This is a genomic window from Nocardia panacis (assembly GCF_003598715.1).
Lineage (GTDB): Bacteria > Actinomycetota > Actinomycetes > Mycobacteriales > Mycobacteriaceae > Nocardia > Nocardia panacis.
This window is the reverse complement of sequence record NZ_QZFU01000019.1, coordinates 169,261-282,241: the sequence shown is the minus strand read 5'-3', so window position 1 is coordinate 282,241 and position 112,981 is coordinate 169,261. Positions and strand designations below refer to the sequence as shown.

General features: G+C 65.6%; 112 protein-coding genes and 10 pseudogenes (2 of these 122 running past the window's edge). 84 read left to right on the top strand and 38 right to left on the bottom strand.

Annotated elements, in window-relative coordinates:
- Nucleotides 1-876, bottom strand: the 5' portion of a protein-coding gene (kdpA, locus tag D5S18_RS16040) for a potassium-transporting ATPase subunit KdpA (protein WP_120041727.1). It extends 804 nt beyond the left edge of the window; 876 of the gene's 1,680 nt are visible here — the first part of the coding sequence; the start codon lies at nucleotides 874-876; its stop codon lies beyond the left edge, outside the window.
- On the bottom strand, nucleotides 877-963 hold the full coding sequence (gene kdpF / locus D5S18_RS36380) for a K(+)-transporting ATPase subunit F (protein ID WP_120041726.1): 87 nt from the start codon (nucleotides 961-963) through the stop codon (nucleotides 877-879).
- A 371-nt stretch (nucleotides 964-1,334) separates the two neighbouring features.
- Between kdpF and D5S18_RS34885 the strand changes: the two genes are divergently transcribed.
- From D5S18_RS34885 to D5S18_RS16000, 7 genes are all read left to right on the top strand, one after another.
- Nucleotides 1,335-1,484, top strand: coding sequence for a hypothetical protein (locus D5S18_RS34885; protein WP_158607882.1), 150 nt, complete (start codon nucleotides 1,335-1,337; stop codon nucleotides 1,482-1,484).
- The gene (locus D5S18_RS16025; protein WP_120041724.1) at nucleotides 1,481-3,979 is read left to right on the top strand and encodes a sensor histidine kinase; all 2,499 of its coding nucleotides are present in this window, start codon (nucleotides 1,481-1,483) and stop codon (nucleotides 3,977-3,979) included. The genes D5S18_RS34885 and D5S18_RS16025 overlap by 4 nt, the downstream gene beginning before the upstream one ends.
- A gap of 53 nt (nucleotides 3,980-4,032) precedes the next feature.
- Nucleotides 4,033-4,764, top strand: a complete 732-nt coding sequence (locus D5S18_RS16020; RefSeq protein ID WP_120042184.1) for a response regulator — start codon at nucleotides 4,033-4,035, stop codon at nucleotides 4,762-4,764.
- Nucleotides 4,765-4,854: 90 nt separating this feature from the next.
- A complete protein-coding gene (locus tag D5S18_RS16015) occupies nucleotides 4,855-5,295 on the top strand; it encodes an OsmC family protein (protein ID WP_120041723.1) in 441 nt (146 codons plus the stop codon).
- Nucleotides 5,295-5,573, top strand: a complete 279-nt coding sequence (locus D5S18_RS16010; protein WP_120041722.1) for an acylphosphatase — start codon at nucleotides 5,295-5,297, stop codon at nucleotides 5,571-5,573. Before D5S18_RS16015 ends, D5S18_RS16010 begins: the two co-directional genes overlap by 1 nt.
- 32 nt (nucleotides 5,574-5,605) lie before the next feature.
- Nucleotides 5,606-6,850: a hypothetical protein gene (locus D5S18_RS35720; RefSeq protein ID WP_239003803.1), complete on the top strand. Its 1,245-nt coding sequence runs from the start codon at nucleotides 5,606-5,608 to the stop codon at nucleotides 6,848-6,850.
- Complete coding sequence (locus D5S18_RS16000) at nucleotides 6,851-8,014, top strand: glutathionylspermidine synthase family protein (RefSeq protein WP_120041721.1); 1,164 nt, start codon at nucleotides 6,851-6,853, stop codon at nucleotides 8,012-8,014.
- Here D5S18_RS16000 and D5S18_RS15995 read toward each other — a convergent pair.
- Nucleotides 7,968-8,579, bottom strand: a complete 612-nt coding sequence (locus D5S18_RS15995) for a hypothetical protein (protein ID WP_147403966.1) — start codon at nucleotides 8,577-8,579, stop codon at nucleotides 7,968-7,970. The two genes, D5S18_RS16000 and D5S18_RS15995, sit on opposite strands and share 47 nt — an antisense overlap.
- A 241-nt stretch (nucleotides 8,580-8,820) precedes the next feature.
- Here D5S18_RS15995 and smc point away from each other — a divergent pair, with 241 nt between their 5' ends.
- Nucleotides 8,821-12,426: a chromosome segregation protein SMC gene (gene smc / locus D5S18_RS15990; protein ID WP_120042182.1), complete on the top strand. Its 3,606-nt coding sequence runs from the start codon at nucleotides 8,821-8,823 to the stop codon at nucleotides 12,424-12,426.
- On the opposite strand, the gene D5S18_RS15985 is transcribed toward smc, so the two are convergent.
- Nucleotides 12,423-12,629 carry a hypothetical protein gene (locus D5S18_RS15985; RefSeq protein WP_120041708.1) on the bottom strand — a complete coding sequence of 69 codons (207 nt, stop codon included), beginning with the start codon at nucleotides 12,627-12,629 and terminating at the stop codon, nucleotides 12,423-12,425. The two genes, smc and D5S18_RS15985, sit on opposite strands and share 4 nt — an antisense overlap.
- A 5-nt stretch (nucleotides 12,630-12,634) precedes the next feature.
- A complete protein-coding gene (locus tag D5S18_RS15980) occupies nucleotides 12,635-13,555 on the bottom strand; it encodes an NmrA family NAD(P)-binding protein (protein WP_120041706.1) in 921 nt (306 codons plus the stop codon).
- Nucleotides 13,556-13,655: 100 nt separating this feature from the next.
- On the opposite strand from D5S18_RS15980, the gene D5S18_RS15975 reads away from it, so the two are divergent.
- Entirely contained in the window at nucleotides 13,656-14,396 is a 741-nt protein-coding gene (locus D5S18_RS15975; RefSeq protein ID WP_120041704.1) for a TetR/AcrR family transcriptional regulator, read from the top strand.
- A gap of 46 nt (nucleotides 14,397-14,442) precedes the next feature.
- On the opposite strand, the gene D5S18_RS15970 is transcribed toward D5S18_RS15975, so the two are convergent.
- Nucleotides 14,443-14,832 (bottom strand): DUF2237 family protein, encoded by a 390-nt coding sequence (locus D5S18_RS15970; protein ID WP_120041702.1) that lies wholly within the window; start codon nucleotides 14,830-14,832, stop codon nucleotides 14,443-14,445.
- A 329-nt stretch (nucleotides 14,833-15,161) separates the two neighbouring features.
- Between D5S18_RS15970 and ftsY the strand changes: the two genes are divergently transcribed.
- The 7 genes from ftsY to D5S18_RS15935 all read left to right on the top strand — a co-directional run bounded on the left by ftsY (nucleotide 15,162) and on the right by D5S18_RS15935 (nucleotide 25,016).
- The gene (gene ftsY, locus D5S18_RS15965; protein WP_120042181.1) at nucleotides 15,162-16,775 is read left to right on the top strand and encodes a signal recognition particle-docking protein FtsY; all 1,614 of its coding nucleotides are present in this window, start codon (nucleotides 15,162-15,164) and stop codon (nucleotides 16,773-16,775) included.
- Nucleotides 16,776-17,165: 390 nt separating this feature from the next.
- Nucleotides 17,166-18,518: an ammonium transporter gene (locus tag D5S18_RS15960; protein WP_120041700.1), complete on the top strand. Its 1,353-nt coding sequence runs from the start codon at nucleotides 17,166-17,168 to the stop codon at nucleotides 18,516-18,518.
- Between the two features lie 5 nt (nucleotides 18,519-18,523).
- Nucleotides 18,524-18,862: a P-II family nitrogen regulator gene (locus D5S18_RS15955; protein WP_120041698.1), complete on the top strand. Its 339-nt coding sequence runs from the start codon at nucleotides 18,524-18,526 to the stop codon at nucleotides 18,860-18,862.
- Between the two features lie 84 nt (nucleotides 18,863-18,946).
- Complete coding sequence (locus D5S18_RS15950; protein WP_120041696.1) at nucleotides 18,947-21,367, top strand: [protein-PII] uridylyltransferase; 2,421 nt, start codon at nucleotides 18,947-18,949, stop codon at nucleotides 21,365-21,367.
- Nucleotides 21,368-21,473: 106 nt separating this feature from the next.
- Nucleotides 21,474-21,788 (top strand): hypothetical protein, encoded by a 315-nt coding sequence (locus tag D5S18_RS15945; protein WP_239003802.1) that lies wholly within the window; start codon nucleotides 21,474-21,476, stop codon nucleotides 21,786-21,788.
- 151 nt (nucleotides 21,789-21,939) lie between these two features.
- On the top strand, nucleotides 21,940-23,517 hold the full coding sequence (ffh, locus tag D5S18_RS15940) for a signal recognition particle protein (RefSeq protein ID WP_120041694.1): 1,578 nt from the start codon (nucleotides 21,940-21,942) through the stop codon (nucleotides 23,515-23,517).
- A 14-nt stretch (nucleotides 23,518-23,531) separates the two neighbouring features.
- A complete protein-coding gene (locus D5S18_RS15935) occupies nucleotides 23,532-25,016 on the top strand; it encodes a recombinase family protein (RefSeq protein ID WP_120041692.1) in 1,485 nt (494 codons plus the stop codon).
- A 544-nt stretch (nucleotides 25,017-25,560) separates the two neighbouring features.
- Here D5S18_RS15935 and D5S18_RS36590 read toward each other — a convergent pair.
- From D5S18_RS36590 to D5S18_RS15885, 8 genes are all read right to left on the bottom strand, one after another.
- The gene (locus tag D5S18_RS36590; protein WP_439651129.1) at nucleotides 25,561-25,767 is read right to left on the bottom strand and encodes an Acb2/Tad1 domain-containing protein; all 207 of its coding nucleotides are present in this window, start codon (nucleotides 25,765-25,767) and stop codon (nucleotides 25,561-25,563) included.
- Nucleotides 25,768-25,769: 2 nt separating this feature from the next.
- Nucleotides 25,770-25,964 (bottom strand): HNH endonuclease, encoded by a 195-nt coding sequence (locus tag D5S18_RS36375; RefSeq protein WP_120041688.1) that lies wholly within the window; start codon nucleotides 25,962-25,964, stop codon nucleotides 25,770-25,772.
- 96 nt (nucleotides 25,965-26,060) lie between these two features.
- Nucleotides 26,061-26,897 (bottom strand): hypothetical protein, encoded by an 837-nt coding sequence (locus D5S18_RS15920; RefSeq protein ID WP_120041686.1) that lies wholly within the window; start codon nucleotides 26,895-26,897, stop codon nucleotides 26,061-26,063.
- 76 nt (nucleotides 26,898-26,973) lie between these two features.
- The gene (locus D5S18_RS15915; protein ID WP_120041684.1) at nucleotides 26,974-27,309 is read right to left on the bottom strand and encodes a hypothetical protein; all 336 of its coding nucleotides are present in this window, start codon (nucleotides 27,307-27,309) and stop codon (nucleotides 26,974-26,976) included.
- 13 nt (nucleotides 27,310-27,322) lie between these two features.
- Nucleotides 27,323-27,598: a hypothetical protein gene (locus D5S18_RS15910; protein WP_120041682.1), complete on the bottom strand. Its 276-nt coding sequence runs from the start codon at nucleotides 27,596-27,598 to the stop codon at nucleotides 27,323-27,325.
- 2,160 nt (nucleotides 27,599-29,758) lie between these two features.
- Entirely contained in the window at nucleotides 29,759-30,199 is a 441-nt protein-coding gene (locus tag D5S18_RS15900) for a BRO-N domain-containing protein (protein WP_120041678.1), read from the bottom strand.
- 381 nt (nucleotides 30,200-30,580) lie between these two features.
- Nucleotides 30,581-30,859 carry a hypothetical protein gene (locus D5S18_RS15895; protein ID WP_120041676.1) on the bottom strand — a complete coding sequence of 93 codons (279 nt, stop codon included), beginning with the start codon at nucleotides 30,857-30,859 and terminating at the stop codon, nucleotides 30,581-30,583.
- A 375-nt stretch (nucleotides 30,860-31,234) separates the two neighbouring features.
- Nucleotides 31,235-31,612, bottom strand: a complete 378-nt coding sequence (locus D5S18_RS15885; RefSeq protein WP_120041672.1) for a hypothetical protein — start codon at nucleotides 31,610-31,612, stop codon at nucleotides 31,235-31,237.
- 236 nt (nucleotides 31,613-31,848) lie between these two features.
- On the opposite strand from D5S18_RS15885, the gene D5S18_RS15880 reads away from it, so the two are divergent.
- The 10 genes and pseudogenes from D5S18_RS15880 to trmD all read left to right on the top strand — a co-directional run bounded on the left by D5S18_RS15880 (nucleotide 31,849) and on the right by trmD (nucleotide 37,985).
- Nucleotides 31,849-32,193 (top strand): hypothetical protein, encoded by a 345-nt coding sequence (locus D5S18_RS15880; protein ID WP_239003801.1) that lies wholly within the window; start codon nucleotides 31,849-31,851, stop codon nucleotides 32,191-32,193.
- On the top strand, nucleotides 32,174-32,710 hold the full coding sequence (locus D5S18_RS15875) for a DUF6879 family protein (protein ID WP_120041670.1): 537 nt from the start codon (nucleotides 32,174-32,176) through the stop codon (nucleotides 32,708-32,710). The genes D5S18_RS15880 and D5S18_RS15875 overlap by 20 nt, the downstream gene beginning before the upstream one ends.
- Nucleotides 32,650-32,898, top strand: a pseudogene (locus tag D5S18_RS35715) (helix-turn-helix domain-containing protein); the annotation flags it as partial. The gene D5S18_RS15875 and the pseudogene D5S18_RS35715, both read left to right, overlap by 61 nt.
- A 105-nt stretch (nucleotides 32,899-33,003) precedes the next feature.
- The gene (locus tag D5S18_RS35710) at nucleotides 33,004-33,549 is read left to right on the top strand and encodes a DUF5753 domain-containing protein (protein ID WP_239003848.1); all 546 of its coding nucleotides are present in this window, start codon (nucleotides 33,004-33,006) and stop codon (nucleotides 33,547-33,549) included.
- A gap of 227 nt (nucleotides 33,550-33,776) precedes the next feature.
- Nucleotides 33,777-34,850, top strand: coding sequence for an amidohydrolase family protein (locus D5S18_RS15865; protein ID WP_120041666.1), 1,074 nt, complete (start codon nucleotides 33,777-33,779; stop codon nucleotides 34,848-34,850).
- 74 nt (nucleotides 34,851-34,924) lie between these two features.
- Nucleotides 34,925-35,907, top strand: a pseudogene (locus tag D5S18_RS15860) (LLM class F420-dependent oxidoreductase).
- A 196-nt stretch (nucleotides 35,908-36,103) separates the two neighbouring features.
- Entirely contained in the window at nucleotides 36,104-36,529 is a 426-nt protein-coding gene (gene rpsP / locus D5S18_RS15855; RefSeq protein ID WP_120041663.1) for a 30S ribosomal protein S16, read from the top strand.
- On the top strand, nucleotides 36,529-36,771 hold the full coding sequence (locus D5S18_RS15850; protein ID WP_011210690.1) for an RNA-binding protein: 243 nt from the start codon (nucleotides 36,529-36,531) through the stop codon (nucleotides 36,769-36,771). Before rpsP ends, D5S18_RS15850 begins: the two co-directional genes overlap by 1 nt.
- Nucleotides 36,772-37,293, top strand: coding sequence for a ribosome maturation factor RimM (gene rimM / locus D5S18_RS15845; RefSeq protein ID WP_120041661.1), 522 nt, complete (start codon nucleotides 36,772-36,774; stop codon nucleotides 37,291-37,293).
- On the top strand, nucleotides 37,290-37,985 hold the full coding sequence (gene trmD, locus D5S18_RS15840) for a tRNA (guanosine(37)-N1)-methyltransferase TrmD (RefSeq protein ID WP_120041659.1): 696 nt from the start codon (nucleotides 37,290-37,292) through the stop codon (nucleotides 37,983-37,985). Before rimM ends, trmD begins: the two co-directional genes overlap by 4 nt.
- A 453-nt stretch (nucleotides 37,986-38,438) precedes the next feature.
- Here trmD and D5S18_RS15835 read toward each other — a convergent pair whose 3' ends face one another.
- The gene (locus tag D5S18_RS15835; RefSeq protein WP_120041657.1) at nucleotides 38,439-39,290 is read right to left on the bottom strand and encodes a helix-turn-helix transcriptional regulator; all 852 of its coding nucleotides are present in this window, start codon (nucleotides 39,288-39,290) and stop codon (nucleotides 38,439-38,441) included.
- A gap of 101 nt (nucleotides 39,291-39,391) precedes the next feature.
- Between D5S18_RS15835 and D5S18_RS15830 the strand changes: the two genes are divergently transcribed.
- From D5S18_RS15830 to D5S18_RS15815, 4 genes are all read left to right on the top strand, one after another.
- On the top strand, nucleotides 39,392-41,008 hold the full coding sequence (locus D5S18_RS15830) for an AMP-binding protein (protein ID WP_120041655.1): 1,617 nt from the start codon (nucleotides 39,392-39,394) through the stop codon (nucleotides 41,006-41,008).
- The gene (locus D5S18_RS15825) at nucleotides 41,008-42,636 is read left to right on the top strand and encodes an AMP-binding protein (protein ID WP_439651128.1); all 1,629 of its coding nucleotides are present in this window, start codon (nucleotides 41,008-41,010) and stop codon (nucleotides 42,634-42,636) included. The genes D5S18_RS15830 and D5S18_RS15825 overlap by 1 nt, the downstream gene beginning before the upstream one ends.
- Nucleotides 42,637-42,708: 72 nt before the next feature.
- Nucleotides 42,709-45,087, top strand: a complete 2,379-nt coding sequence (locus D5S18_RS15820; protein ID WP_239003847.1) for a Tex family protein — start codon at nucleotides 42,709-42,711, stop codon at nucleotides 45,085-45,087.
- Nucleotides 45,088-45,110: 23 nt separating this feature from the next.
- Nucleotides 45,111-45,980: a hypothetical protein gene (locus D5S18_RS15815; protein ID WP_120041649.1), complete on the top strand. Its 870-nt coding sequence runs from the start codon at nucleotides 45,111-45,113 to the stop codon at nucleotides 45,978-45,980.
- On the opposite strand, the gene D5S18_RS15810 is transcribed toward D5S18_RS15815, so the two are convergent.
- Nucleotides 45,941-46,360, bottom strand: a complete 420-nt coding sequence (locus tag D5S18_RS15810; protein WP_120041647.1) for a hypothetical protein — start codon at nucleotides 46,358-46,360, stop codon at nucleotides 45,941-45,943. The genes D5S18_RS15815 and D5S18_RS15810 overlap by 40 nt on opposite strands.
- Nucleotides 46,361-46,536: 176 nt before the next feature.
- On the opposite strand from D5S18_RS15810, the gene D5S18_RS15805 reads away from it, so the two are divergent.
- The 8 genes from D5S18_RS15805 to dprA all read left to right on the top strand — a co-directional run bounded on the left by D5S18_RS15805 (nucleotide 46,537) and on the right by dprA (nucleotide 52,786).
- Nucleotides 46,537-47,112 (top strand): winged helix-turn-helix domain-containing protein, encoded by a 576-nt coding sequence (locus D5S18_RS15805; RefSeq protein WP_120041645.1) that lies wholly within the window; start codon nucleotides 46,537-46,539, stop codon nucleotides 47,110-47,112.
- A gap of 159 nt (nucleotides 47,113-47,271) precedes the next feature.
- Nucleotides 47,272-47,613 carry a 50S ribosomal protein L19 gene (gene rplS / locus D5S18_RS15800; RefSeq protein WP_120042178.1) on the top strand — a complete coding sequence of 114 codons (342 nt, stop codon included), beginning with the start codon at nucleotides 47,272-47,274 and terminating at the stop codon, nucleotides 47,611-47,613.
- 86 nt (nucleotides 47,614-47,699) lie between these two features.
- Nucleotides 47,700-48,446, top strand: a complete 747-nt coding sequence (gene lepB / locus D5S18_RS15795; RefSeq protein WP_120041643.1) for a signal peptidase I — start codon at nucleotides 47,700-47,702, stop codon at nucleotides 48,444-48,446.
- Nucleotides 48,447-48,535: 89 nt separating this feature from the next.
- Nucleotides 48,536-49,279, top strand: coding sequence for a ribonuclease HII (locus tag D5S18_RS15790; protein ID WP_239003846.1), 744 nt, complete (start codon nucleotides 48,536-48,538; stop codon nucleotides 49,277-49,279).
- A 46-nt stretch (nucleotides 49,280-49,325) separates the two neighbouring features.
- Nucleotides 49,326-49,631 carry a DUF2469 domain-containing protein gene (locus tag D5S18_RS15785; RefSeq protein WP_011210678.1) on the top strand — a complete coding sequence of 102 codons (306 nt, stop codon included), beginning with the start codon at nucleotides 49,326-49,328 and terminating at the stop codon, nucleotides 49,629-49,631.
- A gap of 100 nt (nucleotides 49,632-49,731) precedes the next feature.
- Complete coding sequence (locus D5S18_RS15780) at nucleotides 49,732-50,097, top strand: YraN family protein (RefSeq protein ID WP_239003800.1); 366 nt, start codon at nucleotides 49,732-49,734, stop codon at nucleotides 50,095-50,097.
- Complete coding sequence (locus tag D5S18_RS15775; RefSeq protein WP_120041640.1) at nucleotides 50,097-51,602, top strand: YifB family Mg chelatase-like AAA ATPase; 1,506 nt, start codon at nucleotides 50,097-50,099, stop codon at nucleotides 51,600-51,602. The genes D5S18_RS15780 and D5S18_RS15775 overlap by 1 nt, the downstream gene beginning before the upstream one ends.
- An 89-nt stretch (nucleotides 51,603-51,691) precedes the next feature.
- On the top strand, nucleotides 51,692-52,786 hold the full coding sequence (gene dprA / locus D5S18_RS15770) for a DNA-processing protein DprA (RefSeq protein WP_439651145.1): 1,095 nt from the start codon (nucleotides 51,692-51,694) through the stop codon (nucleotides 52,784-52,786).
- A gap of 12 nt (nucleotides 52,787-52,798) precedes the next feature.
- On the opposite strand, the gene D5S18_RS15765 is transcribed toward dprA, so the two are convergent.
- A complete protein-coding gene (locus D5S18_RS15765) occupies nucleotides 52,799-53,428 on the bottom strand; it encodes a TetR/AcrR family transcriptional regulator (RefSeq protein ID WP_239003799.1) in 630 nt (209 codons plus the stop codon).
- A gap of 321 nt (nucleotides 53,429-53,749) precedes the next feature.
- Between D5S18_RS15765 and D5S18_RS15760 the strand changes: the two genes are divergently transcribed.
- Nucleotides 53,750-54,370, top strand: a complete 621-nt coding sequence (locus D5S18_RS15760; protein WP_239003798.1) for a hypothetical protein — start codon at nucleotides 53,750-53,752, stop codon at nucleotides 54,368-54,370.
- Here D5S18_RS15760 and D5S18_RS15755 read toward each other — a convergent pair.
- Entirely contained in the window at nucleotides 54,346-55,524 is a 1,179-nt protein-coding gene (locus D5S18_RS15755) for an MFS transporter (protein WP_239003797.1), read from the bottom strand. The two genes, D5S18_RS15760 and D5S18_RS15755, sit on opposite strands and share 25 nt — an antisense overlap.
- 136 nt (nucleotides 55,525-55,660) lie before the next feature.
- On the opposite strand from D5S18_RS15755, the gene D5S18_RS15750 reads away from it, so the two are divergent.
- The 7 genes from D5S18_RS15750 (at nucleotide 55,661) to D5S18_RS15720 (ending at nucleotide 61,055) form a co-directional block, all read left to right on the top strand.
- Nucleotides 55,661-56,581, top strand: coding sequence for a tyrosine-type recombinase/integrase (locus tag D5S18_RS15750; protein ID WP_439651127.1), 921 nt, complete (start codon nucleotides 55,661-55,663; stop codon nucleotides 56,579-56,581).
- 209 nt (nucleotides 56,582-56,790) lie between these two features.
- Nucleotides 56,791-57,135, top strand: a complete 345-nt coding sequence (locus D5S18_RS15745; protein ID WP_120041636.1) for a YidH family protein — start codon at nucleotides 56,791-56,793, stop codon at nucleotides 57,133-57,135.
- Between the two features lie 144 nt (nucleotides 57,136-57,279).
- Nucleotides 57,280-57,603: a DUF202 domain-containing protein gene (locus D5S18_RS15740; RefSeq protein ID WP_120041634.1), complete on the top strand. Its 324-nt coding sequence runs from the start codon at nucleotides 57,280-57,282 to the stop codon at nucleotides 57,601-57,603.
- 18 nt (nucleotides 57,604-57,621) lie between these two features.
- Nucleotides 57,622-59,517 carry an alkyl/aryl-sulfatase gene (locus D5S18_RS15735; protein WP_120041632.1) on the top strand — a complete coding sequence of 632 codons (1,896 nt, stop codon included), beginning with the start codon at nucleotides 57,622-57,624 and terminating at the stop codon, nucleotides 59,515-59,517.
- 70 nt (nucleotides 59,518-59,587) lie between these two features.
- The gene (locus D5S18_RS15730; protein WP_120041630.1) at nucleotides 59,588-60,208 is read left to right on the top strand and encodes a hypothetical protein; all 621 of its coding nucleotides are present in this window, start codon (nucleotides 59,588-59,590) and stop codon (nucleotides 60,206-60,208) included.
- A gap of 101 nt (nucleotides 60,209-60,309) precedes the next feature.
- Nucleotides 60,310-60,630, top strand: coding sequence for a type II toxin-antitoxin system Phd/YefM family antitoxin (locus D5S18_RS15725; RefSeq protein WP_120041628.1), 321 nt, complete (start codon nucleotides 60,310-60,312; stop codon nucleotides 60,628-60,630).
- 23 nt (nucleotides 60,631-60,653) lie between these two features.
- Nucleotides 60,654-61,055, top strand: a complete 402-nt coding sequence (locus tag D5S18_RS15720) for a type II toxin-antitoxin system VapC family toxin (protein ID WP_239003796.1) — start codon at nucleotides 60,654-60,656, stop codon at nucleotides 61,053-61,055.
- Between the two features lie 8 nt (nucleotides 61,056-61,063).
- On the opposite strand, the gene D5S18_RS15715 is transcribed toward D5S18_RS15720, so the two are convergent.
- From D5S18_RS15715 to D5S18_RS15705, 3 genes and pseudogenes are all read right to left on the bottom strand, one after another.
- The gene (locus tag D5S18_RS15715; RefSeq protein ID WP_120041624.1) at nucleotides 61,064-61,567 is read right to left on the bottom strand and encodes a DUF1990 domain-containing protein; all 504 of its coding nucleotides are present in this window, start codon (nucleotides 61,565-61,567) and stop codon (nucleotides 61,064-61,066) included.
- A 65-nt stretch (nucleotides 61,568-61,632) separates the two neighbouring features.
- Nucleotides 61,633-62,136: pseudogene (locus D5S18_RS15710) on the bottom strand (M23 family metallopeptidase); the annotation flags it as partial.
- 18 nt (nucleotides 62,137-62,154) lie between these two features.
- Nucleotides 62,155-62,484 (bottom strand): hypothetical protein, encoded by a 330-nt coding sequence (locus D5S18_RS15705; protein WP_120041622.1) that lies wholly within the window; start codon nucleotides 62,482-62,484, stop codon nucleotides 62,155-62,157.
- 408 nt (nucleotides 62,485-62,892) lie between these two features.
- On the opposite strand from D5S18_RS15705, the gene rpsB reads away from it, so the two are divergent.
- From rpsB to D5S18_RS15680, 5 genes are all read left to right on the top strand, one after another.
- Nucleotides 62,893-63,714 (top strand): 30S ribosomal protein S2, encoded by an 822-nt coding sequence (gene rpsB / locus D5S18_RS15700; RefSeq protein ID WP_120041620.1) that lies wholly within the window; start codon nucleotides 62,893-62,895, stop codon nucleotides 63,712-63,714.
- A 93-nt stretch (nucleotides 63,715-63,807) separates the two neighbouring features.
- A complete protein-coding gene (gene tsf, locus D5S18_RS15695; protein ID WP_120041617.1) occupies nucleotides 63,808-64,632 on the top strand; it encodes a translation elongation factor Ts in 825 nt (274 codons plus the stop codon).
- A 257-nt stretch (nucleotides 64,633-64,889) separates the two neighbouring features.
- A complete protein-coding gene (gene pyrH, locus D5S18_RS15690) occupies nucleotides 64,890-65,618 on the top strand; it encodes a UMP kinase (protein WP_120041615.1) in 729 nt (242 codons plus the stop codon).
- A gap of 43 nt (nucleotides 65,619-65,661) precedes the next feature.
- Nucleotides 65,662-66,219, top strand: coding sequence for a ribosome recycling factor (frr, locus tag D5S18_RS15685; protein ID WP_120042174.1), 558 nt, complete (start codon nucleotides 65,662-65,664; stop codon nucleotides 66,217-66,219).
- Nucleotides 66,220-66,243: 24 nt separating this feature from the next.
- The gene (locus tag D5S18_RS15680; protein WP_239003795.1) at nucleotides 66,244-67,206 is read left to right on the top strand and encodes a phosphatidate cytidylyltransferase; all 963 of its coding nucleotides are present in this window, start codon (nucleotides 66,244-66,246) and stop codon (nucleotides 67,204-67,206) included.
- Here D5S18_RS15680 and D5S18_RS15675 read toward each other — a convergent pair whose 3' ends face one another.
- A complete protein-coding gene (locus tag D5S18_RS15675) occupies nucleotides 67,207-67,494 on the bottom strand; it encodes a LapA family protein (protein WP_239003794.1) in 288 nt (95 codons plus the stop codon).
- A gap of 102 nt (nucleotides 67,495-67,596) precedes the next feature.
- Here D5S18_RS15675 and rlmN point away from each other — a divergent pair, with 102 nt between their 5' ends.
- The 8 genes and pseudogenes from rlmN to D5S18_RS36585 all read left to right on the top strand — a co-directional run.
- A complete protein-coding gene (gene rlmN / locus D5S18_RS15670) occupies nucleotides 67,597-68,706 on the top strand; it encodes a dual-specificity RNA methyltransferase RlmN (RefSeq protein WP_120041611.1) in 1,110 nt (369 codons plus the stop codon).
- The gene (locus D5S18_RS35165; protein ID WP_162500977.1) at nucleotides 68,681-68,974 is read left to right on the top strand and encodes a hypothetical protein; all 294 of its coding nucleotides are present in this window, start codon (nucleotides 68,681-68,683) and stop codon (nucleotides 68,972-68,974) included. Before rlmN ends, D5S18_RS35165 begins: the two co-directional genes overlap by 26 nt.
- Nucleotides 68,917-69,056: pseudogene (locus D5S18_RS15665) on the top strand (23S rRNA (adenine(2503)-C(2))-methyltransferase RlmN); the annotation flags it as partial. The gene D5S18_RS35165 and the pseudogene D5S18_RS15665, both read left to right, overlap by 58 nt.
- 81 nt (nucleotides 69,057-69,137) lie before the next feature.
- Complete coding sequence (locus D5S18_RS15660) at nucleotides 69,138-71,156, top strand: hypothetical protein (protein WP_120041609.1); 2,019 nt, start codon at nucleotides 69,138-69,140, stop codon at nucleotides 71,154-71,156.
- Nucleotides 71,157-71,220: 64 nt separating this feature from the next.
- A pseudogene (locus D5S18_RS15655) lies at nucleotides 71,221-71,476 on the top strand (23S rRNA (adenine(2503)-C(2))-methyltransferase RlmN); the annotation flags it as partial.
- A gap of 101 nt (nucleotides 71,477-71,577) precedes the next feature.
- Entirely contained in the window at nucleotides 71,578-71,805 is a 228-nt protein-coding gene (locus D5S18_RS15650; RefSeq protein ID WP_120041607.1) for a type II toxin-antitoxin system VapB family antitoxin, read from the top strand.
- A complete protein-coding gene (locus D5S18_RS15645; RefSeq protein ID WP_120041604.1) occupies nucleotides 71,802-72,209 on the top strand; it encodes a PIN domain-containing protein in 408 nt (135 codons plus the stop codon). Before D5S18_RS15650 ends, D5S18_RS15645 begins: the two co-directional genes overlap by 4 nt.
- 36 nt (nucleotides 72,210-72,245) lie before the next feature.
- Nucleotides 72,246-72,358, top strand: a pseudogene (locus tag D5S18_RS36585) (23S rRNA (adenine(2503)-C(2))-methyltransferase RlmN); the annotation flags it as partial.
- Nucleotides 72,359-72,362: 4 nt separating this feature from the next.
- On the opposite strand, the gene D5S18_RS15640 reads toward D5S18_RS36585, so the two are convergent.
- From D5S18_RS15640 to D5S18_RS15625, 4 genes are read right to left on the bottom strand one after another with little or no spacing between them, the layout of a single operon-like run.
- Nucleotides 72,363-75,458 (bottom strand): ATP-binding protein, encoded by a 3,096-nt coding sequence (locus D5S18_RS15640; protein WP_120041602.1) that lies wholly within the window; start codon nucleotides 75,456-75,458, stop codon nucleotides 72,363-72,365.
- Nucleotides 75,455-76,081, bottom strand: a complete 627-nt coding sequence (locus D5S18_RS15635) for a hypothetical protein (protein ID WP_120041600.1) — start codon at nucleotides 76,079-76,081, stop codon at nucleotides 75,455-75,457. Before D5S18_RS15635 ends, D5S18_RS15640 begins: the two co-directional genes overlap by 4 nt.
- A complete protein-coding gene (locus tag D5S18_RS15630; protein ID WP_120041598.1) occupies nucleotides 76,053-77,174 on the bottom strand; it encodes a hypothetical protein in 1,122 nt (373 codons plus the stop codon). The genes D5S18_RS15635 and D5S18_RS15630 overlap by 29 nt, the downstream gene beginning before the upstream one ends.
- Nucleotides 77,171-77,719: a DUF4365 domain-containing protein gene (locus D5S18_RS15625; protein WP_120041596.1), complete on the bottom strand. Its 549-nt coding sequence runs from the start codon at nucleotides 77,717-77,719 to the stop codon at nucleotides 77,171-77,173. Before D5S18_RS15625 ends, D5S18_RS15630 begins: the two co-directional genes overlap by 4 nt.
- 165 nt (nucleotides 77,720-77,884) lie before the next feature.
- Here D5S18_RS15625 and D5S18_RS15620 point away from each other — a divergent pair.
- Nucleotides 77,885-78,064 (top strand): annotated as a pseudogene (locus D5S18_RS15620) (23S rRNA (adenine(2503)-C(2))-methyltransferase RlmN); the annotation flags it as partial.
- Between the two features lie 277 nt (nucleotides 78,065-78,341).
- Here the strand turns inward: D5S18_RS15620 and D5S18_RS15615 are convergent.
- Nucleotides 78,342-79,766, bottom strand: a complete 1,425-nt coding sequence (locus D5S18_RS15615) for a plasmid pRiA4b ORF-3 family protein (protein WP_120041594.1) — start codon at nucleotides 79,764-79,766, stop codon at nucleotides 78,342-78,344.
- Nucleotides 79,767-80,155: 389 nt separating this feature from the next.
- On the opposite strand from D5S18_RS15615, the gene D5S18_RS15610 reads away from it, so the two are divergent.
- From D5S18_RS15610 to D5S18_RS35695, 6 genes and pseudogenes are all read left to right on the top strand, one after another.
- Nucleotides 80,156-80,467, top strand: coding sequence for a hypothetical protein (locus tag D5S18_RS15610; protein ID WP_147403965.1), 312 nt, complete (start codon nucleotides 80,156-80,158; stop codon nucleotides 80,465-80,467).
- Nucleotides 80,464-81,060: pseudogene (locus D5S18_RS36270) on the top strand (nucleotidyl transferase AbiEii/AbiGii toxin family protein). The gene D5S18_RS15610 and the pseudogene D5S18_RS36270 overlap by 4 nt, the downstream one beginning before the upstream one ends.
- Before the next feature lie 92 nt (nucleotides 81,061-81,152).
- Nucleotides 81,153-81,477: pseudogene (locus D5S18_RS15600) on the top strand (23S rRNA (adenine(2503)-C(2))-methyltransferase RlmN); the annotation flags it as partial.
- Between the two features lie 243 nt (nucleotides 81,478-81,720).
- A complete protein-coding gene (locus D5S18_RS15595) occupies nucleotides 81,721-82,188 on the top strand; it encodes a DUF2399 domain-containing protein (RefSeq protein WP_120041589.1) in 468 nt (155 codons plus the stop codon).
- 247 nt (nucleotides 82,189-82,435) lie between these two features.
- The gene (locus tag D5S18_RS15590; protein ID WP_120041587.1) at nucleotides 82,436-83,356 is read left to right on the top strand and encodes a hypothetical protein; all 921 of its coding nucleotides are present in this window, start codon (nucleotides 82,436-82,438) and stop codon (nucleotides 83,354-83,356) included.
- Between the two features lie 227 nt (nucleotides 83,357-83,583).
- Nucleotides 83,584-83,705 (top strand): annotated as a pseudogene (locus D5S18_RS35695) (23S rRNA (adenine(2503)-C(2))-methyltransferase RlmN); the annotation flags it as partial.
- A gap of 78 nt (nucleotides 83,706-83,783) precedes the next feature.
- On the opposite strand, the gene D5S18_RS34880 reads toward D5S18_RS35695, so the two are convergent.
- Nucleotides 83,784-83,960: a hypothetical protein gene (locus tag D5S18_RS34880; RefSeq protein WP_158607881.1), complete on the bottom strand. Its 177-nt coding sequence runs from the start codon at nucleotides 83,958-83,960 to the stop codon at nucleotides 83,784-83,786.
- Between the two features lie 116 nt (nucleotides 83,961-84,076).
- On the opposite strand from D5S18_RS34880, the gene D5S18_RS15580 reads away from it, so the two are divergent.
- Both D5S18_RS15580 and D5S18_RS15575 read left to right on the top strand, forming a co-directional pair.
- A complete protein-coding gene (locus D5S18_RS15580) occupies nucleotides 84,077-84,550 on the top strand; it encodes a MarR family winged helix-turn-helix transcriptional regulator (protein WP_120041585.1) in 474 nt (157 codons plus the stop codon).
- Nucleotides 84,551-84,635: 85 nt separating this feature from the next.
- Nucleotides 84,636-85,946, top strand: a complete 1,311-nt coding sequence (locus D5S18_RS15575; protein WP_120041583.1) for an FAD-dependent oxidoreductase — start codon at nucleotides 84,636-84,638, stop codon at nucleotides 85,944-85,946.
- Here D5S18_RS15575 and D5S18_RS15570 read toward each other — a convergent pair.
- The 3 genes from D5S18_RS15570 to D5S18_RS15560 form a co-directional block, all read right to left on the bottom strand.
- The gene (locus D5S18_RS15570; RefSeq protein WP_147403964.1) at nucleotides 85,931-86,338 is read right to left on the bottom strand and encodes a hypothetical protein; all 408 of its coding nucleotides are present in this window, start codon (nucleotides 86,336-86,338) and stop codon (nucleotides 85,931-85,933) included. The two genes, D5S18_RS15575 and D5S18_RS15570, sit on opposite strands and share 16 nt — an antisense overlap.
- An 83-nt stretch (nucleotides 86,339-86,421) precedes the next feature.
- Nucleotides 86,422-86,814 carry a type II toxin-antitoxin system VapC family toxin gene (locus D5S18_RS15565; protein WP_120041579.1) on the bottom strand — a complete coding sequence of 131 codons (393 nt, stop codon included), beginning with the start codon at nucleotides 86,812-86,814 and terminating at the stop codon, nucleotides 86,422-86,424.
- Nucleotides 86,811-87,071 (bottom strand): type II toxin-antitoxin system Phd/YefM family antitoxin, encoded by a 261-nt coding sequence (locus D5S18_RS15560; RefSeq protein WP_120041577.1) that lies wholly within the window; start codon nucleotides 87,069-87,071, stop codon nucleotides 86,811-86,813. Before D5S18_RS15560 ends, D5S18_RS15565 begins: the two co-directional genes overlap by 4 nt.
- Before the next feature lie 166 nt (nucleotides 87,072-87,237).
- Between D5S18_RS15560 and D5S18_RS15555 the strand changes: the two genes are divergently transcribed.
- The 5 genes from D5S18_RS15555 to D5S18_RS15535 all read left to right on the top strand — a co-directional run bounded on the left by D5S18_RS15555 (nucleotide 87,238) and on the right by D5S18_RS15535 (nucleotide 91,427).
- Nucleotides 87,238-88,200, top strand: coding sequence for a FecCD family ABC transporter permease (locus D5S18_RS15555; protein ID WP_239003791.1), 963 nt, complete (start codon nucleotides 87,238-87,240; stop codon nucleotides 88,198-88,200).
- On the top strand, nucleotides 88,197-89,228 hold the full coding sequence (locus D5S18_RS15550) for a FecCD family ABC transporter permease (RefSeq protein WP_239003790.1): 1,032 nt from the start codon (nucleotides 88,197-88,199) through the stop codon (nucleotides 89,226-89,228). Before D5S18_RS15555 ends, D5S18_RS15550 begins: the two co-directional genes overlap by 4 nt.
- A complete protein-coding gene (locus D5S18_RS15545) occupies nucleotides 89,225-90,025 on the top strand; it encodes an ABC transporter ATP-binding protein (protein WP_120041571.1) in 801 nt (266 codons plus the stop codon). The genes D5S18_RS15550 and D5S18_RS15545 overlap by 4 nt, the downstream gene beginning before the upstream one ends.
- A 29-nt stretch (nucleotides 90,026-90,054) precedes the next feature.
- Nucleotides 90,055-91,053 carry an ABC transporter substrate-binding protein gene (locus D5S18_RS15540; RefSeq protein ID WP_120041569.1) on the top strand — a complete coding sequence of 333 codons (999 nt, stop codon included), beginning with the start codon at nucleotides 90,055-90,057 and terminating at the stop codon, nucleotides 91,051-91,053.
- Nucleotides 91,054-91,121: 68 nt separating this feature from the next.
- Nucleotides 91,122-91,427: a MoxR family ATPase gene (locus D5S18_RS15535; protein WP_203236756.1), complete on the top strand. Its 306-nt coding sequence runs from the start codon at nucleotides 91,122-91,124 to the stop codon at nucleotides 91,425-91,427.
- Nucleotides 91,428-91,445: 18 nt separating this feature from the next.
- On the opposite strand, the gene D5S18_RS15530 is transcribed toward D5S18_RS15535, so the two are convergent.
- Entirely contained in the window at nucleotides 91,446-92,096 is a 651-nt protein-coding gene (locus D5S18_RS15530; RefSeq protein WP_120041567.1) for a lysophospholipid acyltransferase family protein, read from the bottom strand.
- 109 nt (nucleotides 92,097-92,205) lie between these two features.
- On the opposite strand from D5S18_RS15530, the gene D5S18_RS15525 reads away from it, so the two are divergent.
- The gene (locus tag D5S18_RS15525) at nucleotides 92,206-92,763 is read left to right on the top strand and encodes a TetR/AcrR family transcriptional regulator (RefSeq protein ID WP_120042172.1); all 558 of its coding nucleotides are present in this window, start codon (nucleotides 92,206-92,208) and stop codon (nucleotides 92,761-92,763) included.
- Nucleotides 92,764-92,890: 127 nt separating this feature from the next.
- Here D5S18_RS15525 and D5S18_RS15520 read toward each other — a convergent pair whose 3' ends face one another.
- Complete coding sequence (locus tag D5S18_RS15520) at nucleotides 92,891-93,535, bottom strand: PhzF family phenazine biosynthesis protein (RefSeq protein ID WP_120041565.1); 645 nt, start codon at nucleotides 93,533-93,535, stop codon at nucleotides 92,891-92,893.
- A gap of 170 nt (nucleotides 93,536-93,705) precedes the next feature.
- Here D5S18_RS15520 and D5S18_RS15515 point away from each other — a divergent pair, with 170 nt between their 5' ends.
- A complete protein-coding gene (locus tag D5S18_RS15515; protein ID WP_439651144.1) occupies nucleotides 93,706-94,107 on the top strand; it encodes a Fur family transcriptional regulator in 402 nt (133 codons plus the stop codon).
- A gap of 22 nt (nucleotides 94,108-94,129) precedes the next feature.
- Nucleotides 94,130-96,322, top strand: coding sequence for a catalase/peroxidase HPI (gene katG / locus D5S18_RS15510; RefSeq protein WP_120042171.1), 2,193 nt, complete (start codon nucleotides 94,130-94,132; stop codon nucleotides 96,320-96,322).
- Nucleotides 96,323-96,399: 77 nt separating this feature from the next.
- Here the strand turns inward: katG and D5S18_RS15505 are convergent, their stop codons facing one another.
- Together D5S18_RS15505 and D5S18_RS15500 are read right to left on the bottom strand one after the other, a co-directional pair.
- Complete coding sequence (locus D5S18_RS15505; RefSeq protein ID WP_120041561.1) at nucleotides 96,400-98,397, bottom strand: tetratricopeptide repeat protein; 1,998 nt, start codon at nucleotides 98,395-98,397, stop codon at nucleotides 96,400-96,402.
- A gap of 52 nt (nucleotides 98,398-98,449) precedes the next feature.
- Entirely contained in the window at nucleotides 98,450-99,691 is a 1,242-nt protein-coding gene (locus tag D5S18_RS15500) for a hypothetical protein (protein ID WP_158607880.1), read from the bottom strand.
- 609 nt (nucleotides 99,692-100,300) lie between these two features.
- On the opposite strand from D5S18_RS15500, the gene D5S18_RS15490 reads away from it, so the two are divergent.
- Nucleotides 100,301-101,779: an AAA family ATPase gene (locus D5S18_RS15490; protein ID WP_203236755.1), complete on the top strand. Its 1,479-nt coding sequence runs from the start codon at nucleotides 100,301-100,303 to the stop codon at nucleotides 101,777-101,779.
- A 1-nt stretch (nucleotide 101,780) separates the two neighbouring features.
- On the opposite strand, the gene D5S18_RS15485 is transcribed toward D5S18_RS15490, so the two are convergent.
- On the bottom strand, nucleotides 101,781-102,686 hold the full coding sequence (locus D5S18_RS15485; protein WP_120041553.1) for a LysR family transcriptional regulator: 906 nt from the start codon (nucleotides 102,684-102,686) through the stop codon (nucleotides 101,781-101,783).
- A 71-nt stretch (nucleotides 102,687-102,757) separates the two neighbouring features.
- Between D5S18_RS15485 and D5S18_RS15480 the strand changes: the two genes are divergently transcribed.
- The 6 genes from D5S18_RS15480 (at nucleotide 102,758) to D5S18_RS15455 (ending at nucleotide 111,403) form a co-directional block, all read left to right on the top strand.
- Nucleotides 102,758-104,539 (top strand): gamma-glutamyltransferase family protein, encoded by a 1,782-nt coding sequence (locus D5S18_RS15480; protein ID WP_120041551.1) that lies wholly within the window; start codon nucleotides 102,758-102,760, stop codon nucleotides 104,537-104,539.
- Between the two features lie 169 nt (nucleotides 104,540-104,708).
- Nucleotides 104,709-106,334: an ABC transporter substrate-binding protein gene (locus tag D5S18_RS15475; RefSeq protein WP_120041549.1), complete on the top strand. Its 1,626-nt coding sequence runs from the start codon at nucleotides 104,709-104,711 to the stop codon at nucleotides 106,332-106,334.
- An 18-nt stretch (nucleotides 106,335-106,352) separates the two neighbouring features.
- A complete protein-coding gene (locus D5S18_RS15470) occupies nucleotides 106,353-107,972 on the top strand; it encodes an ABC transporter substrate-binding protein (protein WP_239003788.1) in 1,620 nt (539 codons plus the stop codon).
- Nucleotides 107,973-107,978: 6 nt separating this feature from the next.
- A complete protein-coding gene (locus D5S18_RS15465; RefSeq protein ID WP_120041545.1) occupies nucleotides 107,979-108,935 on the top strand; it encodes an ABC transporter permease in 957 nt (318 codons plus the stop codon).
- Entirely contained in the window at nucleotides 108,932-109,801 is an 870-nt protein-coding gene (locus D5S18_RS15460; protein WP_120041542.1) for an ABC transporter permease, read from the top strand. The genes D5S18_RS15465 and D5S18_RS15460 overlap by 4 nt, the downstream gene beginning before the upstream one ends.
- A 9-nt stretch (nucleotides 109,802-109,810) precedes the next feature.
- Nucleotides 109,811-111,403: a dipeptide ABC transporter ATP-binding protein gene (locus tag D5S18_RS15455; RefSeq protein WP_120041540.1), complete on the top strand. Its 1,593-nt coding sequence runs from the start codon at nucleotides 109,811-109,813 to the stop codon at nucleotides 111,401-111,403.
- On the opposite strand, the gene D5S18_RS35340 is transcribed toward D5S18_RS15455, so the two are convergent.
- Entirely contained in the window at nucleotides 111,362-111,652 is a 291-nt protein-coding gene (locus D5S18_RS35340; protein WP_203236754.1) for a CopG family transcriptional regulator, read from the bottom strand. The two genes, D5S18_RS15455 and D5S18_RS35340, sit on opposite strands and share 42 nt — an antisense overlap.
- Before the next feature lie 175 nt (nucleotides 111,653-111,827).
- Here D5S18_RS35340 and D5S18_RS15445 point away from each other — a divergent pair, with 175 nt between their 5' ends.
- Nucleotides 111,828-112,754 carry a glycoside hydrolase family 18 protein gene (locus tag D5S18_RS15445; protein ID WP_239003787.1) on the top strand — a complete coding sequence of 309 codons (927 nt, stop codon included), beginning with the start codon at nucleotides 111,828-111,830 and terminating at the stop codon, nucleotides 112,752-112,754.
- On the opposite strand, the gene D5S18_RS15440 is transcribed toward D5S18_RS15445, so the two are convergent.
- Nucleotides 112,748-112,981, bottom strand: the 3' portion of a protein-coding gene (locus D5S18_RS15440) for a DUF5997 family protein (protein WP_203236753.1). 177 nt of this gene lie beyond the right edge of the window; only the last 234 of its 411 coding nucleotides appear in the window; its start codon lies beyond the right edge, outside the window; the stop codon is at nucleotides 112,748-112,750. The genes D5S18_RS15445 and D5S18_RS15440 overlap by 7 nt on opposite strands.

Sequence of the window (112,981 nt, the reverse complement as noted above, 5' to 3'; positions counted from 1 at the left end):
CATGACCGAGACGATCGCCCAGCCCTGCTTGCGATTGTTGATCAGCCTGCCGAAAGTCCGCGGCAGCGAGAAGCTGATTACCAGCAGGAGGAAGATCTCGATCCAGTTGGTCCACGCCGTCGGATTCTCGAATGGGTGCGCCGAGTTCACATTGAACACGCCGCCGCCGTTGGTGCCGAGCAGCTTGATGACCTCCTGGCTGGCCGCAGGACCGCCGGGCAGGACCTGCTTGCCGGTGTTGGCGACGGTCTCGGCGATCTGGTCGTAGAGGTGGAAGTTCTGGATGACACCACCGCAGACCAGCACCAGCGCGCCGATGAACGCGATGGGCAGCAGGATGCGAATCGTGCCGCGCACCAGGTCGACCCAGAAGTTGCCCAGATCGCCGGTGCGGCTGCGGGCGAAGCCGCGCACCAGCGCGACGGCGACCGCCATGCCGACGGCGGCGGAGACGAAGTTCTGTACCGAGAGTCCGGTCATCTGCACCAGGTGACCCATGGTGGATTCACCGGCGTAGTTCTGCCAGTTGGTGTTGGTGACGAAGCTGATGGCCGTATTCCAGGCCAGGTCGCCCTTCATCTCGGTCGAGGCCTGGCTCTCGGGCAGGTGCAGTGGCAGATGCTTCTGCAGGATTTGCAGGAAGTACAGGAATAGGACGCTGATCGCGGAGAAGGCGAGCACGCTGCGCGCGTACACCGGCCAGGTCTGTTCGACGCCGGGTTGAACTCCGATGGCGCGGTAGATGATTCGCTCGGCGCGGCTGTGCTTGGTGCCCGCGTACACCCGGTACATGTAGTCGCCGAGGGGTATGTGCACCAGCGCGAGTGCGAGAATCAGGGTCGCCGCGAAGACGATCCCTGCGGTAGTCGTGTTCACCTAGAACCTTTCGGGGGCGAGCAGTGCGGCAACCAGGTAGACGGCGATGAGAATGCCGAGCACCAGACCGATGATGTTCTCGGTCACAGCCGTTCCACCCCTCGCTGGATGAGGCCCAGAACTAGGAAGACGGCCACGGTGACCACCGCGAACACGACGACAGACATGGATACACACAACCTTTCAGCAGCGTCCGCACCTGCGGACGCATCAGGGTGAGTCAAACGTCCACGATGCACCCAGCGGAGATCCCTTACGACTCCTTTGCGCCCCGGACCTCCGCATTTGCGGTTCGTTTACAGCGGGTCATGGGATAACTGAAAGGATGCCGTCAAAGTGTGCGGCCAACCCGTCAACACACCGTAAAGACCGCGTTCGAACGAGATGGGCGCGGTAGAAGTGAGAGGACCGGCCAGGCGGACTCGACCGGTGTCACATCGGTTCAGGGAAGGATGCCCATGTCGGTAGTCACCGTCGCGGTGCTGGTCGGCTTCGTGGCCTGCGCATTGATCATCCGTGTGCTCGGCGCGCGGATCTCGCACCGACCGCCACGCCCGGCCCTCGCCCGGCAGGAAACCCGCGCGCGACGCGCGATGATGGACGAGTGAAGCGCGGGCGGTTACGGATCTACCTCGGTGCGGCGCCGGGTGTCGGCAAGACCTTCGCCATGCTCGGCGAGGCCCATCGGCGGCTCGAGCGCGGCCGGGATGTGGTGGCCGCGGTGGTGGAGACGCACGGTCGACCCAAGACGGCCGACCTGCTCGCCGGGATCGAGCGTGTCGCGCCGAAGATGATCGACTATCGGGGGACGTCGTTCCCCGAGTTGGATGTGGAGGCCGTGTTGCGGCGGCAACCGGCGGTGGTGCTGGTCGACGAGCTCGCCCACACCAACACCCCCGGCAGCAAACACGAAAAGCGTTGGCAGGACATCGAAGAACTGCTCGCCGCGGGGATGGACGTGATCTCGACGGTGAATGTGCAGCACCTGGAGAGCCTCAACGACGTGGTCGAGCAGATCACCGGAATCCAGCAGAAGGAAACCGTCCCGGACGCGGTGGTGCGTCAGGCCGAACAGGTCGAGCTGGTGGACATCACCCCGGAGGCGTTGCGGCGCAGGCTCTCCCACGGCAATGTGTACGCCGCCGATAAGGTCGATGCCGCGCTGCGCAACTACTTCCGTCCCGGAAACCTCACCGCCCTGCGGGAATTGGCGCTGCTGTGGCTGGCCGATCAGGTCGACGCGGCCCTGGCCAAGTATCGCGCGGACCACAAGATCAAGGATCTGTGGGAGGCACGCGAGCGGGTGGTGGTCGCGGTGACCGGCGGCCCGGAATCGGAGACCATCGTCCGTCGGGCCAGTCGCATCGCCACCAAGTCGAGCGCGGATCTTGTTGTGCTGCACGTGGTTCGGGGCGACGGCCTGGCCGGGGTGTCCTCCGAGCGGATGAACCGCCTGCGCGATCTGGCCACCAGTCTCGATGCCTCCCTGCACACCGTCACGGGTGACGATGTGCCGACGGCGCTGCTGGAGTTCGCGCGCGAGGTCAACGCCACCCAGTTGGTGCTCGGCACCTCGCGGCGCTCGCGCTGGGCGCGCATCCTGGACGAGGGCATCGGCTCGTCGGTGGTGCAGCGTTCGGGCAAGATCGACGTGCACATGGTCACCCACGAGGAGGCGCACAAGGGGCGGCGGTATTCGCTGTGGCCGCGCCAACCCGTGCGGGCCTGGTTGGCCTCGGTGGCGGTGCCGTTCCTGGTGTCCGGGATCAGCATGCTGTTCTTCGACCACACCTTGGAACTGGGTGGTATCAGCGCCATTTTCGTGGTGGGCGTGGTGGCGGTGGCGCTGCTGGGCGGCGTACTGCCCGCCGCGTTCTCGGCCGTGCTGTCCGGGGTGCTGCTCAACTGGTTCTTCGCCGATCCGCGCTACAGCCTGACCATCGCCGAGCCGAACAGTTTCATCACCGCCGTGGTGCTGCTGATCGTGGCGGTGGCGGTGGCGGCGCTGGTCGATGTGGCCGCCAAACAGACCCGCCAGGCGCGCAAGGCATCCCGCCAGGCCGAACTGCTCACCATGTTCGCGGGCGCGGTCCTGCACGGTGCGGACCTGCCGAACCTGCTCGAACAGATCCGCGAGACCTACGGGCAGCGGGCGGTCAGCCTGCTCTGCGGGGACATCGTGGTCGGCGCGGTCGGTGTCGAACCGCCGCAGCGGGTGCCCGACGCCGATATCGCCATCGAGGCGGGCGACGCGCAGAGCTGGCTGCTGCTGGCGGGAAAGCCCCTGGAGGTGGGGGAGCGGCCGGTGCTCAACGCGGTCGCCAATCAGGCCGCGGGACTGGTCAATCAGGCGCGTTTGGCCGAGGAGGCGAGTGCGGCGGCGGCCCTGCTCGAAGCCGACCGGCTGCGGCGCGCGCTGCTCTCGGCGGTCAGCCACGACCTGCGCACCCCGCTGGCGGGGGCCAAGGCCGCGGTATCCAGTCTGCGCAGCGACGATGTGGAATTCTCGCCCGAGGACACCTCCGAACTGCTCGAGACCGTCGAGGAGTCCGTCGATCAGCTCACCGCGCTGGTCGGTAACCTGCTCGATTCGTCGCGGCTCGCGGTCGGCGTCGTCCAACCGCAGTTGCGCACGGTGTATATGGACGAGGTGGTGCATCGGGCGCTGGTGAGCGTCGGGATGGGCGCGCGCGGATTGCGGCGCGCCGCCATGGATCGGGTGAAGGTGGAGGTCGGCGAGGTCTCCGTGCGCGCGGACGCGGGTCTGCTCGAACGGGTTGTCGCGAACCTCATCGACAACGCGCTGCGGCATGCCCCCCGCGACACCCCGGTGCGGGTCACGGCCGAACGCGACGGTGAGCGCGCGGTGATCGCGGTCATCGACACCGGCCCCGGTATCCCGCCCGGATCAGAGGAACAGCTCTTCGAACCGTTCCAGCGGCTCGGCGATCGCGACAACACCACCGGCGTCGGCCTCGGGCTGTCGGTGGTCCGCGGCTTCGTCGAGGCCATGGGCGGCTCCGTACACGCCGAACCGACCCCCGGCGGCGGCCTGACCATGCTGGTCGACCTGCCCGCCGACGAAAGCGAGCAGGAACAATGATGACGCTGGGAATGGACCGGACGCGGACACCCCGCCCGACACAGGAAGCGGCCGTGACGGATAACAAGCAGACCGAGAAGTCCGAGAAGTCGCCGGACTCGCTCGCCACCAAGGTGCTGGTCGTCGATGACGAACCGCAGATCGTGCGCGCGCTGCGGATCAATCTCTCGGTGCGCGGCTACGAGGTGATCACGGCCGCCACCGGCGCCGCGGCGCTGCGCGCGGCCGCCGATAAACATCCCGATGTGGTCATCCTCGATCTCGGTCTGCCCGATATGGACGGTATCGAGGTGCTGGCCGGGTTGCGCGGCTGGTCCACCGCGCCGGTGATCGTGCTGTCGGCGCGCACCGACTCCGCCGACAAGGTGGAGGCGCTCGACGCGGGCGCCGACGACTATGTGACCAAGCCGTTCGGCATGGATGAATTGCTGGCCCGGTTGCGTGCCGCCGTGCGGCGCGGCGCGATCGATGCCGACAGCGCGGACCCGGTGGTGGTGACCGCCTCCTTCACCGTGGACCTGGCCGCGAAGAAGGTCACCAAGGGCGGCGAGACCGTCCATCTGACCCCGACCGAATGGGGCATGCTCGAGATGCTGGTCCGCAACAAAGGCAAGCTGGTCGGGCGGCGGGAACTGTTGCGGGAGGTGTGGGGTCCGTCCTATGCCACCGAAACCCACTATCTGCGCGTCTATCTCGCGCAATTGCGTCGCAAACTTGAGGACGACCCGTCGCATCCCAGGCATCTGCTGACCGAGGCGGGGATGGGATACCGGTTCCAGGAGTAGGTGTTCGGCGTCACAGTACGGGATGGTCCGCGCCCGCCGGGGCGTTGCCGAAAATGCAACGACACCCATCTAGATGGCAGGATCATCACCATGGCCGAGCAGAGGACCCCAGCCCCCGTCAGCACCGAGTTGTGGGCCGAGCGCACCGGGACACGCGAATACATCGGACACAATGGGCGTGGCGGGCAGGTGCTGGTCGGGTCGCAGGGCGTGCCCGGTCGCTTCACCCCTGGCGAGCTGTTGAAGATCGCCCTGGCCACGTGCACCGGTCTGAGCGCGGATTTCTCCCTCAGCCGCAAACTCGGCGACGATTTCGACGCGACCATCCGGGTCTCCGGCGATGCGGACCGGGACAACGAGCTCTACCCGCAGCTCGACGAGGAATTCGAACTCGACCTGTCGGGTCTGAGCGAACAGGACCGCGAGCGGCTGCTGGTGACCGTGCAGCGGGCCGTCGACAAGGCGTGCACCGTGGGACGCACCCTGCAGGCCGGCGCGAAAGTGAGCCTGAACTTCACCGTGGAATCCTGATGGAGGACCCGGTCCGGCTCGGTGCCTGGGTGCACGGTCACGTCCAAGGTGTGGGCTTTCGCTGGTGGACTCGTGCCCGCGCCCTCGAACTCGGCCTGACGGGCCATGCCACCAATGCCCGCGACGGCAGGGTGCATGTGGTGGCCGAAGGTCCCCGTGCCCGCTGCGAGCGGTTGCTCGCCCTGCTGCGGTCCGGGGAAGCGCCTGGCAGGGTCTCATTGGTCGTGGAAAACTGGGAGCCGGGTCGGGGCGATATGGTGGGATTCGAGGAGCGCTGAATGAAGCAGGCGGCACGTGGGGGAAGAGGGCTATGAGTACACGGGAACCCGGCGCATCGGATCGGTCGGATTCGCCGCAGCACGACAACACCGCGTCCGGATCCGCGGGGCCGCCGTCGGCGGAAAGTCCGAGTGGTGTGGATCTCACGAAAGCCGCCGCAGGCGAACCGGTTGCCAAGACGCCGGAGGATGCCTCGAATCAGGCGGATACGGTTCAGGTAGCGGTGCCCTCCGATGCGGCATCGGACTCGACGGCGCCCGATGCCGACAACTCGGGAAATGCGGTCGTCGGCGGTTCCGATTCCGCAGTGACAGCGGTGTATCCGGCTGCGTCGCAGGATGATTCGGGTGTCATCGGGAGCAATCCGCCGGGTGCGGTCGGTGCCGGATCCGATTCGACCGCCGCGCCTCGGACCGTACTGCGGCCCTTCGCGGCACGGGGTTCCGCGTCCGACTCGCGATCCGCACAGACGCAGGTCAATCCCCTTGCGACGAGCGCTGATTCGGGTGTGATCGGCGGCGAGAGCGTATCCGGTTCACCACTGCTCGGGCCGCCGCCGCCCGTGCCCGAAACGCGGACCACCCGGATTCCGCTGCCGCCCAGACCCGGTGTGGCGGGTGCGTATCCGCCGCCCCTACCGGGTATGCCGACGATCGGGCTGCCGACCGACGATGCGGCGCAAGATGTTTCGCCGCCGGAGCCCGAGGAGAGCGCCGCGCCGCGCCGGGGCAGTATTCGGGTGCAGGAGGCGGGCGTGACGCAGCCGCGGCCGCCGACGGTGGCCGAGGCGCGGGCCAGGGACAGGGCGCGCAAGAAGGCCGAGGAGGATCGGCTGGCCGAGGAGGCCGCCGAGACGGCGCGCAAACGCAAGCGCAAACGGACCATGATCGGCGGTGTGGCCGTGGTCGGTGTCGCGGCGCTGGTCGGTGGCGGCTACCTGGCCTACCGCACGGCGACGGAACCGAAGTATCAGCAGGTCACCGCGCAGTGCTCGAAGGTATTGGACGGCAAGGAAACCGTCGTCGACGACAACAACTGCGGTCCCGGTCGTCAGGGTTTCGTGGACGACAGCACCGGCTATCACCCTGGCGGCCCCGGTTTCATCTTCTTGCCGGGCATCCCGCAGTATCACTACTACTACGGCGGCTCAGGTGTCGTCGGTTCGCCGCCGTCCGGCGGCACGTTCACCCGTCCGGACAATGCGCAGATCACCACCAAGAGTGGGACGACGGTGCAGCGCGGCGGACTCGGAAGCAAGAGCGGCGGAGGATCCTAAGTGCGACGCGTGCGCGCAACGCCCAGACCGGGATGGCAGCAGATCATCGAGGGACAGGGCCTGGTTTACGGTGCGCCCGCCAGGGATGCGCAGGGCAGGCCTCGTCCGTATTGGGACGAGTCGGTGCACTACGAGTTCGAGATGGACGAGATCCTCGCCCTCGAAGCCGATGTCGAACTGCTGCATTCGATGTGTTTGAACGCGGTGGAGCAGATCGTGCTGACCGAGCGTTTCCGGGATTTCGGTCTGCCCGAATGGAGTTGGGGTCCGATCACCGAATCGTGGAAGCGCGCGGACCCGTACGTGTACGGGCGCTTCGATCTGCGCTTCGACGCACGGCGCCCGGCCAAGCTGCTCGAGTACAACGCCGATACCCCCACCTCGCTGCTGGAGGCGGCGATCGTGCAGTGGTACTGGCTCACCGACTCCTATCCCGGTGGGGACCAGTGGAATTCGCTGCACGAGAAGTTGGTGGAGCGCTGGACGGCGCTGCGCGAGACGCTGCCGATGGCGCAGGCGCATTTCAGTTGGTCGGGTGCCGACGCCAGCGGTGAGGACAATGTGACCACCGCGTACATGCAGGAGACGGCGGCCGAGGCCGGATTCGACACGGTGGCATTGCCGATCGAGGAGGTCGGCTGGGATCCGGAACTGGATCGGTTCGTGGATCTGGCCGAGGCGCCGATCGAGGCGATCTTCAAGCTGTATCCATGGGAGTGGGTGCTCGACGACGATTTCGGCAGGCGGGTGGTCGAGAGCCTGCCGCAGACCATGTGGATCGAACCGCTGTGGAAGACGCTGCTGAGCAACAAGGCGATTCTGGCGGTGCTGTGGGAGATGTATCCGGGTCACCCGAATCTGTTGCCCGCCTACCTCGATGATCCGCACGAGCTCACCGAGTACATCCGCAAGCCGAAGCTGGGTCGCGAGGGCGCGAATATGACGATCGTCGGCGCGGGGATGGAAACCGCGACCGGCGGGGTCTACGGCGAGGAGGGCTACATCTACCAGCTGTTGGATCCGCTGCCGGAGTTCGACGGGATGCGGCCGGTCCTCGGGACGTGGATCGTCGGCGATACCGCCGCGGGTATGGGTATTCGGGAGACCGCCGGGTTGATCACCGACGACGGATCGGCCTTCGTGCCGCATCGGATTCGTACCTGATCGGTGCCCTGCTCCGGGGTCGGTTGGGTAGTCGAAGGTCGGCCGTGACGCGGCTGGGGCTGACACCGCGTTCGCGGAAGGTAGCGGGGATGCCCTGGTCGTGCAGCCACCCGCCGGGGTCGTCGCGGAGCTCCCGATCCAGGTGGGGGACGGTGCGATTCAGCAGTTCGAGCAGGTGGCCCCGGCCTTCGAGGGTGGCGCGAATATCGGCGAAGGTGTCCGGGCGAAAGGTCCACGCCCACTCGTACTCGGGTTTGCCGTCGACGAGTTCGCGGCCGCGGAAGACCAGTTCGCCGGAGGCGACGATGCGCACCCGCACGGCGAAACCCGCGCTCTCGAAACGACATTCGTCCGGCGGCGGCCGACGGTCGCGCCGGGCGATCTCGAACCAGGCGCAGATCAGCGCGACCGCCCCGCAGGTCATCGCGACGACCACCTCCACCCAAACATCGGTGAGCAGCGGGGACCGGCTCACTTCGCAGCCGTAGAGGAACACCAGACTCCCGGCGACCAGCGACGCGATACGGCCGAGCCGCAGTGCGGTGCTGATCACGGGGACTGGCATGGTCTGAACTCCCGAACAATGGTCGGCTGATGAATTCGACTGGGATGGTATGCGGCCGGGCCGCCTGCCTGCCCGGCAAGTCACCGCCGCTGGGCGGAGCGGGCTTGCCGGCAAACCACGGGCAGCCGAAATCCCGGTATTCGCCGACCGACTCGATACCCTGGACCGGGCACCTGCGGTCGGAGGGCACCGAGCGGCCGATAGCATGGCGATTCGCCCGCGCACGGAAAGGTCGTCGAATTTGCACCTGAAGAGCCTGACGCTGAAGGGGTTCAAATCCTTCGCGTCCGCGACGACACTGCGCCTCGAACCGGGGATCACCTGCGTGGTCGGTCCCAATGGCTCGGGCAAGTCCAATGTGGTCGACGCGCTCACCTGGGTGATGGGCGAACAGGGCGCGAAGGCGCTGCGCGGCGGCAAGATGCAGGACGTCATCTTCGCGGGCACCACCGGCCGGGCCGCGCTCGGCCGCGCCGAGGTCACCCTGACCATCGATAATTCCGACGGCGCGCTGCCCATCGACTACGCCGAGGTCTCCATCACCAGGCGCATGTTCCGCGACGGCGCGGGCGAGTACGAGATCAACGGCAATACCTGCAGGCTCATGGACGTGCAGGAACTGCTCTCCGATTCCGGTATCGGTCGCGAGATGCACGTCATCGTCGGGCAGGGGCAGCTCTCGGCCATCCTGGAGTCGCGCCCGGAGGACAGGCGCGCCTTCGTCGAGGAGGCCGCCGGTGTGCTCAAACATCGCAAGCGCAAGGAAAAGGCGGTCCGCAAACTCGAGGCGATGCAGTCCAATCTGGCCCGCCTCACCGACCTGACCACCGAATTGCGACGTCAGCTCAAACCCTTGGGCAGACAGGCGGAGGTGGCGCGTCGCGCCGCCACCGTGCAGGCGGATCTGCGGGATGCGCGGTTGCGTCTGTCCGCCGACGATCTGGTCACCCGCCGCCGCGAGTTGGAGTCGCAGCAGAGCAAGGAGGCCTACGCGCGCGAGCAGCAGGTCACCGTGCAGGCCGAACTCGATGCCGCCAATGCCGCACAGGCCCAGCAGGAATTTCAGCTCGGCAAGCTGACCCCGAGCGCCGAGGCCGCTGCCCAGCTGTGGTTCCAGTTGTCCGCGTTGGCCGAGCGGGTGAACGCGACCATCCGTATCGCGCGCGACCGTGCCCGCCACCTGGATACCGAAGCGCCCCTCGGCACGGGTCGCGACCCGGAACAATTGGAGGCCGAGGCGGATCGGGTGCAGGCCGAGGAGGCCGAACTGCGCGAAACGGTGGAGATCGCGGCCGAGACACTGGAGGCGGCGCGCGACGCGCTGGCCGAGCGCGAACATGCCGCGAAGGCCGCCGAACAGGCCCATCTCGCGGCCGTGCGCGCCATCGCCGATCGCCGCGAGGGTTTGGCCCGACTCGCCGGTCAGGTCGATACGCTGCGCATCAGGGCGCAATCGGTGGACGGCGAGATCGCCCGGCTCACCTCGGCCCTCGCGGAATCCCGCACCAAGGCCGAGGCCGCCGCCGCCGAATTCGAGACCGCCCAGGCCGAACTCGCCGAACTCGACGCGGGCGAGTCCGGTCTGGACGCGCAGCACGAACACGCCGTGCAGGCACTGGAATTGGTCGACCAGCGAGTGAACGAACTGCGCGCGCAGGATCGGGAGGCGAGTAAGCGGGTCGCCTCGCTCGGCGCGCGCATCGAAGCGCTCGGCATGGGACTGGCCCGCCGCGACGGCGCGGCGTGGCTCGTCGAGCATCGCGCCGGTGGTCTGCTCGGCCCGCTGTCGGGACTGCTGCGGGTGCGCGGCGGATTCGAGGCGGCGGTGGCCGCGGCGCTCGGTCCGCTCGCCGATGCCGTCGCCGCCGACACCGCCGACACCGCGCACGCCGCCGTGTACGCGCTGAAGGAGGCCGACGGCGGCCGTGCCGCACTGGTTTTCGGTGGGGCGCCGACACCGGCCGCGAATTCCGCGCCGCTGCCCGCGGGCGCGCACTGGGTCGTCGATATCGTCGAGTGCCCCGAGTCGGTTCGCCCCGCCGTCGCCGCGCTGACGTCGGGTCTGGCCGTGGTCGAAAGCCTTTCCGCCGCACGGGAACTCGTCGCCGCCCGACCCGAGCTGCGGGCCGTGACCACGGCGGGCGAGTTGACCGGGAGCGGCTGGCTGCTCGGCGGTTCCGATCGCGCGCCGAGTCAGTTGGAGATCCAGGCCGATATCGACACCGCCCGTGCCGATCTCGCTGCCGCGCAGCGCCGCGCCGAGGAGTTGGAGGCGGCACTCGCGGGCGCGCTCGCCGAGCAGACCGACCGCAAGGAGGCCGTGGATCACGCGCTGCTGTCCCTGCACGAATCCGATCAGGCCCTGCTCGCCCTCTACGACCGGCTCGGTCGGCTCGGTCAGGCGGCGCGCACCGCGCAGGCCGAGGGCGACCGACTCGTCACCCAGCGTCTGGATACCGAATCCGGCCGTGAGCAGACACTGGCGGCGCTGGCCGACCTCGAGGATCGCCTGCGTCGCGTGGAATCGGAGCAGGGTGGCGCGGGGGATGAGGGCGCGGCCACCGAGTCGGCGGGTCTGCTGCGCGAGGAGGCGGCCGCCGCCCTCGCCGAGGCCAGAACCATGGAGGTGGAGGCCAGGCTCGCGGTGCGCACCGCCGAGGAGCGCGCGGAATCGGTGCGCGGCAAAGCCGATTCGCTGCGCCGCGCCGCGCGCGCCGAACGCGAGGCGCGGGCGCGGGCCGAACATGCCAGGGCCGCCCGCCGGAAAGCGGCCGAGGTGGCCGCCGCAGTGGCGGCGTCGGGCGCGCAGGTGGCCGCCGAACTCGAGGCCGTGGTCGCCGCCGCCGCGACCCGCCGCGACGATCTGGTCCGCCGCCGCACCGAATGCGCCGCGCAGCTCGACCAGATCCGGGAGCGGGCGCGGGCGCTGACCAACCAGTTGGCCCAGCTCACCGATGCCGTGCACCGCGACGAGGTGGCCAAGGCGCAGGCGGCCCTGCGCATCGAACAGCTCGAGGTCACCATCGGCGAACAGTTCGGTATCGCGCTGGCCGACCTCATCGCCGAGTACGGCCCGCATGTCCCGCTGCCGCCCTCGGATCTGGAGTGGCGCGAATACGAGCAGGCCAAGGAGCGCGGCGAGCAGGTCAGCCCGCCCCAACCCATGCCCTACGACCGACCCGGCCAGGAGCGTCGTGCCAAACGCGCGGAAAAGGATCTGACCACCCTCGGCAAGGTCAATCCGCTCGCGCTCGAGGAGTTCGCCGCGCTCGAGGAGCGCTACAACTTCCTGGCCACCCAACTCGACGATGTCAAGAACGCCCGCAAGGACCTGATGGAGGTTGTCGCCGAGGTGGACGCGCGCATCCTGCAGGTCTTCACCGAGGCCTACGCGGATGTGGAGCGCGAATTCGTGGGGGTGTTCGCGAAACTCTTCCCCGGCGGGGAGGGCAGGTTGCTGCTCACCGACCCTTCCGACATGCTCACCACCGGTATCGAGGTGGAGGCCCGCCCGCCGGGCAAGAAGGTCAAGCGACTCTCGCTGCTGTCCGGCGGTGAGAAATCGCTCACGGCGGTGGCGCTGCTGGTGGCCATCTTCCGGGCGCGGCCCTCACCGTTCTATGTGATGGACGAGGTCGAGGCGGCGCTGGACGACACCAACCTGCGCAGGTTGATCGGGCTTTTCGAACAGTTGCGGGAGAAGAGCCAACTCATCGTCATCACCCATCAGAAACCGACGATGGAGATCGCCGACGCCCTCTACGGGGTGAGTATGCGCGGTGACGGCATCACCCAGGTGATCTCGCAGCGGATGCGGGGGGAGAACCTGGTGGGCGCGGCGAGTTAGCCGGAGTTCGGCGGCATCCGGACGGTGCCCGCGTTCAGGTCGATCACCGGATCACCCCCGGATTGGCGGTCGTCGAGTTTGGCGATGGCCACCCATTCCTTGCGTTCGTGCACATGCTTGCGGGAGGGGCCGAAGATCTCGTCGACCTCGGCCCCCACCGGATCGCGTGGCTGATTGTCGCGCCGACGCCGGAAGAGACTCACCGCACCTACGGTACGCGCGGTGTCGATGCCGCCTCGGCGTCGAATTGCGCCCGCAGCGCGGTGGCGCCGGTGGTGCTGAGCCAGGTATCCAGGTTCATGAGGTCGGGATGGATCTGGCGCACAGTGGGGATATCGGCCTGCCAATTGCCGAATTCGCGGATCACGCGCCAGATTTCGACCAGGTTCGGTCCAAGGGCCTCGGCCTCGGCCAGGGTCAACTCGTGGTAGCGGACTTCACGGCCGGTGGCCACGCTGATGGCGGCGGCAGCCGCGGTGGGGGTGATCGCGTCACCCGCCAAATCCAGTGTTCGACCGTGGAATTCGACCGGATCGGCGAAAGCGAGCGCCGCGATGGCCGCGATATCGGCGACCGCGACACTCTTCAGCGGCACGTCGGCGGGGTAGAGATGCCGGTTCACGCCGTTGGTGATGCCATCGACGACGTGGGTATAGCCGAAGAGGAAGTTCTCCATGAAACGCGCCGGCCGCAACAGGGTGTAGTGCAAACCACTCGCCGCCACGGCCTCCTCGATCCGCACTTTGCCGTCGCGATGGTAGGTGGCCCTTTTGCCGAGGCGGGCGACACCGGAGAACACGATCTGTTCGACACCCGCGCGCTCGGCGGCCTCGACGGTCGCGATGCCGCGCTGCGCCTCGAGGTCGTCGTCCGCTTTCGCGGCCGTGAAAGTCGGTGGGGGGATCAGAAATACGGCGCGGGTGTCCGCGAGTGCCTGCCGCAATGACTCCGGGGCGTCGAAATCGCCTGTCGCGAGGTCCGCGCCCGCCGCTGCCAAGGCGCGAGCGGCGGCCGAATTCGGGTCGCGCACAAGGGCGCGCACCGGGATGCCCTCGGCGAGCAGCTTGCGCGCGGTGGCGCCGCCCTGCTTCCCCGTGGCGCCGGTGACAAGAATCGGTTGATCGGACATATCGGCCTCGCTCTCGATAGAATCGGGTCGGTCGACCCGATTACCGACCGTAGTGACGGCGACAGCGGCAGGCCGGAACTGATTTGGAGGACCGTAACGAATGTCCGAACAGGTCGAACGTGTCGACGCCCGACGCAATCGCGCGCTGGTCCTCGCCGCCGCGCGCCGCGCCTTCGCCGAGCGTGGCGCTTCGGTCACACTGGCCGAGATCGCCCGCGTGGCCGGTGTCGGCGCAGGCACCGTGCACCGGCACTTTCCTACCAAATCCGCACTGCTCCAAGCGGTTCTGCAGGAGCGGGTGGACACCCTCGCCGAATCGACCGCGGCGCGACTCGACGCACCCGATCCCGGCGCGGCCTTCTTCGAGTTGCTCACGGAGATCATCGTGTCCGCGCCCCGGATGCGCGCACTGTGCGAGCTGGTCGAATCCGATGACGGCTGGCCGAAAACCATTGTCGGCACCGGCTTTCGGCATGCCCTGGCGGCGCTGCTCACCGCCGCCCGGCATCAGGGCTCGGTGCGTGCCGATATCGCGGTCGACGATGTGCTCGACCTGTTCGCCGGATGCGTTGTGATACAGCGCCGTTCCCGCGACACCGGTCGCCTCGCGCGCGCCAACGCGCTCGCCCTGGACGGCCTGCGCCCACCCGTTACGAAACTCGACGCCGTGTCCCGTAGCGAAACCCGCACCCGTAACGAAACTTTGGTCTCGCACTGCCGAATATGCGGGTCGCCCATGGTGCCGGCGGATACCGGCCGCCCACCCCGCTACTGCTCGGCGGCCTGCCGGCAGAAAGCCCACCGCCGCAGAGTGGCTCGCCGGAGTCGGGCCGCGATGTGACCGGGCTCGCATCGATGGGAGGTTCGGTCCTTCGCGCGACGCGACGCTACAGCAGGTCGCTGACGTCGTCGGGGACGTCGACGGCGTATTTGCGCAGGATATCCACGGATATCACTTCCAGGGCGTTCTCATGGGTGGCGGCCAGCACCACGGGTGCGGCGACACCGTCCTCATGGGCGTGCAGCCAGCGCACCGCCACCACACACCATCGGTCTCCGGGTTGCAGGCCGGGGAAGTTGTTCTCCGGGCGCGGCGTACTCAGATCGTTGCCGATGGATGCCTGATGTTCCAGGAATTCGGCCGTGACAACGGTGCACACGGTATGGCTGCCCAGGTCCTCCGGACCGGTGCTGCAGCAGCCGTCCCGGTAGAAGCCGGTGAGTGGATCGGTGCCGCACTCTTCCAGCGGCCCCCCAAGCACGTTTCGATCGGTCACCTCGCCGATCCTATTGTCCCGCCGCGAGAAGTTCCGCAGGACAAGAAATCTGGTGGTGTGGTGTTCACTTCGGGGGGTGTCGGACGGTCGCCGTCCGCGCAGGCCGGACCAAGTTCGCGCGGTATAGGAACCAGGCCCTGTGTCGGAGTTCCATCCGGCGCCTCCGCGGCCCAGCTCGCCGCCTGGCCGCATTGTCGTCGTCCCCGATACAACACCGGTATCGGGAACTCCTCCGCCTTGCCACGCGACGAGCTGAGCCACGGAGGCATCCGAATGGAACTCCGACACAGGGCCTGGATCACAGCCGGCGTTCTGCAAGGATGGTCGGCGTGAGTGCCCAAGTGTGGATCCTGATCGCCGCGATTGCCGCCGTGCTGCTGGTGGCCCTGGTCGCCGGATTCGTCCGGTACCGGACCAGGCGTGTCTCGCTGACACCGGCCGAGGAGCCGCGCGAACTGGTCGACCGGTCGGGCGGGTATACCGCCGCGGGCGGGTTCACCTTCAGCGGAGGCGGGGCGGCCACGGCCGAACCGGTTCCGGTCGAGCGGACCGACACCGAGGGGCAGCCGCATATCGGCGATGACGCGGCCATTCCGCGCGACGCGCCGAAGCGCGGTATCACGAACGTTCAGTTGCCCGCGGCCGATGTCGAGCAGCCGGCGGACGCCGCGCTCGAATCCGAGACCGCGCCGGCGACCGATGCGGTGGTTGTTGATTCCCGCGTCGACAGCGCTGCGGGTGTCGCTGAGAGCACGACAGGCTCCGAAGCGGTTTCGCAGAGCACCACGGCCGAGGAAGACAGCGCGCGGACCGCGACCCGCGCCTCCGAGGCAGGTGAATCCGGGCCTGCCGACGCCGGATCCGCTCCGACTTCCGTCGCATCGTCGGCGACTGAATCTCCCGCGCCCGATACCGCGGCGACCCGCGCCGAATCATCGACTGCGCCACAGCAATCGGCACCCGCCGAAACCGCGGAGATCTCCGCCGATGCCGCCGCGACGACGCCGCCCCTGGACACCATCGAGCCGACCACCGGCAGGTTGGTCCGCCTGCGCGGCCGCCTGTCCCGCTCGCAGAATGCCGTCGGTAAATCCCTGCTCGGTCTGCTGGGCGGCGGCGATCTGGACGAGGATTCGTGGGAGGAGATCGAGGACACGCTGGTGCTGGCCGATCTCGGCACCGCGAGCACGGCGGCCGTGGTGCAGCGGCTGCGCGAGGAGATGGCCGCCCGCAGTGTGCGCACGACCGATCAGGCGCGCGCGGTGCTGCGCGAGGTGCTCATCGAGGCGCTGCGCCCGGAACTGGATCGTTCGGTGCGGGCACTGCCGCATGCCGATCATCCGTCGATCCTGCTGGTGGTCGGCGTGAACGGCACCGGAAAGACCACGACCACCGGCAAATTGGCGCGGGTGCTGGTGGCCGATGGCCGCCGGGTGCTGCTCGGGGCGGCCGACACCTTCCGGGCCGCCGCCGCCGATCAATTGCAGACCTGGGGTGAGCGGGTCGGCGCGGAGACGGTGCGCGGACGTGAGGGCGCGGATCCGGCCGCCGTCGCCTTCGACGCGGTGGCCGCCGGTATCGATCAGGGTGTCGACGTGGTGCTCATCGATACGGCGGGCCGCCTGCACACCAAGACCGGTCTGATGGATGAGCTCGGCAAGGTCAAGCGGGTGGTGGAGAAGAAGGCCGCCGTGGACGAGGTGCTGCTGGTGCTCGATTCGACGGTGGGTCAGAACGGGCTGATGCAGGCCCGTGTCTTCGCCGAGGTGGTCGATATCACCGGCGTGGTGCTGACCAAGCTCGACGGAACGGCCAAGGGCGGCATCGTTTTCCAGGTGCAGCACGAGTTGGGTGTTCCGGTGAAGCTGGTGGGTCTCGGCGAGGGCGCGGACGATCTGGCTCCCTTCGAACCCGCGGCCTTCGTCGATGCGCTTCTGGGCTGAGTCGCACTGCCTTGTTGGGCTGAGTCGCACTGCCCTGCTGGGCTGAGTCGCACTGCTCTGTTGGGTTCGGTCCCATTGCCGTGTCGGGCTCGGCATTGCCGTGTCGGGCTCGGTTTCATTGCCCTTTGGGCCGGGTGAAGCAACCCCTACCGTCCGACACGCCGCCTCACCTCGGCGGGAAACATTCGGTGCGCGTCGCGAAACGTGATAGCAACACAACGACGTAATGCGTTCACGCATGCGAAACACCGCACTATCGCGGATGAAACACCTACTGAGGACCCTTCTGTGCAGGTCCATTCGCCGTTTTCCGGCGGGGCCAGAGATGAGGAGGATTTTGAGGTGGCATTTCCCCTTACCGGTGCACCGAACACCGGTGACACCGCGTGGATGCTGGCGAGTTCGGCACTCGTCCTGCTGATGACGCCGGGCCTGGCGTTCTTCTACGGCGGCATGGTACGCGCCAAGAACGTGCTCAATATGATCATGATGAGCATCGGCGCGATGGGGCTGATCGGCGTGCTCTGGTCGCTGTTCGGATTCTCGATGGCCTTCGGCGACAACAAGTTGGGCCTGATCGGCAATCCGGCGCAGTTCTTCGGCCTCAAGGGATTGATCGGCCCGAACTCCGCCGACGCGGTCAAGGACGCGGCGGGAAATGTCACCACGCAGGCGGTGAATATCCCCCTTTCGGGCACCATTCCGATGACGGTCTTCGTGGCATTCCAATTGATGTTCGCGATCATCACCGTCGCCCTCATCTCCGGCGCCGTAGCCGACCGGTTGAAGTTCGGCGCGTGGCTGCTGTTCGCCGGGATTTGGGCCACGGTCGTGTATTTCCCGGTGGCGCACTGGGTTTTCGATTTCGACGTGAAGGATCCCGAGGGCAACCTGGTCCATGCGGGCGGCTGGATCGCCAATCATCTCGAGGCCATCGACTTCGCGGGCGGCACCGCGGTGCATATCAACGCGGGCGCCGCGGGTCTGGCTTTGGTGCTGGTGCTCGGCAAGCGCAAGGGTTGGCCGAAAACGCCGTTCCGGCCGCACAATCTGCCGTTCGTGATGTTGGGCGCGGGCCTGCTGTGGTTCGGCTGGTTCGGGTTCAACGCGGGTTCGGCGGTGAGTGCCAACGGTGCGGCCGGTTCCACCTTCATCACCACCACGTTCGCGACCTGCGCCGCCATGCTCGGCTGGCTGCTGGTGGAGCGGATGCGCGACGGCAAGGCCACTTCACTGGGCGCGGCCTCGGGCATCGTGGCGGGTCTGGTCGCCATCACCCCGTCGTGTTCGTCGGTGAATGTGTTGGGCGCGTTGGCGATCGGCGCGGTCGCGGGTGTCGCCTGCGCGCTGGCCGTCGGTCTGAAGTTCCGCTTCGGCTTCGATGATTCGCTCGACGTGGTGGGTGTGCACCTGGTCGGCGGAATCGTCGGCACCCTGATGGTCGGACTGTTCCTGACTCCGGAATCACCGGCCGCGAGGTCGGGCCTGTTCGCCAACACCAAGGGCCTGTTCTACGGCGGCGGTTTCGACCAGCTGTGGCGGCAGGCGGTGGGAGCCGCGGCGGTGCTCGTCTTCTCCTTCGTCGCGGCATTGATCATCGCGCTCATCGTGAAGTTCACGATTGGGCTGCGGGCCGGTGACGAGGCCGAATCGGTGGGCATGGACGAATCCGAGCACGCCGAGACGGCATACGATTTGGCTGCTGTGGGTAGCACGGCACGTACCGCCGTCAAGGAGGCATGACCGCAATGAAACTGATCACCGCAATCGTCAAACCGTTCACCCTGGAGGACGTGAAGACCGGGCTGGAGCAGGCGGGCGTGTTGGGCATGACCGTCAGCGAGGTGCAGGGCTACGGTCGCCAGAAGGGTCATACCGAGGTGTACCGGGGCGCGGAGTATTCGGTGGATTTCGTGCCGAAGGTCCGGGTCGAGGTGGTCGTGGACGATGCCTCCGTCGACAAGGTGGTCGAGGTGATCGTGGAGGCGTCGCGCACCGGCAAGATCGGCGACGGCAAGGTGTGGGTCACGCCGGTGGAGACGATCGTGCGGGTCCGCACCGGCGAGCGTGGCACCGACGCACTGTAGGCGGGCCGATGCAGCAGAGGGGCGGCCCCGCTCCCGCCGGAACGTCGGCGGGGCGGGGCCGCCTGCATTGATGGGTGGTGGGTTGTGGCAGGCAAGGCGTACGAACCGGCCGGTGGCGCGGCCGATCTGATCAAGGCGCGCGACCAGTTGCTGGAGGGCGGGCAGCCGCGGCATCCGCGGCTGGACGCCGCCGCACTGCGGCAGGCGCTGGTCGACCTGTATGAGCTGTGGCTCACGGGCAAGGGCGCGGAACTGGGCATCACCCGCGACAGCGGACTGGCGGTGGTCGCGGTCGGCGGACTGGGTCGCCGCGAGATGCTGCCGTATTCCGATCTGGATCTGGTGCTGCTGCACGACGATGTGGCGCCGAAACGGGTGGCCGAGGTGGCCGATCGGCTGTGGTATCCGCTGTGGGACGCCCACATCAAACTCGACCACAGTGTGCGCACCGTGGCGCAGGCGGTGCGGGTGGCCTCCGAGGATATGGTCGCGGCGCTCGGCATGCTCGAGGCCAGACATATCGTCGGCGACGAGGAGTTGAGCAATCTGCTCATCGGCGGGGTGCGGCGCGAGTGGCGCACCGGAATCCGTTCCCGCTTCGACGAATTGGTGGCGCAGGCGCAGGCGCGCTGGCAGCGCAGCGGGGCCATCGCGCATCGGGCCGAACCCGATCTGAAGAACGGGCGCGGCGGGCTGCGGGATATCCAACTGCTCGACGCGCTGGCCATCGCCCAGTTGACCGATGCCATGCCGGGTCTGGGTCCCGAGGTGCCCGGCGGTGGTTTGAACCAAGCCCGTCAACGTTTGCTGGATGTTCGCACCGAACTGCATCGGGTTGCCGGACGAGCCAGGGACCAGGTGCGCGCTCAGGATGCCGACGAGATCGGCGCGGCACTGCGCCTGGGTGACCGCTTCGATCTGGCCCGCACCCTCAGCGATTGCGCCCGCACCGTCGGCTACTCCGTCGACGTCGGTCTGCGCACCGCCGCCAACGCGCTGCCCCGGCGGGGTTTGGCCCGGTTGCGTCGGATGCCGGTGCGTCGCCCGCTCGACGAGGGGGTGGTGGAGCACGCGGGTGAGGTGGTGCTGGCCAGGGATGCCCGCCCGCAGCGCGATCCCGGCCTGGTGCTGCGGGTGGCCGCGGCCTCCGCGCAGACCGGGCTGCCGATGTCGGCCACCACCCTCAACCGCCTCGCCGAGGACGCTCCCGAACTGCGCGAGCCGTGGCCGCGCGAGGCGCTCAACGACCTGCTGGTGCTGCTCGGCGCGGGTCGCGGTGTCATCGATGCCGTCGAGGCGCTGGACCGAACGGGCCTGTGGGGCAGGCTGCTTCCGGAATGGGGTGCGGTGCGCGACCTGCCGCCGCGCGATGCCACCCACACCTGGACCGTGGATCGCCACCTGATGGAGACCGTCGCCTACGCGAGCACCCTCAGCACCAGGGTGGCCCGTCCCGACCTGCTGCTGCTCGGCGCGCTGCTGCACGATATCGGCAAGGGCCGGGCGGGTGATCACAGCGAGGTCGGCGCGGAACTGGCCACCCATATCGGGCGCAGGCTGGGACTGTGGCCCTCCGATGTGCGAACACTGGCCGCGATCGTCCGCCACCACCTGTTGCTCCCGGATACCGCGACCCGTCGCGACCTCGCCGATCCGGACACCGTGCGCTACGTGGTCGACGCGCTCGACGGCGATCCGCAACTGCTGGAATTGCTGCACACCCTGGCCGAGGCGGATTCGCTGGCCACCGGTCCCGGTGTCTGGGGTGACTGGAAGGCATCGCTGCTCGGCGATCTGGTGCGCCGCTGCAGGCTGGTGCTGGCGGGCGCGCCGCTGCCGATGCCGGAGGAGATCGATCCGGAGTTGGTGGCCAAGGCCAAGGCCGGCGGTGTGCATGTCGAACTGCGGCCCGGCGCGGGCAAATACCTGTACACGGTGACCGTCGTCGCGCCGGACGCGCCCGGTCTGCTCTCCGAGGCCGCCGGTGTGCTGGCCTTGCATTCACTGCGGGTGCTGTCGGCGACCTTGGGTTCGGAAGGGGATTCGGCGATCAACACCTTCGTCGTCGCGCCGAGATTCGGCGATCCGCCGGATCCCGGTCTGCTGCGTCAGGAACTCATCCGAGCCATCGCCGGGGACTTGCCTCTGCCCGCACTGCTGGCCAAACGGGAGCGCGAGGCGTTGGGGGCCAAGCCGAGTCCGTACGCGCAGGCCCGCCCGGTGGTGCTGTGGACCGAGACCGCGATTGCGGGACAGGTTGTCCTGGAACTGCGCGCCGAGGACCGGATCGGACTGCTCAGCCGGTTGGCCGCCGCCATCGCCGGATGCGGAGCCGATGTGCTGTGGGCGCGGGTGGTCACCATCGGCGCCGCCGTGGTCGACGTGTTCTGCCTCGACCTCGGCGCGGATCACGGACCCCGGCGGCGTGCCGCGCTCGAACAGGCCCTGCTCGAGGTGGTGCCGCAGCCCGCACCCAAACTCCCGCAGCCCGAGCCGGGTCGGTAGCCGACCCGTTGCACGTAATTTGCTGGAACGCCACTCGATCCCGACTCGAGCCCCTTAGTATCAACAGCGTCTGGCTATCGCTCGCGAGTATGAGGGGAGCAGGTCGGTGGCAATCGAGGTGATCTCGGCATCGATGATGACGAGCGACGAGACGACCCACATGGCACGCTGCGTCGGGGGTGATCGCTGGGTCGTCTCCTGGTTACCGGGCCGCACGCTGACAGGTCGGCAAGCCGTCACCGCCATGACCATCGCCACCACCCTTGCGGGCTCGCCGAATCCCACCACCACAGAATGGGCCGTCCTCGACGATCTGGCCCTGGAACTCGGCCTGACCGCCCGCGAGGCGATCTTCATGGTGGCCAGGGAGAACCACGACTACCGCAAGACCGCCAAACCTCGCCGCCGCGGCATCGAATAGCGCAAATCCGCACGGCCCCGGCCGCATTTCCCGCCCGATTCGCACACGGCGCTCCGCGTGGCCACCCGCATCGCGCACCGCGTGCGCGCGCATCAGGGTGATCCCATTACCCTGGAGTGGTTGACGTCCCCCGAGATCAGGAGCGCGATCGGTGTTCGAATCCCTGTCCGACCGGCTTACCGGTGCCCTCAAGGATCTGCGTGGTAAGGGGCGTCTGTCACCGGCCGATATCGACGCCACCTGCCGCGAGATCCGACTCGCCCTGCTCGAGGCCGATGTCGCCCTGCCCGTGGTGCGCGGTTTCATCACCCGAATCAAGGAGCGCGCCAAAGGTTCCGAGGTGTCGGCCGCGCTCAATCCGGCCCAGCAGGTCGTCAAGATCGTCAACGAGGAACTGGTCGGCATCCTCGGCGGCGAGACCCGCAGGCTCAATCTGGCCAAGACGCCGCCGACGGTCGTCATGCTCGCCGGTCTGCAAGGCGCGGGTAAGACCACCCTCGCGGGCAAACTCGCGAAATGGCTGAAGGGTCAGGGGCATCAGCCTCTGCTGGTGGCCTGCGACCTGCAGCGGCCCGGTGCGGTCACCCAGTTGCAGGTGGTCGGCGAGCGCGCGGGTGTGCCCGTTTTCGCGCCGCATCCCGGCACCTCGGTCGGCGGCGGGGAGAATCCGCTCGGCATCTCCGCGGCCGATCCGGTCGCGGTGGCGCGGGCCGGTATCGAAGAGGCCGAGCGCAAACAGTACGACGTGGTCATCGTCGACACCGCCGGTCGCCTCGGCATCGATGCCGAGTTGATGGCGCAGGCCGCGGGCATCCGCGATGCGGTCCAGCCCGATGAGACCCTCTTCGTCCTCGACGCCATGATCGGCCAGGACGCGGTGAGCACCGCCGAGGCGTTCCGCGACGGCGTCGGCTTCACCGGCGTGGTCCTCACCAAACTCGACGGCGACGCGCGCGGCGGCGCGGCCCTGAGCGTGCGCCAGGTCACCGGCGTGCCGATCCTGTTCGCCTCCACCGGCGAGAAGCTCGAGGATTTCGACGTCTTCCATCCCGACCGGATGGCGAGCCGCATCCTCGGTATGGGCGATGTGCTCACCCTGATCGAGCAGGCCGAACAGGTCTACGACGCGCAGCAGGCCGAGGAGGCCGCCCGCAAGATCGGCAGCGGCGAGCTCACCCTCGAGGACTTCCTGGACCAGATGCTGGCCATCCGCAAGATGGGTCCCATCGGCAACCTGCTCGGCATGCTGCCGGGCGCGGGCCAGATGAAAGATATGTTGGCCCAGGTCGACGATAAGCAACTCGACCGTGTCCAGGCCATCATCCGGGGCATGACGCCCGCCGAGCGCGAGAACCCCAAGATCATCAACGCTTCCCGCAGGCTGCGCATCGCGAACGGTTCGGGCGTGCAGGTCTCCGAGGTGAACCAGCTGGTGGACCGCTTCTTCGACGCCAAGAAGATGATGGCGATGATGGGCCGCCAGATGGGTCTGCCCGGCGCGAATCGCCGTTCGAACAAGAAGGGCAAGAAAGGCAAGAAGGGCGGCCGCGGACCCACCCAGCCCAAGGTGCGCGGCGGTTTCCCCGGCCTGCCCGGCGGTATGCCCATGCCGCCCGGCATGCCCGACCTGTCGAATATGCCCGCCGGACTCAACGAATTGCCGCCGGGCCTGGAGGGTTTCGACCTGTCGAAACTGGTCAACCGTAACCAGCCCAAGAAGGGCAGTTGACCTGGAGGTAAGGCATGACAGCGGGGTCTAAAAAGGTCCTCGGCCGACTGCGGCTGTCCCGCTCAACCGAAGAATCCACTTCGCTGGAACGCCAGCGAGAAATCATCCAACAATGGGCCGACACGCAAGGTCACACGGTCATCGGCTGGGCCGAAGACCTTGACGTGTCCCGGTCTGTGGACCCGTTCGTCACCCCTGGGTTGGGTCCTTGGTTCAAGCCTGAACACCTACACGAGTGGGACATCGTTGCGTGCTGGAGGCTGGACAGGCTAGCCACCGGCTCCATCTACCTGAACAAGGTCATGGCCTGGTGCTTCGAGTACGAAAAGACCTTGGTCTCTGTGACCGAGAATTTCGACCTGAGCACCTGGGTAGGTCGATTGATAGCCAACGTCATTGCAGGCGTCGCAGAGGGTGAACTAGAGGCAATTAAAGAACGGACCAGAGGCTCACGTAAGAAGCTGGTCACTGATGGCCGCTGGTTCGGAGGCAAACCGACGTACGGGTACCGCGCAGTGCGCTCGGGTGACGGGTGGTGTCTGGAACCCGACCCGGAGTCTGCGCCTGTTCTACGCAGGATTGTGGATAAGGCGATTGCAGGGGAGACGGCTCTCGCGATTGCACGGCAGCTAACCGAGGAGGGGGTACTTTCTCCGTCCGACTTCATTCGGCACCGGCGCTGCGAGCCTACCAAGGGAACCAAATGGAGTCCTTCAACGCTCCTTGATATGCTGAAGTCGAAATCAATTCTGGGGCAAGTCATCCACAATGGGAATATCGTTCGTGACAGTTCGGGGCAACCGGTGCAGGTTGGACCCCCGCTTATCTCGGCTGAGAATTTTTCCAGGTTGCAGGCTGCGTTGGCGCAGCGTGCGATAGTGCAGGTAAACAAACGGATTGATGCCTCGCCGTTGCTTGGCGTGCTTGTGTGCGGTGTTTGCGGAAGCAATCTTATGTACCAGCGTCAACACGACAAACGCAACGGGAACACTCGTAGATACTACCGGTGTGAGAAACAGTGCACTCAGCAGTTACGGGCCGGTGAGGTAGAAGAAATGGTACACACCGAGTTTATTGAACAGTTGGGCGATATCGAGGTTTTGGAGCGGGTTTATGTTCCTGCCGAGAACCATCAGGTTGAACTAGAGCAAGCTAACCAGGCTCTCGACGAACTTATGGCACTGGTTCCTACAGTGAATAGTCAAAGCGGTAGGCAACGGCTCACGAAGCAGATTGCGGCTATCGACGCACAGATTCAGGAACTCGAACAGTTGCCGATGTCGGAGGCGCGTTGGGAGTATCGACCTACAGGCAAGACGTATGCGGAGATCTGGGCCGAATCGGACACCCAAGGGCGGCGGCAGTTGCTTGTGAAGTCGGGAATCAAGCTCAGTGCAAAACTTGAAGGGCGCTCGCGAGGGCAGGGTGGGGCGTTCTATGGGAATTTGATGATTCCGGGTGACATCCTTTCGCGGATGAACGGAGGGAGCCAGAAATAAAATACCTATGCCGACCTGTACCTGATCACTGAAGGCGCTAAGTGGACCAAGATTACGAGTGATCTAGTTGTTCTTCGGCAAGGCAGTCTTACGGGCTTACTGAATCCCCTAAGCCTAGGCTAAGCCCCCGGTTTCGACCGGGGGCTTACTCGTATCCTAGGCATCCATCGGTGACCGGGCTACCTCGCCACCGCTCCTAGCGATCATGCGAGCCGTGAACTCATCCAAGGGAGTCGGAGGTGTCTCCCGTTTCGGAGCCTCCAACTCCTCAATACGCCCCAAGACATCCACCAAAGTCTTAGCGATACCGGCAACCGAGTAATCCGGTGCCGACGACATGCGTTTGGTTAGGTTGTCTCGGATGCTTTGAAGCCGTTTCAGTCGGTCGGTCATTTGCAAGAACTCTCCTATGCTCTCAGGGTGCACGCGAGGAAACGCGAATGCCCTGGTTGCGGTTTTTCTCTAGAAATGATCGGGGGGATATTTCCCGTATGCCCTGAGGCTGACTTTCCGGCCCAGGGGGAGGGGTAACCCCCCCAGGGTATCAACCCTGGCGAGCGATTCCCGCGTTAGCCCAGAACATGGCCTCTTCTACCTTGGTGATTGCTAGCGCTTTTTCTCGACCCTCCGGGACTAGGGCTGTGATTGCCTCTGCGAGGTCTCTGCACGCGGCGCGGGTTAGTACGTGCGCGGAAAGTGTAAAGTCATTTGAGGGCTCGTGGTAGTTAAACCGGTCATCGAGATCAGACATGTTCACCATTCCCGTGTAGTCGGAATCAGATCGGCTTGAGTGTTGGCTCGATTGCCTCGCCTGGAGTTACAGCGTCTATGCGCTGCTCTTAGCTCTCCGAGCAATGCCCCGCCTCTGGAGCGGGGCTCGATATGATCAGCGGTGAAGCTCATAGCTTCGGTGTAGGGCAATTCCAGATCGATTGGTTGTTTGCATATCCAACATTTATCGGTTGTTGCTGCTTAAGCGTTTGGTGGCTATCTGGTAGGCCCGGCTATCGAGACCGGGCCTTTTGCTCGCACTCACCGGGTGCCTTAGTGTCCTTCAACCAGACTGCCGTCTTCGGCATCTACCCATGTCTCCCTGATGCCCATTACTCCGGCTCCCATGTGGACATTTTCATACTTGACGATCTTTTGGGGTCGTGCGTAACTCCGGTATTTCTGTGGCGAGTCGATAGCCGATACCTCGATACCGGCCGCGAGCAGCGCGCCCCATCGGCCGGTACGACCGCCCGTATCCCATGCAGCCCACATGGCACGACGTTCTTTACCAACTCCGTCGGTGGGACACACGAGACCAATCAGGGAACCCTGATGGGTATCCAGGCGAGCACCTGTCAACCACGCGGCGGCCCGCAAACCATTCAGGTTCTTGTCGAGTTCCTGAGCGGCTTCCGGGGCTTTGAGCCATGCCATTCGCGCCTCATCGGGCGCGTTGATCAGGGACTCGGCGGTAGTCTCGACGTCCACCTGTTCGGTTAGAGAACGGAATCGCTGAAGATTCAGAGCGAACGCTGCCGCTACCCGTTTCAGGTTCTCGTCGGCAGTCTTGCGGTACTCCAGAATCAAAGCACCGGCGACCCGCGTGCGAACCTCACCGTTGATCACTGCCTCAGCCGGTGCTGTCGAACCACCTGCTATTCCTGCGGCCTTGGCCATAGCGAGGCCATACCGTAGGTTGAGTTCCAATTCGTCGGAGCCACTGAGCACTGCGTCGCAAAGGTCGTCGATAACCGAAGACTGCCGGTACAAGTACGCTTCGTATCGGGACTCGATTTCAAGCCATTTCTTGCTCAGTACGCCACCGTTGGCGGCTACAGTCCGCGCCGCTTCGGTGTGGGTGGCGAGAAGTTCTGTTCCATCCTGCATGTATTTCTCCTTCGAAATGTCGAAATGGCCGCGATTCGCTCCCGGCCGATTGTCGATATCGGTACTGAACGATGGGTTAGCTTGCCCATTCCTTGAAATCGTGGTTGAGGCTTCCCGGCCCGGCCGGGCGCATCGTCAACGCGCTCTTGGCGTCCTGATACCGTCGCATAGCTTCCAAGAGTTCTTGCCGCGAGGTGTCGGCGGCGGCTGCCGCTTGCTTGTCCGCGAGCTTTTCGAGATCCTGCGAATTAGTATGATTCCGGGTTCCGTGACCCGCATCATTCAGAGCATCCAGTAGTGCTTGACACAGATGATCGGTAGACACCGGGCAGTAATACCACGGACGGTTGTTTTCATCGGTATCGGCCTCGGGCCGGTTGAGCCCTTCCATCAACATACGCTTGATATCCATCTCGTGACTCCTTTCAGTATCGGGTGCTGTTCGCCGCTCGGGTAAGAATTTCGACCAGCGGATCGCTCGGGCGGATATCCGCTTCACGGGTCATGCCCTGAGACGGGTCCGGCTCGAGTGCCCTCGGTCTGCGCACTGCTTTGACCGCTGCGGCGATAGCCTCGGCGCGCGCCTCGACGGTGCCGGTAAGACATTCGGCGCGGATACCGAACGCCTCTGACAGCATCAACTCTTCAAGCTTTTGTTCCGCTTCCGCGGCTCGCCGAGTCGCAGCCTCTAGGTCATCCATTGTTGATCCGTTTCCTTTCCGTGCATCAAAAAGACCGCCTAGCGTCCACGCTGGCGGCCTAAAACCGGTTTGGGATAAATTCGTTCCCTATCCGTCCAGAGTTTCGCGCTCACGGCGCAGGGCTTCAGCCGCTCTCCGTCGATGCCTGTAGACACGTTCGGCTACGCACTTGCGGCATTCCCGCCGCCCCCGGGTGTAGCGGCTGATGGATGTTTCGGGGTGATCGTTGCGGCACACGGAACAACTCCTTTCGTTAGGTACACGACAACCAGGAAAAATAAAAGCCCCAGCACCGACGTGCTGAGGAAGGAGAAGTACTCACTATATTCGAGCCAACTGTTGAACAGTTGGGGTTGGATGGCTAATCGGTAACGTCAAGCCAAGAACAATGGAATAGCTACCATCATGATAGATGCTATCGCTTTACTATGACCATAATATTATCCAGAGACATTATTACCTGTCTTATGTATGGCCGCCTCAAGGCGGCCTAATCTGTATTGACTAGATATATTTCATTGGAAGTTTCATCGGAAGCCCTCAAGGGGCTTCCTTGTGTGTCTGTGTTCTAGAGAGCCCTTCAGGGGCTCTGGATGATGGTTCGGTCGATCGGTCGTAGCTCGGGTGCTTCGCACCCTCACTACTCCCTCTCTCCCTCACCTAGCTATTAGGTCTGATTTTTGGTCTCAGACCTCAGATTGTGATGTAGTTCACATATATCTCTTGGGCTATGTCGGGCTCCGGCGGTGGTAGGAGCGCCAGAGGGACCATCAAGGGCTACTCTGATCCATAGACATAGAACTCCTACGTCGTCCAACGACGGCGGTGTGTATTAGTTGTTCCACGGGTCGATAGACGTCGGGTCTATCGCTTTGACTGGATGAATCTCGAACTTGTGTGAGTCGGTCCGTGACCGGCCCGAATAGCTGAGGACACCCTCAGTAATCAAGCGGTCAAGTGCTGGCTTGACCTGTGACTCGGGAATCCCAAGCCAGTTGGAGAGCTTGGGATGACCCTGTTTATGGTAAAGATATCTATCACCATTTGTCTTCTCACGAATCACGGATTCGTGCTTACTTGTCATTCGTTATTCCTAATCACCAACACGTGTTGGTGTAATGCCCAGGAACGTTCCTGGGCTAGCTCATAGGCCGGGCCACTACGGCCCGGCTTGGATAGTCTGGTTTCGAACACCATTACGTAGGTGTTCTCCCTGTCTCCGACGGCTACATAGAGGAAACGTCCGGAATATACCGGACACTTCCATCATCTCAGCGATCGGAGTATCCGGGATATCCGCTACACCCCTCCCTTGGGAGTGTCCAGTAAATCCCGGACACTTTCGACACCCCTCGCTAGTTCAACGGGACCTGCCTCGGGGTTGCCAATACGTAAGCTGTGCCACGCTCCCGAGACTTCCTGGGGAGCTTTACCAGGAACCCAGCGTCCACCAGCCTCTGAGCGTGCCCCGTCCAACGACCGTGATGCGATTCGGTTGCCTCGACAAGCTTCCGATCGGTGATCTCCACTCGGAATGTCTTGAGGTTCGCCCAATACCCGATCAGGGATGCGTAATGGCACGTTGCCAAGCCTTGACCGCCGAAGTGCTTCTCTATCTCCGCCACCCATGCCCGGATTGCGGCCATACCGTTGCCGGTGATAGGCGACGAGAAGGTCAGTGCGGGCGGATCGTAAAGGGATTCAAAAGGGTCAGCGTTTGTTGCGGTCATGGGTAGGTGCCTCCAGGGCAGCATTGATCTGGTTCCGTAGTTCGGCGAGTTCGTTTCGTTCCGTCAGTAGATATGCCGACGTGCCCTCGCGTGTGAGCTTGTGATATGCCGCTCGGTTGTTGTGGTCGTATCTGATTGAAACCCTTGGTCTGCGCATTTCCTCTCTCCTGATTTTACTAGCCCTGGGGTGATGTCAAATCGAACATCTGCGTCCATGGGAAGCAATTAAAATGTAGCAGCCAACTAGCTTTCGTCAACCCACGCTTAGGTCAACGACCTTCCGCTTAGCTCATCGTAAGCTTTCGCTTAGATGTGTTTGCGATGGTGATAGCGCTGACTCTCCGCATGAATAGATGCGGAAAATCATTGAATTTCCTTACCTCACCGACGCTAATGGTCGGCTAAGCATCACCTACGGTGCTTGGTTTCGTTAAGGATTAGCCTCCAGCTCCAGGCGCTTGGCCGTCTCCAGCTCGGCGCGCTCGTACTGGTCGGCAGCGGCTCTAAGCGCCTCGGCGTAGGTCTGTGGCACCGCGAGCTGTACTGCGTCGTAGCGGCCGGTCTTGCGGATGGCGGGCAAGATCTCGTCGGTAACCCAAGCCTGGAACCGCTCGGCCCCTGGAACGTTCGACCGCATGAGCAGCCGGTAGAGACCCGCCTCATTGATTGCAACCCGTTTTGGGTTCAGACCACTACCGCAATTCACGGTAGTGCGCTGAGCAGGCAAAACATGCTGAGTGACGGCTTCGTAGCCCTTCTTGAAGCCGAGGATGTCTGTCACGTCCTTAGCCACAAACCAGGGTTCGCCGTCCACCACCAGGGTTCGCACCTGCGCACCGTTGAACTCGAACGGCTGAATCTCGTTAGGCACCGCTTAGCCTCCTTGGGGCATTGTCAAGATTGACTCAAAAAGAAAAGCCACACGAAGCGGCTACGGAACAGAAACGGCATTTATCCGGCTCAGGATCAGGCTCGAAATGACCACCCGGGATAAATTCGTCCACACTCACGGCATCAACGCTCGAAACGATACATTGACATACCCCGAGGAGTGTTCGTCTGTCTGCGGGCCATTCAGAGGGATTCGAATACATTCCCGTGTTCATGGATTAGAGCGAGAGTCGAGCTATGCCGGAATCGCTCGGAATATGATGAGTTCCCTAATCTTAGCCTCGTATACAGAGAAACCCCCGGCTTACGCCAGGGGTCGTTTGTGGCCTCTAAGGAATCCGTATCGAGCAGCGACTACCCCTCACCGTCGCATCACTCCCATGAATTCGAGCCTCCTAAGGTACGAGTCCAGAGACCAGATGACCCGGCCGGCCTGGTCGGTCGTGGGCCACTGCCGCATGCCCGCTGTTTCGCGGTCGTCCACGATGCCAACCCCCGCCCACTCGCAAGGGTTGCCGAGCAAGTTGGAGTGCGGCGCAAGTCGCCCATCGATCACCGGCACGAAACCACGACTTGTGCACATCTGGTCACGGCACGGTGCCTCCACGATCACCGTGGCGTTCTCGGGATCGGTCTTCACGATGCCGCAGTGGGATGCGGTAATCCAAGGGCCACAATCACATTCACGCATCTATTCCACTCGCTTCCGGAGGGTAGTCGTCTGGGTAGTCCTCGAATTCGACTGTGGCGCTTCCGAAGTCGTCCTCAGGCTGCATAGGCCCGAACCGACGCGTGATCGGCGTCACGTTATCCATCGGAGGGGCTTGGATCTGCGTCCCGCCCGGATCTGGCACCAGAACAGGGACATCCAGGATCTCGAGGATTTCTGGGATCGACCCGTACGTGGGTTCCACGCGCCCTTGCGCGTCCACCAGCTCCCATCCGTGCGGCCACCTGTATCGGGGCCGCAGCACATAGCCTTTGGAGGCAGCGGCATCGATCGCCGCCCGCACGCTCACTGGCCAGTCCACAGCCGCCGCCCCGACTCGAACGACGCCCAGTAGTCGTGTCGTATCCGATCCCACAGCGCCGACAGGTCCGGATACATCTCCCTCGCACGGGCCAGATCGACCCCGGCACCGAAATCGACCGTCCGAGCGATACCGAGCGCGTCGGCTGACGGCTGCCTCCCCGGATCGGAATCCGCAGCACCCTCCGACGTGACCGCCACGAAGACCACGACCGGAGACCGATCCTCGAGTACCCAGAATCCGACGATATCGCCATCAGTGATGGACGCACATTGGAGATGATCTTTACCGTTTCGCCGCTTCAACCGGCGCAGCAGCGTGTAGACAAGATCGTCCGACTCAAGTATCGGAAGCGGCTGCACGGCATTCCTACTCGCAAGTCGTCTCCTGAACATCGGACCCCTGTAGTCGGTAGTTGGTGGGCACCCCGTGACCGGATGGCGTCACATGCCACGGGGGCCAACCCCAAGCTACGAACCGATCGTCAAGCCCGTCTATGACTATGCCAAACTATGCCGAAATCTGGGTTTTCCCTGGATCTTTCCCTGATTTATGAGCATCATGAGTGATGGTGCGAGCATACTTGCGCCTAACTCGAATGGGAGGCCAGATCATGCGGCTAAGGTTCCTGGGCAAGGGCGGATCGGGCGACGGGGACTGCCCGACGTTGTACGCCACCGACCAACAGACCTACCTTGTGCAAGGTTGGGAAACGAAAGAAGTTGGCACTGTGGAGATTCCGCATCTACTGACCGGATTCGCCGAACCGGACACGTTTATCGGTGCGGATATGGACGACACCGGCCGGGGCACCTTCCGGCTCGCTGGTCGGCCGGTGAACGAACCAGACGTAATCGCTCAACTCACCTTGGCGGACGACGAGGCCGCTATTGAGGTTCCGAAGAAACGGAGGACTTACTACGGTGGAGTTGATTCCAAATAACCCTTGGCCAGAACTGTTCCGGCAGGCCCGGAAATCAGCATTTCATCTCGAGGTCAAAGACGCTTACACTGTCCCGGCTGAATCGGAGCCGTTTCGGAGATTCCTTGCTGGAGAGCCGCAGCAGGAATACGGCAAACGGGCGTGGACAGGGCTAGTGGAAGAAACCGCAGCGCGCGGTGTAGCTGTGAGCAGGGTAAGGGTTGTCACTGTCCCACATAGCGACTATCATCGGTGGTTGTTTTCCATAACTGGAAGCAATATTGATGCCGGGGAAGACATTCGGTATCTGCCTAGGCATCTGATCGATTCATCGGAGGTGCCGATGGACGATTTCTGGATATTCGACAGCCAGAAAGTCGCATTCAATCTGGTTGACCAGTCCGGTACGCCTGCCGGTGCGGCGGTTACAGCAGATCCTCGAGTCACCGAATCGTGCCTTGCGGTGCAAGCTCGATTATGGCGCGATTCTATTCCATACCGAGAATATATTGCCCCGTCGGTGAACACCGCACAGTGACAAATTCGGTTCAACAACAGCAAGAGGCGCTTGGGGCGCGGCTCAGGGAGTTGCGCCTCAGTGCTGGACTCAGCGGGAGCGAGCTAGCCCGAAGGGCTGGCTGGCATCAAACCCGAGTCCCGAAAATCGAATACGGCAAGACTAAACCAACCGAGCCGGATATACGGCTGTGGTGTGAACTCACAGGCACGAAGGATCAAGTATCAGACTTGATCGCTACAGCGAGAAACATAGCATCCGCATACCTCGAATGGAGGCGTGTCCTTAATGCGGGGACCAAGCGCCGACAGCACATGTCGGTACAACTCGCTGAGAAAACAAAACTCATGCGTATTTATCAGCCAACGCTGATACCTGGAATCTTGCAGACAGCGGAGTATGCTCAAGCAATTCTGAAACGCTCAATTGAGCGCCATCGAATACCCGACGACTTGGAAGCCGGTGTAGCCAAGCGTTTGGAACGACAACAACTCTTGTACCGGGGGGATCGTCGGTTTCATATTCTCGTTGCAGAGCAGGCGTTATACACCACCGTTGGCGGTGATGGTGTCATGCTCGGACAGTTGGATCGACTACTTGCTGCTATCGGACTACCGCGCGTAAGTTTCGGTGTTGTTCCGTCGATCGCTGAACTACCGATGCAGATTACTAACTTTGTCATGTTCGATGACAAAAAGGTGATGGTGGAAACGCCGGCGGCGGAGCTGACCATTACGCAGCCGAGAGAGATCACGGTGTACGGCCAGACGTTCGATGCCCTCGCTGGACAGTCCGTCACCGGGGATGTTGCCCGGACATTGATCCGCCGCGCGCTCACGATCCGAATCCAAGCGGAGTAAGCAGTCCAGCCCGGCCACGGACGGAACCGCCCGAGAGTGCTTGTAGGCCCCGGCTCGTGCCGGGGCTTTTCGTTGGGGGTCGATATCGCTGCGGTCGGGGGGATCTGATCAGATGATGGGGGTAGTTGCTTGGAGGCAGGTATGGTAACAGTCAGCCGGTTTCGACCTGTCGAAACTGAAGTTCCCCAAGAACTGAGATTTCCGACGCGATTTCGAGTGAGGTAGCTGTGCGGCTGCGCGGTGTGGTGTTGCCCGACGACGAGGTGCGCGAACTGTGGGTGCGCGAGGGGGTGGTGTCCTTCGATCCGGTTCCCGACGCCGAAACACTCTGCGACACAGGCTGGGTCGTGCCCGGACTGGTCGACGCGCACTGCCATATCGGCATCCTCTACGGCGGGGGACACGAGGACGACACCGGCGCCGTCGTCCAGGCGGAGGTCGAGCGCGACGCCGGTGTGCTGCTGGTGCGCGACGCCGGTTCCCCCGTCGACACCCGTTTCCTCGACGCCCGACCCGACCTGCCGCGCATCATCAGGGCGGGCAGACACATCGCCCGCCCCAAGCGCTACATCCGCGACCTGCCGATCGAACTCGACGACGAGCGCGACCTGCCCGCGATGGTCGCCGAGCAGGCGCGCCGCGGCGATGGCTGGGTCAAACTGGTCGGCGACTGGATCGACCGCGAGGTCGGCGACCTGCGACCGCTCTGGAGCGACGCGATCCTCAAAGAGGCGATCGAGGCCGCGCACGCCGAGGGAGCCAGGGTCACCGCGCACGTCTTCGGCGAGCACGCGCTGCCCGGTCTGATCGACGCGGGCATCGACTGCCTCGAACACGGCACCGGACTCACCGAGGCGACCGTCGAATCGATGGTCGAACGCGGCACCGCCCTGGTCCCGACCCTGATCAATATCGACACCTTCCCCGAGATCGCCGACAGCGCGCGCCGATTCCCGGTCTACGCGGCGCATATGCGGGATCTGCACCGGCGCTCGCGCGCGACCGTCCGCATGGCCTACGAGGCGGGTGTGCCGATCTACGCGGGCACCGACGCGGGCGGCGGCATTCGGCACGGGCGCATCGCCGACGAGATCGCGGCCCTGCGCGGGGCCGGTCTGTCCGCGCACGACGCGCTCGGCGCGGCCTCCTGGGCGGCACGCGCCTGGCTCGGTCGACCCGGTATCGAGGCGGGTGCACCCGCGGATTTCGTCGTGTATCGGGCGGATCCGCGCGTCAACCTGGAGGTGCTCACCGATCCGGAGTACGTCGTGCTCGGCGGCGAGGTCGTGCGATCGCGCTGAAAGGATCTCGCCCCGAGCGAAAGCATTGTCGATTCACTGGTCCCCGGGTGTGCCCCTGGACATAGGGTCTTTCCATGAGCATTCGCCTCGGATACCAAATGCCCAACTTCAGCTATGGACGGTCCGCGCGCGACATCTTCCCGACCGTCGTCGCGCAGGCAAGGGAGGCCGAGGCCGCAGGCTTCGATACGGCCTTCGTGATGGACCACTTCTATCAACTGCCCGGCCTCGGCGCACCCGAGGAACCCATGCTGGAGGCGTACACCGCGCTGTCCGGCATCGCCGCATCGACCGAGCGAATTCAGTTGTCCGCCTTGGTCACCGGCAACACCTACCGCAACCCGGCGCTACTGGCCAAGACGGTCACCACCCTCGACATCGTCAGCGGCGGGCGCGCCGTACTCGGTATCGGCGCGGGCTGGTTCGAACTCGAGCACAAGGCGTACGGCTTCGAATTCGGCACCTTCACCGAGCGTTTCCAGCGCCTGGACGAGGCGCTGCGGATCATCGAGCCGATGCTCCGCGGCGAGCCTCCACCTTCGACGGCAAGTGGTACCACACCGAAGACGCGATGAACGAGCCCCGCATCCGCGACGATCTGCCGATCCTGCTCGGCGGCGGCGGTGAGAAGAAGACCTTCGGCCTGGCCGCTCGATTCGCCGCCCACCTCAACATCATCTGCAACGCCTCGGAGCTACCGCGCAAGGTGGAGGCGCTGCACGAGCGTTGCGCAGAGGCAGGCCGCGACCCGAAGACATTGGAAACCAGCTTCCTGTGCTTCCTCATGATCGACGAGGACGGTGACCGCGTGCGCAAACAGCAGATCGAACGCATGCGCGCGGGGGGTTTCGATATGACCACCATGTCGCCCGAGGAATTGCGCCGATCCCCGGCCGACCGCCAATTCGTCGGCACGCCCGACGAGGTCGCCGAACAACTTCAAACGCGGGTGCTCGACCACGGCATCCAGGGGCTGATCGTCAATATGGTCACCAACGGCCACGAGCCCGGCGCGGTCGACCTGGCAGGGCGCACCGTCTCGGCGCTCATCCGCTGACCGCACCGCCCATGCGGGCGATTACCAGGGCGCGTTCGGCGTCTGGCACAATGGAGCACCGTCCTCAGGGACAGTGTCAGCCCGTCTCCGGTCACGCACCGCGCGGCGGTCACGCACTCCAAGCGCGAAACCGGACCCGCTAGACCGTGCGGGTCGCTGAATCGCGCAGTGACCAACCTTCGAAAGGCAGATCAGCATGGCTGTTCGCATCAAGCTCACCCGCATGGGCAAGATCCGCAACCCCCAGTACCGCATCGTCATCGCCGATGCCCGCACCCGCCGCGACGGCCGGGCCATCGAGTCCATCGGCAAGTACCACCCGAAGGAAGAGCCCTCCCTCATCGAGATCGACTCCGAGCGCGCCCAGTACTGGCTCGGTGTCGGCGCGCAGCCGACCGAGCCCGTGCAGCGCCTGCTGGAGATCACCGGCGACTGGCAGAAGTTCAAGGGCCTGCCGGGCACGGAGGGCACCCTGAAGGTCAAGGCCGCCAAGCCGTCCAAGCTGGACCTGTTCAACGCCGCGCTGGCCGCCGCCGACAACGAGCCGGTCGCCGAGGCCGTCACCCCGAAGAAGAAGGCCGCCAAGAAGGATGAGGCTGCCGAGGCCGAGGCCGCCGAGTAATGAGCGCCGTCGTCGCCGATGCCGTCGAACACCTGGTTCGCGGCATCGTCGCCAATCCCGATGACGTCCGCGTCGAGCTGATCACCGGCCGCCGCGGCCGCACCGTCGAGGTCCACGTCCACCCCGATGACCTGGGCAAGGTCATCGGGCGCGGCGGGCGCACCGCGACCGCGCTGCGCACCCTGGTGGCCGGGATCGGCGGCCGGGGTATCCGCGTCGACGTCGTCGATACCGATCAGTAGATGGAACTGGTCATAGGCCGGGTCGTCAAATCGCACGGTGTGCGCGGCGAACTGGTCGTCGAGGTCCGCACCGACGAGCCCGCGGCGCGTTTCGCGCCGGGGGCTCGTCTGCGTGGCAAAATCGCGTCCTCGGGTCAGGCGCGCGAATTCACCATCGAGTCGGTCCGCGAACATTCGGGCCGACTGTTGGTCTTCCTCACCGGCGTCGCCGACCGTGTCGCCGCCGACGCGCTGCGCGGCACGCTGTTCCTGGTGGACAGCGCCGACCTGCCCCCCTCGGGGGACGACGAGTTCTACGATCACGAACTCGAGGGCCTGCGCGTGCAGCTCCTGGACGGCACCAAAGTGGGCACCGTGCGCGAGGTGTTGCATTCGCCCGCCGGTGAGCTGCTGTCCGTGCGCGCCGCCGACGACGGTCGCGAAATCCTCATCCCCTTCGTCACCGCCATCGTGCCGACGGTCTCGATCGCCGAGGGCCTACTCACCGTCGACCCGCCCGAGGGGCTGCTGGATCCGGAATGAGACTCGACGTAGTCACCATCTTCCCGGAATACCTGGAGCCGCTGCGCACAGCATTGCTGGGCAAGGCTATCGACAAGGGCCTCATCGGCGTCGAGGTGCACGACCTGCGCCGCTGGACCCACGATGTGCACAAATCCGTGGACGACTCCCCGTACGGCGGCGGCCCCGGCATGGTCATGAAGCCGACCATCTGGGGCGACGCCCTCGACGAGGTATGCCCCGATGCGGCGCTGCTCATCGTCCCCACCCCCGCCGGTGTGCCCTTCACCCAGGCCACCGCCCAACGCTGGTCACGCGAATCCCACCTGGTCTTCGCCTGCGGTCGCTACGAGGGCATCGACCAGCGCGTCTTCGATGACGCCGCCCGCCGCGTCCGCGTCGAAGAGGTCAGCATCGGCGACTACGTACTCATCGGCGGCGAGGCCGCCGTACTCGTCATGACCGAGGCCGTGGTTCGACTGCTCCCCGGTGTGCTCGGCAATCAGCAATCCCACCAAGAGGATTCGTTCTCCGACGGACTACTCGAAGGTCCCAGCTACACCCGACCCGTCACGTGGCGCGGGTTGGATGTACCCCCGATCCTTCTTTCGGGCGATCATGCCAAGGTAGCTGCTTGGCGGCACGAACAATCCCTTGCGCGTACTCGCGCGCGTCGTCCGGATCTTCTTCCGCCGGAACAGGATTCGGAGTAGACGAAGCCGCCCGTCGAAGCGGTGACCGGCGGCGATTCGTGCTCATTTCTCGGCGAGCATGGTGCCGATGGCTCTACCCCGGTGGCAGTCGAATACTGGTCCTCGCCAAGAGCTTTGCCGCGAGCGCAGGTTCTTGGCGGAGCAGCTCCAGTGGAGCTTCGTGGTTGTTTCCGGGCATGCCGGCCACTGTGCCACAAAAATCGGCCGCGAAACCAATTGAATTTCAGCGCTTTGGGGCGGGTCTCGCGACACGCCGGAAAGTGGTTTGTTTATGTTTCAAACGTGAATCTCCAAGCGTCGCAAAGCGAGTCGTTTTTCGATTCGAAAATGGGTCGCGGTGATGAGAGCCTTGTGAGGGTGTCCGTGCTGTCCGAAGATATCGCCGAAAATCGGTTGTTGTGAAATGAAACACTGCACCGCAGTGCAGTTCAACTGCACCGAGGTACAGAATGATCAGGGCAGCAGCCCGTATCGCCGGGCCAGCGCCACGGCCTCGTGCCGGGTGCGCGCACCGAGTTTGACCATGCTGTTGCGCAGGTAGCTCTTGACGGTCTCGGGTCCGATCGAAAGCCGCTGGGCGGCCTCGTGATTCGTGCATCCGAGCGCGATCTGTGCGAGTACGTCCAATTCGCGGCGGGACAGGGCGGGTGCGTCGGGTGACGGCTCACCGACCAGTGTGCGTCCGAGACGGGCGCAGATATCGTGCAGTCGGATGCGTAATTCGTCGTCGGCGGTGGAGCACGCCATACCGCGCAGGTCGGCGTGAATGGCCCGCAATTCCTCGGCGACGGCGGGTGCGGTATCGGGGGAGGGTGCGGTGAGTTCGAGTAGTCGCACCCGTCGATCGACTTCGTCGCGAATATGGATTTCGGCGGCCAGTCGTCGGCCTGCCTGCAGGATGAGATCGGTGATGCGGTCGCCCAGCGTGAACCCGCCGCGAGTGGCGGCATATAGGACCGCGCGCGAACATTCGCCGACAACCACCGGTATTGCCGCCACGGAGCGAATTCCCTCGCCCGCGACCGGCCCGTCGTAATCGTGGGTAATGGTGGAGGCGCTGCGATAGTCCGAGACCACGGCGGGCCGTTTCGTATCGATGACCCGCCCGCCGAGCCCGTACGCGCGCACCACGGGCAACCCGCGCAGCCCGTTGGTCGTGGTGCCGTGCAGTTCGGAGATCAGCAACGTGTCCTGGAAGACCTCGCCGCCGAAGACCACGGGCACCCCCGCCTTCTCGGCGACCCAGCGGATCTCGGCGCGGAGGGCATCGCTGTCGCGGGGGCGCAGCAGTGTGGTGGCGGTCATCGGGGACTCACCCCTTTTCGGGGGTAGTGGCGAACGTGATGTGACGCACATTCTACTGGGACGACCGGGGTGGCCTGCGCCGCCTCACGAGGAGAGGTGCCATGACGGATCTGAATGCGCGCGTCAGCGAACTCATAGACGAATACGACGGCCCAGGGGCTTGTGCCGCCGATTTGTTGTGCGATCGGCATCCCGCCGGTGCGGTCGCGTTCACGGTCGTGGATGCCGATCTGTCGGCCGAGGAGCTCACCTACGGCGAATTGCATGAGCGCTCAGCGCGTTTCGCGGCGGCGCTGGCCGATCTCGGGGTGGGTCCCGGCGATCGGGTGGCAACCCTGATGACCAAGTCGGCCGATCTGGTGGTGGCGCTGCTCGGTATCTGGCGCCGCGGCGCGGTGCATGTCCCGCTGTTCACTGCCTTCGCCCCGCCCGCCATCGCCTTCCGGCTGCAGGCGAGCCACGCCTCGGTCGTGATCGCCGACGCGAATCAGGCGGCCAAGCTGGAGCCGGGTCCGGATATGCCCGGCGGCGAGTGGCGATTGATCGTCGCGGGCGATAGCCCGGCGGACGCGCTGAACTTCCGGACGCTGGTCGAGACCCATCGGCCGCTGACGGAACGCGCGGTGGTCGGTGGTGACGGCATCCTGGTCCAGTTGTTCACCAGCGGCACCACCGGCACCCCGAAGGGTGTGCCCGTTCCGGTGCGCGCGCTGGCTTCGTTCCACGCGTACCAGGAGTTGGCGCTGGATGTGCGCCCGGACGATGTGTTCTGGAATGCCGCCGATCCCGGCTGGGCCTACGGTCTCTACTACGCGCTGCTGGGTCCATTGGCTTCGGGTCGCCGCAGCCTGCTGTTGCACGCAGGATTCTCGCCCGCCCTCACCCTGCAGGTATTGCGGCGTTTCGGTGTCACCAATTTCGCCGCCGCGCCGACGGTCTATCGCGCGCTGCGGGCCGATTCGGCTACGGCCGAGACGAAGCTGCGGCTGCGTCGAGCCTCCTCGGCGGGTGAGCCGCTGACGCCCGAGGTGGTGGCCTGGTCCTCGGAGCATCTGGGTGTCGCGGTGCGCGACCACTACGGGCAGACCGAGCACGGCATGTTCATTTGCAATGCCTGGCACCAGGATTTGGATACCGACGCCCCCCTCGGTTCGATGGGCCGCATGCTGCCGGGCTGGTCGGTCGGCGTATTGCGTGAGGATGCCGACGAACCGGCCGCCCCTGGTGAGCTGGGGCGGGTGGCCATCGATACCGAGAGCAGCCCGCTGCTGTGGTTCCTCGGCTATCTCGACGCTCCCGAGCGCACCGCACAGCGCTATACCGCCGACGGTCGCTGGTACCTGACCGGCGACGCCGGATCCGTCGACGAGACGGGATTGTTCCGTTTCTCGGCCCGCGATGACGATGTGATCATCATGGCCGGCTACCGCATCGGCCCGTTCGAGGTGGAGAGCGTGCTGGTGCTCGACGACCGGGTGGCCGAGGCGGCGGTGGTCGGTCTGCCGGACGAGTTGCGCGGTGAAGTGCTGGAGGCCTTCGTGGTGCTGCGCGCCGCCGCCGACGCGGGCTCGCAGTTGGAGGCGGAGCTCCAGGAATTGGTCAAGCGGAAGTTCGCGGCACACGCCTATCCCCGGCGGGTGCATTTCGTGACCGAACTTCCCAAGACACCGAGTGGCAAGGTGCAGCGGTTTCTGCTGCGGCAAAAGGAGGTTCGATGATGGTGGCGCTACCGAGCTACGGTTCGGGTGTTTCCGACAAGCCGCTGCTGGGTGACACGATCGGCGGCAACCTGGATCGCACCGCGGCCGCGTTCCCGGATCGGGAAGCCCTGGTGGATCGACCTTCCGGCCGCCGCTGGACCTACCGCGAACTGGTCGCCGATATCGACGCGCTGGCTTCGGGTCTGCTCGCGAAGGGTATCGGCAAGGGCGACCGTGTCGGTATCTGGTCGCCCAACTGTGCCGAGTGGTTCCTGGTGCAGTACGCGACGGCGAAGATCGGCGCGATCCTGGTCAATATCAATCCGGCCTATCGCACCGGTGAGCTGGAGTATGCGTTGCGCCAGTCCGGGATTCGGCTGCTTGTCGCGGCCGAGCGCTTCAAGACCTCCGACTACGCGGGCATGATCGAGCAGGTCCGCCCGAACTGTCCGGACCTGACGCAGGTGCTGCTGCTGGGCACCTCGCAGTGGGATGCGGTGGCGCGCAGCGTGATCGAATCCGAGCGGCTGGCCGAGCTCGCGGCCACGCTGTCCACGGATGATCCGATCAATATCCAATACACCTCGGGCACGACCGGATTCCCGAAGGGTGCCACGCTCAGCCACCACAATATCCTCAACAACGGCTATTTCGTCGGTGAGCTGTGCGGATACACCGAGCAGGACCGGATCTGCGTCCCGGTGCCCTTCTATCACTGCTTCGGCATGGTGATGGGCAATCTGGCCGCCACGAGTCACGGTGCGGCGATCATCATTGCGGCTCCGTCATTCGACGCGCGGGCCGCTCTGGCGGCCGTGGCGGAGGAGAAGTGCACCTCGCTCTACGGCGTGCCGACCATGTTCATCGATATGCTCTCGGTGCTCGACAGCGGTGCGGCGCCGGATCTGTCGACCCTGCGCACCGGCATCATGGCGGGCGCGACCTGCCCGGTCGAGGTGATGAAGCGGGTGCTGGACCGGATGGGTATGCACGAGGTCTGCATCTGTTACGGCATGACCGAGACCTCTCCGGTGTCCACGCAGACCCGCCGCGACGACAGCATCGATCGGCGCACCGCGACGGTCGGTCGGGTGGGTCCGCATCTCGAGGTCAAGATCGTCGATCCCGCGACGGGTTTGACGGTGCCGCGCGGTGAGCCCGGCGAATTGTGCACGCGCGGTTATTCGGTGATGCTCGGCTACTGGGGGCAGGCGGAGAAAACGGCCGAGGTGATCGATGCGGCGCGCTGGATGCACACCGGCGATATCGGCGTCATGGATGCCGACGGCTACCTCGCCATCACCGGCCGGATCAAGGACATGGTCATCCGGGGCGGGGAGAATATCTATCCGCGCGAGATCGAGGAATTCCTCTACACCCACCCGGATATCCTCGACGCGCAGGTGATCGGTGTGCCGGACGCGAAGTACGGCGAGGAATTGATGGCCTGGGTCAGGATGCGCGAGGGCGTGGCCCCGCTCGACGCGTCTTCGGTGCGCGAATTCTGCGCGGGTAAGTTGGCGCGCTTCAAGATTCCGCGCTACGTGCATGTGGTGGACGAATTCCCGATGACGGTCACCGGCAAGATCCGCAAGGCCGAGATGCGCGAGATCTCGGTGGGGCTGCTCGCGTCGGAGGAGGGCTGACCGAGCTGTCGGCGCGCGACGGTAGTGTTTGCGGACGTGACGACAGCGCCCGACACCGCAGATTCCGAACCGATCAGCCCGGCGGCCAACCCCACCGTTGCCGTCGCCGGGGTCACCCGTCGCATCGCCGATGAGCTATCCGTACGGGAGTCTCAGGTGAGCGCCGCCGTCGAACTGCTGGACGCGGGTTCGACGGTGCCGTTCATCGCCCGCTACCGCAAGGAGGTGACCGGCGGGCTGGACGACGCGCAACTGCGCGTGCTCGACGAACGCCTGCACTATCTGCGCGAACTCGACGAACGTCGGGCCTCGATCGTCGAATCCATCCGGGGCCAGGGCAAATTGGATTCCGCGCTGCACACCCAGTTGCTGCTCGCCGAGACCAAGGCCCGCCTCGAGGACATCTACCTCCCCTATAAACCCAAGCGGCGCACCAAGGCCCAGATCGCACGCGAGGCCGGGCACGAGCCGGTGGCCGATGCCCTGATCGGCGATCCCAGCACCGATCCGGCCCAGTACAGCGCCGAACAGCTCGACGGCGCGCGCGCCATTCTGGTCGAGCGTTTCGCCGAGGACGCCGACCTGGTGGGCGAGTTGCGTGAGCTCATGTGGAGTCGCGGGCAGCTCAGGTCCGCGGTGCGCGAGGGCAAGCAGGAGGCGGGTGCGAAGTTCGCCGACTACTTCGAATTCGACGAGCCCTTCGACAAGCTGCCCTCGCACCGGATCCTGGCGCTGCTGCGCGGGGAGAAGGAGGAGGTGCTCACGCTGCACCTCGAACCGGATACCGAGGAGCCGCAGGACGGGGAGCGCTCGATCTACGAGGGTCGCATCGCGATCCGCTTCGATATCGCCGAGCGCGGCCGCCCGGCCGACCGCTGGCTGCTCGATACCGTCCGCTGGGCTTGGCGGACAAAATTGCAGGTCAGCCTGGGAATCGATACCCGGATGCGGCTGCGGCAGCAGGCCGAGAAGGACGCCGTCGATGTGTTCGCGGCGAATCTGCGCGATCTGCTGCTGGCCGCGCCCGCGGGCACCAGGACCACGATGGGCCTGGATCCGGGCTACCGCACGGGTGTGAAGGTCGCCGTGGTGGACGCCACCGGCAAGGCGGTGGCCACCGAGGTCATCTACCCGCACAAACCCCAGGGCCAGACCGAGAAGTCGCTGGCCGTGCTCGCCGCGCTGGTGGCGCGCTTCAATGTCGAGCTCATCGCCATCGGTAACGGCACCGCCTCTCGCGAGACAGATGCCCTTGCCGTGGAACTGATTTCGCGCATTCCGGAGCACAAGCCCACCAAGATCGTGGTCTCCGAGGCGGGTGCGTCGGTGTACTCGGCCTCCGCCTACGCCTCGCAGGAACTGCCGGATATGGATGTGTCGCTGCGCGGCGCGGTCTCCATCGCGCGCAGGCTGCAGGACCCGCTGGCCGAATTGGTCAAGATCGAGCCGAAATCCATTGGCGTCGGCCAGTATCAGCACGACGTGTCCGAGACGCTGCTGGCCCGCTCGCTGGGCGCGGTGGTGGAAGACGCGGTGAACGCGGTCGGCGTCGATGTGAACACGGCCTCGGTGCCGCTGCTGTCGCGGGTGTCCGGTATTGCCGGTTCGCTCGCGGAAAGTATTGTGGCGCACCGGGATCAGCACGGTCCGTTCCGCAGTCGGGCGGCATTGCGCGAGGTGTCGAGGTTGGGTCCCAAGGCATTCGAGCAGTGCGCGGGCTTCCTGCGCATCCGCGGTGGCGACGATCCGCTGGACACCTCCGCGGTGCACCCCGAGGCATATCCGGTGGTGCGTCGGATCATGGAGTCCACCGGACGTGGCGTCGCCGAGGTCATCGGCAATACCACCGTGCTGCGCGCGCTGCGGCCCGCCGAATTCACCGATGAGAAGTTCGGTGTGCCGACGGTGACCGATATCATCGCCGAACTCGAGAAGCCGGGCCGCGACCCGCGCCCGGAGTTCAAGACGGCCGAATTCGCGGCGGGTATCGAGAAAGTGGCCGATCTCGAGCCCGGCATGGTGCTCGAGGGTGTGGTGACCAATGTGGCCGCGTTCGGGGCGTTCGTGGATGTGGGCGTGCACCAGGACGGTTTGGTGCACGTGTCGGCCATGTCGCACAACTTCGTCAAGGATCCGCGCGAGGTCGTCAAATCCGGCGATGTGGTGAAGGTCAAGGTGGTCGAGGTCGATGTGGCGCGGCAGCGGATCGGACTGTCGCTGCGCCTCGACGACGAACCCGGCGCCGGGGCCAAGGGTGAGCCGCAGCGCGGTCGCGGCGCCGGTGAGCGGCGCGGCGGCGGCGACCGCCAGGGGCAGCAGCCCCGGCAGAATGGTCAGGGTAAACAGGGTCAGCGAAACCAGCAGGGCCGCAACAACAACCAGCGCCGCAGTGCGCCCGCGCCCAGCGGTGCCATGGCGGACGCGTTGCGCCGGGCCGGTTTCGGACAGTAGACCGGTGCGGTGAACGGAGGCCCATGCGACGGTGGCTCGAGCAGGATGTGGTCGCGCACGGCAGAGGTCCACTGCTGTGCTTCCTGCTCGGGTTCATCGTGGGCTTCCTGTTCATCCGGCTCAGTGTTCGACTGATCCGCAAGAAGGTGCGCTGGTGGCCGGGCAATCTGCGCTCCGGCGGCGTCCACATCCACCACATGGTTTTCGGAGTGGTGCTGGTGCTGCTGTCCGGCATCGGGATGGTCACGCTGTATCAGAATCTGAGCCTGCTGGTGGCGAGCCTGTTGGCCGCGACCTTCGGCGTGGGCGCCGCACTGGTGTTGGACGAGTTCGCGCTCATCTTCTATTTGCGCGATGTGTATTGGGAGGAGCAGGGCCGCACCTCCGTCGACGCGGTCTTCGTCGCCCTGGCGGTGACGGGTCTGCTGCTGCTCGGGTTCCATCCGCTGTGGTTGCTGGATATCAACGACTACCGCCGCACGGCCGGTGTCGAGGCGCAGGTTGTTGTTATCGGGTTCGCGGTGGTGAATCTGGCATTGGCCGCCATCGTCATCGCCAAGGGCAAGATCTGGACCGGACTGTTCGGCATGTTCTTCCTGCCTTTGCTGGTGGTGGGCGCGCTCCGCTTGAGCCGACCGGGCGCGCCATGGGCCCGCTGGCGCTACGCCGACCGCCGCAGACTCATGTACCGCTCCATCGTCCGAGAGCGCCGCTACCGCAAACCCGTGATCGGGGCGAAGATCTTCGTCCAGGATTTGGTGGCGGGCAAACCCGATGTCGCCCACGTGCGCACCGCGGCCGAGGCCGAATTGACGCGCCGCGTAGTCCCGGCCCCGCCCGCGCCGCATCGCCATCACGGGCTGTTCGGTGCGCAGGACACGGAGTCCGACTGAGCGCTGTGTCGGGGCGAATTCCAGGGCTGTTCGGTCCGCGTGCCCGCGTCGTCGGCGAGTGCGATGCGCAAGCAAGCGGCGATCAGCGCCGATTCGCCCAGCGCGCAGAGCACGGCAATCGCCTGTGCCGCGCCGGGATTGGCGGTGACCAGGTCGAACCACATATCCACCGCCGTGATGCCCGCGACGGCGGCGGCGCTGACCCGCGCTCGGGGGTCGGCGCGGCGCAGCAGGGTCCATGTCAGTCCACAGCCCGCGGCGATCAGTAGATCGAGCCCGACCCACGCCATCGACCAATTCCTGACCTCGGTGGTCGCGGGGAGGGTGGCGGCGAGGACGCCGGACCAGGGAAGTAGGGCGATCGCCGAAGCGGCGATCATTCCGTGCGCCCGGCGGTTGGGCGCGGGCCGACTTGTCGATCGCCTGTGGGCGGATCGGTTGGTCGATCGAAGCGGGTGCTGACGGAGGGCGGTCGTGCTCATGGTTCCCACCGTAGAATCGCAAACAAATCTTTGCAAATAATATTTTGCAAAGAATTCTTTGCTATCGTGGACGCATGGACAGGTACGACGAGACGCACCGGGCCGAGCAGATGACCGGCGCCGAACGCACCGCGCTGTATCGCACACTGGCCCACCCGCTGCGCAGCCGGATACTCGACTACCTCGGTCAGCACGGTGCGGCGAATTCGGTGACACTGGCCGAGGCGCTGCGCGAAAGCACCGGTACCACCAGCTATCACCTGCGCAAACTGGCCGAACTCGGCCTCATCGAGGAAATCGCGGAGAAGTCGACGGGCCGCGAACGCTGGTGGCGCGGGCTTTCGTTCAGCCACACCACACCCGACCCGGCCACCATGGATCCGGCCGAGCTCAGCGCGGCGGCTCATCTGGCGGACTTGAAGAAAGCGCAGGATTTCGATCTTTACGCACGAGCCGTCAAGGAGTGGTCCGGCCCGACCGGATGGGCACAGCTGCGGCGCAGCAATACCTATCTCACCCACGAGCAGTGGCTGGAATTCGTCGCCGAATATCATGCGCTGGTCGTTCGCTACAGTGTGCACCGAACCGACGCGCCGCCGGACGCGCGGCATATGCTGATCCGCCTGTTCGCCGCTCCTGAGCCGCAGTGAGCAGCCCCGATTTCACCGGTGCCGCGGCGATCTGGCACAATAATCGGGTTGCCCTGGGTAGATGTCGACCCGGCAAATCCCATATTCGGAGCACGAACCGGCCGAGCACGCTCGCGTGCCGCCAGGGTCCTCTGTTCGCGCGAACCCATAAGGATGGACATGAACACCCTTGACTTCGTCGATGAGAAGTCGCTGCGCAGCGACGTTCCCGACTTCCGAGCGGGTGACACCCTCAACGTGCACGTGAAGGTCATCGAAGGCTCCAAGGAACGTATCCAGGTCTTCAAGGGCGTCGTCATCCGGCGTCAGGGCGGCGGCATCCGCGAAACCTTCACCGTCCGCAAGGTGTCCTTCGGCGTCGGCGTGGAGCGCACCTTCCCGGTGCACACCCCCAACATCGACCACATCGAAGTGCTGACCCGCGGCGATGTCCGCCGGGCCAAGCTGTACTACCTGCGCGATCTGCGCGGCAAGGCCGCCAAGATCAAGGAAAAGCGCTGAGCTTACCGATCTTTGCCTAGCCCGGCATCGGACCTTCGGTCCGGTGCCGGGCTACTCTGTTCCGCGTGGCAGACGAAAGTGGGTCGATGACGGTGTCCGATGCGGACAACGAGGGGACTGGTCGGCGCAAGGAGAAGAAGAAGCAGCGCCCGTTCTGGCAGGAGCTGCCCATCCTGCTCGTCATCGCCGCGGTGATCGCGGCACTCATGGTGACCTTCATCGGACGCCCGTACGTCATCCCGTCGCAGTCGATGGAACCCACCCTGCACGGTTGCGCGGGCTGCACCGGCGACCGCATCTACGTCGAGAAACTCACCTACGACTTCGGCGATCCCAAGCCGGGCGATGTCGTGGTCTTCGTGGGGCCGCCCTCCTGGAACGACACCTACAAGTCGATCCGGTCGAGCAATACCGTCACCCGCGGCGTGCAGAACTTCTTCTCCTTCTTCGGACTCGTGCCACCCGATGAGAACGACCTGGTCAAGCGCGTGATCGCGGTGGGCGGGCAGACGGTGCAGTGCTGCGACGCGCAGGGCAGGATCCTGGTCGACGGCAAACCGCTGGACGAGCCGTACGTCAAATTCGACTACCCGTGGAATCCCAACGGGGCCAATGCCGTCTACCCGGTGGGTCGCGTCTTCGGGCCGATCAAGGTGCCCGAGGGCAATCTGTGGGTCATGGGCGACAACCGCCGCGAGTCCAGGGATTCGCGCGCCCACGTGGGCGACGAGTTCCAGGGCACGGTGCCGATCAAGAATGTGCGCGGCAAGGCCGTCTTCAAGATCTGGCCGCCGGGGCGGATCGGTCCGGTGCACGCCCAGAATCCCCAGTAGTTCGACCCCGGCGAACCAATCTCCCACGGGCGCAGGATAATCGGTAGGTGGGGCAGACCCGGAAGACGTCGAGTCGGATGAGCTGGAGCATGAGTTGGCCGCCGCGCACGGTGATGCGCCGTGCGAGCGGTTTGCGCACCCTGGAGGCGGCGCTGATCCGCAGCGGCCTCGGCCCGGTCGCGGGCGTCGACGAGGCGGGGCGCGGCCCGTGCGCGGGTCCGCTGGTGGTGGCGGCATGTCTGCTCGCGCCCAAGGCCTACGACAAGCTGGCCGGACTCGACGATTCCAAGAAGCTGACCGAGGCGGTGCGCGAGGAGCTGTATCCGGTCATCACCCGGCTCGCTCTGGCCTGGAAGGTGGTCGTGGTCCCAGCGTGGGAGATCGACTCCCTCGGGATTCACGTGGCCAATATCGAGGGGATGCGCCGGGCGGTGGCCGGACTCGGGCAGACACCCGGCTATGTGCTGACCGACGGCTTCCGAGTGCCGGGCATTCCGGTGCCCTCGCTGCCGGTGATCGGCGGTGACGCGGCGGCCGCGTGTATCGCCGCGGCCAGCATCCTGGCCAAGGTGACCCGCGATCGGATGATGGTCGACCTCGACGCGCGTTTCCCCGGCTACGGATTCGCGGCGCACAAGGGGTACAACACGCCCGAGCACACGGCCGCGCTGGAACGGCTCGGTCCGACCAGCGAACATCGGCGGTCCTGGCGCAACGTCCGGGAATTCGAGGGCGCGGCCTCGGTAGACTACCCCGGCGCGGTCCTCGGCGACGGCTCTGTCGCCAAGGCCGCCGACGGGCGAGTGGCTACCGATGCCGTCCGTGCGCGATGATGGCAAGTGAGCAAGCACTGCGCCGAGAAGGAGGACGTCCCACCCGATGAGTGCCGAGGACCTGGAGAAATACGAAACCGAGATGGAGCTCTCGCTGTATCGCGAGTACAAGGACATCGTCGGTCAGTTCTCGTACGTGGTGGAGACCGAGCGCCGCTTCTACCTGGCCAACTCCGTGGAGTTGCGTCCGCAGAACGCCGACGGCGAGGTGTACTTCGAGGTGCGGATGAGCGATGCCTGGGTCTGGGATATGTACCGGCCCGCCCGCTTCGTCAAACACGTCCGGGTGATCACCTTCAAGGATGTGAATATCGAGGAGTTGGAAAAGCCGGACCTGCGCCTGCCCGAGTAGTCGGTCGCCGATTGTCCACAGCCCGGCGGCTGTCAACAGGGTTGCTTTTCGCCCAGGTCACGGCCATAAGCGCACGGTGGTTCCGCATCATGCTGTCCGTGTGGCAGACAAGGTGGACAAGAAGGCGCTCGGCGCATATGGCGAGACTCTCGCCGCCCAATACCTGCTCGATACGGGTATGCAGATCGTTGCGCGCAATTGGCGGTGCCGCTACGGCGAACTGGACCTGATCGCCCGCGACGAGCGGGTCACCGCCTTCGTCGAGGTGAAGACGCGCACCGGCCTCGGCTACGGCACCCCGGCCGAATCGGTCACCTTCGCCAAACGTCGGCGCATTCGGCAGTTGGCGCTGTTCTGGCTGCACGAGCAGGAGCAGCCGTGGCGGCATGTCCGCTTCGATGTGGTGTCGGTGCTGGTCACTCGCGGACACCGCCCCGTCATCGACCATCTGCCGGGGGTGTTCTGATGCCGCTCGGTCGTGCGTATTCCGTCGCGGTGACGGGGGTCGACGGCCAACTCATCGAGATCGAGGCCGATGTGGGCCAGGGCCTGCCGTCGGTGCACCTGGTCGGCCTCCCCGATACCGCACTGCAGGAATCGCGGGACAGGGTGCGTGCCGCGGTCACGAATTCGGGGGAGAAGTGGCCCGATGGCCGGGTGATCCTGGCCCTCTCACCCGCCACGCTGCCGAAGGTGGGCAGTGTCTACGATCTGGCCCTGGCGGTGGCCGTCCTCGACGCGGCCGGATTGGTGCCCGCCGAGCGGCTGGCTCGTACGGTGCTGCTCGGCGAGTTGGCGCTCGACGGTCGGGTGCGTCGGGTGCGCGGCATCCTGCCCGCGGTCATCGCCGCGCGCGACGCCGGGTGTGCCACGGCCGTGGTGCCGTGCTCGGTGCTGGCCGAGGCCGGATTGGTCGACGGCATAACGGTTTTGGGTGCGGATACCCTGCGTACGGTCATCGCTTGGTTGCGCGGGGAGGGCGCGCTCGTCGAACCGGACGGTCAATTGCCCGAGGTGGTCCCCTCCGGTGGCGATCTGAGCGAGGTCGCAGGCCAGGAGGAAGCGCGCTGGGCGCTGGAAATCGCGGCGGCGGGCGGACATCACCTACTGCTCACCGGTCCGCCCGGTATCGGGAAAACGATGCTGGCGCAACGTCTTCCCGGTCTGCTGCCGCCGCTCACCGAATCCGAGTCGCTGGAGGTCACGGCCATCCACTCCATGGCGGGCGTACTGTCGGGCGACCAACCTCTCATCACCGCACCGCCTTTCGTCGCCCCGCACCATTCCACCTCGGCGGCGGCCATGATCGGTGGCGGCTCCGGATCCGCCCGCCCTGGCGCGGTCAGCCGGGCACATCGCGGCGTGTTGTTCCTCGACGAGTGCGCCGAGATCAGCACCCACATCCTCGAGGCGCTGCGCACCCCGCTCGAGGAGGGCGAGGTGCGTATCGCCCGCCGTGATGGCGTGGCCCGGTATCCGGCCAGATTTCAACTGGTCATGGCGGCCAACCCCTGCCCGTGCGCCCCCGCCCGCGATGTCGACTGCATTTGTGCGCCGTTGGCCCGCCGCCGCTATCTGGGCAAGCTCTCGGGGCCACTGATGGACCGGATAGATATCTGGGTCCGGATGCACGGTCAATCCAGCGCCATCAGTGCCGAATCCGCGGAGAGCAGTGCCGTGGTGCGTGCCCGAGTGGCCGTGGCCCGCGCCGCCGCCGTGGCCCGCTGGCACGAGTACGGCTGGACCACCAATGCCGAGGTGCCCGGCCACATCCTGCGGCAACGCTTCCGCCTCCCGCATGCCACCATCGCCCCGATCGAGACAGCCTTGCGCCTCGGCCGGATGTCCGCCCGCGGCGCGGACCGTGCCATCCGCGTCGCCTGGACCATCGCCGACCTGCGCGGCGCCGATCTCCCCACCTGTCAGGATGTGCTGTCCGCCATGAATTTCCGTCAGCGAGGTGTCCAATGAGCGGGGTCGGGGCAGCAAGCTTCGAGGCGCCGGGCGCGGCCGGGTATCCCGCATGCGGGTCGTCTGTGGCGGATTCGGATGAGCGGAGGTTGGCCTGGGTCTATCTGTCGCGGGTGGTGCAGGGTCCGTGTGCGGCGGTGTCGGCATTGATCGCCTCGGTGGGCGTGGTGGAGGCGGCGCGCGCGGTGCGGGAAAGCGATCTGCCGGAGTCGCTGCGCCCGGCGACGCAGCAGCGGCGGGGGATCGATAGGGCCGCAAGGGATTTGGAGCTGGCCGAGCGGATCGGGGCGCGGGTGGTGACACCCGATGATGCCGAGTGGCCCGCCTGGCGGCTGCTGGGGTTGGCTCGCCTGGATGCGGGTCGGGAGGGTGCGATGCCGCTGGCGCTGTGGGTGCGCGGTCCGGGATCGCTGTCCGCGTGCACCGAGCGCGCGATCGCGGTCGTCGGCCGACGGTACAACGACGACTACGGAGCACAGGTCACCGGTGAGGTGGTGGGTGATCTCGTGGCACAGGGGTGGACGATCGTCTCGGGCGCCGCCTTCGGTATCGACGGGATCGCGCACCGAGTCGCGCTGTCCTTGGGCGGCAGCACCGTCGCGGTGCTGGCCCGCGGTGTCGACCGCCCCTATCCCGCCGCGCACGACCGTCTGATTGCTCAGATAGCCGAATCCGGCTTGGTGGTCAGCGAATACCCGCTGGGTGTTCCCGCGCACAAACACCACTTCCTGGCTCGGAATCGCCTGATCGCCGCCCTGTCCGATGGGGTGGTGGTCGTGGAGGCCGGGTCGCGCAGCGGCGCCCGCAATACCGCGAAGTGGGCGCGGCGATTGGGCCTGCCCGCCCTGGCCATTCCGGGGCCGGTCACCACGGCGAATTCCGTCGGCTGCCATCGCATGATCCGCGAGGGCGAGGCGCGCCTGGTCACCAGAGCCGAGGACATCATCGAAGAAGCAGGCCCGCTTCGTCTTTCGCAGCCCGATACCACCGAATCCGCCGTGTCGGGCAATGAGGCCCTCGTCTTCGACGCCCTCCCGCGTACCGGCTCCCGACAACCCCGAGAGTTGGCCACCGCCTCCGGAATCGCCCTCCCAGAGGTCCGCGCCGCACTTCCCGTGCTCGAATTCGCAGGTCTCATCGGCGTTGACGAGAACGGTTGGCACCGAATCCGACATGGGCCCTGAGTAATGCGGTTGTCACTGTGGTCTCGCCTCGGCCGCGTCGAAGGCGGGGTGGAGTGGGGCGAGACAGGTGCGGAGCAGATCCGGTAGTGAGCCGGAAGTGACGACCAGGCCCGAGGTGGGGATGCCCGGCTGTAGCCACTGTTCGAGCGCGATACGGACGGCTGCGGCGACCCCGGCGGCGAGCACCTTGGCGGTCGGACCGTCGGCATCGCGGAGGTGGCTCGCGATCGCGTCGGCCAGCGATCCTGTGATGCCGCCGGTGGTGCCCAGGAACGCTTCGCGCAAGGCCGGGTGGGTGGTGATCAGCAGCAGAGTGTCGCGTCGGCTCGCACCGGGGTCGCTGTATTGGGCCAGGACCGCCTCGGTGACGGCCTCGGCGAGCCGAACTCCGGTCGGTCGGGTCGCGACCATCGTCGCGATTCGAGCGTCCCGATCCGCGGTGACGGCGGCGGCGATCGCATGTTCGCGGCTGGAGAAGTAGTTGTTGTAGGTCCTCGGCGAGACACCGGCCGCTTCGGCGATGTCCTCGACCCGCACGTTATCCGGTCCCTGTTCCAAGGCCAGCCGCAGTGCTGCTTCCCGCAGCGCTATGCGGGTGGCTTCCTTCTTGCGTTCGCGCAAACCCGCCGGTCTCGTCGTCACGTCCCCATCCTGCCACATTCTGCGCGTGCGCAATCTTGCGTGCATGCAAGATTGCGTTTGGTCTGGCGGCGCGGCACTTCGGATCGACAGAAGGAGTACACGCAGTGCGCGGTAGGGGAATGATCTACGACACCGGGTTCTTCCAGAACGGCCGGTTTTCGCGAGAAGACTTCGACCCCGCGCGGTGGTCAAGCGGGCGCCGGCGGTCATCCGAGGCGAATTGCACTGCGATGCCGTCCACATCGCCGGAGTCGACCGGCAGCGACTGGAGGTGGCGCACGATGCGCGATCGAGCTCGGACTCTGGTCCCCGCCGTATCTGGTGGAACTCGCGAGCGCGGAGATCCTGTCGCTGTTCGCCGACTGCGTGCGGCGGGCCGAGCGGCTGCGCGCCGTAGGAGGCGAGGTCGTCTTCGTCACCGGCGTCGAACTCGGCTTGATGACCCGAGAGTTCCTGCCCGGCGACACCGTCCGGGCGCGGCTGGAATTCCTGCTGGGGAATCCGAATACCCGACAGGAGCGACTCGCCGAGCTGGTCGCTCGCCTCGACAAATTCCTCGGCGAGGCCGTGGTGGTCGTCCACGAACACTTTCGCGGCAACCTCACCTACTGCGCCATATCGTTCGAGCGGCTCGACTGGTTGCCATTCGACCTCATGTTGATCGAGCTCATCCGCTCCGCCGAAGTCGCCGACCGGTTCCGCGCGGACGTGCGCGAGTTGGTCGCACAGCGAAAGCCGTTGGCGATCACCGGTTTCGGCGCGGCTACCTGGCGCGGCGCGGCCGATACCGCCCCGACGGTGACCGTTCTCGGCCTCGCGAGTCTCGGCATTGTCAAGGTTCTGGAAGATCGCCGGGCCGCCGGGAAGCCGGATATGGCGGGGGAACCAAGGGCGGCGTTCACCGCTGTCGCCGAGTGCTACGGCACCGGGATGAAACGGTGAGAACTGCGGCGAGGACGATCGACGTGGCGGCGAGTCCGGCCGTGGTCGTCCAGCCGAACCAGCCGACGGCCGCCGCGCCGAAGGCGGTGCCGAGGCTGCCGCCGATGAAGTAGACGATCATGTAGGCGCTGTTGAATCGGGCGGGGGCCGCGGGATCTATGGCCAGGATCGTGCTCTGGTTGGCCACCTGGGCGGCGAACAGTCCGGCGTCGAACAAGCCCCAGGCACAGCAGGGTGATGGCGGTATTCGACAGGAACACGGCGAGCGTCGCCGTGCTGAGGACGGCAGGCGTCAGACCGATCAGGATCACCCGTCGCGCGCCGATACGGTCGGTCCACATTCCCGAAATCCGGGTGGCGACAATGCCGAGCAGTCCGGCGAAGGCGTACAAGCCGATTCGTTCGGGCGAATACGAGAATGGCGGTTGCGACAGTGCCACCGCGAGTCCGGCCCAGATCGCGCAAAAGGCGAAGAACCAGAGCGTTCCCCGAGCCGCAGCCTGTCGGAGCGTGGGATACCGGGCATACAAGGCCGGTATCCCGCGCATCATCTCGAGATAGCCGGTGGTAGCCGATCCCGGCGCGGTAGGCAGTACAGCGCCGCCTGCGGCAATGGCGATACACGCGCAGGCGAAGACGATCAGCATCGCGCGCCACCCCATGACATCCACCAGCCATCCGCCCACGATGCGTCCCGCGAGAATCCCGGCCGAAATACCGGCGGTCACGATACCGAGCACTGTCGCCCGCCGACCCGGCTGCGCGAATCGCCCTGCTACCGAACTCAATTGCGCACCGACGGAGGATCCGGCTCCGATGAGTCCGATCGCGGCACCGAGCGGCCACGGGGAGCCGACCGTCGCGCAGATCGCCAAAGCAGTTGCCAGGACGCCGAATTGGACCGACACAACCACTCGAGGCGTGAAACGATCGACGAGCGGTACAAGCAAGGCCAAACCCGCCAGATAGCCGATCGGCCCGCAGGCGAGAGCCGCGCCCACCGCGGCTACCGAAGTGTGCAGCGACTCGGCGACCTCCGCGATAGCGGGCTGCAGCGGATAGGTGGTCGCCGTACCGATCGCCGCCGCGAGCGCCATGAACCACACGACCGGTGTCCGTAGCACCGTGATTCGGGTATCCGTCCGAAGATTCATGGGCCGACCATAGGAAAGGCGCGCGCAGGTTTCCGGCGGGAAACGGAACGCATAGTTGACCGAACTGCGGCGGCCGCAGTGGTCCTGCCCGGCGCGGTGGCTTGCGTGTGGACCGAGCGGCGGACACGGTGGGGGAGTGGAGTTGCCGGAGGATTTGGATGCGCTGGTCGCCGAGTACGGACGCTACCTGCGATTGGGGCGGAACCGGTCGGAGCACACGGTGCGGGCGTACGCGGGGGATGCGCGATCGCTGTTGGCGCATCTGGTTGCGCGGTCGGCGGATTCGGCGGTGCGGGAGTTGGATTTGACGCTGTTGCGGTCGTGGCTGGCGGCGCAGGCGGCCGAGGGTGCGGCGCGCACGACCATGGCCCGGCGGGCGTCCTCGGCGCGCGCCTTCACGGCGTGGCTGACGCGCACGGGTCGGCTGCCGATCGATCCGGGATTGCGTCTCGCCGCGCCGAAACCACACCGGGTGCTGCCGTCGGTGCTGGGGCGCGGGCAGGCGATCGCGGCGATGGATGCCGCGGAATCGGGTGCGGCGCAGCATGATCCGATGGCCTTGCGGGACAGGCTGATCGTCGAGTTGCTGTATGCCACCGGGATCCGGGTGAGCGAGCTGTGCGGGCTCGATATCGATGATGTGGACCGCGAGCGGCGCGTGGTGCGGGTGCTCGGCAAGGGCAACAAGGAGCGTTCGGCTCCGTTCGGCGCGCCTGCGGATGCCGCGCTGGCGGCGTGGTTGGCGTCTGGGCGTTCGGCTTTCGCCACCGCCGATTCGGGGCGCGCGCTGCTGCTGGGGCGGCGGGGGCGGCGATTGGATCAGCGTCAGGCGAGAACCGTGGTGCACGAGGTGGTTTCGGCGATTCCCGGCGCACCCGATATGGGTCCGCACGGTTTGCGGCACACCGCGGCGACCCATCTGCTGGAGGGCGGCGCGGATCTGCGGGTCGTACAGGAACTGCTCGGCCACGCGAGTATGGCGACCACTCAGCTATACACACATGTCTCCATTGAGCGGCTCAAAAAGGTGCATGATCAGGCTCATCCCCGCGCTTGACACGGCCGGTCGTGTTCATGGACGGTCGCCCGACCGCTCGCTAATCTGATTGCGGAATGGTAGCCACTCGCGAATCGGATGCGGAGGAAACGACCCGTGGTGACCTTGGCGGTAGTGCTCCCGATCCGGGTGGCCGAGATCGCCGGACCCGGATCCGAACCCGACGTAGCGTGGTCCGACGTGACGCACCTTCCCGCCGCGAGGTCGGTATGACCACCGACCGCACCGAATCCGATCCGGACTACCGCTTCACCCTCGCCAACGAGCGCACCTTCCTGGCCTGGATGCGCACCTCGCTCGGCCTGCTCGCGGGCGGGGTCGCGGTGCAGACCCTGGTCCAGCCGTTTCCGGAGATTGGACTGCGTCGAGCGCTGGCCATGAGCTGTCTGCTGCTCGCGGTCACCGTCGCGGTCGGCGCGTATGGGCACTGGCGGCGGGTCGGCACCGCCATGCGGCGCGGCGACAAACTCCCGGACACCGTGCTGGTGCCGATCCTTTCGATCGGTATCGCCGCGATCTCGGTCCTGGCCTGCGTCGCGGTGCTGCTGCGATGAGCCCCGCGCGTTTAGGCCCTGTGTCGGAGTCTGATCCGGCGCCGCCGTGGGCCAGCTCGCCGCCTGGCCGCGTTGTCGTCGTCCCCGAGACAACCCCGGTATCGGCTCCTCCTCCGCCTTGCCAGGCGAGGAGCTGAGCCACGGATGCATCCGAATGAGACTCCCACACAGGGCCTGGCCACCGAGCGCACCGCCCTGGCCTGGCGGCGGACCGCGGTGGCGGCGATGGTCGTCGCCGCGCTGTTCGCCCAGCACGCGCTGGTCAGTGGATGGCGTCCGGCCCAGTTCGCCCCGCTCGGCGCGTCCTGCGCCATGCTCGCCCTCGCCGGGCTGTGCGTCCTGCGCAATCGTGGACTGCGCCGGGGTCGTTTCCATCATGGCGCTCGCGTTGTCACGGGCACGGCGGTCGCCGTCCTGGTAGCCGACGCGGTGGCCGTTGTCGTCGCATTGACCTATCCGGGGACCTGATCAGAGGAGGAAGCACCGATGAGCACCACGACCGAGCCGAGCGATTTCATTGTCGCCCAGCAGCGTCGGGCGGCCGCCGAGTTGCCGTTTGTCGATACCGCCGACTTCGCCGACGCCGACCGCGGATTCGTCGCAGCGCTGGTTCCCGGCGTAGTGCTCGCCGCGGACGGGGCCGTGGTGTGGGACAGCGATTCCTACGACTTCCTGCGCGAACCATGCCCCGTGTCGGTGCATCCGAGCCTGTGGCGGCAATCCGAGCTGGTGTTGAAACAGGGTCTCTACCAGGTGGTTCCGGGCATTTACCAGATTCGCGGGTTGGACCTGTCGAATATGACCCTGGTGGAAGGGGATTCGGGGGTGATCGTGATCGATCCGCTCATCTCCGTGGAGACCGCCGCCGCGGGATTGGCCCTGTATCGGCAGCATCGCGGCGAGCGTCCCGTAACCGGACTCATCTACACCCATTCGCATGTTGATCATTTCGGCGGCGCGCTCGGTGTGACCACCGAGGCCGAGGTTGCCGCTGGCCACTGTCCGGTGCTTGCGCCGGTGGGATTCCTGGAGCACGCGGTGGCTGAAAATGTTTATGCGGGAACGGCAATGGCGCGTCGCGCCGGATACATGTACGGTGCGGTGCTGCCGCGCGGACCCAGGGGATCGGTGGGATCCGGTCTGGGACAGACGAATTCGGTCGGCACGGTGTCATTGTTGGCGCCGACGCGCGATATCGTGCACACCGGCGAGGAGGTGACGCTCGATGGTGTGCGCCTGATCTTCCAGCTCACACCGGGCACCGAGGCGCCCGCCGAGATGAACTTCTACCTCCCCGATCATCGCGCGCTCTGCATGGCCGAGAACGCGACCCACACCATGCACAACCTGCTCACACTGCGCGGCGCGCAGGTGCGCGACCCACTCGTCTGGGCGAAATACCTGACCGAGGCGATCGGTCTGTTCGCGCGCGACGCCGAGGTCGTCTTCGCCTCCCACCACTGGCCCACCTGGGGGGCCGATCGGATCGTGGAATACCTCTCCCTACAGCGAGACCTATACGGATACCTACATGACCAAACCGTTCGCCGACTGAATCAGGGCTATACCGGACCCGAGATCGCCGAGACAATGGAACTGCCGCCCGCCCTCACCGCGGCGTGGCACGCGCACGGATACTACGGTTCGGTCAGCCACAATGTGAAGGCCATCTACCAGCGGTATCTGGGCTGGTTCGACGGGAATCCCGCGCACCTGTGGCAGCATCCGCCGGTCGAATCCGCGCGCCGGCATGTGGAATTCATGGGCGGTGTCGCCGAGGTTCTGCGAAAAGCGCAGGCCGCCTTCGATTCCGGCGACTACCGCTGGGTCGCCCAGGTGGTCGACTATGTCATCTTCGCCAACCCCGACAACGAGGCCGCGAAAGCTCTGCAGGCCGCCACCTTCGAACAGCTCGGCTACGGTGCCGAGAACGCCACCTGGCGCAACTTCTATCTCAGTGGCGCGTACGAACTGCGCTACGGATCCTTCGGCACCCCCACCAAGGCCGGTTCGTCGACCATGCTGGCCGCGCTGACGGTCGAGCAGATCTTCGACGCGCTCGCCGTGCGGGTCGACGGCCCGAAGGCCTGGTACCTGCGGGTGGTGACCGACTGGGAGATCGACGACCGGATGTACCGACTGGAATTGCGCAACGGTCGTCTCACCCACTATCCGCACCCCGACGGACCGGAACTTCCCGAGCCCGACGCCACCTTCACCCTGACGAAGCAGACCCTCATCCGTGTTCTGCTCAGCGGCGAGGATTTCGGTGTCGCGGTCGCCGCGGGGCATATCGGCATCGAGGGCGATGTGACCAAACTGTCCGAGCTTGTCGGCGTATTCGATTCGCCGGACCCGGATTTCGCGATCGTGAGTCCCTGATGGCCCCCTCTACCGGCGGTAAGGGCTAGTGCCGCTGCGCATTTGGCCGCCGGGCACTAGATTCGGTGACATGCCGCTGCGTTTCGCTACGACGGGTTGGGAACGGTTGGAGCCCAACGTTTTCCGCAATCACGATGACGATATCGCTGAGGTTCAGTATCTGGTCATGGCGCCGGACCTGCCCGCACCGCTCACCGATGAGGACCGCCTGCGCCGCGCGACCGTGGCCAATACCGCCGCCCTCGGTGCGGGCGTGATCGAACTCGATGTGATCACCGTGGACGGGCTGCCCGCCATCCGGCAGATCGTCAAGGTGCGGCGGCCGGGTCACGAGCACGGTGTCGTCTATATCGCTGCCCTCACCATCCCGCGCGTCGATCGCAGCGTCGTACTCAAGTTCCACTGTCCGGAGCGCGGCGTCACCGGTATGCGCGAGGCCGTGGCCTTCGCCGAATTCCATACCGAATACGGTCGGAACCGCCCGTTCTCCGACATCCTGCGCATGTGGGCCGTCCATCCCTACGCTCCCGACGTCACCGGCGGCCTTCCCCGCAACCTCTCCGAAGAACCCACCCTTGACCCCACCTACCCGGACCATCCCCTAACCCGAGCCCGCCGCCTCCTATCCACCCTCGCCCCCACCATCCACCTAAATCCAGCCTTCAAATCAGCACCCCCGTGGCCCGGCTGAACACCTGCGTCCGCGGATATGCACCCGACCCAACGGCTTGCAGTGCACCGCTATGTAGAAAACTCGTAGCAGTTGTGTCGCAGTGCGCCTATCCTGGGCGTATGACGATTTCGGCCGAACTGCCGGAGATCCCTCAGCGGGAGCTTCGCAATAACGTGAGCAGGGTCCTGCGTGAAGTTGGTGCCGGACACTCGTACACGATCACCGTGGATGGAAATCCCGTTGCAGACCTGGTGCCGCACCGTGGTATGCGGCGCCGCGTTGCTGTTCCGCGCGAGGAGGCGATCGCGGCTTTCCGCGGGCTGTCGTCCTCGGCACAGGAGTGGCGTGACGACAGTGATCTCTTCATCGATGACTCACTGTACGACCCATACGATCGGGCGTACCGGCGTGGCGAGTTCGGTGTGGGGGATAAGGGTTGACGGCGACGGTTCATCCTCGTGGCTTGGTCGATACCAATATCGTGATCCTGTTCGATGGCCTTGATTCCGCAGAGCTTCCTGCGGAGATTGTTGTCTCTGCGGTGACCATGGCCGAATTGGGGGTTGGCCCCCACTACGCCAGTTCCGTTGATGAGCGGGCAAGGCGCATCGAGCGATTGCAGAATGCGGAAGCGCTCTTCGAACCGTTGCCGTTCGATGTCGCTGCGGCGCGGCGATATGGGCACGTCACCGCCGCAGTGATCACCGCTGGACGAAATCCCAAGGCGCGCAGAATAGATCTGATGATTGCCGCCGTCGCATCGGTGCATCGCCTCCCGCTGTTCACCGTGAATCCGGATGACTTCGCGGGGCTGTCCGGGCTTGTCACCGTCGTCGGCGTCACCCACCCGGATGCGCGTGGGTAAGGCTTTCTTCAACTGTGGTGCAGTGTCGCAATGTATTTGCGGGCCATTAGGTGTTGGAGGGCGCGGGTGGCGGGGCCGCCGAGGCGGGTGTACCAGGTGGCGGGGCGGGAGAAGGCGGTGATCAGGGCGTGGACGGAGTCGTCGGTGGGGTGGTATTCGACGGCGAAGAGTTCCTCGCCGGATTCGGGGTGGCCGGGGAGAGTGCCGTAGGCGAAGCCGTGGCGGTTCGGGTCGGTCAGGGTGTAGACGATGCGGCAGGGGGCGTGAATGGCCAAGGGACCCAGGCCGAGTCGGACCGTGAGGTGGGTGCCGGGAGCGGCGACGGCAGTGTCGGCGGTGTGGAAGATGCCGGTGCCCTTCTGCATTCGGTAGGCCAGGATATCGGCGGCCGCTCGGTCGAAAAGGGCACGGCCCGCGCCGATGCGGCGGTGCACGCTGAAGTGGTGGTAGCCGGGTGGTAGGGATCCGGCGGTCGCGCCGACTTCCGGATAGGTGAATTCGGGCTCGTCCATGGGTTCGATCCTTCCGGAGGTTCATGACTTTCGTTGGTGACCTTGTCCGGGAAGCGGGTGGTGGCGGTGACGGGTTTGAGGCGCAGGGGAGCGCGGTGGAGGAGGCGGAGCGGGTCGAGGTAGGTGTGTTCCCGCTCCTGCCGTAGGCCCCAGTGCAGGCAGGCCGAGGGACATCCGGCGTGTCCGGATTCGAGGGTGCCGATCATGGAGCCTCGCGAAACCCGCGACCCGACCGAAACCTCCGCGCGCACCGGCTCATATGTGGTGCGCAATCCGCCCGCGTGATCAATCGACAGCACCGGTCGACCCGCCACCGATCCCGCGAAGGCCACGATCCCCTCTCCGGCCGCGAGCACCTGTTGCCCCGCGACACCGGCCAAGTCGACGCCGCGATGCCCTGGCAGCCAGTCGTGCTCGAGTCGATCGAACCTGCGTACCACCGCGGGGCGCGGTCGCAGCGGCCAATCGAAGCGACCGACCGGTGCCGCCGTCGCCGCCGGGTCGTTCTCCGCCACCAATACCGCCACGAGGCACACGACCCCCGCCGCCCACCGAACCCGCTGCCACATCGACCGCCCGGCCCCGTTTCAGTGCACCGGCAAGGGTGTGAGCCGCACCAACCACCCCAGCAGTGGCACCCCACCCGCGGACCCACTGAACCCGGCCACGACGGCCTCCAATGTCCGTGCCTGCTTGGGTTCGGGCCGCCTGGTGGTAGCTGCGTCGGAGGAGTCGGCCGCGGATGCGATCGGGACATCTGCTGTGCGCTCGGCAGATGTCCCGCCGAACGGCTCGGCGGAGAGCACCCTCGGTTGGGTGGTTCCGCCGGTGCCATCCGCCCCCGCCCCCGGCGCAACCAGCGCCGTCGCGAAAACAACCGAAACCAGGATCCCCAGCAATGCGTGTATGCGATTCATGCATAAACGGAACCTCGAGCGGCGTATCTCACAACAGTCACTGTTTCGGGATTGTGGATAGCCGCGACCCTGTGGATAGCTCCGATTCACCTTCATGACCGCCGGGATAACATCGCTGACATGCCGATTTACGCGGAGGCGTCCACACGCCGTAGACTGATCCAGCGGTCTGCGCATGCGCGGACCGACTTCGCGCGCCACCCGTGCTCGTCCGTATCGGCGCTGTGGGAATCGAAACCCGGAATCGAAGTTCGGGATTCGGGTTCGTCCCAGCGCATTTCGGAGCGGGGAATCGTCGGCTGGTCCTGATCTCGTCGCAGCGGTCGGGTTCCGAGGGTTCGGTGGCGCCAGGGCGGTGGATCGCCGATCCGCCGTGGTAACCGGCAACGAAAGTGAGATACGAGAGCCATGGCTGTCGTAACAATGAAGCAGCTGCTCGACAGCGGCGCGCACTTCGGACACCAGACCAGGCGCTGGAATCCGAAGATGAAGCGGTTCATCTTCACCGACCGCAACGGCATCTACATCATCGATCTGCAGCAGACGCTGACCTACATCGACAAGGCCTACGAGTTCGTCAAGGAGACCGTCGCCCACGGTGGCACCGTTCTCTTCGTCGGCACCAAGAAGCAGGCCCAGGAGTCGATCGCGGCCGAGGCGACGCGCGTCGGGATGCCCTACGTGAATCAGCGCTGGCTGGGCGGCATGCTCACCAACTTCTCCACCGTGCACAAGCGCCTGCAGCGCCTCAAGGAGCTCGAGGCCATGGAGCAGACCGGTGGTTTCGAGGGTCGCACCAAGAAGGAAATCCTCATGCTCACGCGTGAGATGAACAAGCTCGAGCGCACCCTCGGCGGTATCCGCGATATGCAGAAGGTGCCCTCGGCGATCTGGGTCGTCGACACCAACAAGGAGCACATCGCCGTCGGCGAGGCTCGCAAGCTGAACATCCCGGTCATCGCGATCCTGGACACCAACTGCGATCCCGACCTGGTCGACTACCCGATCCCCGGCAATGACGACGCGATCCGTTCCGCCGCCCTGCTGACCAAGGTCGTCGCGGCCGCGGTGGCCGAGGGTGTGCAGGCCCGCGCCGGCCTGTCGCAGCACGACGAGAAGCCCCAGGAGCCGCTGGCCGAGTGGGAGCAGGAGCTGCTCGCAGGCGCCAATGCCGAGCAGGAGGCCGCCGCGCCCGCCGAAACCCCGGCAGAGACTCCGGCCGAGGCGTAACTCTCCGTTCCAGCGGTGATCACGTGGCAGTGCCATCGTGATCACCGCTGAGACAATTTCGCACAGACTCTTCCCAAAGGAGGCTCGCCGACAATGGCGAACTACACCGCCGCCGACGTGAAGCGGCTTCGGGAGCTGACCGGCTCCGGCATGATGGACTGCAAGAGGGCGCTCGAGGAGACCGACGGCGACTTCGACAAGGCCGTCGAGGTGCTGCGCATCAAGGGTGCCAAGGATGTCGGCAAGCGCGCCGAGCGCGCCACCGCCGAGGGTCTGGTCGCCGCGCAGGACGGTGTCCTGATCGAGATCAACTCCGAGACCGACTTCGTCGCCAAGAACGCGGAGTTCCAGGGTCTGGCCGCCGAGGTCGTCGCGGCCGCCGCGAAGGCGCGTCCGGCCGATCTGGACGCGCTGAAGGCGGTCGATCTGGGCGGCAAAACGGCCGATCAGGCCGTGCAGGAGCTGGCCGCCAAGATCGGCGAGAAGCTCGAGCTGCGTCGCGTCGCGGCCTTCACCGGCCCGGTCGCCACCTACCTGCACAAGCGTTCCTCGGATCTGCCGCCCGCCGTCGGCGTGCTGGTCGAGTACCAGGGCGAGGGCGAGGGTGCGGCCGAGGCCGCGCGTGCCGCCGCCATGCAGGTCGCCGCGCTCAAGGCCAAGTACGTCACCCGCGACGAGGTCCCGGCCGACATCGTGGAGAACGAGCGCCGCATCGCCGAGCAGGCCGCCCGCGAGGAAGGCAAGCCGGAGGCCGCGCTGCCGAAGATCACCGAGGGCCGCGTCAACGGCTTCTTCAAGGATGTCGTACTGCTCGAGCAGTCGTCGGTCACCGATTCGAAGAAGACGGTCAAGGCGCTGCTGGACGAGGCCGGTGTCACCGTGACCCGCTTCGCCCGCTTCGAGGTCGGCCAGAACTAAACCGAATAGCCGTGCTCGGCCCCGCAGTCCGCGTGACTGCGGGGCCGAGGCGCGTTGCACCGGCGATACGCTCGCAGATTCGTGTGGGTCGCCGAAAACTCGCGCCGGAGCGGGGGTGGTTGGTCGGTGTCGCGCCGCGATGAGGCAGGATAGTGTCGCTTCGCGGTGTGCTGCCGCGCTCCCGCCTACTGTGCTGGAGTGCCGCGCGCACTCTGCCGAAATCGTGCCGGAACAATCGTCGAAGGAGTGCTACACCAATGACGGGCCAGGGATCCGACCGCCCAGGATTTCGCCGCGTGCTGCTCAAGTTGGGTGGCGAGATGTTCGGCGGCGGCAAGGTCGGACTCGACCCCGATGTGGTGGAAACCGTCGCCGAGCAGATCGCCGAAGTAGTCGCCACCGGGGTTCAGGTGGCCGTGGTGATCGGCGGTGGAAACTTCTTCCGCGGCGCCGAACTCGAGGAGCGCGGGATGGACCGCGCCCGCTCCGACTACATGGGCATGCTCGGCACAGTGATGAACAGTCTTGCGCTACAGGACTTCCTGCAGAAGCAGGGCATCGACACCAGGGTGCAGACCGCCATCACCATGGGTCAGGTCGCCGAACCGTATCTGCCGCTGCGCGCCAAGCGGCATCTGGAGAAGGGCCGTGTGGTCATCTTCGGCGCCGGTATGGGTATGCCCTACTTCTCCACCGACACCACCGCCGCGCAGCGAGCACTGGAGATCGGCGCCGATGTGGTGCTCATGGCCAAGGCGGTGGACGGGGTGTTCACTGCCGATCCCAAGGTCGACGAATCGGCGACGATGTTCTCCGAGATCACCCACAAGGAGGCGATCGAACGCGGCCTGAAGGTCGCGGACGCGACCGCCTTCAGCCTGTGTATGGACAACCAGATGCCGATGTTGGTGTTCAATTTGTTGACCAAGGGCAATATCGCCCGAGCGGTCGCCGGTGAGAAGATCGGCACACTGGTCCGGTCCTGACACCCGCCGACCGCACGATGACGACGCTGTGGAGGAAACGGTCGTGATTGAAGAAGCGCTCTTCGACGCCGAGGAGAAGATGGAAAAGGCCGTCGCGGTGGCGAAGGAAGATCTCGGAAGCATTCGCACGGGGCGCGCGAATCCCGGCATGTTCTCCCGAGTCGTCGTCGACTACTACGGGTCCGCCACCCCGATCACCCAGATCTCGAGTATCAATGTGCCCGAGCCGCGCATGGTGGTGATCAAGCCCTACGAGCAGGCCCAGCTGGGCGCGATCGAAACCGCCATCCGCAATTCGGATCTCGGCGTGAATCCGACGAATAATGGTGACATCATTCGGATCTCGGTTCCGCAGTTGACCGAGGAGCGTCGCCGCGAACTGGTCAAGCAGGCCAAGGGCAAGGGTGAGGACGCCAAGATCGCCATCCGCAATGTGCGTCGCAAGGCCATGGAGGAGCTGGGTCGGATCCAGAAGGACGGCGAGGCGGGCGAGGACGAGGTCGGCCGCGCGGAAAAGGATCTGGACAAGACCACGGCCAAATACGTCGGCCAGATCGACGAATTGGTCAAGCACAAGGAATCCGAACTGCTCGAGGTCTGACGCCGTCGGAGCTGATGGGCGGGGATGAACGGGACGAATTTGAGCGACGGGACGATCGTGGCCGACAACGCCGCCGCGACCGGTGCGGCCGGAGAGCCTGCGCCGGGCAACGGAATACCCGCTGAGATCAGCGGACCCACCGGGGATCCCGGCGCGCGGACAGCGCCGACGTCGCGGGCGGGCCGCAACCTACCCGCCGCGCTCGCGGTCGGCTTCGGGCTCGGGCTCTCGCTCATCGCGATCCTGCTGTTCGTGCCGAAGGTGTTCATCGGCGTGGTTGGTGTCGCGGTCGGTGTGGCCACCTGGGAGGTCGCCAAGCGTCTGCGCGAGGCCGATGTGCTGGTGCCGCGGATTCCGCTGATCGTCGGCGGGCAGGCCGTGTTCTGGCTGGGTTGGCCCTACGGTTCGAACGGCGTGGTGGGCGCTTTCGCCGCCACCGTGCTGGTGTGCATGGTGTGGCGGCTGTTCGATCACGGGTTGCAGGTCGCGCCGCGAAATTTCCTGCGCGACACCGCGATCGCCGTATTCACGCTGGCCTGGATTCCGCTGCTCGCCTCGTTTTCGACGCTGCTGCTATTGGAGCCCAACGGCAATCTGCGGGTGCTGACCTTCATGATTCTGGTGGTCTGTTCCGATGTCGGCGGCTATGTCGCCGGGGTGCTGTTCGGCAAACATCCGATGGTGCCTTCGATCAGCCCGAAGAAGTCCTGGGAGGGGTTCTGCGGTTCGCTGGTGTTCAGCGTGATCGGCGGTCTGTTGACGGTGACCCTGCTGCTGCGGGCGAATTCGATGATCGGCGTGGTGCTCGGCATCGGGCTGGTGCTGGTCGCCACCTGCGGGGATCTGATCGAATCGCAGGTCAAGCGCGAACTGGGGATCAAGGATATGGGTACGCTGCTGCCCGGACACGGCGGCATCATGGATCGGCTGGACTCCATGCTGCCCTCGGCCTTCGTCTCCTGGCTGGTGCTGAGCACCCTGCTCTGATCAGCGTTTCTTGGCCACGCGACGCAACTGCAGAATGCGCACGCCGCCGACCAGCGCCATCACCAGCGCGCCGCCGATGACCGACAGCAGCACCGTGATACCGAGGGGCAGCGAGAAGTCCCAGAAGAAGAAGGTCACTTCGGCCTGGTCGAGGTTCTGCAGGATGAAGACCAGCAGCACGATCAGGATCAGCACGCCGACGATCAGACCGGTCCAGGTGTAGCCGGTGCGGGACGCTATATCTTTCCTGCTCTCGGATTCGGGCAGCGGTTCGGCATGGTGGGCCATTCCCCGATCATTGCCGATCGCTATCGCCGAGCGCCGCATTTCGATGCATGTCGGGCGGGTGGGTGCGCGGCCGAAACCGGGCGATGGGAGAATCGGGAGATTATGACCGTCTCCCTGCCCCTCGTTTTCGACGCCCCGCGCCGCGGCATGCCGCCGAAGCATCTCGCCGACCTCGACGCGGAGGGCAGGCGGGCCGCCGTCGCGGAACTGGGGCTGCCGAAGTTCCGGGCAGATCAGATCGCGCGCCAGTACTACGGCCGCTTGCAGGCGGATCCGGAGCAGATGACCGACCTGCCCGCCGACGTGCGCGCGAAGGTCGGCTCGGCGCTGTTCCCGCCGCTGCTGAGCGTCGTCAAACATGTCGCCTGCGACGACGGGGAGACCCGCAAGACGCTGTGGCGGGCAGGTGATGGCACCCTGCTGGAGAGCGTCCTCATGCGCTATTCCGACCGGAACACCCTGTGCATCTCCAGCCAGGCGGGTTGCGGTATGGCGTGCCCCTTCTGCGCCACCGGCCAGGGCGGCCTCAACCGCAACCTGTCCACCGCCGAGATCGTGGACCAGGTCCGCGCCGCCGCCGCTGCCCTGCGCGATGGTGAGGTGGCCGGTGGGGCCGGTCGGTTGTCGAATATCGTCTTCATGGGCATGGGGGAACCCCTTGCCAATTACAGGCGTGTGCTATCAGCTGTTAGGCGCATCACCTCGCCGTCGCCGGACGGGCTCGGGATCTCGCAGCGCTCGGTGACGGTCTCGACGGTTGGTCTGGCCCCGGCGATCCGCAAGCTCGCGGATGAGGGTCTGTCGGTGAGGTTGGCGGTGTCGCTGCACACTCCCGACGATGAGCTGCGCGACACCTTGGTTCCGGTGAACAACCGTTGGCCGGTGGCCGAAGTTCTTGACGCGGCACGGTATTACGCGGACAAGTCGGGGCGTCGGGTGTCGATCGAGTACGCGCTGATCCGCGATGTCAACGACCAGGGTTGGCGCGCGGACATGCTCGGCAAGAAGCTGCACAAGGCGTTGGGACCGTTGGTACATGTGAATCTGATTCCGTTGAACCCGACTCCGGGTAGTGAGTGGGATGCGAGCCCGAAGCCGGTGCAGGACGAGTTCGTGCGTCGTGTTCAGGCGCAGGGTGTGACGTGCACGGTCCGCGACACGCGTGGACAGGAGATCGCGGCGGCGTGTGGGCAGCTCGCAGCAGAGGGCTGATATCAGCAGCAAACTGCCGGGGCCGCTGACCGCTCAACTCTCGGTAGATCTGGATAGATTCTTCGATGGCGGGGGAGTGTGTTTTGTGTTGGCTGAGTTCCGTCAACTGGATCGCGAGGTTGTGGGGGTTGCCGGCGAGGTCTGGGAGGTAGGCGGCGGTTCGCGGGTGGGCAAGTCGTCGAACTCGACGGCCGCCGGCAGTTCATCGCGGGCAGCAAATGGGATCATTCCCCGAAACCGGTTGAGCGCGAGTACGTTCGGCGTGTGATCGAGCAGGGTATGCCGTGCACCGTGCGTGATACCGCGGCCAGGAAATCGCTGCCGCCTGCGGCAGGCTCGCTGCCGAAGACCGGGTGGTTGTTCGGGTCGGGCTGCGCGCGCTGCATCGTCTTTGTGATCGGTCAGGTGTGGTTCGCCCATAGACTGGGGTGATGACCGGCGGTGGGGCAGCGACGAATTCGGGTATCGATTTCCAACATCGTGTCGGGGCGCTCGCCATGCTCGATGTGCTCGCCGATATCAGGTTGATGGGTGACGACCTCGGTGGAACCCACATCCGTGAGCTGCGTTTCGAAACGGCCGACGGTATAGACGATCTGGTGGTCGTGACCGCGACGGGCATGCTGCTCGTGCAGGCCAAGCGCAGCATCAATCTGTCGAGTTCCCTCGAGTCCGAGTATTCCTCCGTATTGCGGCAATTCGTCGATCAGTTTGTCCGGCGACCGGCGGCGGCGGATACGTATCTGTTAGCGACCTCGAACTCGGCCTCACGGAAGATCCGTCAGGATCTTCGCAAGCTGACTGAGGCGGTGCGACTCAATGAGACCGGGAGCGCGGCGAATCCGCTTTCACGCAGTGAGCAGGCGGTGCTGGACACCACGTCCGATCTCATCTCGCGGCATTTCACGGCGGTGGCCGGACATTCGATCCGCGAGCACGAGCGGATCGAGATCATTCGACGGATGCGGGTGGTGAATTTTGACATCGAACGCGGTGGTGCGCTGGAGCGAGCTGTACTGGTTGTGCTGGCGAGCCGGACCACCGCGCCACCCATTCTCGTCTGGAACAGCCTGATCGCATTCTGCATGTCGTTGGCCAAGGATCGACTGTCGATCAGTGTCTCGCATCTGATCGAGCGGATGAGGGGGTACTTCCTCGAAAAAGATGCCGGTACAACGGATACCGCCTGGTTTCCGGAGCTGGCCGATGACGAAGAGCTGGCGAGCGGTCGCGAGGTGGTGCTTGCCGAGCTCGAGGACCGAATGTTGCTGGCCGAGCTGATTCGCTTCGGTGAGGACGGCTCGCGGCGTTTGCGGTTCGCCAACGACCGGATGGAACTGTCCGAAGGAACTCGGCTGAGGGTTCTCCGACGCACGGCGACCATGGTCGGTATGACGCGCCTGCTCACCATGAATCCGGAGTTGATCGCCGATCAAGAGGTTTCGGTCATGGCGATCAACTCGGAGGAGGACTTCGACGGTGCGCCGATCGCACGCGAACACACCGAACTGTGTCGTGTGCGCTGGCAGCGGAACCCCGCCCCCCTCGATTGTCTGGCCTGCGGCAGGGTCGTTTCGGACGCACAAGCTCAATTGATCGAGATCGACGAGGAAGGCGTAGACCCGGCAGTGGGAGTGGTGCATCTGGCGTGCGTGCGTCCGCTCCATCGAGTGCTGGGTGGAATCGCCAATGAACAGTTCAAGAGCTACCCGGAACTGAAGGATTTCGACTATCGCGCTTGGTTGCGAACCCGTCCGACCGGTCAGGGGGTTTTCGGGAATTCGGTGAGCGTCCCCGTCGTGCGCGTCGGCTGGAAACCGAGCAGGCACCGATTCGCCGTGGGGGACTGGGGTGTTGCCTACGAACTCGACGACGGCAGCCGTAACTTCCTGCGGCAACGTGGACGGGTGCAACGGTTCTCCCGTGCGCGAGCCGAGATAGCCGCTGCCGAGATGAACGCCAGCTTCGCGGCCGCGATCGACGGGAATGACCCGTACTGTGTATCGGCCCGAACGGGGGAGTTCGGAACCTACGCGCTCCTCCTGCGCCAGTGCGGTGCGCCATTGCTGGAGGTGGTGACCGCCTCACCATGTCGGCTCGACCGGGCGACGGTGATGGCGCACCAGACGGTCGAGAACTTCTATGCCCCGCTGGTGGTGCCCGTAGACGCGGATCGCGGTGAACCGTTCGAGATCGCCGGAGCGGTCGTAATGCTGTCCGATCCATTGGCGCTGGCGGATTCGGTCGCCAATTGGGCTGCTGCGGACATGGATCCGCCTCCGCTGTCCACCGTTGTCCTCGAGTCCGACGACCAGTTCGATGCTCTGGTGGCGAGCTCGTTCCTGGCCGGGATGGGGGTGCTCGTCGATCCACTGTTCGATCGGCGGGGAAAACTCGTCTCCGCCGGTGTCATCGAGAATTTCGAAGCCCTGGTCGCGACCGTCCAGTAGCTCACGTGCACGGGTAATCGGTCGCTAGGGGGTGGTGGACCCCGCTGCGTTCATCACCAGCCATGGGGAACCACTTGCCAATTATGGGCGTGCGCTATCAGCGGTTAGGCGAATCACGTCCCCGTCGCCGGATGGTTTCGGGATTTCGCAGCGGTCGGTGACGGTGTCGACCGTTGGTTCGGCCCCGGCGATCCGACAAGCTCGCGCACGAAAACCTGTCGGTGTGACTGGCTGTATTACTGCCTACACCTGATGATGAGTTGCGGTACACATTGGTGCCGGTAGACAACCGTTGGTCGGTGGCCGAGGCTCTGGCCGCCGGCGGGATCGATCCAACCCTTCCGCTGCTCGGCGGCTGAGTTCTGAGCTAGGATGCACATGGCGCACAAAGGTGCTGCTTGTGTTGTGCGAGGAGGTCTGTATGGCGACCAATATTGAAGTGGATCCAGCGCTGCTGGCGGATGCCATGCGGCTATTCGGAACCAAGACCAAAAAGGACACGGTCAACACCGCCCTGCGGGAAGCAGTGCAGCGGTTGAAGCGTGCCGAAGCCCTCGAGCACCTGGTGAACATGGCTGAAGCGGGCGAGTTCGACGCGGCTATCGCGGCATACGAGGCGCGGAAGGCTGCTCAGCGAGGTGAGGTGTGAAGTACCTGATCGACACGTCCGGTATATGGAATGTGCTCCGCGATAAAGGGACACGGACCAAGCTGTTCTCGGTTTTGGAGACCGGGTCGGTCAAGGTGTGCTCCCCGACCCGACTCGAGTTCCTGTTTTCGGCCCGAGGTCCGGTAGATCGGGACAAAATGGAGTCCAACCTGGATGTGTTGTTCGATTCGGTTTCCGTCCCCAAGGATCCGTGGCGGTGGGCCGAGATGGCTCAGTACAAGCTCACCCAGCACGGTCAGCACCGTGGGCCTGGTCCGATGGACTTGGTGTTGTGTGCCACGGCGGTGCATCACGGGCTTACTATGCTCCATGCCGACAATGACTTCACTACGGTCTCTCGAGTGATGCCTGAGCTAACCGAGATAGATATTCGTCGTTTGTGACGGTATTACGCCGACAAGTCGGGCCGCCGCGTTTCCATCGAACGCGAATTCGTCCGGCGTGTCAATGAACAGGGCGTCCCTGCACCGTCCGCGACACCCGCAGCCAAGAAATCGCCGCCGCCTGCGGTCGACTCGCTGCCGAAGGGTAGGATTTCAGTTCCCTTCGTCGCGTGCCCGTTTCAGCACTTCGTCTTCGGTGAGGGCGCTGGGCGGGTGGTGGCTCAGGCACATCGGTATATTGACCCGGGTGAATCCTGTGCCTTCCGACGAAGCGTAGAACTGGCCTGCATTCAGTCGTGAAATGTCCTCGAGGTGACTGCCTTTCGCGCCGGCGAGTTCCTGGGCGGCGTGGATCTGCACCGAGGCGTTGAGCAGGCCGATGACCTGGGTTGCCGCATTGCCGGTGATCAGGTTGTGCAACGCCTTCGGTGCCTGGGTCGCGAATACCAGGCCCAATCCGTATTTGCGGGCTTGGGTGGCGAGCAGGAGGGTGCTTTCGGTGGAGGCGGTCGTTGAACGTGAAGGGGCGAAGGTCTGGGCTTCGTCGAGCACCAACAGGCCGCCGAGCGGCTTATCTCCTGCTGGATTTCGCTTGATCCAAGCGAACAGTGCGAGTTGGAGTTGGTTGACGAAGGTTCGGCGTTGTTCGTCGGTGGGTAGCCCGATGCAACTGATCACCGAGATCCGTGCGCGTTTCCCGGCGGCCGCGGTGAGCAGGGTGCCCGGATCGAGTCGTTCACCCACGCCGCCGAAGATCGGGTCGTTGATCATTGCCGCGTGCAGTTCGTCGGCCATCAGGACAGCCAGGCGCGCGGCACTGCGCACGGTGCTCACTCCGTCGGGCAGGTTCGCGAGCAGGTCTACGAAGTCGTTGAGTTCGGTGCCACCCCGCCGGGCGAAGTAGGTGAGCGTTTCGGTGAGTACGGCTGTGCCGGTGCGCAATTTCGAGCTTGTCAGGCCGGTGCGGGGGAGCAGGCCCGCCACCGAGGCATCGATCGCGGTGCGAAACTCATCGGGGGTGTCGAGCCGGCCGCTGAAGTCCGGTAGCGGGTTCATCGCGAGGGGGCGCCCCGCTTCTCGGCGTGGGGTCCAGACCACCACATCGGTTTCGTCGAAATAGCGTTGGGCGCGTTCGGGATCGCCGGGTGCCCAGCCGCGTGGCGGTTCGGGCCACCGGTCCCCGAGTCGGGCCAGGTCGTTGTTGGTGTCGATGAGAATCGACGAGACACCGTGCAGTGCCGCACCTTCCACCATCCGGCGTAGCAGCACCGTCTTACCGGATCCGCTTCCCGCGAAAACCGCGGTGTGCTTGCGCAATTGGATGAGCGGAACGCGGAGATCGTCACCCGAGCCTGCGCTGTACCCGAGCTCGAGCGAGGGCGGCTCATCCGTCGATACGGGCGTGCTGTGCTCCGATGTGTCTGGTTCGGGGTCCGCTACCGGGGAGTTCGGCGCGGGCACCGTTGACGCTGTGGTCTCACCCACGACGCGGCGCAGTAGCGATGTGGTACCCGCCGGTCGGCGGATCTGGAGCCACTCCTGGAACTCGGGCGCACCCTCGTGCAGCATCCGCTCCAGCGCGCTGAAGGTCCGCAGATCCTCCTCCGCAACAGGAAGCGAGAGCCCTCGTGTCGCTTCGAAATCAGCGATAGCCGCCATGGTTACCCGTCCGCCGGAGAACGGGGTGTTCCGCAGGATCACCAGATGCCGTCTCGTCGCACCGGGTTGGATGCCCGCTTCCAGACAGGCACCTCGGAGTCTGGTCAGTACCGCGTTGTGGTGGTTGTGTGCGATCGCCCGGAAACTCCAGTGTTCTTCCTGCTCGGTGGCTTCGTCGAGGGTTCGGCGTAGCCGTGCGTGCAATGCGGGCCGGACATTGCTTGCTTGATCGACGGTCAGATCCTGTCCGGAGTGGCCTTGTTCCAGCACGTAACACTGCAAGGCGGTGTTCAGCAGTGAAAGCATCAGATTGTCTTCATGTTTCGGATCCAGTGGACGGACCACGTCGGCGGTGGCCCGCAATTCCTGAAAGCGAGCGTCGAGCGCCATGGTTCCCACCGCAGTCGGGCGGGCAGCCTCGGATATGTTGCTGGGCAGCGGCTTTCCGAACTGGTCCAGTTCCCTTACTTCTCGGGCTGCCAGGCAGCCGCGCACATGGTCGCCGACCAGCTGCAGGAGTCGCCGTGGAGTGAAATGTGGGACCTGGGGACCATCGAAGGCCGTGGGCAGGACCGGCCAGGTGGGATGGGGAGGTTCGAAACCTATTTCCTGGTACAGGCTACCGAGATGACGTTCGATGATGGACCGGGCGATGGCGGCCGAGGGCATGTTGGTCGACAGTTCGAGCGTCGTGAAACGGTCGGCGGCGGAATTCACCCCACGTGTGGTGATGAGGTCCCAGGACTTGGGCAGGCAAGCCACGACGATGAGGGTGCGGATGGTCTCCTCCCGCATCCCCATCAGCGCGTGCGCGAGGCGGTTCGCGAACGAGTCCTCGTCGGCTGGGTCGGTCTGCGCGAACACGGAGTCGATCTGATCGATGGCCAGCACCACGGGGCCGGTCAGAGCGAAAAGCCGGGTCACGTCACGGAACACGAGCTGCGCGACTCGGCTGGTTTGTCGGAAACCCCAAGTGTCACGGTTCTTTTCGTCGATCCCCTCGGACAGGGTGAGATAGCCGTAGCCGACTTCTCTGGGGTTTCCCCTGGCGCGGAAAAGGACCAGAGCGCGCAGCGTGTCCTGGCATTCGAATCCGGCTCCTGGATGGAGGTCGGCGACCCGTGCGATGAACGCGTCCAGTTCCTGGCGGCGCACGGGCATCGTGCCGCGCAGTCGCATTCGCAATTCCGTGTCGCAGCCGGTGTCTTCGCTGAGCCGGTCGAGCATCCGGCTCAGCTGTCCGCCTTCGGGATCCTGCAAGCGGTTCACGATGCCGTGCACGGCGCCCTCCCAGAAGGACTGGGCGTCGATGATCTTGGGCATGAAGAACGAGCCGCCTTGTCGCTGTACATGTTCGCGCAGCCAGCCGAGCAGATGGGTCTTCCCGACTCCCCGTTCGCCGGTGAGGACCCGTCCGATCGGCGCGCTGTTCGGCCGGTGCACGGCACTGTGCACCGCGCGGGCCATCTCCTCGGTAGCCTCCGGGTGCAGACCGTCCACATGGCAGGTCAGCGGGCTCCACACCTGATCAGGTGTCAGCGCGCTGCTGAATTGGATCGACGCCAGCGCGTGGCGTTGTTCCTCGTTCACCGTGGCACCTCGATGGTCAGAAGATGTCGGGCGGTCCCGCCCAGTACCACCGCGGCATCGTGGTCCGCGGTGGTCAGCGCCCTCTGATCTGCCTCGGCACGCACATGCACGTCGCGGCGGCGGCCCATCACCTCGAGCGCCTGGTCGACCTCGTTGCGGGGCACGTCACCGAGTCGTTCCCGCAAGACCGCCAGCCGCAACGGTTTTCCGCTCCCTGCGGTCAAGTCCGCGTATGCCCTCGCGACGGCGACCTCCACATCGGTAGGGACGCCCGCATCGGGCTGGAAGACGTCGGCGAGTGCCACGCCGCGGCGGTCCAGATGCCGTCCGAGCCCGGCGAGGACGGAATACAGGGCTCCGCCCGCGCATCCGGACCGTGCCGGCCTTTCCTCTGACAACTCGGCGGCACACCACAGCGCCCCGCGATCGGTGAGTTCGTGGACGAAGGCGCGGTTCACCATCGTGCTGGTGACCAGGTCCATCTCGTTGAGGCGCCGACGGTATCGGCCGTCGAGTTTGATGCCCGCCACCACAGACAGCTCCGCGTTGGTGAGTTCGCGCGCCTCGGCCATGAGGACCAGCAATACGCAGCGTTCACTCAGGGTCAATCGGTCGTCGGCCATCGGTATCCTGCCGCCTTTCTGTCGAACTGGAGTCTGGTGCGAACACCGTGAAACTGTCGGTGGCCGCATCGATTTCAGGGACGCGCCGGCTTCGGTCGACATCGCCCTCCACGCGCACCGGGCGACCCGAGCGGTGTGCGGTCAGCGCCGCCTCGTAGCTGTCGGCGTCTCCGAGCCGGACGGTGACCAGTCGCGGCCTGCCGGTGGTGACGCCGTCGATCACCAGCGGTCCGCGGATGGTGACGCGCCAGCGGGCGTTTCCCGGTTCGTCCGAGAGGCCGACTACCAGTCCTTCCACCACGCCCGCAACGCGTGCGGAGAGTTGCTCGGTGTCGTTCTCGGCCTGGTGAAGGTGCCGCATGCATGCTTCGGGCGGGATCTCCAATCTCTCGTCCCGCCGTGGCAGTCGCCAAGACCAATGAAATTCGAGAATGAACGTGGCCGTATGGCCCGGTCCGGCGAGCGCGGCCAGCGCCTTGCGTTCCTCGGACGAAATGTCGGGGGATTCAGTGTGCTCGCCGTCGTCGCGCTCTAGTGTGGCCGTCGTTCGATATAAGAGGGTGGCATTGCGTAGTAGCCGCGCGGCGGTGCGGCGACCCAGCGGGTCCGGATGGCAGGGATCGTTGGGGAGGCCGATATCGAGACCTGGCACATCCACTCTCGGCGAGGTTACGGACTGTGCCAGCAACGCAGCCACCGGATCCGGTTCGACCTCCGCCGCGGTCGCACTCGATTCGTTCAGTGCCGCGTGGGCCGTAAGCGTGATGAGTTCGTGTACCGCATGCATTGTGTAGGCGCGCAGCGGTAGCGCCACCGGTCCCGCTTCTGCCGCCGTGAGATAGGAAATCGTGTCGAGTCCGGGCGCGGCCAGATCCCGCCACACCGTGGCCGACGGTCGCTCTTCCGCGTCGGCGATGCACTGCACCAATTCCCGTAATCGTCGCGGGGTATCGCCGAGGGTATCGGATGCGGGCACGAGCACATCGAAGCTCCGCAGGCTCCACACCTGCGCGGTGCGCCAGGTCCCGGTGAATATCCAGCCGTGTTCGCGCAGGTATTCGTTCACGTCCTCGATCGCCGGGAGCTGTCTCATAGCTCGGCCCCGGCCGATGACGGCGCGGCGGTTTCGGTAACCAGCGCACGTAGTTTTGCGGCGGTCAGGATATTGCTTGCCGGAATATGAACCGCTTTGACGCGGTCTTGTTGGGGTGCGGCGATCGGTTCCAGCTGATCGAGTGACATGTAGTAGCCGATGTGCCGGAGGAGGAGTCCGGAGGTGTATAGATCGGTGTAGTCGACCGGATGGCGTGGTACGGAGACGACGAACAAATAGCGCGGGACGGTGAAATCCGGGCCGGCGAGCTTGTTGAACTGAGGTTCCGTCAATCCATTGAAATGCACTCTACCGCTACGGTTTTCGAGCCGAACGGACGTCTTCACCTGCACGTCGATTCGAGGGGAGAAGCCGCGCGCGGTGCGTCCGGGCAACTTGAGGCTCAGGTCCACCCCGTCCATGTCCATACTGTCCTTGGACCAGATCAACCCGGCGGCCGAGGTGAGGACCCGGACATAGTCTTCACCGAACTGGCCTTGCTGATTGTTCTTATCGAGCCCCTGGCGAACACCAGTCTCGAACATCGAGATCCCCTCCCCGGCTCCGCATCACTCCCACCGCTGACGAACTCACTGTAGCGATCGTCCTCAGAGAACCCGCAGCTTCCGCGAATTTACCTCGCTTCCTGCGCGGCAAAGGATTTCAGACGATCCGGTTGGTAGCTCGCCCACTTCGACGGCTGCTCGCCGGTGCACGTGAACTTGATTCCGTTGAATCCGACGCTGGGTTCGAAGTGGGATGCGTCGCCGAAACCTGTTGAGCGGGGGTTCGTTCGGCGGGTGCAGGCGCAGGGTGTGCCGTGCACGGTGCGTGATATCCGCGGCCAGGAGATCGCGGCGGCGTGTGGACAGTTGGCCGCGGAGGGATAGGTTTCGTGGCATCCCGCGTCGACCTGCGCGGTGATGCCGGCCCATATCCGCCGTTCGATGTCCTCCGATTTCTCTAATCTCCGCGCTGAGCTCAAGGTCGTCATGATCGTCTCCCAGTGCCTCGTTCACGGCTTCGGCAACCGTGAAGCGCACACGCTTACGGCCCATGTAGCTGTTCTGGGTCATCGAGGCTTCGACCTGCCCGGCGTGATCGTCCGGCGTCACGGGAAGATCCCGGTATGGCGTGGCTGGCATTGTGAACGTCGTTGGCGTGCAACTATTTTGATAGTCCGCCAAGTATTGCGCGCGCGAATTCCGCAGCGTCCGTGTTGGGGATCTGCGTGCTCGGATATACACCCTGTCGCCAGGTCAGCAGATTCAAGTGTTCGAGGAGGTCTCGAACCGGCCGGGTCGCGTCGCGGACGGCGGCGTCGAAGCTGCGGATATCGATCATCCAGCCGAGCGCGGGCAGCGAGTCTCGGACGAAGCCTTGCGGGTCGTCGTCGGCGCCGGTGAGTGCGAGCAGGTACAGCAGGCCGCCGTGTTGCTGGTAGGGCTCCTTGCACAAGCGGGGGGCGTGGTCGGCAATGTAGCGCCAGAGCCCGACTGGATCATCGTGCAGCGCACGGGCTTTGACTGTGGGAAGCAGTTGGCCGCGGTGCTTGCGCAGCAGGCCGAGCGCCTGGGCGGATTCCCGCAGGGACAGGACCGGGTAGGTTTGGTCCTCCCGGTTGCCCTTGCCGATCCATCCGTCGCGCATGTCCATCTCGTCGTACAGGGCCTGGACTACCTTGGGCGGGAGGTACCCGGCGGCGGTGAGCTTCACGCCGTCGCCGACGTGGTCGAGCAGGCGTCGGTAGCGGCATAGCACGCGTTCGGCGACGGTGGTGTCCACCGGCACGGGCGCATCCAGGCGGGCACGGCTGATCAGGATCAGCAACTCGCGGCGCAGCATCCCGTGCGCGGCGTCCACCAGCGCCGCTAGAACCGGTGGCAGGTTCGCAGCGATCTCGTCGGTGACGGAGCGGCGCACGAAGCCGGCGAGTACTCGATTGATCCGGTCGATGTCGAACACGGTCGGCGGGTGCGTCGATGGGTCGGACTCGGCACCGAACATATCGTGGAATTCGGTGAGGGCGGCGGCGTGCCGTGAATCGGCGGGATCAGCGGCGGCGGCGACCAATTCGTAGCCTTCGATGCCGCCGCAGTCCTCCGGCGGTCCAGGCCGTTGCCCGTCGAGACAGATCGCCGGGGGTGCGTCCGTCGAGCGCGGCAGCACTGTTTCAAGGGTGATCGTGTGCTGCCAGTCGTCGCCGAAGTCGTAGCAGTAGAACAGCGCGTCGTCCGGCTGCTGGAGTACCTCGTCGAGGCGGACCTGCTCCTCGGGCACTCCGGGCTGGTCATCGTCCTCGGTCATGTACGGGCACAGGTAGTACTCGGTGAGTGGGTCGTAATAGCTCGGCCCGCTGCCGAATTGGTGCAGATGACTATCCGTCCAGCCGAACGCGGTCTGAATCACCTCGTGTAGTTCGTCGAGAAACAGATCCGAGGACAGGTCCAGCCGGCGCCACAGTGGTGGCTGTGTGTCGCCGAGGTCGATGTGAACCCGGTAGGTGACAGTGGTGTCACGCCGCGGCCGCCGACGCGAGGGCGTTACCGCGCGCAGGTGCCGCCGTTTCTCGTGTCGGTGGTCATCGTTCATTCCGTCAGCCTATCGAGGGCGCGGGCACGCCAGTGCTTCCCGGCGGATATCGACGAGGTTCGGCGCAAGCCCGTGCTGCCTTGACGCTGCGCTGATCTGGATTTGCGCGGCGGGGGCGACCCCTCGGTTGCGTTCGGTGGGGAGTGCGGTTCAACGTACTGTTCCGCAGCACGGAGCAACTCGCTGCCGAAGGATAGTGCCGGCGACAGGCAGCCTTACTCACCCACACCGACAATGACCTGCGTAGTCAGGAATGACGTCGCAGGAGGGATAGGGTTCTCGGGGTACTTGAGAAATCGCTGGCGAATGCTCGTTCTGACACTCCTGCGTGTACGGCACACCGACCGGTACCCCCTCCCGCTGCTCGCACAGAGTGAATGGAATCGAGGGTGCGTTCTATCTTCTCGAAGGTGACTCCGTCGAAGTTCTTCTCGCAAAAGGCCAGGGGTTATGAGGTGGACAGGGTACCGGCGAGCGGCGGTAGTGTTTGGTCCATGGACGAAGACTCACCCGCCGAACGACTGAGGCTCGCGATCGCGATGTTCGAGTTCGGCTTGGGGATGAAGCGTGCCCGACTGCGTCGTTTGCATCCTGACGCGGATGAGTCGGTGCTCGACGCAGCGGTTGACGAGTGGTTACTGGTGCGACCTTACGAGCCGCTCGGCAAAGGGCGGGGCCGACCTACGGCCAGGTTCGCATGAACCCACTCGAAGCAGCTCTGCGAAGGGCTGCTGCCGATCTCGACCAGCGCGGATTTCAATGGGCAATTGTTGGTGGGTTTGCGGTGTCCGCTCGATCGGAGCCTCGATTCACACAGGATGTCGATATTGCTGCCGCAGTTGTCGACGACAGCCAAGCAGAGGCTCTGGTGCAGTCGCTGATGGCAACCGGATACCAGTTCTTCGCGTCGGTTTAACACGACTCTGGAAGGCTAGCGACTGTTCGACTCAAACGGCGTATCGATGGAGTCTCGGTGGTCGTGGACCTGCTGTTCGCCAGTTCGGGCATCGAACCGGAAATTGTTCGGGCTGCGGAGTCGCTCGAGATTTTCCCTGGGCTGGTTTTGCCGGTCGCTCGTACGGGCCACCTCATCGCATTGAAGCTGCTTGCCCGCGATGATGAGAGCCGTCCTCAGGACAGCGCGGATCTCAGGAACTTAGCTGCGGTTGCGACCACGAGGGACATGGTGGACGCTGCCGAGGCGGTTCGATTGATTGCTGAGCGGGGATTCAATCGGGACCGTGATCTGGCTGAGTTGCTGGCAGACATGCCGAAACCGGCGAGCGATGGCTAGCCACGGGAGGTCTTCCTGGGCAGTAGTACGGCGTCACCCTCAGTGTGGATACGCCAGCCTCAGCCGGTCGAGGTGTTGTTTGTAAAACGGGGGGTACGGGGGAACCTCTAGCTAACTATGGTCTAGTAGTGTCAGTCTGTCCGGCGTATTACGTCACCTGCACCGGATGGTTTCGGCATCTCCCAGCGCAATGTCGTCGTCTCAACCGTTGGCTTGGCCCCAGCTATTCGTAAGCTCGCGGACGAAGACCTGTCGGTGACTTTGGCTGTCTCCCTGCATACTCCGGACGACGAGTTGCGAGACACCTTGGTGCCGGTCAACAATCGCTGGCCGGTCGCCGAAGTTCTGGACGCCGCACGGTATTACGCCGACGAGTCGGGCCGCCGCGTCTCCATCGAGTACGCCCTCATTCGGGACTGACCGGTCCCCGATGACGGGACCACCCGGTCTTTGAGTCCGGGTTGTATTCGATCCAGTTTCAGTTGATGTCGCAGGCCACGGGATGGTGGGTGTGGTCGCAGCGGGCAGCGTACTCGGCCGGGGTGAGATACCCCAGCGCCGAATGTCGATGCCGATGGTTGTGCTCGACTCCCCGGCGATTCGACCACAGGCACCGGCCGATCGCTCGACGCCTGGCGAGAGTCCGGGCAACCGGTCGCATTGACACTGCGGCAGTTACGCACCGAACCGCCGCACTGGTCGACCGGATTGATGGTGTCGGTTGTCGAGAACCCGTCGGTGATCGCTGCGGCCGCCGACCATCTCGGTGCCCGAACCGGCCCGATAGTGTGCACCTCGGGCCAGCCCGGCGCCGCCGTGCTGCTGCTTGTCGACCAGCTCGCCCGTGCCTGTGCCCGATTCCGCTACCACGGTGACTTCGACTGGTACGGCATCCGGATCGCGAATTTCGTTCGGCGGCATTGCCGGTGGGAGCCGTGGCGGTTCGGCTGCGACGACTATCTTGCCGCGGCCGCGGTGCACGACGGTGATCGACTGTCGGGAGCGCCCATCGATCCGGCCCGGGATTGCGCGCTTGGTGAGGCGATGGACCGGATCGGTCGTCAGGTCGAGGAAGAGGCGGTGACCGATCTGCTGCTCGGCGATCTCGGTGCGAGCGTTCTCGCGTGACCGATGCCGACCAGGGTATCTCGCGCCGTGCAGTGCCGCGAATTTCGTTGCGGATGCCGAGCAGGTCTCGGCGTGCCTGCCATACCTGCGAATGACGGTCCAAAAACCTCTGGTCAGCACCGTACTCGTCGCGATCCCGCTGGCAGGTGGGCGCGGCCGGAAACCATAGGCGAGCGCTATATGCGCATGTCGCAATGAACATGAATATCGTTTGTCCTGCAACGCGATTGGGTCTACTGTCGGCCGCATGGGGTCGCGTGCCGAGATAGTCGTCATCGACGAGGGAGCGCAGCGGAGGTATTACACGCACTGGGGTGCCCAGTCGCTGCATTTGGATCTGCTGCCAGGAGTGCTGCCTGCGCTACGTTTCGCTGCCGCGCAAAAGCACGTCGAAGGTTGGGTCGGCGACCTGGAAGCGGCTGCCGTGATCGACGTCGACAATCGGTTCCTGCTCTGGTTCGCGGGCGGGTGTGAGGAGAGCGCGATCCGATCCGCTGTCTTCGAGACGATGTCGGTGACCTGGCCGGACTGGTGCATCCATTGGGCGGGATACCGGGAAGCCGACCTGATCGACTACTGCGCGGGTCGTTGGCCGCAGTGCGTGGTCACCGTATCCGACGTCGAGAGGGTCCGCCTCTATACCCCGGCCATCGATCTCGCGACCCTGTTGGAACAAGGACCTGCGCTCATAGAGATCATTGCGGGTTGGAACGAGGCAAAGCGCTTGCCTACCATGCCGAAGCACGGGCTCCATCTCGATCTCGCGCAGCAATCCGGCGCGGTGTGGACGTTCGGGGGAAGCTCCGACGCCCTCGAGACGATCGCCGACCAGTGGCCCGGTTGGCGGTGGGAGGACTGGGGAGACAGGGCGGTCAGGGAGGCCGTGGAGGCCGATTCCGGCCCCGATCCGGAGTTGGCAGGGGCGTTCGAGACGCTGTCGGAGAGTTTCACCCGGCATCAGCAACTCGATACGGGAACCGAGGCTGCCGCCGAGCTCCTGAGAGTTCAGACCTGGATGAAGGATTTCGCTCAGGTTGGGGGATTCACCTTGGAAACCATCGAGGACAACGCATTCGCTCACCGTCCAGTGGAACTTACCCCAGCTGAACTGGCCGATGCCTACGAGGCCATCGCCGCTGCGGCACTACGGGCACGGCCCACAACGTAGGCGCTTATCGAAGCCGATACGACGGCAGCCGAGCCTACTAAGCAGGTCCTGCGGCGCCCTCCGCTCATGTCTGAAGCGGGCGAGTTCGACGCGGCTATCGCGCCATGCGAGGCGCGGAACATTGGTCAGCGAGGAGGGGTGTGAAGGTACCTGATCGACCCGTCCGGTATAGGGAATGTTCTTCGCGATAGCGGGACACAGACCAAGCTGTCCTTGGATAGGGGATGCCGGAACCGGTGCAGGACGAGTTCGTCCGCCGAGTACAGGCCAGGGCGTCCCGTGCCCCGTCCGCGATACCCGAGGTCAGGAGATCGCTGCCGCCTACAGGCCATTGGCCGCTGAAGGCTGAATCCCTGTCTCGACGTGGACGTTGTGCCGTCGGGCGTTGGGGATTGTCGGTATTCGTCGGCGTCGCCGCTACCATCCCTCAGTGCTGCGACAGGTCGTCCTTCGCCGGCGGATTCGTATTGCCAGGGACGGGTTCGTATAGCTCATTGAGGCCGATCAGTGAGACTTCGTTCTGTTCGGCGGCTTCTGTCAGGGCGGGCATGAAGCCGGCCCCGCTGTAGCAGGCGAGTTTGGTGTGGCTGGTGTCGGCCCCCATGTCGGTGGTCGTTCGGACTGTGCCGGCGGATATGTGCGACTTCTTCCGTGAAGTAGTACGGAAGTAGAGTATCTTGATTATCGAGCTAGTAATCATTTGAACAAGGAGTAACTTGAATGTCAAGTGACTGGGATCCGGTGTACACCAAACTCGGCGAGGCCACGCAGGCCTATCAGGCTGCTGTCGATGACTTCGATCGGGAGATGGCTCGGCTGCTGGGTGTGAACGAGACCGATCTGCGCTGTTTGGAGGCCCTGCTGGCCACGGATGTGGCGGCTCCGGGGCGGTTGGCCGCGCAGATGGGACTGACTACCGGCAGTGTTACGACAATGCTCGATCGCCTGGAGCGGCTCGGCTATTTGACGCGCAGTCCGCATCCCACCGATCGACGCAAGACTCTGGTTCGCGCGACCGCGCTGGCGGCCGAGCGTGTGTACGCGCTGATGGGGCCGTTTCTCAACGACGCGAAGGCCGTTCTGGCTGACTACACTGCCGACCAGCTTGGGTTGATCACCGAGTTTCTCGCGGCCAGCACCGCCAATCAAGTGAGGCATGTTCAACGCCTGAGGGAGTCCCAGTCTATGACTTGACAATCAAGCTACTCGTATATCAAGCTACTCATGTAGCTCGGCAGTCGAGATACATGAGTATCAAGTTTTCTGGGAGGTCCTCACCATGCACGTGATCATCATCGGAGGCGGAACCGGCGGCATGTGCCTGGCTCACGGCCTGAAGAACGCGGGCGTATCCGTGGCGGTCTACGAGCGTTATGGCACGCGAAAGGATGGTCTCTATGGCTACCGCGTGGGCATCGATGCCACCGGAAGCCGCTCGCTGGAACAGTGCCTCTCGCCCGAGCTGTATCGGACGTTTGTCGCGACCTGCGCACGGACTCCCCGCTATTTCAACGTGCTGACCGAGAAGATGCGGGCTACCACGAATATCGCGCTGGGATCGCTCGGCGACGGCGAGCACTCGGTGTCGCGCTCCACGCTGCGTCAAGTGCTGTTCACCGGGATGGATGACGTGGTGCACTACGGCAAGACGTTCACCCACTACACCCAACACCCCGACGGCACCGTCACCGCCCACTTCGACGACGGCACCAGCGCCGACGGTGACGTCCTGGTCTCGGCCGAGGGCACCCGCTCGGCGATCCGCCGCCAGTACCTGCCCCACGCCGAGGTGAAAGACACCGGAATCACCGCGCTGGCCACCAAAACCCCGCTGACGCCGGAGATCAGGGCGTTACTGTCGGAGGAGATCGAGCAGGGAATCTCGCTGATCTTCGCCAAAGGTGGACTGATGGGGATGCTCCACGTCATGGAATTCCCCTGGGACGTCGAGGGTAAGCCCAAGGACGATCGCGACACCGACCTGCTGAGTGTGTGGGACGGTTTGCAATACGACAACACCCGCGACTACGTCAATCTCTCGGTATGGGGCGCCCACGACCACTTCCCCGAGGGGGTTCACGAGTTGCGCGGCGAGGAGCTCATCAAGGTCGCGTTGGCGTCCACCGCCGACTGGGATCCCAAGCTGCGCAAGATGTTCGAATTGTCCGACCCGGCCTCGGCCTTCCCGCTGCGGATCGCCACCTCGGTTCCTATCGAAGCATGGCAGCCGACCAACATCACCCTGCTCGGCGACGCCATCCACACCATGACGCCCGGCCAGGGCGTCGGCGCGAACACGGCGCTGCGAGACGCCGCTCTGCTGTGCGGTCAGCTGACCGCGGCCGCGCGGGGGGACAGGGAGTTGATCACAGCAATCGGCGAATACGAGGCCGAGATCGTCCCCTACGGATTCGCCCGCGTCGCCGACTCGTTGAAACAGAACGGCACCCGCGGCGATGACCCGCTCTACCGCCCGTTCGTCGGTCGGCTGGCTCTCTTCGCCGCCCGCACGTACTTCAGCCTGACGGGCAGCATCCCGTCCCTGCGTCGAAAGTTCCTGGCAGAGATGCAGGCCTACCGCGGCGAGTAGGGCATGCCTCCGAATGGCTCGGGCCATTCCGCGCGGCACAAGCGGCGCCGCGTTTGGGGATTGTCGGTATTCGTCGGAGTCACCACCCAATTTCGGCAGATCTCTTCGAAATGGGGGCCGAGCACATTGCTTTGGAATCGGTGGCTCCGGCGTTCCCGCAGTCGTGCAGGTAGGCGGGTTCGCTCCCATTCGCTCCAATCCGGGCGCAGGATCGCCTGATAGAACGTGACCAGCGGTTCGGCAATGCGGTAGATCTTCCGGTTGCCGCGAAAGACATCGTTCTCTTTGGCGCGATAAACCCGCAGTCCTCCAGCACCCGAAAGGTGGTGGGTGATATCGCTTGCCCTGCGTCCGACATACGATGCGATGCCGTCGCTGGTCGCGGCCGCCACCAAAACCGAGTGATAGAGCCCGATATCACGCAATTGGCCGGTGAGGCCAAGGCGTTCGGGCCGGTATGCCGCACGTGCCCGCCCTACACGGCGTGCACTTCAACCAGATCGTCCAAGCCTACGAAGTCCTTTGGGTTACGGGTGTACAGGACGGCGGAATGCGCGTGTGCGGTTGCGGCGATGATCAGGTCCATGGTTCGGGCGCGGGGTTGCCGTCCGATGTTGGCGACCGCAGCGGCGATCTGTCCGTAGCTGGCGGCAACGGCTTCGTCGACGGGAAGCGCGTCGAACTGGCGCTGCAGGATCGAGAATCGACGAAGTCTTTCCGCGCGAGTGGCATCGGTGCGGGCGACGAGGACGCCGAAATGCAGTTCCGCGAGGGTGGCGGCGCTGATGGTCAGGATGCCGGGCAGTGGGACGACATCGTTGGCGATGACGACGCTGGTGTCGAGAATCCCTCTGGGTTCTGTGGTCATATCGCCCAAGGGTCGCGCAGTGTCTGGTCGATTCTCGCGCGGTCGGCTTCCCATTCGTTGTCGACGGTGCCGCTCCACAGGTCCGCGATCTGGTCGTAGGTCCGCCATGTTCTCGGAGCAGCAGCCGTGGGGGTCAGCGGCACGAGTCGAGCGCTGGGGCGACCGGCTACGGTGATGGTCAACTCTTCGCCGGATTCGACTCGACGCACGAGTTCGGATGCGTTTTGTCGCAGTTCACGCAGGCCGATGGTATCCACACAGTCACGGTAGCACAGGTGCTACCCGAGGCGATGGCGGCGGATTTTGGTCGTACGACCGTAATCGAACTCCTTGACAGACTTAGGTCTGGCTAACTTAAGCTGCTGGGCCGTGTCTGTTAGCGAAATGAACCATGCGATTCGGGCTCGGCGGGTGGTGCCCCGGGTGGTGTTGGGGGTGGGGGCGCTGGCGGTGTGCGTGGTGTTGAGCATCGCGGTGGGGGCGCGGTCGGTGCCGGTGACGACGGTGGTCCAGGCGCTGTTCGGGGTGGGGGAGGGGCGGGATGCGATGGTGGTCACGGGGATGCGGTTGCCGCGCACGGTGGTTGGGCTCGCGGTGGGTGCGGCGCTGGGGTTGGCGGGGGCGATTGTGCAAGGGATTACTCGCAATCCGTTGGCCGCGCCGACGACGCTGGGTGTGAATGCGGGGGCTGGGCTGGCGGTCGTGACGGCGATCTACGCGTTGCATTTGACGCATCCGACGCAGTATTTGGGTTTCGCCTTCGTTGGGGCGGCGGCAGCCGGGGCGTTCACGTTGGCATTGGGTCGACGCTCGGGTGATCTGGATCCGGTGCGACTCGTGTTGGGCGGCACGGTATTGCAGTTGGTGCTGGTCTCGTGGACTTCGGCGGTGCTGCTGTTCAGTGAGCGCACGCTGGACGAGGCGCGGTTCTGGCTCGCCGGGTCGATCGCCGAGCGCGATTTCGGCGCGCTGACGCCGATGCTGCCGACATTGCTCATCGGCGCGGTCATCGGTGTCGCGCTCGGGCCGGCGTTGAACGCGCTCGCGCTGGGCGATGATTCGGCGCAGGCGCTGGGTGTTCCGGTGGCGCGCATCCGATTCGCGGGGATGGTCGCGGTGGTGCTGCTGGCGGGTTCGGCGGTCGCGGTCGCGGGGCCGATCTCCTTCATTGGTTTGGCCGCACCGCATCTGGTGCGTTTGGTGGTGGGCGGCGATCATCGGCTGGTGATTCCCGGCTGTCTCATCGCCGGGCCGCTGCTGTTGCTTTCGGCGGATATCGTCGGGCGGTTGTTGACCAGGCCATCGGAATTGGAGGTCGGGATCGTCACCGCTTTCCTCGGCGCGCCGCTGCTGGTCGTGCTCGCTCGGCATCGGCAGGGGCGGTGAAAGTGTTGGCGGGCAAGGCGAGTGTGCTCGTTCGGCAGCGGCGTCGTGCCGTCGCGATCGGTGCGGCATGCGTGCTCGTGCTGGTGACGCTGGTGAGTATCGGACTGGCAGCGGGCGAGGTCTACATGCCGGTGCCGCAGGCATTGCGCGCGGCCTTCGGTTTCGGTGACGGCGGCGAGATCTACATCGTTCAGCAGTTCCGGGCGCCGCGCGTGGTCGCCGGATTGATAGCCGGTGCGGGACTTGCCATGTCGGGTGCGGTGTTGCAGCGGCTGTTCCGCAATCCGCTGGCCTCGCCGGACATCATGGGCGTGACCGGTGGGGCCTCCCTCGGTGCGGTCGCGGTGCTCGCCGCAGGCGCCGCGCAGACCATGATTCCGTTCGGGGCGCTGCTCGGTGGATTGTTCGCGGCGGTGCTGCTGGCGGTGCTCGGTCGCGCCGGGCTGCCGGTGAATCGGTTGGTGCTGGTGGGATTGGCGGTCCAGGCCGGGCTGACCGCGGCGGTGAATCTGGCGGTGGTGCGGTTCCCGACCGAGCTCGCCGGGTCGGCGATGCAGTGGACGACGGGTTCGCTCTACGGCCGCACCTGGCCCCAAGTGCAGGGCGCGGCCATCGCCGCGGCCCTGGTGTTGGTGCTGGTGTTCGCGCAGTATCGGACGCTGGCGGTGCTCGACCTCGGCGATGAGTCGGCGGGATCGCTCGGTGTCCCGGTATCCACAGCGCGCCTGCGGCTTTTGCTGACGGCGATAGCGCTGGCCGCGCTGGCCGCAGCGCTCAGCGGCCCGATCTCGTTCGTGGCCTTGGCCGTACCGCATCTGGTGCGCCTGGTGACGGGTCCGCCGACGGCGATCACCTTGGCGGTGACCGGCCTGGCGGGCGCGGTCCTGCTCGTCGGCTGCGATCTGACCGCGCAACATCTACTGCCCGTGCACGTTCCGGTCGGCGTCGTCACGGCGACGATCGGCGCGCCCTGGTTGCTGCTGCTCATGCTGCGCGAGAGCAGCCCGGTCGATCGGAGGACTTCATGACCGATGTGCTCGCCACCCGCGAACTCACCCTGCGCTACGCCGATCGCGCCGTCATCGACGGTCTCGATCTGGAACTGCCTGCCGGTGCGGTCACCGCCATCGTCGGCCCCAATGCCTGCGGCAAATCGACACTGCTGCGGGGCCTTTCGCGGTTGCTGCGACCGTCGGCCGGTGTGGTCACCCTGGACGGCGCCGATATCCATCGCATGTCGGCTCGCGCGTTGGCGCTGCGCCTCGGGCTGCTGCCGCAGCAGCCGATCACGCCGGACGCGATCACCGTGGAGGCGCTGGTGCGGCTGGGTCGCCATCCGCATCAGCGGATGTTGCGGCCGTGGTCGGCGCAGGATCAGGCGGCGGTCGAGAACGCGTTGCGCCGCACCGGAACCGACGCGCTGCGGGAGCGTCCGGTGGATCGGCTCTCCGGTGGTCAGCGGCAGCGGGTCTGGATCGCGCTGGCATTGGCGCAGGACACCGACCTGCTGCTGCTCGACGAACCGACCACCTTCCTCGACCTGCGCCACCAGCTCGAGGTGCTCGATCTGGTCGCGGATCTGCACGAGACCGCGGGTCGCACCGTCGTCATGGTGCTGCACGATCTCGGACAGGCCGCCCGCTACGCCGATCACCTCGTCGTCCTGCACGACGGTCGGTTGGCGGCGGCGGGCGCCCCCGCCGATGTGCTCGACGCCGACTTGGTCGCCGAGGTGTTCGGGGTCGACTGCCTGGTGGTGCCCGATCCGGAGACCGGCACGCCGCTGGTCGTCCCCCGCAGTCGGGCCGCGCGGCATCGCGCTTGAGATCCCCATCTAGAGAGAGGACTCCATCCATGCGATTGCGCGGAGTTGGCAGGATCGCGGTCGCGCTGTGCGCGGCGGCGATCGGTATTTCGGGTCTGGTGGCGTGCGGGAATGGCTCCGGCGCGACGGATTCCGGTGCGTCGGTGGCGGATCCGGCCGGATTCCCGCGCACCGTGGACACGGTGATGGGTCCGGTCAAGATCGGTAAGGCTCCGAAGCGGGTCGTGGTGCTCGATACCGCCGAACTCGATTCGGCGACGCTGCTGGGTGTCAAGCCGGTCGGTGCGGTGATCGCGCATACTCGGACTCAGGGCGGATTCCCGGACTATCTGGCGGGCAAGGTCGACGGCATCACCGATGTGGGGCCGCTGCTCGAACCGAATCTCGAGCGGATCGCCTCGTTGAGACCGGATCTGATCCTGTCCTCGAAGGTGCGCCACGAAAAGGTGTACGCCCAATTGTCGGGTATCGCCCCGACGGTATTCACCGAGACCACGGGCAGCACTTGGAAAGAGAATCTCGTGGTGCACGCGAAGGCGCTCGGCCTCGAACAGCAGGCCGCCGATGCGATGAAGCGCTATGCGGACCAAGCCCGCGCACTCGGTGCGGCGATCAAATCCGGACACGGCGGCACCCTGCCGACCGTCTCGGTGGTGCGGTTCCTCGCCGGACCGACCCGAATCTATCTGAGCAACTCCTTCTCCGGCACCGTGCTCGGCGATATCGGTCTGCCGCGCCCGGCCTCGCAGGTGTCCACGGATCCGAAGACGATCATGCGCCAGGTCAGTCCGGAGCAGATCGATCAGGCCGACGCCGATTTCATTTTCGTCGCCACCACCGACGATCCCGGCAAGACGCAGAAAGGCACCTACACCACGAGTCCCATTTGGCGCGATCTCCCGGCCGTCAAGGGCAACAGGGTGATCGAGGTTCCCGATGAGACGTGGATGTCGGGCATCGGCGTCCAGGCGGCCGGGCGCATGCTCGACGATGTGGCGAAGGCGACCGGGACCCCGTTCACGCGCTGACCGCGCGAAAATCGTTGGTCCACCGAGTGGTTCCGGCCGCAACCTGATCTCGGTCTTTGCTGGGAAGGTTGCGGTCGGAATCCGCTGTCACGGTCACTCCGGATCAATTGCCGGAATTGCTCCTGCACGTCGCCGTGGTTCGTCCCGTATTTCTGTGGGGCGCACCGGGTATCGGCAAGAGTCCACTGGTGTGCGCCTTCGCGGAATCACTCGGACTCGACTGCGTCACCCTGCTCGGCACGCAACTCGCGCCGGAGGATCTGATCGGGGTGCCGCAGATCGTGGAGAACCGCAGTCGATTCGCGCCGCCGGAGCTGATCGCCAGCGCTTCGCTTCCTTTCCGTCCCCACGGTCCTGTCTTCCGCATCACCTGAACCGCGTCTCGACAACGTCTATCGAAACTTCGCGGCGTAGCGGTCCACGTAGCGGCGGCCCGATCGGGTGGCCAGGTCGGTCATCAATGTGTCTGTCGCGGTGCGTACTTCGGTGTGATCGAGCGGCGGGAAGGTGCGGGCGTGGCCGAAGACGATGTGGACGCGGCCCGGCCGCCAGAAGCGGCGGCCACGGGGATTGATTCGGTCGGTGCCCGACAGCGCGACCGGCACCAGTGGTGCGCCGGTCCGCATCGCGACGCGGATCGCACCGGTCCGTCCGCGATAGACGCGGCCATCCGGCGAACGCGTGCCTTCCGGGTGGATACCCCATGCCCCACCGGATTCCAGGATGCGTACCGCGGCGTCGAGGGCGGCGGTCGAGGCCGAGCCGCCGGAGCGGTCCACGGCCACCTGGCCGGTCGCGGTCATCACCCACCGGATGATGCGGCCACGCGGTCCCGGCTGCGTGAAGTATTCCTGCTTGGCGATGAAGGTGATTCGGCGCGGCAGCACCAGCGCGAGATACAGCGAGTCGATCGCGGCGAGGTGGTTGGCGGCGATGATCACCGGGCCGGTGCGCGGAATATGCTGCAATCCTTCGACTTTCGGTCTGCCCAACAGGCGGAGCAGTGGTCCGAGCAGAAGCTGCTTCAGCACCCAGTACGACATCTCATCCTCCCGAACGATTTCGTAGACACTGTCTACACGCCGTTGGTAGACATTGTCTACGCAGGGTGGGTGCACCGTCCGGATCGAGCGCGTGGCGACAATGTTCGGCATGGATGTGGCGGATTCGTTGCGCGAGCGGTTGGTGACGAGCGGTGTCGAACTACTCGAGCAGGTAGGCGTCGGCCAACTCGGATTGCGGGCCATCGCCCGGCATGCCGGCGTCTCCCACGGCGCGCCCCGTCGACACTTCCCCACCCACGCCGCCCTCCTCGCGGCCATTGCCGCCCGCGGATTCGCCGCCCTGGAAACAGATTTCGCGGCCGCACCCGCACATCCCCCGCGGGCGCGGGCCGAATACACAGCACTGGCCTACGTGCGCTTCGCGACCGACCACCCCGAGATGTTCATGCTGATGTTCCGGCACGACCTACTGGAAGGTTCCGGCCAAAACCTGCGCCGAACAAGCCTTCCGATGTTCGAACGCTGGTCCACCATGATTGCCGAATGCGCCCCTGCTTCTGCTGATCGGGCAGCCCTGCTGGCTTGGACCAGTCTGCACGGCATAGCCGCCCTGGCCGCCAACCGCAGCCTCGCCCTCATCTCCCCGGACACCAATCCAATCGACCTGGTCGCCGAGGTCATCGATACGTTCGTGGGGTCAGCCTGACCGGTTGGCGCATCGGCCTGCTCTTATCACTGCTATCGCAACTTTATCGGGCCAGCGGTCGGCGAAACCCCAGGATGTACGCAGTCGTACGCCCCTTGACGTTGCGATAGCAGTGATAAGGCTCTCGCTAGTTCGCCGGATGGACGCGGCCGCCGATCTCGATTCGGCCATCCGGTAGCGGGGTGGTCATGATTTGGGAGCCTCGGCCCTGGGTGATGAGTAGGGGGCGGTTCAGGGTGGCGGTCAGCAGGATCGCGGCGGCGCCGGTTGCTTCGTCCTCATCGATTCCGTCGCCTCGGCCGGGGAAGGCGCGGGCGCGGAGGTGGCCTGCGTGCTCGTCTTGCCAAGCCCATGCGTAGATCCATTCGCCGATGGGCGGGATTTCCAGGGCGTCGACCGCTGTAGGCGAATCGAACCGGCGCAGGGTGCGGGCCGGTGCCCAATCGGATTGGGCTGCGATCCAGGTGAATTCACCATCGTGACGGATGTCGACGCGTCCGGCCGCCGTGGTCAGGTGCGTCGCGCGGAGCAGCCATGCGACCCCGACGCACGGATGCCCGGCGAAGGGCAGTCGGATCGAGGGCGTCCAAATATCGATGACTCCGTTCGACTCGTCGTCGACGAACACCGTCTCGCTCAAGCCCAGCGTGCGTGCCACAGCGAGCCGCTCCGCGTCCCGCGTGAGTTCCCGACCTGCTCGAACCACACCGAGCTCATTGCCGAAGTCCCCGTCGGGTCCGCAGAACACGCGCACAACCTCATAGTCGATCACCGCACAAGTCAACCGCATCGGTCGAAATCGGGGTGTCGTGAGGCCGACCAAATCGCGTCTACCAGCGGAAGTATTCGGGCCGGGGGCGGCGGGTTTGAGGGAATTGGGGTTGGGGGAGACCTGAATGAGTCATACTTCGGACTGTGTCCACGGTCGCGGAGTTCGAACGGATGTTGCGAGGGGCATCGCTGCGGGTCACCGCGCCGCGGATGGCGGTGCTGACCGCGGTGCACAATCATCCTCATTCCGATACCGATTCGATTATCGGACTGGTGCGCGCGGCGCTGGATACCGTGTCTCATCAGGCTGTTTATGACGTGCTGCGCGCGCTGACGGGTGCGGGTCTGCTGCGGCGGATCCAACCGTCGGGGTCGGTGGCGCGTTACGAGACGCGGGTGGGAGACAACCATCATCATCTCGTGTGCCGGTCCTGCGGCGTCATCGCGGACGTCGACTGCGCGGTCGGGGCGGCCCCCTGCCTCACCGCGTCCGACACCAGGGGCTTCTCGGTCGAAGAGGCCGAGGTCATTTACTGGGGCCTGTGCCCCGCCTGCAATACATCCGACACCTGACCAATCCACCCGTTCTGGAGGGATTACCTTGTCTGACACCACTGATACTGCCGTTGGCGGTTGCCCGGTCCGGGCCACCCACCCCACCCGCGGTGAGGCCAACCGGGACTGGTGGCCGAACCGATTGAACCTGCGGATCCTGGCGAAGAATCCGCCCGCGACCAATCCGCTGGGCGACTTCGACTACGCCGCCGCGTTCAACGCCTTGGACTTGGCGGCCGTCAAACGCGACCTGGTGACGACGCTGACCACCTCGCAGGAGTGGTGGCCCGCCGACTATGGCCACTACGGCCCGCTGATCATTCGCATGGCCTGGCACAGCGCGGGCACCTACCGCATCGCCGACGGTCGCGGCGGCGCCGGTTCGGCGCAGCAGCGTTTCGCGCCGGTGAACAGTTGGCCCGACAATGCCAGCCTGGACAAGGCCCGCCGCCTGCTCTGGCCGGTCAAACAGAAGTACGGGCGCAGTATCTCCTGGGGCGACCTGATGATCCTGGCGGGCAATGTGGCGCTGGAATCGATGGGTTTCAAGACCTTCGGTTTCGGTGGCGGCCGCATCGACGCCTGGGAACCCGATGACGACGTGTACTGGGGTCCGGAGACCACCTGGCTCGGTGACGAGCGCTACACCGGGCAGCGAAATCTCGAGAACCCGTTGGCCGCAGTGCAAATGGGACTGATCTACGTGAATCCGGAAGGGCCGAACGGCAATCCGGATCCGCTCACCGCCGCCGTGGATATCCGCGAGACGTTCGCCCGAATGGCGATGAACGATGAGGAGACCGTGGCGCTGATCGTCGGCGGCCACACCTTCGGCAAGACGCACGGCGCGGTAGATCCGAAATATGTTGGGCCGGAACCGGAAGCGGCGCCATTGCAGGAGCAGGGCCTGGGCTGGCACAACTCCTTCGGCACCGGTGCGGGTCCAAGTGCCATCACCAGTGGCCTGGAGGGCACCTGGACGCCCACTCCTACGCAGTGGGACAACAGTTTCCTCGATATCCTCTTCCGCTACGAATGGCAGAAGACGAAGAGTCCGGCGGGCGCGTGGCAGTGGATTCCGACCGATCCCGCCGCCGCGGATCTGGTCCCGGATCCCTTCGATTCGAACAAGAAGCATCCGCCGGTCATGCTCACGACCGATCTGTCGCTGCGGATGGACCCGATCTACGAACCCATCTCGCGTCGCTTCCACGAGAATCCGGAACTGCTGGCCGATGCCTTCGCCCGCGCCTGGTTCAAGCTGGTCCACCGCGATATGGGTCCGATCTCCCGCTACCTCGGGCCTGAAGTGCCTGCCGAGGCGCTGATCTGGCAGGACCCGGTCCCGGCGGTCAAGCACGAGCTGGTGGGGCCTGCCGAGATCGCGGACCTGAAGGCGCGTGTGTTGGCCTCGGGTCTGACTGTCTCCCAACTGGTCTCGACCGCGTGGGCGGCGGCCTCCTCCTTCCGGGGCAGTGACAAGCGCGGGGGCGCGAATGGCGGTCGACTCCGCCTGCAACCCCAATTGGGTTGGGAGGTCAATGAACCCGATTCACTGGCCACCGTGCTGCGCACACTCGAGGGGATCGCGCAGTCTTTCGCCGAAACGGGCAAGCAGATCTCGCTCGCCGACCTGATCGTGCTGGCAGGCGGTTTCGGGATCGAGCAGGCGGCGCGGAACGCGGGCCACGAGATTCAGGTCCCGTTCAGCCCCGGCCGCACCGATGCCGCGCAGGAGCAGACCGACGTCGAATCCTTCGCGGTGCTCGAACCGGCCGCCGACGGATTCCGCAACTATGTCGGGAAGGGGCAGCGGCTGCCCGCCGAATTCCTGCTGATCGACAAGGCGAATCTACTCACCCTGAGTGCACCCGAGATGACGGTGCTGGTCGGTGGCCTGCGGGTGCTGGGCGCCAACTTCCAGCAGACCCCGCTCGGCGTGCTCACCGCCAATCCCGGTGCGTTGACCAATGATTTCTTCGTCAATCTGCTGGATATGGGCACCGCCTGGAAACCGACCTCCGAGGAGGCCGAGACCTTCGAGGGGCGTGACCGCGCCAGTGGCGAACTCCGTTGGACCGGAAGTCGAGTCGATCTGGTCTTCGGTTCGAACTCCGAATTGCGGGCTGTCGCCGAGGTCTACGCGGCCGAGGACGCCAAGGCGAAGTTCGTCGAGGACTTCGTGGCGGCCTGGACGAAGGTGATGAACCTCGATCGGTTCGACCTGGCCTGAGCCTTGCCGCCGGACCCGATGACCTGGTTGTCGGGTCCGGCGGTGGCTCGGTCGGCGCGCGGATCGAGAGGTGTCCGCTACCGATCGGGCAGGTCGGCGAGAGCCGCGGCCGTCGAAGCGGCGAGGGGATTACCAACGAGGGTGTAGTAGTCGAGTGCTGTGCGGTAGTTCTCGGCTGCCTCGGCGTATTGGCCGGTCGCGGTGAGAGTTCGGCCGATCAACCGGTGGGTGTCCGCGGTCTCGCGGCGGGCGTGATCGCGGCCGAACAACTCCAACGCTTCGCGCAGGACCGGCAGCGCTTCCTGCGGATCGTCGTTCGCGATCAACGCTCGGGCGATGACGAAGCGAGCCTTGGCGCGGTTGTCGGTTTCATTGTCGAACCGGTCGAAATAGGTTTGCGCGGAACGCGCTTCGGTACGCGCGGTATCGAAGTCGGCGAGGTCGAGATAGGTGCGCGACCGCTGCAGGCACAGCAGGGCCAGTGCCCGATCCCGCTGGGGCTGAGGTATTTCGGCGGCGACGGTTTGCGAGCGCCGGAAGTAGTCCAGGGCCTCGATGGAATCTCCCTGGCGAGCAAGGGTTTTCCCGATCCATTCCAGCGCGCTCTGCTCGCCGAGTCGATGGCCGAGGCGCAGGGCCGCGGTGTGCGATTCGGTGAAACAGGAGTGGGCTTCGGCGAATCGGCCGACCGCGAGGTAACCCGCACCCAGTTGGGAGGTCAACTGCATGATTCCGGCGTCGCTGTGGTCGGCGCGCGCGGCAGCCAGGCCGTCGGTGTGGGTTTCGATCCAGGTGTCGTGCAGGCCGTGCAGGTGCAGGTACTTCCAGAAGGCGACGCACAGGGGCCAGGCCGTCGCGGGCAGGGCATTGCCGTGCGCGGCGCGGATGGCGGCGGCGATATTCGCGAATTCGATCTCGAACCAGGCCGAGGCGTCCTGCCTGGTGTATTCGCCGCCGAATCGCGCCGAGAGGTCGGTGACAGGTCGCACCCACCAGCGGTTGGACAGGGCCGCGCCACGCGGCAGGGTTTCGCGCAGGTACCACGAGGTCCAGTCGGCGATGAGACGGCGGCGGGCGGTGGCATCCAGCACGGCCTCGGCGCGGGACCGCGCGTCATCTCGGATGACCGGGTGGAAGGCGTAGCGTTCGGCGTCGTCGACGGTGAGCAGGTTGAGCTCCACCAGAGCTTCCAGGACGGCGAAGGCGGCGTCGAGATCCCAGTGCAGCACGGCGGCAGCCGCGGAGGCGGAAAAGGTTGCGGCGGGCAGCATTCCGAGGGTCCGATAGGCGCACGCCTGATCATCGGCGAGATCGTCGTAGGTTGCGTCGAGGAACCGCGTCATGCGCTGGGCATTGTCGAATTCGAGCAGGGCCAGACGAGACTTTCGCAGACGTTGCAGCAGGTGCGGTGCGCGAGCCGACCTACCTCGGATCTGGGCCGCCAAAACCTTGATGAGCAACGGGAATCCGCCGCACAGGTCGACCAGTTCGGCGGTGCTCGCCGCATCGATCTCGGTATTGCCCAACCCCACTTGGAATAAGGTCAGCGCCGCATCCTGTGGCAGTGCCTCAGGTGAAAAGGGTTCGAAACCCTCGGATTCCAATCCGCGCCTGCGCAGGGCCGAAGTGGCGACCACGATCGCGCCGGGTGCGTCGTCCGGGACCAGCCCGAACACCTGCCCCTGGGTGTCCATATCGTCCAGTACCAGGATGAAGCGCTTGCCCGCGCAGATCGTGCGATACGTATCGGCCTTTTCGGCCTCCGTGGCCGCCTGATCGGTTGCCTCGATACCGAATTGGCGCAGCGCTCTGGTCAACAGTTCGCCGAGCGGGACGGCAGTGCCATCGGGGCGACGGCCATTGAGCCAGATGAGTGGGCCGTCGATGAGATCGCGATGAGATTTGGCGAATTGGGTGACCAGGCAGGAGACGCCCAACCCCTCCAAGCCGTGCACGTACATGCGGGCGGGAGTCCCGCTATCACGACTGCGTCGGACGTGGTCGGCCATCGCGGCCATGATGTCGGCACGAGCCAGGAAGGGATCGGCCCACGGTGGCACCCAGTTCGCACCCACCTGTGACCTCCCCTGACGCCTCGGCTCCGACGCACCACTGTAGCCGAGGCGGCTAGCTTTCTATCTGCTTGAAACGCAAGTGTATTCGCTGGGTTCCGGTGAACAGGGCCGCGGTCGGCGGGAGATATCGGTGTCCGGAGCGCCCCATCCAGTCGTGCGCGGCGGCGGCCACGGCGGCACTGCCGAGCGGACCGGCTATCGGTTCGGACAGGTGCGCTTCGATGCGCAGGCCGCTGCGGTGGTGGATGTGAATCCGCTGTGCATCCAGTTCCGCCACTGTCGCGGTGCATGCTGGTCGCTGCCGGAGGGTCTCGGCGAGTGCGTGATTCGATACCGCGACAATATCGGCGACGCTGCCCAGATCTCGTCGCGGATGTCTTCGATCGATCGCGAGGTAGGTGTCTTCGATACGCGCGCCGCGTCCATGGCGCGCGGAGATATCGGCAGGCCAGCGGCGGATCACGGCGGTGGTATCGGTCCATTGGCAGGCGATGCGGCACGATAGGACGGGTTGGCGCTCCGGAACCAGATCCGCTGCCGCATAGGGGAATACCGGCGGGGGAGTGTCGGGTTCGGACAGATCCATCAGTTGGTAGATCGCGGTGCGCAAGGCGATGGCGCACTCATTCGGCTTGGAGGTGGCCGAGTCGGCGATCCCCGTCAGCGCGGGAGGATCGTGCAGCGCCGCCGAAATCTGTTCCGGCAGCGGTCTTTCGGGATTCAAGCGCGGTGCGATCCGACCCAGCAGATCGACAGCGGAACCGGCGGCCACCTCTTCGGGTGGGAAGCTGGCGAGCAGGGTCGGGACTCCGAGGGCCGCCGCGTACGAGGTGACCGCGCCGTGATCGCCGATGACGAGGTCGGCGGCGAGTACGGTCTGCTGCCAGCCGCGCGTCGGCGGAATGAGGCGCAGTCCGCAGCGCAGCGCGTCGGCCAACCACATGCGCAATTGCAGTGGGCTGTGGGCGAACCAGACATTGGGGTGCACCACCGCGGCGACCACATGATCGTCGGCGGTCAGTTCGCTCAGCAATCGTCCGATCAGATCGGGATGACGCCACAGCAGCGAGCCGGGACCCCAGGTCGACGACACCGTGACCACTCTGCTGCCCTGCCCCGCTCCGAGCGCCGCCCGATACTGCGACCGCTCATCCCGGCTGACCCACATCCGATCGAGGCAGGGATCCCCGACGACCACCGCATTCGGCAGTGCCTCCGGCGTCGACCGGGCCAGGCGCGCCCGCTCGTTCTCGTGGGCGAGCACCACCGCATCCGGCACCCGCCCCTCGCGCACCAGCCATTCCCGCGCCAATCCGTAGGCGCGCTCGCGGGATTCGGGATTCGGGATTCGGGATTCGGGATTCGGGATTCGGGATTCGGGATTCGGGATTCGGGATTCGGGATTCGGGATTCGGGATTCGGCGCGATTTTAGAGTATCCGATCCCATGCGACAAAACCGCCAGCGGCGCCGCGATCGTTTGCAATTTCCCGCTGTGATGCACCGAAATGGCGACATCGAACTTCTCGGAAAGCGCCTGCTCCCAAGAGATTGTGAGGGCGCCCGAATCGGCCAACTGCCGCTCGACATCCCCACTGACCTTCGATACATCCGGAAAAGTGAATACCAACTGAACCCGGAGATCGGAATCGAATACCGAAAGAATATCCGCCAACCGATTCCACGCCGTAACCGTATGCACCACGACCAACGCGCGCTTCTCGAACCCGACGGTCACCCACCGCGGCCGCTCCCCCCGCACATCCTCCGGCCTCGGCAAACCTGATCTCCCTCGTGAACGAACGAATCCCTACCGTAGCGCGCCCGGTCATCCGAGCCTGCTGCCGACTCATCCGTTAGGAGTACAGTTCCAAGGAGTGTAGTCCTAACGGATGGAGGGCGGTGTGGAGAAGCCGCAGTACATGTTCGACCGGGATGTCGAGTGGGAGGCGCTGGTGTCTTTCGCGACCCTGCCGGTCGGGACCGCGCGATTGGGGATCGTGTCCGGTCGGCGGCGGATGGGGAAGACCTACCTGCTGCAGGCGCTGGTCGAACGGTTGGGTGGGTTCTACTTCGGTGCCTCCGATGCGACCGGTGGCGATTCGCTGATGGAGTTCGGGGCCGCGCTCGCAGGGTATCTGGGAGCCGAGGTCCCGATACGCTTCGACAGCTGGAACCACGCTGTGACCTATCTGTTCGGTCTCGGGGCGCGCGAGCAGGCGGACCGGCCGCGGCTGATCGTGCTGGACGAGTTTCCCTACCTGACTCGGGCCGTACCCGAGTTGACATCGGTGTTGCAGCGGGAGATCGATCGCTATCAGAACGAGCCGAGCGGGATCCGGCTGCTGCTCTGTGGATCGGCGATGTCTGTGATGGGTCGGCTCCTGGCAGGCAATGCGCCACTACGCGGTCGTGCCCAGCTCGAGATGGTGGTGCGGCCGTTCGGATACCGCGATGCCGCCGCGTTCTGGGATGTGGCGGCGGAGCCCGCGCTGGCGGCGAAGTTGCATGCGGTGGTGGGTGGCACACCGGCGTATCGCGGGCAATTTCTGGCAGGCGATACCCCGACATCATTGGCGGAGTTCGATCCCTGGCTTTGTCGGACTGTGCTTTCGCCGGTGAGTTCGCTATTCCGTGAGGCGCGCTACCTGTTGGCCGAGGAGGCGGAGATACGCGATACCGCGCTGTATCACTCCGTTTTGGGAGCTGTGGCGCGAGGGAGTAACACACGCGGCGGCATTGCCGGGTCTATCGGACGCAAGGCGGAGGATATTTCGCACCCTCTGAACGTATTGGAGGATTGTCATCTTCTTATGCGTGATGAGGACATATTCCGGGCGGGCAAGTCGGTGTATCGAATCACTGAACCGCTCATCGCGTTCTACGAGGCGGTTATGCGTCCGGCTTGGCTCCTGTTGGAGAGGGGGCAGGCGCGACGGGTGTGGGCGAGGTCCAAGGAGAGATTCGCCGCACAGGTGGCGGGGCCGCATTTCGAGGTGATAGCGCGGGAATTCATGATCGACGACGGTATCGAACTGCTGCATCCGGAGGCCGAATTCGGGACAGTCGGTGGTGGCATCGTTCCCGACCCGGCCAACAAGACTCAGATCGAGATCGATGTGGCGGTCGTCCAGCAGGGGGATGGCGGACACAAGCGTGCCGTCTCACTCCTGGGCGAGGCGAAATGGGGTGTGACGATGGGCAGTAACCACGTTGACCGCCTCTCCAGGGCGCGGGATCTTCTGACACGCGCGGGTTGGGACACTTCGCACTGCCGCCTGGCTTGTTTCGGCGGTGTCGGATTCAGTGCGGCGCTACAGCGGCGTGCCGACGAAGAGTCCGATGTGCTGCTGATCGGTCTCGATGAACTGTATGCGCAATAAGCTATCCCGCAGGGAGATTCGATTTCTCGGTGTGGATTTCCAGGGTTGTTTCGACGAAGGCTCGGGCGGCGGGGGTCAGGGGGCCGGTGCGGTGGATGAGCCATTGGGGTAGGCGTTCGGGTGGGGTGAAGCGGTAGATTTCGGCGCCTGCGCGGCGGGCCAGGTATTCCCAGCCGTCGGGCATGAGGCCCGCGCCGATGCCGCGCAGCACCATGGGGAGAACGACGCTGCGGTCGCCTACTTCGGCGGCGATGTGGAGGTCGCCCACGGTGGCGGCGAGGCGGTCGAAGCGGGCGCGGACGGCGGTGGCCGATTGGGGGACAACGAAATTCATGCCGCGCAGATCTTCGGGGGTGATGGTGCCGTCGACGCCGATGGCGGTGCCGGGCGGGGCGACGAGCAGGAAGTCCTCCTCGCGCAGGTAGTGCGATATCAGCCCCTGACTCGCGGGCCGCTCGGCGTTGCCGCACACGCCCGCCTCGCAGCGGCCGCGCAGGACGGTGGCGATGACTTCGGCCGCCGACAGCGCCGACCATGTGCTCACCGTCACGCCGGGATGTTCGGCGCGAAGTCGGGCGATGGCGCTCGTGACGGGTTCGAGGGTGGAGGAGGGGGTGGCCGCGACGTCGACGCGGCCGACCGCGCCGGTGCCGATGGTTTGGGCGGCGGCCCGCAGCGAATCCATATCCCGCAGAACCTGGCGAGCCCGGTCGGCCATGAGTTCACCTGCGGTGCTGAGGACCGCGTTGCGGCCGACGCGGTGGAACAGCGGAACTCCGAGTTCGCGTTCGAGTTTGCCGATGGAACGCGACAGCGAGGGTTGGGCGACCCGCAGGATGCGAGCGGCGTGGGTGAAGCCGCCGTGTTCGACGATCGCCACGAAATACTCGAGCTGTCTGCGTTCCATAACGTGAGGCTATCGGTCTGGTGCCGGACATGTCTTGGACGCGCGTACACCTCGGACGCGATACTCGGCTGGTGTTCACCACACGTCCCACGCTGCAGGGCACCTTCGGGATGGTGTCCTCCACACACTGGCTGGCCTCCGCGGCCGCGCTCGCGGTACTCGAAACCGACGGCAATGCCTTCGACGCGGCGGTCGCCGCCGGTTTCGTGCTGCATGTCGTCGAACCGCATCTGAACGGTCCGGGCGGTGAGGTGCCGATTCTGCTGGCTCCGGCCGGTCAGCCGCCGAAGGTGCTGTGCGGGCAGGGTCCTGCGCCCGCGGGTGCGTCGATCGAGCACTACACCGGTCTCGGCCTCGAATTGGTGCCGGGTACGGGTCCGCTGGCCGCCGCCGTGCCGGGCGCGTTCGACGCCTGGATGGTGCTGCTGCGCGACCACGGCACCAAGCGGCTCTCGGAGGTGCTGTCCTACGCGATCGGCTATGCCGAAAACGGATATCCCGCCGTGGAGAACATCGGCAATACCATCGGCGCGGTCCAGGAGCTGTTCGAGTCCGAGTGGACCACCTCCGCCGCGGTCTACCTGCGCGCGGGCAAACCTCCCGCTCCCGGCGCGGTGCTGACCAACCCGACCCTGGCCGCCACCTGGCGTCGGGTGATCGCCGAGGCGGAGGCGGCGGGCGCGGGTCGGGAGGCGCAGATCGAGGCGGCCCGCAAGGTGTGGCGTGAGGGTTTCATCGCCGAGGCGCTGGCCGAATTCGCGGCGCGGCCGACCATGGACACCTCCGGCGCGCGCAATGTCGGCACGATGACCGCGGACGATATCGCGAAATTCGAAGCGACATACGAGGATCCGGTCACCTACACCTGGAACGGCTGGACCGTGGCCAAGGCCGGACTGTGGAGTCAGGGGCCGGTATTCCTGCAGCAGTTGGCTCTGCTGCCGGAGCGACTGGAATACGCGAGTCCCGAGTACTACCACGCGCTCATCGAGGGTTCGAAGCTCGCCATGGCCGATCGCGAGGCATGGTACGGCGACGGCACCGATGTCTCGCTCGAGACTCTGCTTTCCCCCTGGTACAACGTGTGTCGCCGTTCCAAGATCGGTCCGCGCGCCTCGTACGAGTTGCGGCCGGGCAGCCCGGACGGGCAGCAGCCGCGCCTGGGCGCCTATGCGAAGTCCAATGCCGCGGTCCCGGAAGGCAATACGCTCGGCACAGGCGAGCCGACAGTGGCCGACAACGGCGCGGCGCGCGGCGATACCTGCCACGTGGACGTGGTCGACCGCCACGGCAATATGGTCGCCGCCACCCCCAGCGGCGGCTGGCTGCAATCCAATCCCGTTGTTCCGCAGTTGGGTTTTCCGCTCGGCACCCGGTTGCAGATGGCCACGCTGGAGTCCGGACTGCCCAATTCGCTGCGGCCGGGTCGGCGGCCGCGCACCACGCTCAGCCCTTCGATGGCGCTGCGGGACGGGGTGCCGGTCATGGCATTCGGCACACCGGGCGGCGATCAGCAGGATCAGTGGAGTCTGCATTTCTTCCTGGCCGTCGTATTGCGCGAGAAGGTGCGCGGTGGTCTGGATCTGCAAGGCGCGATCGATGCGCCCAACTGGCATCAGGAGAGTTTTCCCGGCTCGTTCTATCCGCGCGTCATGAATCCCGGTGCGGTGGTAGTGGAATCGCGTATCGGTGCGTCGGTCATCGCTGATCTGGAGCGGCGCGGTCACAAGGTGACGGTGGGTGCGCCGTGGTCGGAGGGCCGGATGTGCGCGGTGGCGCGTGATCCGGAGTCTGGTCTGCTGTCGGCGGCCGCGAATCCGCGCGGGATGCAGGGTTACGCGGTCGGTCGCTGAAACTCGGCTCGGACAATGGCGGTTCGTTTCCGACGGACCGCCATTTCCCGTGTCCACCACAATGGCGGCCGCATTTCGCGGCGGCGAATCGGTGAAAAATATTCGATGAAAAATAAATACCGGTCGGAAAGTCCGAAGTATCCGCGAGAGCTGAAGTATGTTGTAGCGCATGCTCGTCCGCATCACCCGGATGGCGGTGCTGTGCGCCGCGCTCGTCGGTCTGGCCGCGTGCGCGCCGATCCAGCATCCCACCGGATCCGCGTCGCATCCAGACGATTTCGGCTCGCCCGTCACTACGCCCGTGCGTGAGGGCGGTGAGCTGGTGATGGGCCTGTCCGCCGAACCCGACAGGCTGGACCCCACTACTTCGAGTTCGCTCTACACCCGTTACGTGATGAACTCGATCTGCGAGAAGCTCTACGACAATGATTCGGCGGGCCGCCTGGTGCCGCAATTGGCCACCGCGCTGCCGGAGTTCGCGCCCGATGGACTCACCGTGACCATCCCGGTGCGCACCGGGATTCGCTTCGCCGACGGCACCGCCTTCGACGCGGCCGCGGTGCGGACGAGTCTGCAGCGTCACCTCAGCGCCAAGACCTCGCAGCGCGCCGGCGAGATGGGGCCGATCAGCGCCATCGAGACGACCGACCCCGCGCATGTGGTGATCCGGTTCAAGCGCCCGTTCGCGCCGATCACGGCGGCGCTGGCCGATCGCGCGGGCATGATCATGTCGCCCGCCGAATTGACCAGGTCGGGCGATGATTTCGGCACCCACCCGGTGTGTGTCGGTCCGTTCAAATTCGTCGAGCGGGTCCCGCAGACCGCCATCGTCGTCGCGCGCGATCCGCTCTACTACGACGCGGCGAAGGTCCATCTCGACACCATCACCTACCGCATCATCGCCGACGCCAATATTCGCGCCGCGAATCTGCGTTCGGGCGATGTGGTGGTCGCCGATCAGCTCTCGCCCCAGGACGCGGACGCGCTCGCCAAGGATCGGCACCTGCGGCTGTTGCAGACCACATCCCTTGGCTATCAAGGCATCACGATCAATATCGGCAATGTGGACGGGGTCGGGAAGCCGACCAAGCCGATCGATACTCCCCTGGCCAAGGACGCGCGAGTGCGCGAGGCGTTCTCGCTGAGCATCGACCGTCGCCAGCTCGCGGATACCGTGTTCAACAGTTGGTACGAGCCGGCGTGCACGCCGATCTCGCCGCAGAGCCCGTATGCCACTCCCGCCGGAATCGCCTGTCCCGCATACGATCCGCAGCGGTCCAAACAGTTGCTGGCCGAGGCGGGCGTATCCATTCCCTATCGGGTCGCCCTGCAGGTGCCGACCCAACAGGACAATCTCCGCTACGCGCAGGCGCTGCAAGCCGGCGCCGCCGAAGGCGGATTCGATCTCGAGATCGTCCCGGTCGAGTATTCGGCCCTGCTCGACGTGCAGAAGCGGGGCACCTTCGAGGCCCTGTATCTCGGCTGGTCGGGTCGACTCGACCCGGACGGCAATATCTCTCGCTTCCTCACCACCGGATCCGGCGGCAACTACGGCGGTTACAGTTCCACCGCGCTGGACGATCTGCTCGCGCGTGCCGCGCGCGGCACTGATCTGGCCCAGCGCGCCGACCTGTACGGACAGGCCGTCCAGGTGATCCAGAAGGACAATCCGTACCTGTACACCTACCGGCAGCGCCTGCTCACCGTGCACTCGACGCGGGTACTGGGCATCGAGGCGTATCCCGATGGTGTCGTACGGCTGAGCAGAGCTGCGTTCGCGGCGGAGAAGGGCTGAAATTCCATGCTGCGGTACGTGTTTCGACTAGCGGCCGGACTGTCGGTATTGGTGGTGCTCGCGGGCTGCTCCACCCCGGAGCAGATCGCGCAGACCATCCCGCACATCGACGACTACGGCACTCCGGTGGGCGCCAGAACTGTGCAGCAGGGCGGCGATCTGGTCATGGCGCTGTCGAATGAGCCCGACCGCCTCGACCCCACGACATCGAGTTCGCTCTACACCCGCTACGTGATGAACACGATCTGCGAGAAGCTCTACGACGTGGACCTGGAGGGCCGCGTCGTCCCGCAGTTGGCCACGGCCCTGCCGGACTTCTCCGGCGACGGACTCACCGCGACCATCCCGGTCCGCACCGGTGTCCATTTCGCCGACGGCACCGCCTTCGACGCCACTGCCGTGCAGACCAGCCTGCAGCGGCACTACACCGCCAAGAACTCCCAGCGGACCGGCGAGATGGGGGCGGTGGCGGGTATCGAAGCCGCCGATCCGACCCATGTGGTGATCCGGTTCAAACAGCCGTTCGCGCCGATCACCGCCGCACTGGCCGACCGCGCGGGCATGATCATGTCGCCCGCGGTGCTGACCAAGGACGGCGACAACTTCGGCGACCATCCGGTCTGCGTGGGGCCGTTCAAGTTCGCCGAGCGCCAACCGGGCGTCTCGATCACCGTCATCCGCGACCCGCAGTACTACGACGCCCAGCACGTTTACCTGGATTCGATCACCTACCGGATCACCGCCGACCCCACCACCAGGGCCGCGCATATCCGCTCGGGCGAGGTGCAGGTGGCCGACCAGATCTCCCCGGCGGATGTGGACACCATCGCCACGGAGTCGGATCTGCATCTGCTGCAATCGGGATCCCTCGGCTTTCAGGGCATCACCATCAATATGGGCAATGCCGACGGCGTCGGCAAGCCGGTCAAACCGCTCGAGACGGCGCTGGCCAAGGATCCTCGGGTGCGACTGGCGCTTTCGCTCAGCGTGGATCGCAAACAGTTGGTGGACGACGTATTCCACAACTGGTTCGAACCCGCCTGCTCGCCGATCGCCCCGCAGAGCCCCTTCGCGACCCGGAACACTTCGCAGTGCCCGCAATTCGATCCGGAACGGGCCAAGGCACTGCTCACCGAGGCGGGCGTGGCGCTGCCCTACCCGATCACCCTGCACGTGATGAACAACTCCGACCAACTGCACTACGCGCAGGCCTTGCAGGCCAGCGTCGCGCAGGGCGGTTTCGAGGTGAAGATCGTGCCCGTCGACTACACCACCCTGCTGGAAATGCAGAAGCGCGGCAATTTCGAGGCGCTCATGCTCGGCTGGTCCGGTCGACTCGACCCGGACGGTAATATCACGCGCTTCTTTGCCACCGGATCCAACGGCAACTACGGCGGATTCAGCTCCCAAACCCTGGACGATCTGCTGGCCTGGGCGGCGCGTTCCGGCAATGTCGGACAGCGCGCCGCGCTCTATGAGCAAGCGGTGCAAGCCCTTCGCCGCGACAACCCGTACATCTACACCTATCGTCTACGCAACCTGACCGTGCACTCCACCCGCGTGACCGGTATCGAGGTCTTTCCCGACGGCGCCGTCCGCCTGGGCCGGGCCGCCTTCGTTGCCGATCGAAAGAACTGAAAGCCTATGTTGCGGTATGCGTTTCACCGCCTCTGGCAGGCCGCGCTGACGCTCGTGCTCGCCTCGGTCGTGGTCTTCGCGGGCGTGCGCGCACTGCCCGGCGATCCGGCCAGAGTGATGGCGGGCGAACAGGGCGACCAAGCCGCCGTCGACGCGATGCGCGAACAACTCGGCCTGGACCGCGCCCTACCCGTCCAATACCTCGAATTCGCCAAACACGCGCTCACCGGCGACTTCGGGCGATCCATCCGGACCGGGACCCCGGTCCGGACCCTGATCGGCGCGACTTTACCGGTTACCGTGCAGTTGGCCCTCTACGCCATGCTGATCGCGGTCCTCGTCGGTGTGCTCGGCGGGGTGATCGCGGCGGTATTCCGCGGCCGCTGGCCCGAATGGGCCGCCAATGGGTTCGCGCTGCTGGCGCTGTCGATGCCCACCTTCTGGCTCGGCATCCTCGGCGTGCTCTACCTGTCGGTGTCTCTGGGCTGGTTCCCGGCCTCGGGATACGTTTCACCACTGGAACATCCGCTGCGCGGCCTCTACTTCCTCACCCTGCCCGCCGTGATCCTCGGACTCACGCACGCGGCGGTGGTGCAGCGGCAGACCCGATCCTCGATGGTGGAGACGCTGACCGCCGATTTCGTGCGCACCGCCCGCGCCAAGGGGCTCGGTCGCGGTGCGGTGATCTTCCGATACGGGTTGCGCAACAGCCTGATCGTGGTCACCACCGTCATCGGACTGCAACTCGGACTGCTCATCGCCGGCGCGGTGGTCACCGAGCGCATCTTCAGTCTGCCGGGTATCGGCAAGCTGACCCTGGATTCGGTCTTCACCCGCGACTACCCGGTCATCCAGGCCGTCGTGCTGGTGATCACCGCCTCCTACATCGTGATCAACCTGCTGGTCGACCTGCTCTACACGGTGATCGATCCCCGGGTCCGAGTATCCGGGAGGGCGCGATGACCGCCACCGTGCCAGCACAGGCCACACCGGAGCAGACGCGTCGCGTGCTGCGGCTGCTGTGGCGCAATCCGTTGGGAATCCTCGGGGCGGTCCTGCTGTTCATCGTTGTCATCGCGGGCGTCTTCGCGCCGCTGCTCGCGCCGTACGCGCCCGCCGAGGTGCACTTCACCGCACCCTTCCAGCGGCCCGCCACCGTCGGATTCGCGCTCGGCACCGACGATTTGGGCCGTGACATTCTCTCCAGGGTGCTCTACGGCACCAGGGCCTCCCTGGAGGTGGGCGCGCTCGCGGTGCTGTTCGCCGTTCTCATCGGGGTGCCGCTCGGGCTGGTCGCGGGCTACTGGCGCTGGATGGACGCGGTGCTGTCGCGGTTGTCGGATGTGCTGCTGGCGTTTCCGTTCGTCATCATGGCGGTGGGGCTCACCGCCATCAACGGCGGTGGACTCACCGACGCCGCCTTCGCCCTCGGTATCGCGCAGGTGCCGGTGATGATGCGGGTGGTGCGCGCGGAAACCCTGCGGCTCAAAGAATCCGATTTCATCATCGCCGCGCGCGCCATGCAGGTGCCGTCGTGGCGGCTGCTCGGCGAGCACATCCTGCCCAACGCGCTCGCGCCGATCATCGTGCAGGCCACCGTCGTCATGCCCATCGCCATCCTCGGCGAGGCCATCCTGTCCTTCCTCGGACTCGGTATCAAACCGCCCGCGCCCAGCCTGGGCATCATGCTCTCCGACGCCCAGCAGTATCTGCTGCGCACCCCGTGGCCCGGCATCTTCCCCGGTGTCGCGCTCGCGCTGATCTGCCTGGGCTTCAACCTTTTCGGCGACGCGCTGCGCGACGCGCTCGACCCCAAGACCAGTCGCTGAGGAGCTGTCGTGACCGAAACCCTGCTGCGGATCGAGGATCTGCGGGTGTCCTTCGGCGCGGTCGAGGCCGTGCGCGGCGCGGACCTGACGGTCGCGCCGGGGGAGCGGGTCGCCGTCGTCGGCGCCTCCGGATCCGGGAAATCCACACTGGCGCACGCGATCATGGGTCTGCTGCCCGGCAGCGGACGCGTCACGGGCGGCACGATCCGGTGGCGCGAGGAAGATCTCGCCCGCGCCGATGAGACGCGGCTGCGCAGGTTGCGTGGACGCGAGATCGGTTTGGTGCCACAGGATCCCATGTCCAACCTGAACCCGGTGTCCAGGGTTGGTTGGCAGGTCGCGGAAACCCTTGTCGCGCACAAGGTTTGCGGACGGCGGGCGGCGCGGGAACGGGCCGTGGAACTGCTCGGGCAGGCCGGGCTGCCCGATCCGGCGCGGCGCGCCAAACAGTATCCGCACGAATTCTCCGGCGGGATGCGCCAGCGCGCGCTCATCGCCATCGGGCTGGCGTGCCGCCCCGATCTGCTCATCGCCGACGAACCCACCTCCGCCCTCGACGTGACCGTGCAGCGGCAGATCCTGGACCATCTCGCGGAATTGACCGAAGAGTTGGGTACGGCGCTGCTGCTGGTCACCCACGATCTCGGACTCGCCGCCGAACGGGCCGACCGGGTGGTCGTCATGTCGGAGGGGCGCGTCGTGGAATCCGGACCCGCGCGCGAAGTGCTCACCGAGCCGCGCCAGGACTACACCCGCCGACTCGTGGCCGCCATGCCCGCCAGGTCCGCGCCCCGCCGCGCCGTCGAAACCGAGTCCGCCGCACCGATTCTGGAGGTCTGCGGGGTCAGCAAGGAATATCGGCTCCGCGGCCGGGGTGGACTGCTGCGGGCCGTGGACGACGTCTCGTTCACCATCGGGCGCGGACGCACCACCGCCATCGTCGGCGAATCCGGATCCGGCAAGACGACGACCGCGCGCATGGTGCTCGGCCTGCTCCCCGCCACCTCCGGCGCCATTCGCCTCGACGGCGCGCAGGTCCTCGGGCTGCGCGGCGCGCGCCTGCGGGCCGCGCGGCGCGCCATGCAGCCCGTCTTCCAGGATCCCTACGCCTCCCTCGACCCCATGTGGACCGTCGAGCGCTTGATCGCGGAACCGTTGCGCGCCTTCGGCATCGGGGACCGCGCCGCCCGCCGCGCCCGCGTCGCCGAACTCCTGGACCAGGTCGCGCTGTCGGCCACCCTCGCCCACCGCTACCCGAACGAACTCTCCGGCGGTCAACGCCAACGCGTCGCCATCGCCCGCGCCCTCGCCATCGAACCCCGCCTCGTCATCTGCGACGAACCCGTCTCCGCTCTGGACGTCCTGGTCCAGGAACAAGTCCTGACCCTGCTGTCCACCCTCCAGGAACAACTCGGCCTCAGCTACCTGTTCATCTCCCACGACCTCGCCGTCGTCCGCGTACTCGCCCACGAGGTGCTGGTCATGCGCGACGGGCGGGTAGTCGAACAGGGTTCCGCCGCAGAGGTTTTGGACTCACCCAGCGACCCGTACACCCAGCAGCTACTGGAGGCGATCCCAGGGGCGGGCATCTTCGCCGGATAGCGGCGGCTTATGCGGATCATTGCCGAAGTCGGCCGCGAGGTACTCCTCGGCGCGATCGGCGGAGGTGGGATCACCGCTCGAGAAAGTGGGCAGTTCGAGCGGCTGTTTGCGTCGCTGCACACGAAGAGCCGCTAGATGCACTCCTAGGCGGATGATTTCGGCCTCATTGAAATCGCCATGGGCAGCCGCGTCCTTGATGATGGCGAGGTCATCGGAGTCGACGTACACGGTGGTTCGCGTGAGGCTCATGTGTGTACGTTGTCGCACGCGTTCGTTGTGCGCGAGCGGCGGGGCGTGGACGGGCGAATAGGAGTGACCGGTGGCGGAAAGCGGTGTGGGGCAGCGGCGTTCATGGTGGCGGCGGTGGTGGGTTTGGCCGGTGGGTGGGCTGTTGGTTGTGGTATCGGTGATTGTGGGGAGTGGGGTGGCGTTGGCGATCGAAGGGGTTGGGGAGCCGGGGGAAGGGGTGCGGAGTCGGGGGCGGGACGCGGTGTGGTTGGGGCATGCGTGGGTGGATGGGCGGAAGGGGGACGGGGATATCGCCGGGTTGGTTGGGGTGCTGCGGGGGACGGGGATTCGGGATTTGTTCGTGCATACCGGGCCATTGGCGGACGACGGCGGGTTGGATCCGGGGTTGGCGCCGAAGGCACGGTGGTTCGTGGAAGCGGCGCATCGGGAGTTGCCGGGGGTGCGGGTGCAGGCTTGGCTCGGGAATCTGGTCGCGCCGGAGTATGACGGGCTGCGGTTGGTGGACCGGGGGACGCGCGATCGGGTGACAGCTTCAGCCGGGGCGGTGCTGGGGATCGGGTTCGATGGGGTGCATTTCGATATGGAGCCGGTGCGGTCGGGGGAGGGCGGCTTTCTGGAGTTGCTGGATCAGGTGCGGGCGGTGACGCAGGCACGCGGGGCGGTGCTGTCGGTGTCCGCACCGCAGATCGATCCGCTGCCGGGATTGCACGCGGTCGGGATCGCGGTCGCCGATCACGGGAAGTGGTGGGCGCAGGGGTATTTCGCGCAGGTGGCGCGGCGGGTGGATCAGGTGGCGGTGATGTCGTACGACACCTCGATGCCGTGGAAGGCGCTGTTCGGCGGCTATGTCACGCAGCAGACGACGCTGGCGCTGGAGGTGACGCCCGCCGAGGTGGATCTGCTCATGGGATTGCCCGCGTTCCGGGCGGACAATATCGCGCACCACGGTGCGGCGGAAACGGTCCCGGCGGCGGTGCGCGGCGTGCGGCTCGGCTTGGGGCGTCACGATCCGAACCGCGCGAACTTCGGGGTGGCGCTCTACGTCGACTTCGCGGCGACACCCGAGGACTGGGCGACCTACCGCCGGGACTGGTGTCAGTAGTTCTTGGCGGGGCGGTTGGAGCTGGTGCGGCGCTCGGCCTGCTTCGTGCGGACGCGTTCCTGTTCGCGCTGGACCTCGGCGTAGCTGTCGCGCTCGCGCAGCAGCCACTCCGGCGGGTCGGCGAGCAGGGCGGAGATCTCGTCGGCGGTCAGCGCGTCGGCGACGCCTGCGCGAGCCAGGCCGCTGTTGGAGATGCCGAGTTTGCGGGCGACCGCCTCGCGCGGGAA

Bases quoted from the DNA above. Each gene is read 5' to 3' on its own strand.
- D5S18_RS15475 (WP_120041549.1), top strand. From the start codon at position 104,709: ATGCTCGTCCGCATCACCCGGATGGCGGTGCTGTGCGCCGCGCTCGTC.
- D5S18_RS15530 (WP_120041567.1), bottom strand. From the start codon at position 92,096: ATGTCGTACTGGGTGCTGAAGCAGCTTCTGCTCGGACCACTGCTCCGC.
- trmD (WP_120041659.1), top strand. From the start codon at position 37,290: ATGAGACTCGACGTAGTCACCATCTTCCCGGAATACCTGGAGCCGCTG.
- pyrH (WP_120041615.1), top strand. From the start codon at position 64,890: ATGACGGGCCAGGGATCCGACCGCCCAGGATTTCGCCGCGTGCTGCTC.
- D5S18_RS15715 (WP_120041624.1), bottom strand. From the start codon at position 61,567: ATGGACGAGCCCGAATTCACCTATCCGGAAGTCGGCGCGACCGCCGGA.
- D5S18_RS15515 (WP_439651144.1), top strand. From the start codon at position 93,706: ATGTTGCGAGGGGCATCGCTGCGGGTCACCGCGCCGCGGATGGCGGTG.
- D5S18_RS34885 (WP_158607882.1), top strand. From the start codon at position 1,335: ATGTCGGTAGTCACCGTCGCGGTGCTGGTCGGCTTCGTGGCCTGCGCA.
- D5S18_RS15935 (WP_120041692.1), top strand. From the start codon at position 23,532: ATGACAGCGGGGTCTAAAAAGGTCCTCGGCCGACTGCGGCTGTCCCGC.
- D5S18_RS15995 (WP_147403966.1), bottom strand. From the start codon at position 8,579: ATGCCAGTCCCCGTGATCAGCACCGCACTGCGGCTCGGCCGTATCGCG.
- D5S18_RS15775 (WP_120041640.1), top strand. From the start codon at position 50,097: ATGCCGCTCGGTCGTGCGTATTCCGTCGCGGTGACGGGGGTCGACGGC.
- D5S18_RS35710 (WP_239003848.1), top strand. From the start codon at position 33,004: ATGTCGGTACAACTCGCTGAGAAAACAAAACTCATGCGTATTTATCAG.
- D5S18_RS15810 (WP_120041647.1), bottom strand. From the start codon at position 46,360: ATGATCGCCGCTTCGGCGATCGCCCTACTTCCCTGGTCCGGCGTCCTC.
- D5S18_RS15615 (WP_120041594.1), bottom strand. From the start codon at position 79,766: ATGAACGATGACCACCGACACGAGAAACGGCGGCACCTGCGCGCGGTA.
- D5S18_RS15955 (WP_120041698.1), top strand. From the start codon at position 18,524: ATGAAACTGATCACCGCAATCGTCAAACCGTTCACCCTGGAGGACGTG.
- D5S18_RS15735 (WP_120041632.1), top strand. From the start codon at position 57,622: ATGAGCACCACGACCGAGCCGAGCGATTTCATTGTCGCCCAGCAGCGT.
- D5S18_RS15805 (WP_120041645.1), top strand. From the start codon at position 46,537: ATGGACAGGTACGACGAGACGCACCGGGCCGAGCAGATGACCGGCGCC.
- D5S18_RS15830 (WP_120041655.1), top strand. From the start codon at position 39,392: ATGACGGATCTGAATGCGCGCGTCAGCGAACTCATAGACGAATACGAC.
- D5S18_RS15565 (WP_120041579.1), bottom strand. From the start codon at position 86,814: ATGACCACAGAACCCAGAGGGATTCTCGACACCAGCGTCGTCATCGCC.
- D5S18_RS15785 (WP_011210678.1), top strand. From the start codon at position 49,326: ATGAGTGCCGAGGACCTGGAGAAATACGAAACCGAGATGGAGCTCTCG.
- D5S18_RS15880 (WP_239003801.1), top strand. From the start codon at position 31,849: ATGGGAGGCCAGATCATGCGGCTAAGGTTCCTGGGCAAGGGCGGATCG.
- tsf (WP_120041617.1), top strand. From the start codon at position 63,808: ATGGCGAACTACACCGCCGCCGACGTGAAGCGGCTTCGGGAGCTGACC.
- D5S18_RS15675 (WP_239003794.1), bottom strand. From the start codon at position 67,494: ATGGCCCACCATGCCGAACCGCTGCCCGAATCCGAGAGCAGGAAAGAT.
- D5S18_RS15680 (WP_239003795.1), top strand. From the start codon at position 66,244: ATGAACGGGACGAATTTGAGCGACGGGACGATCGTGGCCGACAACGCC.
- D5S18_RS15755 (WP_239003797.1), bottom strand. From the start codon at position 55,524: ATGAATCTTCGGACGGATACCCGAATCACGGTGCTACGGACACCGGTC.
- D5S18_RS34880 (WP_158607881.1), bottom strand. From the start codon at position 83,960: ATGGGGGCCGACACCAGCCACACCAAACTCGCCTGCTACAGCGGGGCC.
- rlmN (WP_120041611.1), top strand. From the start codon at position 67,597: ATGACCGTCTCCCTGCCCCTCGTTTTCGACGCCCCGCGCCGCGGCATG.
- D5S18_RS15920 (WP_120041686.1), bottom strand. From the start codon at position 26,897: ATGCAGGATGGAACAGAACTTCTCGCCACCCACACCGAAGCGGCGCGG.
- rpsB (WP_120041620.1), top strand. From the start codon at position 62,893: ATGGCTGTCGTAACAATGAAGCAGCTGCTCGACAGCGGCGCGCACTTC.
- D5S18_RS15980 (WP_120041706.1), bottom strand. From the start codon at position 13,555: ATGTCCGATCAACCGATTCTTGTCACCGGCGCCACGGGGAAGCAGGGC.
- rplS (WP_120042178.1), top strand. From the start codon at position 47,272: ATGAACACCCTTGACTTCGTCGATGAGAAGTCGCTGCGCAGCGACGTT.
- D5S18_RS16010 (WP_120041722.1), top strand. From the start codon at position 5,295: ATGGAGGACCCGGTCCGGCTCGGTGCCTGGGTGCACGGTCACGTCCAA.
- D5S18_RS15635 (WP_120041600.1), bottom strand. From the start codon at position 76,081: ATGGCCGACGACCGATTGACCCTGAGTGAACGCTGCGTATTGCTGGTC.
- D5S18_RS15850 (WP_011210690.1), top strand. From the start codon at position 36,529: ATGAGCGCCGTCGTCGCCGATGCCGTCGAACACCTGGTTCGCGGCATC.
- D5S18_RS15825 (WP_439651128.1), top strand. From the start codon at position 41,008: ATGGTGGCGCTACCGAGCTACGGTTCGGGTGTTTCCGACAAGCCGCTG.
- D5S18_RS15910 (WP_120041682.1), bottom strand. From the start codon at position 27,598: ATGGATGACCTAGAGGCTGCGACTCGGCGAGCCGCGGAAGCGGAACAA.
- D5S18_RS16015 (WP_120041723.1), top strand. From the start codon at position 4,855: ATGGCCGAGCAGAGGACCCCAGCCCCCGTCAGCACCGAGTTGTGGGCC.
- D5S18_RS15485 (WP_120041553.1), bottom strand. From the start codon at position 102,686: ATGGAACGCAGACAGCTCGAGTATTTCGTGGCGATCGTCGAACACGGC.
- D5S18_RS15790 (WP_239003846.1), top strand. From the start codon at position 48,536: ATGAGTTGGCCGCCGCGCACGGTGATGCGCCGTGCGAGCGGTTTGCGC.
- D5S18_RS15590 (WP_120041587.1), top strand. From the start codon at position 82,436: ATGGGGTCGCGTGCCGAGATAGTCGTCATCGACGAGGGAGCGCAGCGG.
- D5S18_RS15575 (WP_120041583.1), top strand. From the start codon at position 84,636: ATGCACGTGATCATCATCGGAGGCGGAACCGGCGGCATGTGCCTGGCT.
- D5S18_RS15465 (WP_120041545.1), top strand. From the start codon at position 107,979: ATGTTGCGGTATGCGTTTCACCGCCTCTGGCAGGCCGCGCTGACGCTC.
- D5S18_RS15815 (WP_120041649.1), top strand. From the start codon at position 45,111: ATGCGACGGTGGCTCGAGCAGGATGTGGTCGCGCACGGCAGAGGTCCA.
- D5S18_RS15740 (WP_120041634.1), top strand. From the start codon at position 57,280: ATGCATCCGAATGAGACTCCCACACAGGGCCTGGCCACCGAGCGCACC.
- D5S18_RS15545 (WP_120041571.1), top strand. From the start codon at position 89,225: ATGACCGATGTGCTCGCCACCCGCGAACTCACCCTGCGCTACGCCGAT.
- D5S18_RS15705 (WP_120041622.1), bottom strand. From the start codon at position 62,484: ATGAATCGCATACACGCATTGCTGGGGATCCTGGTTTCGGTTGTTTTC.
- D5S18_RS15730 (WP_120041630.1), top strand. From the start codon at position 59,588: ATGCCGCTGCGTTTCGCTACGACGGGTTGGGAACGGTTGGAGCCCAAC.
- D5S18_RS15915 (WP_120041684.1), bottom strand. From the start codon at position 27,309: ATGGATATCAAGCGTATGTTGATGGAAGGGCTCAACCGGCCCGAGGCC.
- D5S18_RS15650 (WP_120041607.1), top strand. From the start codon at position 71,578: ATGGCGACCAATATTGAAGTGGATCCAGCGCTGCTGGCGGATGCCATG.
- D5S18_RS35340 (WP_203236754.1), bottom strand. From the start codon at position 111,652: ATGAGCCTCACGCGAACCACCGTGTACGTCGACTCCGATGACCTCGCC.
- D5S18_RS15625 (WP_120041596.1), bottom strand. From the start codon at position 77,719: ATGTTCGAGACTGGTGTTCGCCAGGGGCTCGATAAGAACAATCAGCAA.
- rpsP (WP_120041663.1), top strand. From the start codon at position 36,104: ATGGCTGTTCGCATCAAGCTCACCCGCATGGGCAAGATCCGCAACCCC.
- D5S18_RS15460 (WP_120041542.1), top strand. From the start codon at position 108,932: ATGACCGCCACCGTGCCAGCACAGGCCACACCGGAGCAGACGCGTCGC.
- D5S18_RS15960 (WP_120041700.1), top strand. From the start codon at position 17,166: ATGCTGGCGAGTTCGGCACTCGTCCTGCTGATGACGCCGGGCCTGGCG.
- D5S18_RS36590 (WP_439651129.1), bottom strand. From the start codon at position 25,767: ATGTCTGATCTCGATGACCGGTTTAACTACCACGAGCCCTCAAATGAC.
- D5S18_RS15580 (WP_120041585.1), top strand. From the start codon at position 84,077: ATGTCAAGTGACTGGGATCCGGTGTACACCAAACTCGGCGAGGCCACG.
- D5S18_RS15630 (WP_120041598.1), bottom strand. From the start codon at position 77,174: ATGAGACAGCTCCCGGCGATCGAGGACGTGAACGAATACCTGCGCGAA.
- D5S18_RS15660 (WP_120041609.1), top strand. From the start codon at position 69,138: ATGACCGGCGGTGGGGCAGCGACGAATTCGGGTATCGATTTCCAACAT.
- D5S18_RS15745 (WP_120041636.1), top strand. From the start codon at position 56,791: ATGACCACCGACCGCACCGAATCCGATCCGGACTACCGCTTCACCCTC.
- D5S18_RS35720 (WP_239003803.1), top strand. From the start codon at position 5,606: ATGAGTACACGGGAACCCGGCGCATCGGATCGGTCGGATTCGCCGCAG.
- D5S18_RS15835 (WP_120041657.1), bottom strand. From the start codon at position 39,290: ATGACCGCCACCACACTGCTGCGCCCCCGCGACAGCGATGCCCTCCGC.
- D5S18_RS15525 (WP_120042172.1), top strand. From the start codon at position 92,206: ATGGATGTGGCGGATTCGTTGCGCGAGCGGTTGGTGACGAGCGGTGTC.
- rimM (WP_120041661.1), top strand. From the start codon at position 36,772: ATGGAACTGGTCATAGGCCGGGTCGTCAAATCGCACGGTGTGCGCGGC.
- lepB (WP_120041643.1), top strand. From the start codon at position 47,700: ATGACGGTGTCCGATGCGGACAACGAGGGGACTGGTCGGCGCAAGGAG.
- D5S18_RS15725 (WP_120041628.1), top strand. From the start codon at position 60,310: ATGACGATTTCGGCCGAACTGCCGGAGATCCCTCAGCGGGAGCTTCGC.
- D5S18_RS15975 (WP_120041704.1), top strand. From the start codon at position 13,656: ATGTCCGAACAGGTCGAACGTGTCGACGCCCGACGCAATCGCGCGCTG.
- D5S18_RS15540 (WP_120041569.1), top strand. From the start codon at position 90,055: ATGCGATTGCGCGGAGTTGGCAGGATCGCGGTCGCGCTGTGCGCGGCG.